The 111,994-nt window shown below is 67.3% G+C and carries 107 protein-coding genes and 3 tRNA genes (1 of these 110 cut by a window edge); 21 read left to right on the plus strand and 89 right to left on the minus strand.

Translation table 11 applies throughout. The annotated features are described in order from the left end of the window. The 34 genes from lpxD to J2X65_RS15215 form a co-directional block, all read right to left on the minus strand. Positions 1–651: the 5' portion of a UDP-3-O-(3-hydroxymyristoyl)glucosamine N-acyltransferase gene (gene lpxD / locus J2X65_RS15050; RefSeq protein WP_310202412.1), read on the minus strand. Its footprint begins 435 nt before the window's first position; only the first 651 of its 1,086 coding nucleotides appear in the window; the start codon lies at positions 649–651; its stop codon lies beyond the left edge, outside the window. A 100-nt stretch (positions 652–751) separates the two neighbouring features. Then, positions 752–3,145: an outer membrane protein assembly factor BamA gene (gene bamA, locus J2X65_RS15055; RefSeq protein ID WP_310202414.1), complete on the minus strand. Its 2,394-nt coding sequence runs from the start codon at positions 3,143–3,145 to the stop codon at positions 752–754. A 211-nt stretch (positions 3,146–3,356) separates the two neighbouring features. Then, positions 3,357–4,502 (minus strand): RIP metalloprotease RseP, encoded by a 1,146-nt coding sequence (gene rseP / locus J2X65_RS15060; RefSeq protein WP_310202416.1) that lies wholly within the window; start codon positions 4,500–4,502, stop codon positions 3,357–3,359. 133 nt (positions 4,503–4,635) lie between these two features. After that, positions 4,636–5,454: a phosphatidate cytidylyltransferase gene (locus tag J2X65_RS15065; RefSeq protein ID WP_310202418.1), complete on the minus strand. Its 819-nt coding sequence runs from the start codon at positions 5,452–5,454 to the stop codon at positions 4,636–4,638. A 1-nt stretch (position 5,455) separates the two neighbouring features. After that, positions 5,456–6,166, minus strand: a complete 711-nt coding sequence (locus J2X65_RS15070; RefSeq protein WP_404977725.1) for an isoprenyl transferase — start codon at positions 6,164–6,166, stop codon at positions 5,456–5,458. A gap of 115 nt (positions 6,167–6,281) precedes the next feature. Next, positions 6,282–6,845 (minus strand): ribosome recycling factor, encoded by a 564-nt coding sequence (frr, locus tag J2X65_RS15075; protein WP_310202420.1) that lies wholly within the window; start codon positions 6,843–6,845, stop codon positions 6,282–6,284. Between the two features lie 173 nt (positions 6,846–7,018). Beyond that, entirely contained in the window at positions 7,019–7,753 is a 735-nt protein-coding gene (pyrH, locus tag J2X65_RS15080) for a UMP kinase (protein WP_310202422.1), read from the minus strand. A gap of 112 nt (positions 7,754–7,865) precedes the next feature. Beyond that, positions 7,866–8,789, minus strand: coding sequence for a translation elongation factor Ts (gene tsf / locus J2X65_RS15085; protein WP_310202424.1), 924 nt, complete (start codon positions 8,787–8,789; stop codon positions 7,866–7,868). A gap of 167 nt (positions 8,790–8,956) precedes the next feature. Next, positions 8,957–9,955, minus strand: coding sequence for a 30S ribosomal protein S2 (locus J2X65_RS15090; RefSeq protein WP_310202426.1), 999 nt, complete (start codon positions 9,953–9,955; stop codon positions 8,957–8,959). Positions 9,956–10,211: 256 nt separating this feature from the next. Then, the gene (gene dnaE / locus J2X65_RS15095; RefSeq protein WP_310202428.1) at positions 10,212–13,646 is read right to left on the minus strand and encodes a DNA polymerase III subunit alpha; all 3,435 of its coding nucleotides are present in this window, start codon (positions 13,644–13,646) and stop codon (positions 10,212–10,214) included. Positions 13,647–13,989: 343 nt separating this feature from the next. Beyond that, positions 13,990–14,448: a hypothetical protein gene (locus J2X65_RS15100; protein WP_310202430.1), complete on the minus strand. Its 459-nt coding sequence runs from the start codon at positions 14,446–14,448 to the stop codon at positions 13,990–13,992. A gap of 85 nt (positions 14,449–14,533) precedes the next feature. After that, the gene (locus J2X65_RS15105) at positions 14,534–15,214 is read right to left on the minus strand and encodes an ABC transporter ATP-binding protein (RefSeq protein WP_310202432.1); all 681 of its coding nucleotides are present in this window, start codon (positions 15,212–15,214) and stop codon (positions 14,534–14,536) included. Positions 15,215–15,221: 7 nt separating this feature from the next. After that, positions 15,222–16,445 (minus strand): lipoprotein-releasing ABC transporter permease subunit, encoded by a 1,224-nt coding sequence (locus tag J2X65_RS15110; RefSeq protein WP_310202766.1) that lies wholly within the window; start codon positions 16,443–16,445, stop codon positions 15,222–15,224. Between the two features lie 139 nt (positions 16,446–16,584). After that, positions 16,585–17,907 carry a proline--tRNA ligase gene (gene proS / locus J2X65_RS15115; protein WP_310202434.1) on the minus strand — a complete coding sequence of 441 codons (1,323 nt, stop codon included), beginning with the start codon at positions 17,905–17,907 and terminating at the stop codon, positions 16,585–16,587. A gap of 564 nt (positions 17,908–18,471) precedes the next feature. Then, positions 18,472–18,741 (minus strand): DUF1467 family protein, encoded by a 270-nt coding sequence (locus J2X65_RS15120; protein WP_310202436.1) that lies wholly within the window; start codon positions 18,739–18,741, stop codon positions 18,472–18,474. A 3-nt stretch (positions 18,742–18,744) separates the two neighbouring features. Continuing rightward, on the minus strand, positions 18,745–19,149 hold the full coding sequence (gene mce, locus J2X65_RS15125) for a methylmalonyl-CoA epimerase (protein ID WP_310202438.1): 405 nt from the start codon (positions 19,147–19,149) through the stop codon (positions 18,745–18,747). A 39-nt stretch (positions 19,150–19,188) separates the two neighbouring features. Beyond that, positions 19,189–20,871, minus strand: coding sequence for a ribonuclease J (locus tag J2X65_RS15130; RefSeq protein ID WP_404977722.1), 1,683 nt, complete (start codon positions 20,869–20,871; stop codon positions 19,189–19,191). 14 nt (positions 20,872–20,885) lie between these two features. Then, positions 20,886–21,659 (minus strand): biotin--[acetyl-CoA-carboxylase] ligase, encoded by a 774-nt coding sequence (locus tag J2X65_RS15135; protein ID WP_310202440.1) that lies wholly within the window; start codon positions 21,657–21,659, stop codon positions 20,886–20,888. A gap of 2 nt (positions 21,660–21,661) precedes the next feature. Then, positions 21,662–23,092 carry an NADH-quinone oxidoreductase subunit NuoN gene (gene nuoN, locus J2X65_RS15140; RefSeq protein WP_310202442.1) on the minus strand — a complete coding sequence of 477 codons (1,431 nt, stop codon included), beginning with the start codon at positions 23,090–23,092 and terminating at the stop codon, positions 21,662–21,664. A gap of 45 nt (positions 23,093–23,137) precedes the next feature. After that, a complete protein-coding gene (locus J2X65_RS15145) occupies positions 23,138–24,655 on the minus strand; it encodes an NADH-quinone oxidoreductase subunit M (protein ID WP_310202444.1) in 1,518 nt (505 codons plus the stop codon). Continuing rightward, on the minus strand, positions 24,655–26,583 hold the full coding sequence (gene nuoL, locus J2X65_RS15150) for an NADH-quinone oxidoreductase subunit L (RefSeq protein WP_310202446.1): 1,929 nt from the start codon (positions 26,581–26,583) through the stop codon (positions 24,655–24,657). Before nuoL ends, J2X65_RS15145 begins: the two co-directional genes overlap by 1 nt. 13 nt (positions 26,584–26,596) lie before the next feature. Beyond that, the gene (nuoK, locus tag J2X65_RS15155) at positions 26,597–26,905 is read right to left on the minus strand and encodes an NADH-quinone oxidoreductase subunit NuoK (protein WP_213363408.1); all 309 of its coding nucleotides are present in this window, start codon (positions 26,903–26,905) and stop codon (positions 26,597–26,599) included. Between the two features lie 3 nt (positions 26,906–26,908). Continuing rightward, positions 26,909–27,514, minus strand: coding sequence for an NADH-quinone oxidoreductase subunit J (locus J2X65_RS15160; RefSeq protein ID WP_310202449.1), 606 nt, complete (start codon positions 27,512–27,514; stop codon positions 26,909–26,911). Between the two features lie 92 nt (positions 27,515–27,606). Next, positions 27,607–28,095 (minus strand): NADH-quinone oxidoreductase subunit NuoI, encoded by a 489-nt coding sequence (gene nuoI / locus J2X65_RS15165; protein ID WP_013166662.1) that lies wholly within the window; start codon positions 28,093–28,095, stop codon positions 27,607–27,609. Between the two features lie 10 nt (positions 28,096–28,105). Next, positions 28,106–28,369 (minus strand): hypothetical protein, encoded by a 264-nt coding sequence (locus J2X65_RS15170; RefSeq protein ID WP_310202451.1) that lies wholly within the window; start codon positions 28,367–28,369, stop codon positions 28,106–28,108. A gap of 1 nt (position 28,370) precedes the next feature. After that, positions 28,371–29,417 carry an NADH-quinone oxidoreductase subunit NuoH gene (nuoH, locus tag J2X65_RS15175; protein WP_310202453.1) on the minus strand — a complete coding sequence of 349 codons (1,047 nt, stop codon included), beginning with the start codon at positions 29,415–29,417 and terminating at the stop codon, positions 28,371–28,373. Between the two features lie 12 nt (positions 29,418–29,429). Continuing rightward, positions 29,430–31,508: an NADH-quinone oxidoreductase subunit NuoG gene (gene nuoG / locus J2X65_RS15180; RefSeq protein ID WP_310202455.1), complete on the minus strand. Its 2,079-nt coding sequence runs from the start codon at positions 31,506–31,508 to the stop codon at positions 29,430–29,432. Further along, positions 31,508–31,813 (minus strand): pentapeptide repeat-containing protein, encoded by a 306-nt coding sequence (locus tag J2X65_RS15185; RefSeq protein ID WP_310202457.1) that lies wholly within the window; start codon positions 31,811–31,813, stop codon positions 31,508–31,510. The genes nuoG and J2X65_RS15185 overlap by 1 nt, the downstream gene beginning before the upstream one ends. A gap of 5 nt (positions 31,814–31,818) precedes the next feature. Continuing rightward, positions 31,819–33,120: an NADH-quinone oxidoreductase subunit NuoF gene (gene nuoF / locus J2X65_RS15190; protein ID WP_310202460.1), complete on the minus strand. Its 1,302-nt coding sequence runs from the start codon at positions 33,118–33,120 to the stop codon at positions 31,819–31,821. 10 nt (positions 33,121–33,130) lie between these two features. Beyond that, a complete protein-coding gene (gene nuoE / locus J2X65_RS15195) occupies positions 33,131–33,997 on the minus strand; it encodes an NADH-quinone oxidoreductase subunit NuoE (RefSeq protein WP_310202462.1) in 867 nt (288 codons plus the stop codon). Between the two features lie 38 nt (positions 33,998–34,035). Then, the gene (locus J2X65_RS15200) at positions 34,036–35,253 is read right to left on the minus strand and encodes an NADH-quinone oxidoreductase subunit D (protein ID WP_310202464.1); all 1,218 of its coding nucleotides are present in this window, start codon (positions 35,251–35,253) and stop codon (positions 34,036–34,038) included. Between the two features lie 17 nt (positions 35,254–35,270). Beyond that, positions 35,271–35,885 carry an NADH-quinone oxidoreductase subunit C gene (locus tag J2X65_RS15205; protein WP_310202466.1) on the minus strand — a complete coding sequence of 205 codons (615 nt, stop codon included), beginning with the start codon at positions 35,883–35,885 and terminating at the stop codon, positions 35,271–35,273. Positions 35,886–35,928: 43 nt separating this feature from the next. Further along, positions 35,929–36,510: an NADH-quinone oxidoreductase subunit B family protein gene (locus J2X65_RS15210; protein ID WP_310202468.1), complete on the minus strand. Its 582-nt coding sequence runs from the start codon at positions 36,508–36,510 to the stop codon at positions 35,929–35,931. Next, on the minus strand, positions 36,501–36,866 hold the full coding sequence (locus J2X65_RS15215; RefSeq protein ID WP_213363398.1) for an NADH-quinone oxidoreductase subunit A: 366 nt from the start codon (positions 36,864–36,866) through the stop codon (positions 36,501–36,503). The genes J2X65_RS15210 and J2X65_RS15215 overlap by 10 nt, the downstream gene beginning before the upstream one ends. A gap of 410 nt (positions 36,867–37,276) precedes the next feature. On the opposite strand from J2X65_RS15215, the gene J2X65_RS15220 reads away from it, so the two are divergent. Next, complete coding sequence (locus J2X65_RS15220) at positions 37,277–38,902, plus strand: GMC family oxidoreductase N-terminal domain-containing protein (RefSeq protein ID WP_310202471.1); 1,626 nt, start codon at positions 37,277–37,279, stop codon at positions 38,900–38,902. A gap of 3 nt (positions 38,903–38,905) precedes the next feature. Here J2X65_RS15220 and mepA read toward each other — a convergent pair whose 3' ends face one another. Beyond that, on the minus strand, positions 38,906–39,832 hold the full coding sequence (mepA, locus tag J2X65_RS15225) for a penicillin-insensitive murein endopeptidase (protein ID WP_310202473.1): 927 nt from the start codon (positions 39,830–39,832) through the stop codon (positions 38,906–38,908). Between the two features lie 13 nt (positions 39,833–39,845). Beyond that, entirely contained in the window at positions 39,846–40,883 is a 1,038-nt protein-coding gene (locus J2X65_RS15230; RefSeq protein WP_310202475.1) for a L,D-transpeptidase, read from the minus strand. Between the two features lie 287 nt (positions 40,884–41,170). On the opposite strand from J2X65_RS15230, the gene J2X65_RS15235 reads away from it, so the two are divergent. Continuing rightward, the gene (locus tag J2X65_RS15235; protein ID WP_310202477.1) at positions 41,171–42,679 is read left to right on the plus strand and encodes an acetyl-CoA hydrolase/transferase family protein; all 1,509 of its coding nucleotides are present in this window, start codon (positions 41,171–41,173) and stop codon (positions 42,677–42,679) included. A gap of 61 nt (positions 42,680–42,740) precedes the next feature. On the opposite strand, the gene rhmD is transcribed toward J2X65_RS15235, so the two are convergent. The 4 genes from rhmD to J2X65_RS15255 all read right to left on the minus strand — a co-directional run bounded on the left by rhmD (position 42,741) and on the right by J2X65_RS15255 (position 47,039). Beyond that, positions 42,741–43,928, minus strand: coding sequence for an L-rhamnonate dehydratase (gene rhmD / locus J2X65_RS15240; protein ID WP_310202479.1), 1,188 nt, complete (start codon positions 43,926–43,928; stop codon positions 42,741–42,743). A 70-nt stretch (positions 43,929–43,998) separates the two neighbouring features. Next, positions 43,999–45,318, minus strand: a complete 1,320-nt coding sequence (locus tag J2X65_RS15245; protein WP_310202481.1) for an MFS transporter — start codon at positions 45,316–45,318, stop codon at positions 43,999–44,001. Between the two features lie 109 nt (positions 45,319–45,427). Next, entirely contained in the window at positions 45,428–46,180 is a 753-nt protein-coding gene (locus tag J2X65_RS15250) for an SDR family NAD(P)-dependent oxidoreductase (protein ID WP_310202483.1), read from the minus strand. A 13-nt stretch (positions 46,181–46,193) separates the two neighbouring features. Continuing rightward, entirely contained in the window at positions 46,194–47,039 is an 846-nt protein-coding gene (locus tag J2X65_RS15255) for a fumarylacetoacetate hydrolase family protein (protein WP_310202485.1), read from the minus strand. 133 nt (positions 47,040–47,172) lie between these two features. Here J2X65_RS15255 and J2X65_RS15260 point away from each other — a divergent pair, with 133 nt between their 5' ends. Beyond that, positions 47,173–48,132 (plus strand): LysR family transcriptional regulator, encoded by a 960-nt coding sequence (locus J2X65_RS15260; protein ID WP_310202487.1) that lies wholly within the window; start codon positions 47,173–47,175, stop codon positions 48,130–48,132. A 53-nt stretch (positions 48,133–48,185) separates the two neighbouring features. Here J2X65_RS15260 and J2X65_RS15265 read toward each other — a convergent pair whose 3' ends face one another. The 3 genes from J2X65_RS15265 to J2X65_RS15275 all read right to left on the minus strand — a co-directional run bounded on the left by J2X65_RS15265 (position 48,186) and on the right by J2X65_RS15275 (position 49,897). After that, positions 48,186–48,401 carry a hypothetical protein gene (locus J2X65_RS15265; RefSeq protein ID WP_310202489.1) on the minus strand — a complete coding sequence of 72 codons (216 nt, stop codon included), beginning with the start codon at positions 48,399–48,401 and terminating at the stop codon, positions 48,186–48,188. Between the two features lie 145 nt (positions 48,402–48,546). Beyond that, positions 48,547–48,623, minus strand: a tRNA-Asp gene (locus J2X65_RS15270). Between the two features lie 119 nt (positions 48,624–48,742). Then, positions 48,743–49,897, minus strand: coding sequence for an AI-2E family transporter (locus tag J2X65_RS15275; protein ID WP_310202491.1), 1,155 nt, complete (start codon positions 49,895–49,897; stop codon positions 48,743–48,745). A gap of 235 nt (positions 49,898–50,132) precedes the next feature. Here J2X65_RS15275 and J2X65_RS15280 point away from each other — a divergent pair, with 235 nt between their 5' ends. After that, positions 50,133–51,557, plus strand: a complete 1,425-nt coding sequence (locus tag J2X65_RS15280; RefSeq protein ID WP_310202493.1) for a mannose-1-phosphate guanylyltransferase/mannose-6-phosphate isomerase — start codon at positions 50,133–50,135, stop codon at positions 51,555–51,557. Positions 51,558–51,572: 15 nt separating this feature from the next. Here J2X65_RS15280 and J2X65_RS15285 read toward each other — a convergent pair whose 3' ends face one another. The 5 genes from J2X65_RS15285 to yajC form a co-directional block, all read right to left on the minus strand. After that, entirely contained in the window at positions 51,573–52,514 is a 942-nt protein-coding gene (locus tag J2X65_RS15285) for a phytoene/squalene synthase family protein (RefSeq protein WP_404977723.1), read from the minus strand. Between the two features lie 32 nt (positions 52,515–52,546). Then, the gene (locus tag J2X65_RS15290; protein WP_310202497.1) at positions 52,547–52,924 is read right to left on the minus strand and encodes an Mth938-like domain-containing protein; all 378 of its coding nucleotides are present in this window, start codon (positions 52,922–52,924) and stop codon (positions 52,547–52,549) included. 54 nt (positions 52,925–52,978) lie between these two features. Then, positions 52,979–53,956, minus strand: a complete 978-nt coding sequence (gene secF / locus J2X65_RS15295) for a protein translocase subunit SecF (RefSeq protein ID WP_310202499.1) — start codon at positions 53,954–53,956, stop codon at positions 52,979–52,981. A gap of 18 nt (positions 53,957–53,974) precedes the next feature. Continuing rightward, positions 53,975–55,573, minus strand: coding sequence for a protein translocase subunit SecD (secD, locus tag J2X65_RS15300; protein ID WP_310202501.1), 1,599 nt, complete (start codon positions 55,571–55,573; stop codon positions 53,975–53,977). A gap of 154 nt (positions 55,574–55,727) precedes the next feature. Beyond that, positions 55,728–56,066 carry a preprotein translocase subunit YajC gene (yajC, locus tag J2X65_RS15305; RefSeq protein ID WP_310202502.1) on the minus strand — a complete coding sequence of 113 codons (339 nt, stop codon included), beginning with the start codon at positions 56,064–56,066 and terminating at the stop codon, positions 55,728–55,730. Positions 56,067–56,263: 197 nt separating this feature from the next. Between yajC and J2X65_RS15310 the strand changes: the two genes are divergently transcribed. Next, positions 56,264–57,145: an ATP-binding protein gene (locus J2X65_RS15310; protein WP_310202503.1), complete on the plus strand. Its 882-nt coding sequence runs from the start codon at positions 56,264–56,266 to the stop codon at positions 57,143–57,145. Positions 57,146–57,233: 88 nt separating this feature from the next. On the opposite strand, the gene J2X65_RS15315 is transcribed toward J2X65_RS15310, so the two are convergent. The 15 genes from J2X65_RS15315 to J2X65_RS15385 form a co-directional block, all read right to left on the minus strand. After that, positions 57,234–58,529 carry a peptidoglycan DD-metalloendopeptidase family protein gene (locus J2X65_RS15315; protein ID WP_310202504.1) on the minus strand — a complete coding sequence of 432 codons (1,296 nt, stop codon included), beginning with the start codon at positions 58,527–58,529 and terminating at the stop codon, positions 57,234–57,236. 183 nt (positions 58,530–58,712) lie between these two features. Then, positions 58,713–59,372 carry a protein-L-isoaspartate(D-aspartate) O-methyltransferase gene (locus J2X65_RS15320; RefSeq protein WP_310202506.1) on the minus strand — a complete coding sequence of 220 codons (660 nt, stop codon included), beginning with the start codon at positions 59,370–59,372 and terminating at the stop codon, positions 58,713–58,715. Between the two features lie 30 nt (positions 59,373–59,402). Continuing rightward, a complete protein-coding gene (gene surE / locus J2X65_RS15325) occupies positions 59,403–60,167 on the minus strand; it encodes a 5'/3'-nucleotidase SurE (RefSeq protein ID WP_310202510.1) in 765 nt (254 codons plus the stop codon). Between the two features lie 124 nt (positions 60,168–60,291). Continuing rightward, on the minus strand, positions 60,292–61,773 hold the full coding sequence (gene serS / locus J2X65_RS15330; RefSeq protein ID WP_310202512.1) for a serine--tRNA ligase: 1,482 nt from the start codon (positions 61,771–61,773) through the stop codon (positions 60,292–60,294). 26 nt (positions 61,774–61,799) lie between these two features. Next, on the minus strand, positions 61,800–62,588 hold the full coding sequence (tatC, locus tag J2X65_RS15335) for a twin-arginine translocase subunit TatC (protein WP_310202514.1): 789 nt from the start codon (positions 62,586–62,588) through the stop codon (positions 61,800–61,802). After that, positions 62,585–63,259 (minus strand): Sec-independent protein translocase protein TatB, encoded by a 675-nt coding sequence (gene tatB / locus J2X65_RS15340; RefSeq protein WP_310202518.1) that lies wholly within the window; start codon positions 63,257–63,259, stop codon positions 62,585–62,587. Before tatB ends, tatC begins: the two co-directional genes overlap by 4 nt. Positions 63,260–63,435: 176 nt before the next feature. Continuing rightward, the gene (locus J2X65_RS15345; RefSeq protein WP_310202520.1) at positions 63,436–63,660 is read right to left on the minus strand and encodes a twin-arginine translocase TatA/TatE family subunit; all 225 of its coding nucleotides are present in this window, start codon (positions 63,658–63,660) and stop codon (positions 63,436–63,438) included. 174 nt (positions 63,661–63,834) lie between these two features. After that, entirely contained in the window at positions 63,835–64,914 is a 1,080-nt protein-coding gene (locus J2X65_RS15350) for an ABC transporter ATP-binding protein (RefSeq protein ID WP_310202522.1), read from the minus strand. Between the two features lie 86 nt (positions 64,915–65,000). Next, positions 65,001–65,642 carry an SMC-Scp complex subunit ScpB gene (gene scpB / locus J2X65_RS15355; RefSeq protein ID WP_310202770.1) on the minus strand — a complete coding sequence of 214 codons (642 nt, stop codon included), beginning with the start codon at positions 65,640–65,642 and terminating at the stop codon, positions 65,001–65,003. 53 nt (positions 65,643–65,695) lie between these two features. Further along, positions 65,696–66,505 (minus strand): ScpA family protein, encoded by an 810-nt coding sequence (locus J2X65_RS15360; protein ID WP_310202524.1) that lies wholly within the window; start codon positions 66,503–66,505, stop codon positions 65,696–65,698. 31 nt (positions 66,506–66,536) lie between these two features. Beyond that, positions 66,537–67,553, minus strand: a complete 1,017-nt coding sequence (gene nagZ / locus J2X65_RS15365; RefSeq protein ID WP_310202525.1) for a beta-N-acetylhexosaminidase — start codon at positions 67,551–67,553, stop codon at positions 66,537–66,539. Between the two features lie 17 nt (positions 67,554–67,570). Then, positions 67,571–69,274 (minus strand): SPOR domain-containing protein, encoded by a 1,704-nt coding sequence (locus J2X65_RS15370; protein ID WP_310202527.1) that lies wholly within the window; start codon positions 69,272–69,274, stop codon positions 67,571–67,573. A 199-nt stretch (positions 69,275–69,473) separates the two neighbouring features. After that, the gene (gene argS / locus J2X65_RS15375) at positions 69,474–71,243 is read right to left on the minus strand and encodes an arginine--tRNA ligase (protein ID WP_310202529.1); all 1,770 of its coding nucleotides are present in this window, start codon (positions 71,241–71,243) and stop codon (positions 69,474–69,476) included. 133 nt (positions 71,244–71,376) lie between these two features. Next, a complete protein-coding gene (locus J2X65_RS15380) occupies positions 71,377–71,808 on the minus strand; it encodes a DUF5990 family protein (protein ID WP_310202531.1) in 432 nt (143 codons plus the stop codon). 178 nt (positions 71,809–71,986) lie between these two features. Then, positions 71,987–73,165, minus strand: a complete 1,179-nt coding sequence (locus J2X65_RS15385) for a deoxyguanosinetriphosphate triphosphohydrolase (RefSeq protein WP_310202533.1) — start codon at positions 73,163–73,165, stop codon at positions 71,987–71,989. Positions 73,166–73,273: 108 nt separating this feature from the next. Here J2X65_RS15385 and erpA point away from each other — a divergent pair, with 108 nt between their 5' ends. Continuing rightward, on the plus strand, positions 73,274–73,642 hold the full coding sequence (gene erpA, locus J2X65_RS15390; RefSeq protein WP_310202535.1) for an iron-sulfur cluster insertion protein ErpA: 369 nt from the start codon (positions 73,274–73,276) through the stop codon (positions 73,640–73,642). Continuing rightward, the gene (locus tag J2X65_RS15395; RefSeq protein WP_310202537.1) at positions 73,642–74,412 is read left to right on the plus strand and encodes a 5'-methylthioadenosine/adenosylhomocysteine nucleosidase; all 771 of its coding nucleotides are present in this window, start codon (positions 73,642–73,644) and stop codon (positions 74,410–74,412) included. The genes erpA and J2X65_RS15395 overlap by 1 nt, the downstream gene beginning before the upstream one ends. A gap of 29 nt (positions 74,413–74,441) precedes the next feature. Here the strand turns inward: J2X65_RS15395 and J2X65_RS15400 are convergent, their stop codons facing one another. Then, complete coding sequence (locus J2X65_RS15400) at positions 74,442–74,630, minus strand: hypothetical protein (protein WP_310202539.1); 189 nt, start codon at positions 74,628–74,630, stop codon at positions 74,442–74,444. A gap of 98 nt (positions 74,631–74,728) precedes the next feature. Continuing rightward, complete coding sequence (locus J2X65_RS15405) at positions 74,729–74,896, minus strand: hypothetical protein (RefSeq protein WP_310202542.1); 168 nt, start codon at positions 74,894–74,896, stop codon at positions 74,729–74,731. A gap of 193 nt (positions 74,897–75,089) precedes the next feature. On the opposite strand from J2X65_RS15405, the gene J2X65_RS15410 reads away from it, so the two are divergent. Together J2X65_RS15410 and xth are read left to right on the plus strand one after the other, a co-directional pair. Further along, positions 75,090–75,236: a hypothetical protein gene (locus tag J2X65_RS15410; protein WP_310202544.1), complete on the plus strand. Its 147-nt coding sequence runs from the start codon at positions 75,090–75,092 to the stop codon at positions 75,234–75,236. Positions 75,237–75,316: 80 nt separating this feature from the next. Then, complete coding sequence (gene xth, locus J2X65_RS15415; RefSeq protein ID WP_310202546.1) at positions 75,317–76,111, plus strand: exodeoxyribonuclease III; 795 nt, start codon at positions 75,317–75,319, stop codon at positions 76,109–76,111. 31 nt (positions 76,112–76,142) lie between these two features. Here xth and J2X65_RS15420 read toward each other — a convergent pair whose 3' ends face one another. Continuing rightward, entirely contained in the window at positions 76,143–77,051 is a 909-nt protein-coding gene (locus J2X65_RS15420; protein ID WP_310202548.1) for an AraC family transcriptional regulator, read from the minus strand. Here J2X65_RS15420 and J2X65_RS15425 point away from each other — a divergent pair. Then, positions 77,050–77,457 (plus strand): DUF2000 family protein, encoded by a 408-nt coding sequence (locus J2X65_RS15425; RefSeq protein ID WP_310202550.1) that lies wholly within the window; start codon positions 77,050–77,052, stop codon positions 77,455–77,457. The genes J2X65_RS15420 and J2X65_RS15425 overlap by 2 nt on opposite strands. A 162-nt stretch (positions 77,458–77,619) precedes the next feature. Here the strand turns inward: J2X65_RS15425 and J2X65_RS15430 are convergent, their stop codons facing one another. Together J2X65_RS15430 and ilvD are read right to left on the minus strand one after the other, a co-directional pair. Continuing rightward, positions 77,620–78,453, minus strand: a complete 834-nt coding sequence (locus tag J2X65_RS15430) for a tetratricopeptide repeat protein (RefSeq protein WP_310202552.1) — start codon at positions 78,451–78,453, stop codon at positions 77,620–77,622. After that, entirely contained in the window at positions 78,440–80,167 is a 1,728-nt protein-coding gene (ilvD, locus tag J2X65_RS15435; protein WP_310202555.1) for a dihydroxy-acid dehydratase, read from the minus strand. Before ilvD ends, J2X65_RS15430 begins: the two co-directional genes overlap by 14 nt. Positions 80,168–80,535: 368 nt before the next feature. Here ilvD and J2X65_RS15440 point away from each other — a divergent pair, with 368 nt between their 5' ends. Then, on the plus strand, positions 80,536–80,730 hold the full coding sequence (locus J2X65_RS15440) for a hypothetical protein (RefSeq protein ID WP_310202557.1): 195 nt from the start codon (positions 80,536–80,538) through the stop codon (positions 80,728–80,730). Positions 80,731–80,738: 8 nt separating this feature from the next. On the opposite strand, the gene J2X65_RS15445 is transcribed toward J2X65_RS15440, so the two are convergent. The 6 genes from J2X65_RS15445 to J2X65_RS15470 all read right to left on the minus strand — a co-directional run bounded on the left by J2X65_RS15445 (position 80,739) and on the right by J2X65_RS15470 (position 89,662). Further along, positions 80,739–81,452, minus strand: a complete 714-nt coding sequence (locus tag J2X65_RS15445; RefSeq protein ID WP_310202558.1) for an MgtC/SapB family protein — start codon at positions 81,450–81,452, stop codon at positions 80,739–80,741. A gap of 645 nt (positions 81,453–82,097) precedes the next feature. Then, positions 82,098–84,929 (minus strand): valine--tRNA ligase, encoded by a 2,832-nt coding sequence (locus tag J2X65_RS15450; protein WP_310202560.1) that lies wholly within the window; start codon positions 84,927–84,929, stop codon positions 82,098–82,100. Positions 84,930–85,114: 185 nt separating this feature from the next. Continuing rightward, entirely contained in the window at positions 85,115–86,041 is a 927-nt protein-coding gene (locus J2X65_RS15455) for a DUF2497 domain-containing protein (RefSeq protein ID WP_310202562.1), read from the minus strand. A gap of 148 nt (positions 86,042–86,189) precedes the next feature. Further along, on the minus strand, positions 86,190–87,110 hold the full coding sequence (locus J2X65_RS15460; protein WP_310202564.1) for an FkbM family methyltransferase: 921 nt from the start codon (positions 87,108–87,110) through the stop codon (positions 86,190–86,192). Positions 87,111–87,405: 295 nt separating this feature from the next. Next, on the minus strand, positions 87,406–88,821 hold the full coding sequence (locus J2X65_RS15465) for a TolC family outer membrane protein (RefSeq protein ID WP_310202566.1): 1,416 nt from the start codon (positions 88,819–88,821) through the stop codon (positions 87,406–87,408). Positions 88,822–88,999: 178 nt separating this feature from the next. Beyond that, positions 89,000–89,662, minus strand: coding sequence for a protein-L-isoaspartate O-methyltransferase (locus J2X65_RS15470; RefSeq protein ID WP_310202568.1), 663 nt, complete (start codon positions 89,660–89,662; stop codon positions 89,000–89,002). A 382-nt stretch (positions 89,663–90,044) separates the two neighbouring features. Between J2X65_RS15470 and J2X65_RS15475 the strand changes: the two genes are divergently transcribed. The 7 genes from J2X65_RS15475 to J2X65_RS15505 all read left to right on the plus strand — a co-directional run bounded on the left by J2X65_RS15475 (position 90,045) and on the right by J2X65_RS15505 (position 95,470). Continuing rightward, positions 90,045–90,118, plus strand: a tRNA-Cys gene (locus tag J2X65_RS15475). Positions 90,119–90,333: 215 nt separating this feature from the next. Continuing rightward, on the plus strand, positions 90,334–92,139 hold the full coding sequence (locus tag J2X65_RS15480; protein WP_310202570.1) for an ABC transporter ATP-binding protein: 1,806 nt from the start codon (positions 90,334–90,336) through the stop codon (positions 92,137–92,139). 94 nt (positions 92,140–92,233) lie between these two features. After that, positions 92,234–92,309: transfer RNA gene (locus J2X65_RS15485), tRNA-Asn, on the plus strand. Between the two features lie 137 nt (positions 92,310–92,446). Next, positions 92,447–93,781 carry a tyrosine-type recombinase/integrase gene (locus tag J2X65_RS15490; protein ID WP_310202573.1) on the plus strand — a complete coding sequence of 445 codons (1,335 nt, stop codon included), beginning with the start codon at positions 92,447–92,449 and terminating at the stop codon, positions 93,779–93,781. Positions 93,782–93,852: 71 nt separating this feature from the next. Continuing rightward, complete coding sequence (locus tag J2X65_RS15495) at positions 93,853–94,569, plus strand: SOS response-associated peptidase family protein (protein ID WP_310202575.1); 717 nt, start codon at positions 93,853–93,855, stop codon at positions 94,567–94,569. A 320-nt stretch (positions 94,570–94,889) separates the two neighbouring features. Beyond that, a complete protein-coding gene (locus tag J2X65_RS15500) occupies positions 94,890–95,201 on the plus strand; it encodes a hypothetical protein (RefSeq protein WP_310202578.1) in 312 nt (103 codons plus the stop codon). 8 nt (positions 95,202–95,209) lie between these two features. Continuing rightward, complete coding sequence (locus tag J2X65_RS15505; RefSeq protein WP_310202580.1) at positions 95,210–95,470, plus strand: hypothetical protein; 261 nt, start codon at positions 95,210–95,212, stop codon at positions 95,468–95,470. On the opposite strand, the gene J2X65_RS15510 is transcribed toward J2X65_RS15505, so the two are convergent. From J2X65_RS15510 to J2X65_RS26990, 3 genes are all read right to left on the minus strand, one after another. Then, complete coding sequence (locus J2X65_RS15510; protein WP_310202582.1) at positions 95,467–95,736, minus strand: DUF982 domain-containing protein; 270 nt, start codon at positions 95,734–95,736, stop codon at positions 95,467–95,469. The two genes, J2X65_RS15505 and J2X65_RS15510, sit on opposite strands and share 4 nt — an antisense overlap. 103 nt (positions 95,737–95,839) lie before the next feature. Continuing rightward, on the minus strand, positions 95,840–96,553 hold the full coding sequence (locus J2X65_RS15515; RefSeq protein ID WP_310202585.1) for a DNA methyltransferase: 714 nt from the start codon (positions 96,551–96,553) through the stop codon (positions 95,840–95,842). Continuing rightward, entirely contained in the window at positions 96,532–96,711 is a 180-nt protein-coding gene (locus J2X65_RS26990) for a Com family DNA-binding transcriptional regulator (protein ID WP_404977724.1), read from the minus strand. The genes J2X65_RS15515 and J2X65_RS26990 overlap by 22 nt, the downstream gene beginning before the upstream one ends. Before the next feature lie 190 nt (positions 96,712–96,901). Between J2X65_RS26990 and J2X65_RS15520 the strand changes: the two genes are divergently transcribed. Then, complete coding sequence (locus tag J2X65_RS15520) at positions 96,902–97,141, plus strand: hypothetical protein (RefSeq protein WP_310202587.1); 240 nt, start codon at positions 96,902–96,904, stop codon at positions 97,139–97,141. A gap of 51 nt (positions 97,142–97,192) precedes the next feature. Next, the gene (locus tag J2X65_RS15525) at positions 97,193–97,474 is read left to right on the plus strand and encodes a hypothetical protein (RefSeq protein ID WP_310202589.1); all 282 of its coding nucleotides are present in this window, start codon (positions 97,193–97,195) and stop codon (positions 97,472–97,474) included. A 394-nt stretch (positions 97,475–97,868) separates the two neighbouring features. On the opposite strand, the gene J2X65_RS15530 is transcribed toward J2X65_RS15525, so the two are convergent. The 5 genes from J2X65_RS15530 to J2X65_RS15550 all read right to left on the minus strand — a co-directional run bounded on the left by J2X65_RS15530 (position 97,869) and on the right by J2X65_RS15550 (position 100,459). Next, positions 97,869–98,093: a DUF982 domain-containing protein gene (locus J2X65_RS15530; RefSeq protein WP_310202591.1), complete on the minus strand. Its 225-nt coding sequence runs from the start codon at positions 98,091–98,093 to the stop codon at positions 97,869–97,871. 297 nt (positions 98,094–98,390) lie between these two features. Continuing rightward, a complete protein-coding gene (locus J2X65_RS15535) occupies positions 98,391–98,627 on the minus strand; it encodes a hypothetical protein (RefSeq protein WP_310202594.1) in 237 nt (78 codons plus the stop codon). After that, on the minus strand, positions 98,611–99,252 hold the full coding sequence (locus J2X65_RS15540; RefSeq protein WP_310202596.1) for a hypothetical protein: 642 nt from the start codon (positions 99,250–99,252) through the stop codon (positions 98,611–98,613). The genes J2X65_RS15535 and J2X65_RS15540 overlap by 17 nt, the downstream gene beginning before the upstream one ends. Positions 99,253–99,312: 60 nt before the next feature. Then, entirely contained in the window at positions 99,313–99,693 is a 381-nt protein-coding gene (locus J2X65_RS15545; RefSeq protein WP_310202598.1) for a hypothetical protein, read from the minus strand. Between the two features lie 25 nt (positions 99,694–99,718). Next, a complete protein-coding gene (locus tag J2X65_RS15550; protein ID WP_310202600.1) occupies positions 99,719–100,459 on the minus strand; it encodes a glycoside hydrolase family protein in 741 nt (246 codons plus the stop codon). A gap of 173 nt (positions 100,460–100,632) precedes the next feature. Between J2X65_RS15550 and J2X65_RS15555 the strand changes: the two genes are divergently transcribed. Continuing rightward, the gene (locus J2X65_RS15555) at positions 100,633–100,866 is read left to right on the plus strand and encodes a hypothetical protein (RefSeq protein WP_310202602.1); all 234 of its coding nucleotides are present in this window, start codon (positions 100,633–100,635) and stop codon (positions 100,864–100,866) included. 15 nt (positions 100,867–100,881) lie between these two features. Here the strand turns inward: J2X65_RS15555 and J2X65_RS15560 are convergent, their stop codons facing one another. From J2X65_RS15560 to J2X65_RS15590, 7 genes are read right to left on the minus strand one after another with little or no spacing between them, the layout of a single operon-like run. Then, positions 100,882–101,559, minus strand: a complete 678-nt coding sequence (locus J2X65_RS15560; protein ID WP_310202604.1) for a hypothetical protein — start codon at positions 101,557–101,559, stop codon at positions 100,882–100,884. 12 nt (positions 101,560–101,571) lie between these two features. Continuing rightward, positions 101,572–103,482 (minus strand): SGNH/GDSL hydrolase family protein, encoded by a 1,911-nt coding sequence (locus tag J2X65_RS15565; protein WP_310202606.1) that lies wholly within the window; start codon positions 103,480–103,482, stop codon positions 101,572–101,574. A gap of 29 nt (positions 103,483–103,511) precedes the next feature. Continuing rightward, positions 103,512–106,721 (minus strand): host specificity factor TipJ family phage tail protein, encoded by a 3,210-nt coding sequence (locus J2X65_RS15570; protein WP_310202608.1) that lies wholly within the window; start codon positions 106,719–106,721, stop codon positions 103,512–103,514. Continuing rightward, positions 106,718–107,122, minus strand: coding sequence for an NlpC/P60 family protein (locus J2X65_RS15575; protein ID WP_310202610.1), 405 nt, complete (start codon positions 107,120–107,122; stop codon positions 106,718–106,720). The genes J2X65_RS15570 and J2X65_RS15575 overlap by 4 nt, the downstream gene beginning before the upstream one ends. Beyond that, positions 107,119–107,622, minus strand: coding sequence for a hypothetical protein (locus J2X65_RS15580; protein WP_310202612.1), 504 nt, complete (start codon positions 107,620–107,622; stop codon positions 107,119–107,121). The genes J2X65_RS15575 and J2X65_RS15580 overlap by 4 nt, the downstream gene beginning before the upstream one ends. After that, complete coding sequence (locus J2X65_RS15585; RefSeq protein ID WP_310202615.1) at positions 107,622–108,050, minus strand: hypothetical protein; 429 nt, start codon at positions 108,048–108,050, stop codon at positions 107,622–107,624. The genes J2X65_RS15580 and J2X65_RS15585 overlap by 1 nt, the downstream gene beginning before the upstream one ends. Beyond that, positions 108,047–111,553, minus strand: a complete 3,507-nt coding sequence (locus tag J2X65_RS15590) for a phage tail length tape measure family protein (protein ID WP_404977726.1) — start codon at positions 111,551–111,553, stop codon at positions 108,047–108,049. Before J2X65_RS15590 ends, J2X65_RS15585 begins: the two co-directional genes overlap by 4 nt. Positions 111,554–111,994 lie beyond the last annotated feature (441 nt).

The following is a 111,994-nucleotide window of genomic DNA, read 5'->3' on the forward strand; positions in this document are numbered from 1 at the left end:
CGGCACCTTGGCGTGGCCGCCGGCACCGCCGACATAGCCGAAGCCGTCCTGGCCGATGCGCACCCCCGGATGCAGCACCACCCGGTCGCCGAGCAGCGCGTGCAGCACGCTCGCCCCGACACCGATGGTGCAGTCGCGGCCGATGCGCACCCCCGGCCCGATCACCGCGCCGGCGGCGACGATGCTGCCGGCGCCGATCTCGGCGCCCGGTCCGATCACCGCGCCAGGATCGACGGTGACGCCGTCCTCCAGCCGCGCCTGCGGGTGCACCACCGCGCCGGCCGCGACGCCGGACTGGCCGAACACCGAGGCGGGACGCAGCGAGGCGGGATAGAGCGCGCGGGAGATGGCGACGAAGGCCGCATGCGGCCGCTTCACCACCACCGGCACCACGCCGGCCGGCACCGAGCCCAGGAAGCGTTCGCCGATCAGGCAGAAACCGGCGCGGGTTTCGGCGAGCGCCGGCACGAAGCGGGCCCCGTCCATATAGCTGATGTCGCCGGGGCCGGCATCTTCCAGCGAGGCCACATCCATGACCTGCCGCGCCCCGTGCGAGGGGTCGGAGAATTGCCCGCCCACCAGCGCGCAGAGCTCTTCGAGGGAAAAGCTGCGCACCGGACGGTGAAAGATCGGATCAGCCGCTGACTGCATCGTGCCGGATATGCCTGTCGTCCAATGAACCGACGGCCCGGGGGGAGCCGGGCCGTCGTAATCCGCCAAAGATATGGCCGCCAATGATCGGGCGTGGACCTCAGAAACGGGTGCCGCCGCTGAAGCGGAACGCCTGTTCCTGGTCGTAGAACTCCTTCGACAGCACCCAGGCGTAATCGAAGCGCAGCGGGCCGAAGGGCGACTTCCAGATCAGGCTGACGCCGACCGAGGAGCGGATGGAGTCGCTGTCGGCGACGCAGACATTGTTCATGCCCTTGGTCGAGGAGCCTTCAAGCGCGCTGCAGTCCACCAGGTTGTCCTGCCAGCCGGCGATGTTCTCGAAGGTGGTGTTGCCCTGGTAATCCCACAGCGAACCGGCATCGGCGAACAAAGCGGCCTTCAGACCCACTTCCTTCGGCAGGAAGGACAGCGGGAACTGCAGTTCCGCCGTGGTGCCCCAGTAGAGCGTGCCGCCAAGCGCATCCGGATCGGAACCATCCAGGCCGGACGCCAGGTCGCGCGGACCGATGCCGTTCGACTCGAAGCCGCGGACCAGGTCCGGGCCCTTGAAGAAGTTGTCGAGGATGCGCAGGTCCTCGCCGCCCCAGGAGGAGACATTGCCCGCCTGTCCGCGCAGCATCAGCACCACGTCGCCGAACACCGGCAGATACCAGCGCGCATCGAAGGTGGAGCGGATGTAGTTCACATCGCCACCGAGGCCGGCGAGGTCCTGCTTGAACTCCAGCAGGTAGCCGTTCGTCGGGTCGATGTTGTTGTCCAGCATGTTGTAGCTGAGCGTGTAGCCGATCGCCGAGGTGATCGCCGGGTCGTTGTTCACCTCGAGCAGCGCCCAGGAGATCTGACCATAGGTGGCGATGTCGTCCTCATCGATCGAGATCTCCTTCTGCGACAGGGTGTAGCGCAGGCCGAGGGTCAGCTCGTCGGTGAGCGGCAGGCCGACGCGCAGCGTGCCGCCGCCCGTCGTGGTGTTGTACGGGCTGTAGCTGCTCGAATCGGTCTCGCGATAGGAAAGATCGAAGCCGGCCGCGATGCGATAGTCGAGGAAATAGGGCTCGGTGAAGTTGAAATCGATGCCCTGGACGTTCTCGCCGAGCGTGCCGGCGAGGCGGACGAACTGACCACGACCGAGGAAGTTCTTCTCCGAGACCGCCACTTCGCCGATGAAGCCGTCCGAGCTGGAATAGCCGCCGGAGATGGAGAACTCGCCGGTGGGCTGGTCCTCGACCTGCACGACCAGGATCACCCGGTCCGGCGCCGAGCCCGGCTCGTTGGAAATCTTAACGTCCTTGAAGAAGCCGAGATTGCGCAGGCGGCGCTCGGCGCGATCGACCAGCACGCGGTTATAGGCGTCGCCCTCGGCGAGATCGAACTCGCGGCGGATGACCCAGTCGCGGGTGCGGGTATTGCCGCGGATTTCGATGCGCTCGATATAGACGCGCGGACCCTCTTCCACCGCGAACACCAGCGAGATGGTGCGCGCCTCGGGGTTGCGGTCGCCGCGCGGACGGACCTGGGCGAAGGCGTAGCCGCTCTTCGACACCTCGATGGTGGCGTTCTCGACCGACTTCTCGACCAGCTCGGCGTTGTAGACCTGCCCCTTGGCCACACGCAGCGCGGAACGGATGCGAGCCGGGTCGACGTCCTTGATGCTGGAGACGACATCGACGGTGCCGACGCGGTACTGCTGCCCCTCGTCCAGCACATAGGTGATGACGAAGCCTTCCTTCTTGCGATCGAGGTCGGCGGTCACCGACACGATGCGGAAGTCGGCATAGCCGTTCTTCAGATAGAAGCGGCGCAGCAGCTCCTGGTCGGAATTGATGCGGTCGACGTCATAGACGTCGGTATTCTTCAGCCACGACAGCCAGTTGGACTCGGTGGTGGTCAGCTCGTCCTTGAGCTTCCAGTCGGAGAACGACTTGTTGCCGACAAACTTGATCTCGGCGACGCCGAGCTTCTCGCCCTCGGTGATCTCGAACACCAGATCGACACGCCCCTGGCCGCGATCGATGGTCTTCGGCTCGACGCGCACGTCGTAGCGGCCGGCGCGGTGATAAACCTCGATGATGCGCTGGGTATCGGCCTGCACCGTGGTCTTGGAGAACGGCGCGCGGGCCTTGGACTGCACCTCTCCGGCGAGCTGCTCGTCCTTGACCTTCCTGTTGCCCTCGAAGGCAACGCGGTTGATCACCTCGTTCTCCTCGACGCTCACCACCAGGCGACCGCCGCGATTGGAGACGCGCACATCGGAGAAAAGGCCGGTGGCGTAGAGCGCCTTCAGGCCCTCGTCGATCTTGGCGGGCGTCAGCGGCGGCGTGCCGAAATAGGAACGGACCGTCTCCGCGTCGACGCGACGATTGCCCTCGACAATGATGGAATTCGCCGTCTGCGCAACGGCGCTAACAGGCGCGACAATGGATCCGGCAACCCCTGCCACGGCCACCAGGGCGACGATGCCCAGGACCGAAGACATCTTACTCACGAACCGGACACTTACAGCCATTTGGTGCGCAACCTTACCGTTGTTCTGACGCCGGCACCGCCCACGCAAGCGAAGGCAGGCGCGATCTTTCACCCAGCGCTCCGCTTGTACAAGCTTTTGCCAGGCCTGCAAACGAAGCTCCCGTCGCCCCATCGCCTTTTCCCGCCGCCGTGGCACACCGGCAACGCTTGGCAGAGGGGCGTCAAGATTTTGAAATATTGAGAATATCATTCCACGTAGCGAACAGCATGAGCATCAGTACCAAAGCAAGCCCGATGCGGAAACCGACCTCCTGCGCCCGATCGCTGAGCGGACGGCCGCGCAGCGCTTCGATGGCGTAGAACATCAGGTGTCCGCCATCCAGCAAAGGTACGGGGAAGAGGTTAAGAAGACCGATCGAAACCGACAGAACCGCCGCCAGCTGCAAAAGCGCGCCGATCCCGAACGTCGCCACCTGCCCGGACACCTGGGCGATGCGAATCGGCCCGCCCAGTTGGTCGGCGGATTCGCGTCCCGTCACCACACCGCCGAGATAGGAGAAGGTGCGCTCGACGATGAACCACACCTCCTTGCCGGCCAGGCCGACCGCCTCGACCGGGCCGAATCGCTGGGTCGTCACCTCGCCCGCACCGGTGGAGCGGGAGATGCCGAGCACGCCGATGCGGTGCACATTGCCGAAGGAATCGGTGATCTCGCGGCGGTCCGGCGTCGCGGACAGCGTGCGCCTCTCGCCGCCGCGGTCGATTTCCACGCGGAGCGGCACGTCGGCGCTGGCCGAGACGATGCGCTGCATGTCGCCGAAGGATTCGATCGGCGCGCCATCGATCGACAGGATCAGGTCATGCGGCTGGAAGCCGGCCTTCTCGGCGGCGCTGCCGGCCTGGATGGCATCGACGCGCGGCGTCGCCACCTGCCGTCCGACCGTCATGAACAGGCCGGCGAAGATGACGATGGCGAGAATGAAATTGGCTATCGGGCCGGCCGCGACGATGGCCGCGCGGGCGCCGACGGATTTGTGGAAGAAGCTCACCTTCTTCTCGGCCTCGGTCATTTGCGAGAGGCCGTTGCGGTCCGGCGTCGAGGCGGCGTTGTCGTCGCCGAGGAACTTCACATAGCCGCCGAGCGGTATCGCCGAAAGCTTCCAGCGCGTGCCGTGCCGGTCGTTGAAGCCGACGATCTCCGGCCCGAAGCCGATCGAGAACGCCACCACCCGCACCCCGGCGCGCCGCGCCACCCAGAAATGCCCGAGCTCGTGGAAGAACACCACGATGGTCAGCACGAAGAGGAACGGGATGAGATAGCCGAGCAGCCATTCGGCGCCGCCGCCCATCGAAGAGAGTACACTCATTGCGTTTTCCTCATCTGCGCCTGGACCCGGGCCGCGATCGGCTCGCCCGGGATGTTGCCGTCCATGATGTCGCTGCCAAGTTTGGCAGAGAAACGGCAGCCTGCCACATTTGCGGCGCGGTTCCCCGCCCCCCTCACCACACCAGCAGGCCGGCGGCCGGCGAAGCGGGATCGCGCACGAGGCCCATGAGGCAGGCGAGCACCGCCGCCACCACCAGCCCGTCCAGCCGGTCCATCAGCCCGCCATGGCCGGGAATGAGATGGCCCGAATCCTTCACGCCGAACCGGCGTTTCATGCTCGATTCGAACAGATCGCCGGCCTGACTGCAGGCGCTGGCGGCGAAGGCCGCCGGGGCAGCGAGCAGCGAGGAGTCGATGCCGGCGAGCCACACCGTCAGCATGCCCGCCCCCACCGCGAACAGCACGCCGCCAACAGCGCCCGACCAGGTCTTGTTGGGGCTGACGCGCGGCCACAGCTTCGGCCCGCCGATGAGGCGCCCGCAGAAATAGGCGGCGATGTCGGTGGTCCATACCACCGCCAGCAGCCAGATCACCGCGACCAGCCCGAAGGCGGGATCGAGGCGCAGCAAGGTGAGCGAGAAGGCGAGCGCACCGGCATAGACCACGCCGAGCATCGCCCACAGCCGCATCGTCGGCCCGCCGCGCACGATGAGCGCCCCCGCGAGCGCGCCGGCCGGCAGCGCCAGGATCAGCATGGGCGGCCCCGCGACCAGGGCGAAAAGGGCGCAGGCAAGGCCGCCGCCGCCGAGCGCGAGAACGCCGGGCAGGCGCGGCAGGCACACCATCTTGGCCCATTCCCGCAGCAGCATCAGGCTGGCGAGGAAGCACAGCAGCACGAAAGGCCGCCCACCCCAGGCCGCGGCGCCGATGACCAGCGGACCCAGCACCAGCGCCGAGCCGAGACGAGGCAGAAAATCGGCACCGATGGTCAACTCACGAACGCCCCGCCGTATCGAGGCCGCCGAATCGCCGCTCGCGGGAGGCGAATTCGGCCAGCGCCTGTTCGAACCATCCGCGGTCGAAATCCGGCCACAGCACCGGGAGGAAGACGAGTTCGGCATAAGCCGCCTGCCAGAGCAGGAAATTCGACAGACGCTGCTCGCCGCTGGTGCGGATGAGCAGATCGAGCGGCGGCAGGCCGGCCGTATCGAGCGCGCCGGCGAGCCGCGCCGGGGTGATGTCCTCCGGCGCCAACCGCCCGGCCGCCACTTCCAGCGCCAATGTGCGGGCGGCCCGCGCGATCTCGTTCTGCGAGCCGTAATTGAAGGCGACGGCCAGTGTGAGGCCGGTATTGCCGGCGGTCAGGCTCTCCGCCTCGCGCAGCATCGCCTGGATCTCGCCGTCGCGCGGATGCCCCTCGCCGAGGATGCGCACCCGCACATTGCGGGTGTGGAGATCCCGAAGATCGCTGCGGATGAACAGCTTCAGCAGCCCCATCAGCTCGTCGACCTCGCCCTCGGGGCGGGTCCAGTTCTCGCTGGAGAAGCTGAACACGGTCAGCGCCTCGATGCCGAGCTCGATGGCGGCGGCGATGGTGCGTCGCACCGCCTCGACGCCGCGACGATGCCCCTCGAAGCGCGGCAGGCCGTGCGACGTCGCCCAGCGGCCATTGCCATCCATGATGATGGCGACATGCCGCGGCACCGGCCGGGCGGGCTCCGCCGCCACCGGCTGCCCGTCCTCGCTCGGTGCATCGTCTGACGCGTCGAACTTCGCGATCTTCAAGGAGGCCAACTCCGCGCCGTCGCCTAGCCTGCGCTCAAACCGCCAGGATTTCCTTTTCCTTGGCCGCCAGCACCTGGTCGACCTCGGCGATCGACTGGTCGGTGGCCTTCTGCACCTGATCCGACAGGCGGGTCTGCTCGTCGGCGCTGATATCGCCGTCCTTCTCCGCCTTCTTCAGGCTGTCCATGCCGTCGCGGCGCACATGGCGCACCGAGACCTTGGCCGCTTCCGCATATTTGTGGGCGACCTTCACCAGTTCCTGGCGGCGATCCTGGGTGAGTTCGGGAATGCGCACCCGGATCACCTGGCCCTCGGTCTGCGGGTTGAGGCCGAGATTGGAATCGCGGATCGCCTTCTCCACCGCCGACACCATGCTGCGATCCCAGACCTGCACCGAGAGCAGCCGCGGCTCCGGCACATTGACCGAGGCGCACTGGTTGAGCGGCATATGGGCGCCATAGGCGTCCACCTGGATCGGCTCCAGGAGGCTCGCGGAGGCGCGTCCGGTACGCAGGCCGCTCAGTTCCTGCTTAAGGACGCCGATGGCGCCCTGCATGCGGCGCTTAAGATCGGCAATATCGATCGAACCAGTGCTCATAGCGAACCCTCTTCTTGCTGCACCGGGCTCACAACGCTGCCCGCTCAGAGCGGCGCCAGCGCCGCAAGCGGCCGGACCCGGCTATATCAGATGGTTTGACGCGCGAGGCAAGCGCGCAGGCGCCTTATTGCATGCCGCAGCGCGGCATGGAGACGGGCGCCGGCGGCGTCCGGCTACGGCGCGACGGTGGTGGAGCGGCCCCTTCCCCGCACGGCGTCCTCGATGGCGCCGGGCTGGCGGATGGAAAAGACGATGATCGGCAGCTTGGCCTCGCGCGCCAGCGCGAAGGCGGCGGCGTCCATCACCTTGAGATCCTTGGCGAGCGCCTCGTCATGGGTGAGCCGCTCGTAGCGGGTGGCGGCCGGATCCCGCTTGGGATCGGCGGTGTAGACGCCGTCGACATTGGTCGCCTTCATCACCGCGTCGCATTCGAGCTCGGCGGCGCGCAGCACCGCGCCGGTATCGGTGGTGAAGTACGGATTGCCGGTGCCGCCGGCCAGCACGACGATGCGCCCGCGCGAAAGGTGCCGGGAGGCGGTCTGGCGGGCATAGGGCTCGCAGATGGTGGGCATCGGAATGGCGGAGAGCGTGCGGGCCGGCGAGCCGGCCTCCTCGATCGCCTTCTCCAGCGCCAGCGCGTTCATCACCGTGGCCAGCATGCCCATATGATCGGCGGTGGCGCGGTCGAGGCCTCGGCCGGCGACGCTGGCGCCGCGCAGAATGTTGCCGCCTCCGACGACGACCGCCACTTCCGCGCCGGACTTCCGGGCATCGACGAGATCGCGGGCGATGCCCTCGATGGTCGGCCAGTGCAGGCCGAAGGCCTCGCTGCCCATCAGCGCCTCACCGGACACCTTCACCAGCACCCGCCGGTAATGGATTTCCTGCGGTTCCGCCGACTGCGACATGAGGCACCTTTTCACTCTTCGCGCGACGCCCAACCGCGCCGCCACAATAAAACACGCCGGACGCGCTGCTGGCGCCCCCGGCGTGGTCTTATCAACAAACGCGTTCTGCGTCTCAGGCGCCGGCGGCGGCGGCGACCTCGGCGGCGAAGTCGCTCTCCTGCTTCTCGACGCCTTCGCCGAGGGCGAAGCGCACGAAGCCTGTGATCTTCACCGGCGCGCCGACCTTGCCCTCGCTCTCCTTCACCGCCTGGGCGACGGTCTTGGAGGGCTCGTGGATGAAGGCCTGCTCGACCAGCGTGACTTCCTTGTAGAAGGTCTTCAGGCCGCTCTCGACGATCTTCTCGACGACGTTGTCCGGCTTGCCGGAGGCCTTGGCCTTCTCGGCCAGCACGCCGCGCTCGCGGGCGACGATGTCGGCGTCGATGCCGGCGGCGTCGAGCGCCTGCGGGTTGGCGGCGGCGACATGCATGGCGATCTGGCGGCCGAGCGCGGCGAGCTCATCGGCCTTGCCGGTCGATTCCAGCGCGACCAGCACGCCGATCTTGCCGAGGCCGTCGCCCACCGAGCCGTGAATGTAGCTGGCGACGACGCCTTCGCTCACCGACAGCTCCTTGGCGCGGCGCAGGTTCATATGCTCGCCGATGGTGGCGACGGCGCTGGAGATCGCCTCGCTGACGGTGCCGCCGGCCGGATAGGCCGCCGCGCCGATCGCCGCGACATCGTCGCCGGCGGCGAGCGCCACCTGGGCGATGTTGCGCACCAGCGCCTGGAACTGCTCGTTGCGGGCGACGAAGTCGGTCTCGGAGTTCACCTCGACTACCACGCCCTTGGTGCCGGCCAGTGCGAGGCCGATCAGGCCCTCGGCGGCGACGCGGCCGGCCTTCTTGGCGGCCTTGGCGAGGCCCTTCTTGCGCAGCCAGTCGATGGCGGCCTCGATGTCGCCCTCGACCTCGTTCAGCGCGTTCTTGCAGTCCATCATGCCCGCGCCGGTCTTCTCGCGCAGCTCCTTCACCATGCCCGCGGTGATGTTGGCCATATCCCGTTCCTCATTCCAATCGACACGATTCGCAGGTGTCCGCTGCGACGTATCATTCGTGCATGTGTCATTTGACGACACGGCCGGCCGGAGGGTTCCGGGCCGGCCGCGACTTCACGATCCGAACGGCAGCCCATATCGCCGCCGCGAGACTTCTTCCGCCCCGGTCACTCGACCTCGGCGGTCAGCTCCTTGGCCTGGGCGACCCAGCCATCGACACGGCCCGGCAGGCCGACTTCTTCGCCGATCCGGTGCGCATCGGCGGCGTCGAGGCCGGCGATCTGCGAGAAGTGGAAGATGCCGAGGTCGGTCAGCTTCTTCTCGATGGCCGGGGAAACGCCGGTCAGCTTCTTCAGGTCGTCGGCCGGGCCACGCGGGCCGGACAGCGGCTCGAAGCTCGACCAGGTGGTCTCGGCGGGAAGGTCCTCGATCAGAGGCACTTCGGCGGCGCCGATATCGACACCGAAATCGCCCTGGGCGCGGCCGATGCCGTCGATGGCGGCACGGGCGATCAGGTCGCAATAGAGGTTGATGGCGCGGCCGGCGTCGTCATTGCCCGGCACCGGATAGGAGATGCCGTCCGGGTCGCAGTTGGTGTCGAGGATCGCCGCAACCGGGATGCCCAGGCGACGCGCTTCGGCGACGGCGAGGTCTTCCTTGTTGGTGTCGATCACGAACAGCAAATCCGGCAGGCCGCCCATGTCGCGGATACCGCCAAGGGCGCGATCGAGCTTTTCCTTCTCGCGCTGGAGCGTCAGGCGCTCCTTCTTGGTGTAGCCCACACCTTCGCCGGCATTGAGCAGCTCTTCGAGCTTCTTCAGGCGGGCGATGGAGTGCGAGATGGTCTTCCAGTTGGTCAGCATGCCGCCGAGCCAGCGGGAATTGACATAATACTGCGCCGAGCGCTTGGCCGCATCGGCCACCGCATCGGCCGCCTGGCGCTTGGTACCGACGAACAGCACGCGGCCGCCGCGGGCCACGGTGTCGGACACCACCTGCAGCGCACGGGCCAGCGAGGGCACCGTCTGGGCGAGGTCGATGATGTGGATGTTGTTGCGGGTGCCGAAGATGAACGGAGCCATCTTCGGGTTCCAGCGGTGGGACTGATGGCCGAAATGCACGCCAGCTTCAAGCAGCTGACGCATGGTGAAATCGGGAAGTGCCATGGTCATCTCTCTTCCGGTTAGCCTCCGCGGACATGGCCGTGCCGGGAATTCGGCATCGACACCGGAGCGGCCATGGGCCTCGACCATAGGAAGAGAGCCCGGCCGCGAAGTCCGCGTGCGGGATGGCGCGGCATATACGCGAGGTGGCGGTGTTAGGCAAGAGCGATGGCCGCAGCGGCACCCTGCGCGCCGCCCTGACGGAAGCGTAACGCCATCCCGCTACCGGAGCGCACTTCTGCGAAGGCGGCCGGCCGCTCTAATGCATCTCCACCGCCACCACGCCGGGCACCGCCTTGATGGCGCCGGCGATCTGCGGGGAGAGACCGAAGCGGCCGGGAAGCTTCACCTCGACCTCGGTCTCGCCGCGCTCGCCGAGCAGCAGCACGATGGCCACCTCGCCGTCGCCGCGCCCGCCGCCGAGCGAGCCGAGCCGCGACGCCACGCTTTCCAGCGGATCGGGCGAGCGCAGGAAGATGCGCAGTGCCCTCTGCATCTTGGAGGCAGCCTGGTCGAGCGGCTCGCAGGTCTGGATGCGGGCGCGGACATCCTCGCCCTGCAACTCGGCGGCGACGTGGAGCAGCAGCGCCCTCCCCGGCTCCAGCAGGTCGCGGAACTGGTTCAGCGATTCGGAGAACAGCACCGCCTCGAACTGGCCGGAGGGATCGGACAGGCCGACAATGCCCATCTTGTTGCCGGTCTTGGTGCGGCGCTCCTGCTTGCTCACCACGGTGGCGGCCAGCCGCCCGGCGGTGGCGCCGGCGCGCACCGAGCGGGAGAAGTCGCTCCAGCGCTGCACGCGGAAACGCTCCAGCGCCTTGCCGTAATCATCGAGCGGGTGGCCGGTGAGGAAGAAGCCGATGGCGTCGTATTCCTTTTGCAGCTTCTCCGCCGGCAGCCACGCCTCGACATTGGGGATGCGCAGATCCGCCGCCATCGACGGCCCGCCGAACATGTTGCCCTGCCCGAGCGCCGCCTCGGCGCCGGCCGCCGCCGCATGGCCGAGCACCGCCTCGATGGCGGCCGCGGCGCGGGCGCGGTTCGGCTCCAGCGTGTCGAAGGCGCCGGCGTTCACGAGGCTCTCCATGGTGCGCTTGTTGAGCGCCTTGGCGTTGATGCGGGCGGCGAAATCGGCCAGATCCTTGAACGGCCGGTCGCCCCGCGCCTCGACGATGGCGTCCACCGCCTGCAGGCCGACGCCCTTGATGGCGGCGAGCGCGTAGAGGATGCGCCCGTCCTTCACCGCGAATTCGCGGCCCGAATGGTTCACCGACGGCGGCACCACCGTGATGCCGAGCCGCTGCGCATCCTGGCGGAATTCCGCCAGCTTGTCGGTGTTGCCCATGTCGAGCGTCATCGAGGCGGCGAGGAACTCGGTGGGGTAGTTCGCCTTCAGATAGGCGGTCTGGTACGACACCAGCGCATAGGCCGCCGCGTGGCTCTTGTTGAAGCCGTAATCGGCGAACTTGGCGAGCAGGTCGAAGATCTCCGAGGCCTTGGCCTTGGGCACCCCACGCTCCACCGCGCCGTCGACGAAGCGCTCGCGCTGCTTGTCCATCTCGGCGCGGATTTTCTTGCCCATGGCACGGCGCAGCAGGTCCGCCTCGCCGAGCGAATAGCCCGACAGGGTCTGGGCGATCTGCATCACCTGTTCCTGGTAGATGATGACGCCGTAGGTCTCCTTGAGGCTGCCCTCCAGCGCGGGATGGGCGTAGACAGCCTGCTCCTGCCCGTTCTTCACCGCGCAATAGACCGGGATGTTGGCCATCGGGCCCGGACGATACAGCGCCACCAAGGCGATGATGTCCTCCAACCGGTCCGGCTTCATGTCGACGAGGGCACGCCGCATGCCGGCGCTTTCCACCTGGAACACCCCGACCGTCTCGCCACGGGTGAGCATGGCGTAACTGCCGGCATCGTCGAGCGGGATGGTGCCGAGATCGAGCTCGATGCCGCGCTGGGCGATCAGCCGGACCGCCGTCTGCAACACGGTGAGCGTCTTCAGGCCCAGGAAGTCGAACTTCACCAGCCCGGCCTGCTCGACCCATTTCATGTTGTACTGCGTCACCGGCATATCGGAACGCGGGTCTCGATAGAGCGGCACCAGTTGCGCCAGCGGCCGGTCGCCGATCACGATGCCGGCGGCGTGGGTCGAGGCGTGGCGGTTCAGCCCTTCGAGGCGGGTGGCGATGTCGAAGGCGCGCTTCACCACCGGATTGGCTTCGGCCTCGGCCTGCAGGCGCGGCTCGTCATTGATCGCCTGCTTCAGCGTCACCGGGTTGGCGGGGTTCTGCGGCACCAGCTTGCAGAGCTTGTCGACCTGGCCATAGGGCATTTCCAGCACACGGCCAACGTCGCGCAGCACGCCGCGCGCCTGCAGCGTACCGAAGGTGATGATCTGCGCCACCTGGCTGCGGCCGTAGCGCTGCTGCACGTAGCGGATCACCTCGTCACGTCGTTCCTGGCAGAAGTCGATATCGAAATCCGGCATCGACACGCGTTCGGGGTTCAGGAAGCGCTCGAACAGCAGGCCGAAGCGCAACGGATCGAGGTCGGTGATGGTGAGCGAATAGGCGACCAGCGAGCCGGCACCGGAGCCACGCCCCGGCCCCACCGGGATGCCGTGCGCCTTCGCCCATTTGATGAAGTCCGACACGATCAGGAAGTAGCCGGGGAACTTCATCTTCTCGATGATGCTGAGCTCGAAGGCGAGCCGCTCGTGATAGTCCTTCTCCGTCAGCCCCGGCGCCGGGCCGTGCACGGCAAGCCGGGCGGCGAGCCCCTCCTCCGCCTGCACGCGTAGTTCCTCGGCCTCGTCACGTTCCATGGTGAAGCGCGGCAGGATCGGCTTCACGGTGCGCGGGCGATAGGCGCAGCGCCGCGCGACCTCGATGGTGTTGGCGAGCGCCTCGGGAAGATCGGCGAACAACTCCATCATTTCCGCGCGGGTGCGGAAGCGATGCTGGGGGGTGAGCTGGCGGCGGCCGTCCTCGGCCACCAGGCGCCCCTCGGCGATGCAGATCAGCGCATCATGCGCCTCATAATCATCCTGGGAGGCGAAGAACGGCTCATTGGCCGCCACCAGCGGCAGCTGCAGGCGGTAGGCGAGCTCGATGAGCGCGCGCTCAACCCGTCGCTCCTCGCCGATGCCGTGGCGCTGGATCTCGACATAGAGCCGGTCGCCGAACAGCGTCTTCAGCGCCTCCAGCCGCTGGGAGGCCACATCCGGCGCTCCGAGCGCCAAGGCCTTGTCGATCGGACCGGAAGGCCCGCCGGTGAGGGCGATGAGCCCCGCATGGTGCGCCTCCAGCCATTCCATCTTGATATGGGGGGCGCCGTCATCGGCGGTGTCCAGATAGGAGCGCGACACCAGCTCCATCAGATGACCCCAGCCGGTCTTGTCGGCGGCGAGCAGCACGATGCGCGGGCGCTGGGCATGCGCAGGCCCCCGACCGGCCTGATCGCCGAAATCGATGGCGAGCGAACAGCCGACGATGGGCTGAATGCCGGCACCGGCCATCTTTTCGGAAAATTCCAGCGCCCCGAACAGGTTGCCGGTATCGGTCAGGGCGATGGCGGGCTGCCGGTCCTTCTTGACCAGTTCGGCAAGCTTGCCGACCGGCAGCGCCCCCTCCAGCAGCGAGAAGGAGGAATGGACGTGGAGATGGACGAACCCGACATCCGCCTCGGCCATGTTGCTTCTCCCGCTCGCGACTCACAAGCGCTCATCGTGAGGAGGGCGGCCACCGGCGTCCACCCGCGTCTGCGTGAGCGACGGGTCTGTCCCCGTCATCCTCCGATGCCGGCGAACACGCCGGCCCAGGTGCCGATCATCGCCACGAACAGGCCGATGGAGGACAGCGCGGCGACTTCCTGAAACAGGATGCGGATCATGACGATCTCCCTTGCGACATGACGATATGGAACATAGGGAGAACATCGGGGATAAACGGCCTCAGGTCAAGCTTTGTTCTCTTTGTGTTCTTGTGGTTGGTTGCGGAACCGCTAACGCGATTCCTCGAATCGTCGGCAATGCGTCAGGAGATACGCGGCGGCCAGGCGAGGTCGAGCCGCACCGACAGGTGCCGGGCGGCGTCGCGCGGGGCGACGATCAGGGCGTCGCAGCGTGCCGGCTTGCCGTTCATCGCCGCCATGAAGGTCCGCACTTCCTTGCGGCCGATCGTGCCGACCGTGGCCCCGTCGACCACCACCCGGATCTGCACCGCATCGCGGGCCCGAGAGGTTTCCGGCACCAGCTCGGCGACGCAATCATAGCCCGAGGGCGTCGTGGCGAGCGCCGAGAAGCGGTCGAGGCTCGCCTGGTGCGCCTCCACATGGTCGACCGCGTAATCGTAATCCCCGTCCCCCGCCAGTTGCTGCTCGGCGGTCACCGGTACATGCCGGGTGCCGAACAGGCGCAGCGCGGCGATCAGCATCACCGCGGCCAGCACGGCGAGGGATAGCATCGACAGATGATCAAGCCACGGCAAGTCCATCCGGGGGGCGCTCCTCAGGGGCGTCCGTACATGTCCCGAAATAGTAAGACCAATAACCGCGCCGGCAACCGGAAATCTCCGTATGTCAGGCGAGTTCGGCGACGCCCCCGTCATGCAGGGTCACGCGGCGGTGCATGCGCGCGGCAAGATCGAGATTGTGGGTGGCGATCACGGCCGCCAGCCCGGTCGCCTCGACGAGTTGCTGCAGCGCGTGGAAGACGTGGTCGGCGGTGTGCGGATCGAGATTACCGGTCGGCTCGTCCGCCAGCAGCACGCGCGGCGCATTGGCCACTGCCCGGGCAATGGCCACGCGCTGCTGCTCGCCGCCGGAAAGCTCGCCGGGCCGGTGCTCCAGCCGCTTGCCGAGGCCGAGATAGCTCAGCAGTTCCTTGGCGCGTGCCGCCGCCTCGCGCTTCGCCAGGCCGCGGATCATTTGCGGCATCATCACATTCTCCACCGCCGAGAACTCGGGAAGGAGATGATGGAACTGGTAGACGAAGCCGATATCGGTGCGGCGGATACGCGTGCGATCGGCATCGGCGAGGCCGGCGGTGGGCTGATCGCCGATATACACCTCGCCGGAGTCCTGATGCTCCAGAAGGCCGGCGATGTGCAGCAGCGTCGACTTGCCGGTACCGGAGGGCGCGACCAGGGCCACCGACTGCCCCTCCATCACCTCGAAATCGGCGCTGCGCAGGATCTCGAGCGTGCCCTCGCCCTGAACGTAACGGCGGTCGATGCCCTGAAGGCGCAATGCGGCGGCCATTCTCGCCTCACTCATAGCGCAGCGCTTCCACCGGATCGAGGCGCGCGGCGCGCCAGGACGGGTAGAGCGGAGCGAGGAAGGACAGCACCAGCGCCATGATCACCACCGAGGTGGTCTCGCCGGCATTCATCTCCGCCGGCAGGCGCGAGAGATAATAGAGCTCCGGCGAGAACAGCTCGGTCGCGGTCAGCCAGGAGATGAACTGACGGATCTCCTCGACATTCAGGCAGACGACGAGGCCGAGCAGGAAGCCGGCCAGAGTGCCGACCACGCCGATCGCCGCGCCGGTGACCAGGAAGATGCGCATGATCGCCCCACGCGAGGCGCCCATGGTGCGCAGGATGCCGATGTCGCGGCCCTTGTCCTTCACCAGCATGTTAAGGCCGGAGACGATGTTGAACGCCGCCACCACCACGATCAGCGTCAGGATGAGGAACATCACGTTCCGCTCGACTTGCAGCGCGTTGAAGAAGGTGGCGTTTCGCTGCCGCCAGTCGACGATGTAGACCGGCCGCTGCGCCGCCTGCTGCACCGCGGCCCGGTACGTGTCCATGGCGTCGGCATTGTCGGTGTAGACCTCGATGGCAGTGACGTCGCCATCCTTGTTGAAATAGGCCTGCGCCTCCGGTAGCGGCATGAACACGAAGGCGCCGTCATATTCCGACATGCCGATCTCGAAGATCGCGGCGATCCGGTACGCCTTGATGCGCGGGCTGGTGCCCATCGGCGTCACCGCCCCGCGCGGCGAGACCAGGGTCATGTTGTCGCCGGCGTGCAGCGAGAGCTGGTCGGCGAGCCGCTTGCCGATGGCAATGCCCTCGCCCTGATCGAAGCCCTGCAGCGTGCCCTCGCGGATGTTCGCGGCGATCGAGGGCAGCGCCCGCAGATTGCCTTCCGAGATGCCGCGCACCAGCACGCCCGAGGCGTTGAAGGCCGAGGAGGCCAGCGCCTGCCCCTCGATCAGCGGCACGGCCAGCTTGATGCCCGGCACGCCGGCGATCCGCATGGCGACCGCCTCGTAGTCCGTCAGCGGACTGTCGATGGGTTGCACCAGCAGGTGGCCGTTGAGGCCGAGGATCTTCGACAGGAGCTCGGTACGGAAGCCGTTCATCACCGCCATGACGATGATCAGTGTCGCCACACCCAGCATGATGCCGAGGAAGGAGAAGCCGGCGATGACCGAGATGAAGCCTTCCTTGCGGCGGGCGCGCAGATAGCGCAGCGACAGCATCCATTCGAAGGCGCTGAACGGCCGCGTGCCGGAAGGCTCCGCGGCCGCCTTCGTCCGGACGTCTTCCTTGCCGGAGGTCTTGCCCGCCGGATTCTTCGCTGCGCTCTTGAACGCCATCTCGCCTCCGCCGCCTTCCGGCTCAGCCGAGAACGCGGGCGAGCGCAGACTCGACCGACAGATTCTCGCGCGCACCGTCCGCTCGGCGCTTCAGTTCCACCGTGCCGGCCGCGAGCCCCTTCGGCCCGACAATGATCTGCCAGGGCAGACCGATGAGATCGGCCGTGGCGAATTTCGAACCGGGACGCTCCTCGGTATCGTCATAGAGGACGTCGACGCCTTGGGCGGTCAGCGCCGCATAGATCTGCTCGCAGGCCGCGTCGGTCGCCGCATCGCCGACCTTGAGGTTGAGAATGCCGACCTTGAAGGGCGCGATGGCGTCCGGCCAGATGATGCCGTTCTCGTCATGCGACGCCTCGATGATCGCCGCCACCAGCCGCGAGGGGCCGATGCCGTAGGAGCCCATATGCACCGGGCGCTCGACGCCGTCGGGGCCGGTCACCTTGGCGCCCATCGGCTCGGAATATTTGGTACCGAAATAGAAGATGTGGCCGACCTCGATGCCGCGGGCGGAGAGCCGCTTGCCTTCCTCGACGGCCTCGAACGCGGCGACGTCGTGCTTCTCCTCGGTGGCGGCGTAGAGGCTGGTCCACTGGTCGACCGTCGCCTGCAGCGCCGCGGGATCGCGGAAATCGATGCCGGCGGGGGGCGGCGCCATGTCGAGATAGTCGGCGTGGCAGAACACCTCGCTCTCGCCGGTGGAGGCGAGAATGATGAATTCATGGCTGTGATTGCCGCCGATCGGCCCGGTATCGGCCACCATCGGGATTGCCTTCAGCCCCAGTCGGGCAAAGGTGCGCAGATAGGCGACGAACATGCGGTTATAGGCGATGACCGCATTGTCGAAATCGAGATCGACCGAATAGGCGTCCTTCATCAGGAACTCGCGCGAGCGCATGACGCCGAAGCGCGGGCGCACCTCGTCGCGGAACTTCCACTGTATATGGTAGAGGTTCAGGGGCAGGTCCTTGTAGGACTTCACATAAGCGCGGACGATCTCGGTGAGCATCTCCTCATTGGTCGGCCCGTAGAGCATGTCGCGCTCGTGGCGATCCTTGATGCGGAGCATTTCCTTGCCGTAGTCGTCATAGCGTCCGCTTTCCCGCCAGAGATCCGCCGACTGGATGGTCGGCATCATGATCTCGATGGCGCCGGAGCGGTTCTGCTCCTCGCGGATGACGTTGCAGATCTTGTCCAGCACCTTCTTGCCGAGCGGCAGCCAGGCATAGATGCCGGCGCTCTCCTGGCGGACCATGCCGGCGCGCAGCATCAGCCGGTGCGAGACGATTTCGGCTTCCTTGGGGACTTCGCGCAGGATGGGAAGGAGGTAGCGGGACAGGCGCATCAGCGAGACTTTCGATTCGACCGGCGCGGATGGCCGGAAAGACGGTGCCGAGTGAAACCGGATCGGCGTCGAAAAGACAAGCCCTTGCCCCGCCTCTCCCCTCGCCCGCGCCCTGTGACGACGGCAATTTGAACGGCTGTCACACCCCGGCTGCACTTTTGACTATTGCGCTGCACAAACGATCTATTGCGGCGCAAGGATGACAAGCCGATTGATTCCGGCCTATGTTGGCTTCCTCAAGAAAGGGGTCCGCCCGTCCACGCTCTCGCGCGGCGTCCGGCCCGGGTCTCGGGAGGAATGATCGGCAAGAAAGCCCCCTGGCAGATCACCGTAAAACGGGACGGAACCAGGCGCGGGCGGCCATGAGAAAGAGAAGGCGGGATCCGGTGGATCCCGCCTCTTTTTTTGCCGATTGGAACGATGTGCACGCTTGGCTATGCGGCGAGCCGGTCGGTTCGATCGCCTTGGACTCCCCCGCCAAAGCTTCCACGAAGAACGCACGCGCCCTCTTCCCGCGCCGTTCAGGCAGCTGTCACCGAACCGACGTCTTTCAGCGCCGAGCCGTCATCGGACCGCGAACGGCATCGGGAACATGTCGAGCCGCAGCCGGTGGGTCTCCACCAGGAAGGCGAAGAGCCCGACGATGACCGCCGCGATCAGCGTGGTGGCGATGGCCTTGCGGATGAGCAGCGGGCGCTGGGGGGCGCCGGGCTCGGTGCCATCCTGCGGCGTGCCGTCCTCGTGCTGCGAGCGCACCCCGAACGGCAACGTCATGAAGATGACCGTCCACCAGACCAGAAAGTAGATGGCGATATAGGTGCCGATGCCGAACACGGTTCAGGCCTGCTCCAGTTCGACGAGCGTACCGTTGAAATCCTTGGGATGCAGGAACAGCACCGGCTTGCCATGCGCCCCGATGCGCGGCTCGCCGGGGCCCAGCACCCGAGCGCCGGCGCCGGTCAGCCGGTCGCGGGCGACGAGGATGTCATCCACCTCGTAGCAGATGTGGTGAATGCCGCCATCCGGGTTGCGCTCCAGGAACCGGGCGATCGGCGAGCCTTCGCCCAGCTGGCCCAGCAGCTCGATCTTGGTGTTCGGCAAGTCGATGAACACCGTGGTCACGCCGTGTTCCGGCTGGTCGACCGGCGCCGACACCTTGGCGCCCAGGGTGTCGCGGTAGAGAGCGGTCGCCGCCCCAAGGTCCGGCACGGCGATGGCGACATGATTGAGACGACCGATCATGACAGTTCTCCCCGCCCGGCTACGCTCAGGCGGCGTCCTTCATACCGTGATCACCAGCACATGGCAGAGCGGCTTCTTGCCCCAGGCGGCGTTCACCTGCGAACGCACGGCGCGGGTGAGCGTATCCGCCACCGCGTCCGGGTCGCGCCGCCGCGGCTTGGGCAGATTGTCGAGACAATCCAGCACCGCGTCCTCCACCACCTCGTCCAGCGGCTTGCCGCCGATTCCGCTCTGGGGAATGCCGGTCAGGTCGATCATCGGATCGCCGACGACATCGCCCTTGGCGGTCATCGCCACCGCCACCGAGATCACGCCGGCAAAGGAAAGCCGCCGGCGTTCGGCGATCGCCGGGTCGGCATCCCCGACCAGCACCTGGCCGTCCTTGTAAAGCCGGCCGACCGGAATTTCCTCGATCACCTCGGCATCGTGGCCGGGATCCTCGCCGATGAGGCGCACCATGTCGCCGTCGACGATGCGCACCACCTGCTTGGCACCCATGCGGCGGGCAAGATCGGCATGTTCGGAGAGGTGCAGCGGCTCGCCATGCACCGGCACCGAGATGCGCGGCCGCAGCCACCGGTACATCTGCTCCAGTTCGCCGCGGCGGGGATGGCCGGAAACATGGACGAGGGCGTCGCGATCGGTGGTCACCTTCACGCCTTCGAGCACCAGGGCGTTGATGATGCGGTTCACCGCCCGCTCATTGCCGGGGATGGTGCGGGACGAGAAGATCACATGATCGCCGGGGGAAAGCGCGATCTCCGGATGGTCGTCATCGGCAATGCGGGCCAGCGCCGCCCGCGGCTCGCCCTGGCTGCCGGTGAGGATCGCCACCACCTTGTCCCGCGGCAGGAAGCCATAGGCATCGACCGAACGGAAGGGCGGCAGCCCGTCGAGCAGCCGCTGCTCGCGCGCCACGGCGATCACCCGCTCCATGGCGCGGCCGACCAGCACGACCTCGCGCCCGACCGAATGCGCCGCCTCCGCGACCGAGCGGATGCGTGCCACATTCGAAGCGAAGGTGGTCACCGCCACGCGATTGGGCGAGGCGCGCATAAGGTCGGCCAATACCAGGCCGACCTCGGCCTCGGAGGGAGAGACACCGTCGCGGATGGCGTTGGTGGAATCGCAGATCACCGCCCGCACGCCCTCGTCGCCGAGCGCGGTGAAGCGGGCGGGGTCGGTGACGTTGCCGACCACCGGCGTCGGATCGATCTTCCAGTCGCCGGTATGGACCACAAGGCCGAGCGAGGTGCGGATGGCCAGCGCGTGGCTATCGGGAATCGAATGCGCGACGGGCACGAACTCGACGTCGAACGGTCCGATCTGCGCCCGCCCGCCGGAGGGCACCACGCGGAACGGGATCTTCGGCGCGCCCGGCTCGCCCAGACGGCGGGCCTCGGCCAATGCCGCGGTGAACGGCGTCGTGTAGACCGGGCAGCCGAGGCGCGGCCACAGATCGACCAGCGCCCCGACATGATCCTCATGGCCATGGGTCAGCACCAAGCCGACGATGCGCTCACGCGCGGCGTCGAGGAAGGTGATGTCCGGCATGATGATGTCGATGCCCGGGACATCGGGTCCGGCGAAGGAGATGCCCAGATCCACCACCAGCCACTGCCGCTTGTGACGCGGACCGAACCCGTAGATCCCGAGATTCATGCCGATCTCGCCGACGCCCCCCAGCGCGGCGAAAACCAGCTCGTCCGAAGACTTTGTCACTCACTTGCCTTTCATCACCCAAGTCCCGCCGTTGACGGGAAGATGTCCCCGGCGCGTATCGTCTCGCGCACGCCGTCCGGGCGACGCAGAACCAGGGCGCCGGAAAAATCCAGCGCCTCGAATATGCCTTCGGTCTCGCGCCCCTGCAGCCGAACGGTCACCGGCCGGCCGAGGCCAAACGCGCAGCGCAGCCAGGATTCGCGCGTGCGCGAAAAACCCTCGCCGCGCTCCCACTGTGCCAGCCGGTCCCGCATCGCGGCATCGAGCGCCAGGCGCAGCGATTCCGGCTCGGTCGGGAAACCGGCACTCTCCAGGTTCGCCGTCGGATAGGGCGTATCGTCGGGGCTACGGGCGCAGTTCACGCCGAAGCCGATCACCGTCGCGCCGCGCCCGTCCGCCAGCCTCGTGCCTTCCAAGAGGATGCCGGCAAGCTTGCCGCCGTCGATCAATACGTCGTTCGGCCATTTCACGCCGATGCGCAAGGGGTCGATGCCGGTGACCGCGCGTACCGCGTCATAAAGTGCCAGCGCGGCGACGAAGCAGAGCTCCGGCTGACGCACCGGCGGGGCGGGATCGATCAGAAGCAGCGAGGCATAGAGATTGCCCGGCCGCGAATCCCAGGGCCGGCCGCGCCGACCGCGACCGGCGGTCTGGCGCGTGGCCACGAACCAGCAGGGGGCCAGAACGGAACCGGCGCCGGCCCCGGTTGCCCGGGCCAGCGCCTCCGCATTGGTAGAGCCGATCTCGTCGAAGCGGACGACCGGCGTACCGGATCGGTCGGCGTCCATGCTCAGAAGAGCGCCCTCGCCGCGACCCCCGCGGCCGCGAGCAGCGGCGCGGGATAGACGAAGAGCAGCAGGGTGAACAGGCCGGACACCGCCAGCACTGCCTTCAACTCGGCCGGCATCGGTTCGAACGGCGTCGCGGGTTCGTCAAAATACATCACCTTGACGATGCGCAGATAGTAGAAGGCACCCACTACGCTCGCCAGCACGCCGACCACGGCGAGGGTATAGAGCCCGGCCTGGATCGCGGCGAGGAACACGTAGTACTTGGCGAGAAAGCCCGCGAGCGGCGGGATGCCGGCCAGCGAGAACATCAGCGCCGCCAGCATGAACGCCTTTACCGGGCTGGTGCGGGCGAGGCCGGCGAGGTCTTCGTAATTCTCGACCATGCCGTCCTTGCGGCGCATGGAGAGGATGCAGGCGAAAGTGCCGAGCGTCATCGCCATGTAGACGGTCATATAGACCAGCACACCGCGAACGCCTTCCTCGGTGCCGGCGGCGAGGCCGACCAGCGCGTAGCCCATATGCCCGATCGAGGAATAGGCCATCAGGCGCTTGAGGTTCTTCTGGCCGATGGCGGCGAAGGCGCCGAGCACCATCGAGGCCAGCGAGATGAAGACGACGATCTGCTGCCACTGATGCACGACGTTCGGCAGCGCCTCCATGGTGAAGCGCACGAACACGGCGATGGCCGCCACCTTGGGCGCGGCGCCGAAGAAGGCGGTCACCGGGGTCGGCGCGCCTTCATAGACGTCCGGCGTCCACATGTGGAACGGCACCGCCGACACTTTGAAGGCCAGGCCGGCGAACATGAACACGATGCCGAAGATGAGGCCGAGCGACGGCTCATGCACGGCTTCGGCGATCTTCGCGAAGTTCACCGAGCCGGTGAAGCCGTAGATCAGCGAGGCGCCGTAAAGCAGCATGCCGGACGACAAGGCGCCGAGCACGAAATACTTCAGGCCGGCTTCGGTGGAACGCACAGAATCCCGGTTGTTGGCGGCGATGACGTAGAGCGACAGGCTCATCAGCTCGAGGCCCATATAAAGGGCGATGAGGTCGCCGGCCGAGATCAGCATCATCATGCCGAGGGTGGCGAGCAGAATGAGCACCGCAAATTCGAAACGGCTCTGCTTCTCGATCTTCAGCCAGTCCACCGACATGGCGAGCGCGCCGCCGGAGCCGAGCAGGGTCAGCACCTTGAGGAACCGGCCATAGGCATCGACCTGGAACGAGCCGCCGAACAGCACCGCCGGCTCGGCGGGGCCGACCAGCACCAGCACCAGCGCGGCGAACAGCGTGGCGAGCGCCAGGCCGTTCACCGTGTCGACCGACTTCGGCCCGGCGATGGCGCCGAACAGCACCAGGAACAGCGCGGCGAGCGCCAGCAGGATCTCGGGCAGCGCGGGGCCGAGCGCGGCAAGGGAGAAGGTCATCGGGCAGGCTCCGCGAGCATCATGGGTCGGTTCAAGGCAGCCCCCTCAGTACAGCGCCAGAGCGGCGGCGGCCTTGACGGCGCCGGCGGCGACGTCGGCGCGGGAAACGATCGCCGCCACGGCGACGTTGCACGCATCGAGGATCGGCCCCGGCCAGACGCCGAACAGGATGGTGAAGAACAGCAGGGGCACCAGCGAGGCCAGTTCGCGACGGTTCACATCGAGAATGTCCTTCAGGCTCTCCTTCTCCAGCGGCCCGAAGATCACGCGCCGATAAAGCCAGAGCGCGTAGGCGGCGGAGAAGATGACGCCGGTGGCGGCGAAGAACGCCACCCAGCTGTTGCGGCCGAACGCCGCCAGCATGGTGAGGAACTCGCCGATGAAGCCGGACGTGCCGGGCAGGCCGACATTGGCCATGGTGAACACCATGAAGAAGGTCGCGTAGACCGGCATGCGGTGCACCAGCCCGCCATAGGCGGCGATCTCGCGGGTGTGCATGCGGTCATAGACCACGCCGACGCACAGGAACAGCGCGCCCGAGACGAAACCATGGCTCACCATCTGGAACACCGCGCCCTGGATACCCTCCTGGGTCATGGTGAAGATGCCCATGGTGACGAAGCCCATATGCGCCACCGAGGAGTAGGCGATGAGCTTCTTGATGTCCTCCTGCATCAGCGCGACCAGCGAGGTGTAGATGATCGCCACCACGGAGAGCGTGTAGACCAGCGGCGCGAAATACAGCGACGCGTCGGGGAACATCGGCAGGCTGAAGCGCAGGAAGCCGTAGCCGCCCATCTTCAGGAGGATGCCCGCCAGGATGACCGAGCCGGCGGTCGGCGCTTCCACATGGGCGTCCGGCAGCCAGGTGTGCACCGGCCACATCGGCATCTTCACCGCGAAGGAGGCGAAGAAGGCCAGCCATAGCCAGGTCTGCATGGCCGGCGGGAAGCCATGGGTCAGCAGCACCCGGATGTCGGTGGTGCCGGCCTGCCAGTACATCGCCATGATGGCGAGCATCATCAGCACCGAACCGGCGAGCGTGTAGAGGAAGAACTTGAAGGTGGCGTAGATGCGCCGCTTGCCGCCCCAGATGCCGATGATGAGGAACATCGGGATCAGGCCGCCTTCGAAGAAGATGTAGAACTGCAGCAGGTCCAGCGCCGAGAACGTGCCGATCATCAGCGTCTCAAGCACCAGGAAGCAGATCATGTACTCCTTGACGCGGACATGGATCGATTCCCAGCTCGCCAGGATGCACATCGGCATCAACAGCGTGGTCAGCAGCACGAACGGCATCGAAATGCCGTCGAGGCCCATGCGATAGGCGGCGATGTCGCCCAGCCAGGCCCGGTTCTCCTGGAACTGGAAGTCGGTATTCGACGGATCGAAGCCGATCAGCAGCAGCAGCGAGATCAGGAAGGTGACAAGGGTCGCCCACAGCGCGACCCAGCGGGCATTGCGCTGGGCGACCTCGTCGTCGCCGCGGATCATCAACACGATCAGCAGCGCGCCGACGACCGGGAGGAAGGTGACGACCGAAAGAATGGGCCAGTCGTACATCAGTGCGCCCCCCCGAACATGAACCAGGTGATCAGGGCGGCGACACCGACCAGCATCACGAACGCATAGTGATAGAGATAGCCGGTCTGCAGCCGCACGACGCGGTTGGTGACGTCGATCACCCGGGCGGAGATGCCGTTGGGACCCCAGCCGTCGATGACGCGGCCGTCACCCTGCTTCCACAGGAAGCGGCCGAGCCACATGGTCGGGCGCACGAACAGGAAGTCGTACAGTTCGTCGAAGTACCACTTGTTGAGCAGGAAGCGGTACAGCACGTCGTTGCGCCGGGCGAGCGCCCTCGGCACTGCCGGACTGGCGACGTACATCCAGTAGGCCACTACGAAGCCGAGTACCATCATCACCGTCGGCGACCACTTGGCCCAGGCCGGGATGTGGTGGATCTCCTCGAGGATCTTGTTGTCGGGTCCCATGAAGATGGCCTCGCGGAAGAAGTGCTCCACGTCGTGCCCGACGAAGTACGGGTAGAGGATCATGCCGGCGAACAGGGCGCCGAGGGACAGCACACCGAGCGGGATCAGCATGGTGAGCGGCGATTCATGCGCGTGCTCATAGTGATGGTGATCGTGCGGATGCCCGTGGAAGGTCATGAACATCTGCCGCCAGGTGTAGAACGAGGTCAGCGCCGCCGCCGCCACCGTCATCACGAACGCATAGGTCGAGAAGGGGCTGTGGCTCATGAACGCGGTCTCGATGATCGCGTCCTTCGAGAAGTAGCCCGCGGTGAAGGGGAAGCCGGTCAGCGCCAGGCCGCCGATCAGCATGGTGGCGTAGGTGAAGGGGATCTTCCGCCACAGGCCGCCCATGTGCCGCATGTCCTGCTCGTGGTGCATCGCATGGATGACCGAGCCGGCCGCGAGGAACAGCAGCGCCTTGAAGAAGCCATGGGTGAACAGGTGGAACACGCCGACCGAGTAGGCGCCGGCGCCGAGCGCGGTGAACATGTAGCCCAGCTGCGAGCAGGTCGAATAGGCGATGACCCGCTTGATATCGTTCTGCACGCAGCCGACGGTCGCCGCGAACATCGCCGTCGAGGCGCCGACGAACATCACCACGTTGAGCGCCACCGGCGACAGCTCGAACAGCGGCGACAGGCGCGCAACCATGAACACGCCGGCTGTCACCATGGTCGCCGCGTGAATGAGCGCCGACACCGGGGTCGGGCCCTCCATCGCGTCCGGCAGCCAGGTGTGCAGGCCGAGCTGGGCCGACTTGCCCATGGCGCCGATGAACAGCAGCAGGCAGATGATGGTCGGGGCATGCCAGTCGATGCCGATGAAATGGATCGTCTTGTCCATCAGCGACGGCGCGGCCGCGAAGACCTGCTCGAAACCGACCGAACCGGTCATCATGAACACGGCGAAAATGCCGAGCGCGAAGCCGAAATCGCCGACGCGGTTGACGATGAAGGCTTTCATCGCCGCGGCGCAGGCCGAAGGCTTGTCGTACCAGAAGCCGATCAGCAGGTAGGAGGCGAGACCGACGCCCTCCCAGCCGAAGAACAGCTGCACCAGGTTGTCGCTGGTCACCAGCATCAGCATGGCGAAGGTAAACAGCGACAGATAGGCGAAGAAGCGCGGCCGGCTCGGATCCTCGTGCATGTACCCCATGGAGTACAGGTGCACGAGCGACGACACCGTCGTCACCAGGACCAGCATAACCGCCGTCAGGGTGTCGACGCGCAGCGCCCACTTCACGTCCAGCGCGCCAGAGGCGATCCAGGTGAAGATCTCGACCGTGCCGCCGCCGTCGCCGAACGCGGTCTGGAAGAACACAATCCACGCGAACAACGCCGAGATGAACAGCAGTCCGGTCGTGATGAGCTCGGAGGCGCGTGCGCCGATGGCGCGGCCGAACAGCCCCGCGATCAGGAAGCCCGCGAGCGGGAGGAAGACGATCGCCTGATACATGACCGGGTCTCCCTCAACCCTTCATCGTGTTGATGTCTTCGACGGCGATCGAACCGCGATTGCGGAAGAACACCACGAGAATGGCGAGGCCGATGGCCGCCTCGGCGGCCGCGACGGTGAGCACGAACAGCGCGAAGATCTGTCCGGTGATGTTGCCGAGGAATACCGAGAAGGCGACGAAATTGATATTCACCGCCAGCAGGATGAGCTCGATCGACATCAGGATGACGATGACGTTCTTCCGGTTGAGGAAGATGCCGAGCGTGCCGAGCGTGAACAGGATCGCTGCCACGGTCAGGTAGTGCGAGAGACCGATGACCATGGCTCAGAGCCCCTTGCCCGACGGCACCTTGACGATGTCCATCGCCATCTCCTTGGTGCGCGCGTTCTGCACCGGAATGCTCTGGCGCTTGACGTTCGGTTTATGGCGCAGCGTCAGCACGATGGCGCCGATCATCGCCACCAGCAGGATCATCGCCGCCGCCTGGAAGAAATAGACATAGTCGGTGTAGAGCACCCGGCCGATCTGCACCGCGTTGGTCACATCCGACGGCGCGGCCGCCACCGCACCGGTCACGCCCTGGCCGAAGGTCCAGGAGCCGAACACCAGCACCAGCTCGGCGAGGAAAACCAGGCCGATCAGCACGCCCACCGGCAGATATTGCAGGAAGCCCTGGCGCAGTTCGACGAAGTCGACGTCGAGCATCATCACCACGAACAGGAACAGCACCGCCACCGCGCCGACATAGACGACCACCAGCAGCATGGCGAGGTATTCGGCGCCGATCAGGATGAACAGCCCCGCCGCATTGACGAAGGTGAGGATGAGGAACAGCACCGAGTGCACGGGATTGCGCGAGGCGATGACCATGAAGGCCGAGGCCACCGCCACACCGGCGAAAAGATAGAAGAACAGCGCGGCAAGGCTCATGCCCGGCACTCCCTGAAGTTTTCAGCCGTGCAACCGGCCGCCGCGCGAACGCCCATTCCCGTCACGTCGATCACCCGTCTCTTTCCCCGCGCTCAACGATAGGGCGCATCGAGCGCCATGTTGCGCGCGATCTCGCGTTCCCAGCGGTCGCCGTTCGCGAGCAGCTTGGCCTTGTCGTAATAGAGTTCTTCGCGCGTCTCGGTGGCGAACTCGAAGTTCGGTCCCTCGACGATGGCATCCACCGGGCAGGCTTCCTGGCAGAAGCCGCAATAGATGCATTTCACCATGTCGATGTCGTAACGCGTGGTACGGCGCGTACCGTCGTTGCGGCGCGGACCGGCCTCGATGGTGATGGCCTGCGCCGGGCAGATCGCCTCGCACAGCTTGCAGGCAATGCAGCGTTCCTCGCCGTTCGGATAGCGACGCAGCGCGTGTTCGCCGCGGAAGCGCGGGCTGACCGGCCCCTTTTCGAAGGGGTAGTTCAGCGTCGCCTTCGGCTTGAAGAAATAGCGCATCGCCAGGAAGAACGCCGAGACGAACTCGGTGAGCAGCAGCTGGCGCGCCGCCAGATCCAATCTCATGTCGCTCTCCTCACTCAGCCATCGCCGCGGCGAGCCCGAAGCCCAGCAGCGGCATCGAGACGGCGAATACCCGGATCACCGTCTTCCACCAGGAAATCACGCCCTCAAGCTGGTCTTTGTTCAGCTTTCGGGCCTCGCGCGAACCGCGGATCGATGTTTCCATCAGCCGCGGCAGTAGAAACCATTCGACGGTGCCGATCGCCAACCCGACCAGCGCTCCCATCCAGGCGACGGCGGAGGCTTCGAAAAGCCCGGCCAGCGTCCCCTCGCTCATGTCAGCCTCCAGCTCCCGGCGCCAGGCCGGTGAAATGCAGCACCGACGCCACCAGCACCACCATCGCCAGCGAGATCGGCAGGAACACCTTCCAGCCCAGGCGCATCAGCTGATCGTAGCGGTAGCGGGGAACCATGGCCTTGACCATGGCGAACATGAAGAAGACCAGCAGGACCTTGAGCAGGAACCACACGATCCCCGGCACCCAAGTGAAGGGCGCGATCGGGAAGGGCGGCAGCCACCCGCCCATGAACAGGATCGTGGTCAGCGCGCACATGGTCATGATCGCCACGTACTCACCCAGCATGAACATCATGTAGGGTGTCGAACCGTATTCCACCATGAAGCCGGCGACGAGTTCGGATTCCGCTTCGCCGAGATCGAAAGGCGGGCGGTTGGTCTCGGCCAGCGCCGAGATGAAGAAGATCACGAACATCGGGAACAGCGGCAGCCAGTACCAGCCGAACATGCCGAGCGCACCGTTCTGCGCCTCGACGATCGCCGACAGGTTCAGCGAGCCGGCGCACATCAGCACGGTGACGATGACGAAGCCGATCGAGACCTCGTAGGACACCATCTGCGCCGCCGCGCGCAGCGCCGACAGGAACGGGTATTTCGAGTTCGAGGCCCAGCCGCCCATGATCACGCCGTACACGCCGAGCGACGAGATGGCAAAGATGTAGAGCACGCCGACATTGATGTCGGCGACCACCCAGCCGGCGTCGATCGGCACCACCGCCCAGGCGGCCAGCGCCAGCAGGCAGGTGACGAACGGCGCCAGCAGGAACACGCCCTTGTTCGAGCCGTCGGGAACCACCGGCTCCTTCAGCACGAACTTGAGCAGGTCGGCGAAGGATTGGAACAGGCCAAAGGGGCCGACCACATTGGGGCCGCGGCGCAATTGCACCGCCGCCCAGATCTTGCGGTCGGCCAGCAGCACATAGGCGACGATGATCAGCAGGCCGACCAGCAGCCCGAGGCTCTGGGCGACGACGATCAGGACGTGGATGAGGGTATCGAACCAGGTGGTGGTCACGGTCTCGGTCATGCTCCCCTCCCCTTACTCGGCCGCCGCCGCGAGGCGGTCATGCGCGAGCGCGGAGCATTCCGCCATCACGGCGGAGGCGCGGGCTATCGGATTGGTGAGATAGAACGCGGTCACGGCGGCGTGGAACGGCGCGCTCGCCGTATCGCCTCCCCGAGCCGCGAGGTCGATCACCGCCTGCGCATCGGCCGCCTCGACATGATCGACGCGGGCGAGGTGCGGATGCGTCGCATAGAGCGCCGCGCGCAGCTGACCGAGGCTGTCGAAGGGCAGCCTCCTGCCGAGCACGTCCGAGAGCGCCCGCAGTATCGCCCATTCCTCGCGCGCCTCGCCGGGCGGGAACGCCGCGCGGTTGGCGACCTGAACCCGTCCCTCGGTGTTCACATAGGTGCCGGACTTCTCGGTATAGGCCGCTCCCGGCAGGATGACGTCGGCGCGATGGGCGCCGCGGTCGCCATGGGTGCCGATATAGACCACGAAGGCGCCCGGAGCGATGTCGATCTCGTCGGCGCCGAGCGCGAACAGCACGTCGACCCCGCCCGGATTGGTCATAGCGACGGCATCGAGACCGCCCTCGCCCGGCACGGCGCCGACATCGAGCGCGCCGACGCGCGACGCGGCGGTGTGCAGCACCGAGAAGCCGTTCCAGCCTTCCTTCACCGCACCGACCGACACCGCCAGCCGCGCGGCCAGCGCCAGCACCGCTGCGCCGTCCGGCCGCGAAAGGGCTCCCTGGCCGATCAGGATCAGCGGGTGCTTGGCGTTCTTGAGCGTCTCGGCAAAGGTGCCGCTGCCGACCAGGTCGGCGAGCGTATCGGTGCCGGCACCGAGATAGTCATAGCCATAAGTGAGGTCGACCGCCTCGCCGATCATCCCGATCGGGAAATTGCCGTGCAGCCACCGCTTGCGGATACGGGCATTGAGCACCGATGCCTCGAGGCGCGGATTGGCGCCGACGATCAGCAGCGCGTCGGCATTCTCAATGCCGGCAATGCTGGCGTTGAACAGGTAGGAGGCGCGGCCGAGCGCCGGATCGAGCTTCGCCCCGTCCTGCCGGCAGTCGATGTTCGCGGAACCGAGCGCGGCGAGCAACTGCTTGAGCGCGAACACTTCCTCGACGGAGGACAGATCGCCGACCAGGCCGCCGATGCGGTTGCCCGGCACGCCCTTCACCTTGGCAGCGATGGCGGCGAAGGCCTCAGGCCAGCTGGCCGGACGCAGCTTGCCGCCGACGCGCACATAGGGGCGGTCGAGGCGCTGGGTCTTGAGGCCGTCCCAGATGTAGCGGGTCTTGTCGGAGATCCACTCTTCGTTCACGTCCTCATTGAGACGCGGCAGGATACGCATCACCTCGCGGCCGCGGGTGTCGACGCGGATATTGGAGCCGACCGCGTCCATCACGTCGATGGATTCGGTCTTCACCAGCTCCCACGGGCGGGCATGATAGGCATAGGGTCGCTGGGTCAGCGCGCCGACCGGGCACAGGTCGACGACATTGCCCTGCAGCTCGGAGGAGAGCGCCGCCTCGAGATAGGTGGTGATCTCCATGTCCTCGCCACGGCCGATGGCGCCGAGCTCGGCGACGCCGGCGACCTCGGTGGTGAAGCGGACGCAGCGCGTGCACTGGATGCAGCGCGTCATCGACGTCTTCACCAGCGGGCCGATATATTTGTCCTCGACCGCCCGCTTGTTCTCGGCATAGCGGGAGGTATCCACGCCATAGGCCATGGCCTGGTCCTGCAGGTCGCACTCGCCGCCCTGGTCGCAGATCGGGCAATCCAGCGGGTGGTTGATGAGCAGGAACTCCATCACCCCTTCGCGGGCCTTCTTGACCATCGGCGACTTGGTCATCACCACCGGCGGCTCGCCATTCGGGCCGGGACGCAGATCGCGCACGCTCATGGCGCAGCTGGCCTGCGGCTTGGGCGGACCGCCCTTCACCTCGACGAGGCACATGCGGCAATTGCCGGCGATCGACAGCCGCTCATGGAAGCAGAAGCGCGGAATTTCGGCCCCCGCCGCCTCGCATGCCTGAAGCAGCGTGTACTCGGCGGGAACTTCGACCTCAATGTCGTCGACGATGAGCTTGGCCATCACTTCGCCTCATGCGCTGCGCGATAGGCCGCGAGCATATCCGTCACGAGAATTCCATCGATCCGCATGCCGTCGAGACGGCACTCCGAGATCGACACGCCAACCAGGTCAGCACGCGCGATGCGCGCGCCAGACACATTCGCGCATTCCAGCGTGAGACCCGAGAAATTGACGTTGTTCACCGACCAGCCCGACATGTTCACGTCATCGAAGCGGGATCCGGCCAGATTGACGTTGACGAACATCGATCCGGAGAGATTGACGTCGTTCGCATCGATCAATTCGACGGTTTTGCGAAGTTCCATCGCGCTCACTCCGCTGCCACCGGCACCGGATCCGAATGCGGGTTCGCCGAATACTGGTCGATCCGCTTCTCGATCTCGGGACGGAAATGCCGGATCAGACCCTGCACCGGCCATGCCGCGGCGTCGCCCAGCGCGCAGATGGTGTGGCCCTCGATCTGGGTGGTGACCTGCAGCAGCAGGTCGATCTCGCGCTTCTGCGCCCGGCCCTCCGCCATGCGGTCCATCACCCGCCACATCCAGCCGGTGCCCTCGCGGCAGGGCGTGCACTGGCCGCAGCTCTCGTGCCGGAAGAAGTAGGAGATGCGGGCGATGGCGCGGATGATGTCGGTCTGCTTGTCCATCACCAGCACGCCGGCGGTGCCGAACGACGACTTCACGGCGCGGCAGCCGTCGAAATCCATGATCAGCTCGGCGCAGTCCGCTGCCGGGATCACCGGGCAGGAGGCGCCGCCGGGGATGATGGCGAGCAGGTTGTCCCAGCCGCCGCGCACGCCGCCGCCATGCTTCTCGATCAATTCCTTGAACGGAATGCTCATCGCCTCTTCGACGATGCAGGGCGTGTTCACATGGCCGGAAATGCCGAACAGCTTGGTGCCGACATTGTTGGCGCGGCCGATGCCGGAGAACCAGGCCGGGCCGCGGCGCAGGATGGTCGGCGCCACCGCGATGGATTCGACGTTGTTCACCGTGGTCGGGCAGCCATAGAGGCCGACATTCGCCGGGAAAGGCGGCTTCAGCCGCGGCTGACCCTTCTTGCCTTCGAGGCTTTCGATGAGCGCGGTTTCCTCGCCGCAGATATAGGCGCCGGCGCCATGGTGGACGACGATGTCGAAGTCCCAGCCATGCACATTGTCCTTGCCGATCAGCCGGGCCTCATAGGCCTGGTCGACCGCCGCCTGCAACCGCTCCCGCTCCAGGATGAACTCGCCGCGCACATAGATGTAGGCCGCATGCGCACCCATGGCGAAGCCGGCGATCAGGCAGCCTTCGACCAGATGATGCGGATCGTGGCGCAGGATCTCGCGATCCTTGCAGGTGCCAGGCTCGGATTCGTCGGCGTTCACCACGAGATAATGCGGGCGCCCGTCCGACTGCTTGGGCATGAACGACCATTTGAGGCCGGTGGGGAAGCCCGCCCCGCCGCGGCCGCGCAGGCCGGAGGCCTTCATCTGGTCGATAATCCAGTCGCGCCCGGCCTCGATGATGGTCTTGGTGCCGTCCCAGGAGCCGCGCTTCAACGCGCCCTGAAGGCCCCAGTCCTGGTAGCCGTAGATGTTGGTGAAGATGCGATCCTTGTCGGCCAGCATGGTTCGCTCCTCAGTTGCCCTTCTCGCCGGCGGGCGGCGGCGCCACGGGCTTGGACGGCTTCTCGCTGTCGGCATTGCCGGCGGCCTTCACCGCCTCGGCGACCGGCGGCTTGGCCGGGGCGGGATCGCTCTTCGGCGGCGCCGGCGGGGCCGCGGCGGCGGCGGGTTCCGCCGGCTTGGGCGCCGCGGCGGCCGCCTGGCGGGCCGCGATCGCCTCGCGGGCAGCGGCAAGGCCGACACCGGTGCCGACCATCGAGCCGTCATACAGCTCCGGCGAGGTCAGCACACGCAAGCCGGTGACCGGCTCGGAGCTCTTGCGGCCGTTCTGCGGGCCAATGGCCGGCTTTTCCCCGCGCGCAAAGGCATCGATGATGCCTTCGAGGATCTCCGGGGTGAGGTCCTCGAACACCTTGTCGACCACCTGCACCATGGGCGCGTTCACGCAGGCGCCGGCGCATTCCACCTCTTCCCAGGAGAGCGTGCCGCTCTCGTTGAGATGGAAGGGCTCGGCGTGGATCTTGTTCTTGCAGACCTTCATCAGTTCGCCGGCGCCCTTCAGCATGCAGGGCGTGGTGCCGCAGACCTGGATATGCGCGTTGCGGCCGACCGGGAGCAGCTGGAACTGCGTATAGAAGGTGGCGACCTCGTAGACGCGGATAGGCGCCATGCCCAGCATGTCGCCGACATAGCGCATCGCCGGCTCCGACACCCAGCCGCCCGCCTGTTCCTGCGCGCGCATGAGCAGCGGAATCACCGCGCTGGCCTGCCGGCCAGCCGGATATTTGGCGATGGTCTTTTCCGCCCAAGCCAGATTCTCCGCCGTGAAGGCGAAGCTCTCGGGCTGCAACTCCTTGGGCGCAAGCCTACGGACCGACATGCCGTACCCTTCCGATCGAACCGCCTCGCCTCAACGGCTCAGCGGTCCACTTCCCCGAAAACGATGTCCAGCGACCCGAGGATCGCCGAGACGTCCGCGAGCATGTAGCCGCGGCACATGAAATCCATCGATTGAAGATGGGCGAAACCCGGCGCGCGTATCTTGCAGCGATAGGGCTTGTTGGTGCCGTCAGACACCAGATAGACGCCGAACTCGCCCTTGGGCGCTTCCACCGCGGCGTAGACTTCGCCGGCGGGAACATGGAAGCCTTCGGTGTAGAGCTTGAAGTGATGGATGAGCGCTTCCATCGAGCGCTTCATCTCGCCGCGCTTGGGGGCGACGATCTTGTTGTCGACCGCGGAGACCGGACCGGTCTCCTTGAGAAGACGCTGGCAGCACTGGCGCATGATATAGGCCGACTGCCGCATCTCCTCCATGCGAATACAGTAGCGATCGTAATTGTCGCAGTTCTTGCCGACCGGAATGTCGAATTCCAGCTCGTCATAGCACTCATAGGGTTGCGCCTTGCGCAGGTCCCAGGCGGCGCCCGAGCCGCGCACCATCACCCCGGAGAATCCCCAGGCGAAGGCGTCCTCCAGCGACACGATGCCGATGTCGACGTTGCGCTGCTTGAAGATGCGGTTGTCGGTGAGCAGCCCCTCGAGGTCGTCGCAGACCTTCAGGAACGGCTCGATCCAGTCGAGGATGTCCTGCACCAGCTGACGCGGCAGATCCTGGTGGACGCCGCCAGGACGGAAATAGGCGGCGTGCATCCGACTTCCCGAGGCGCGCTCGTAGAACACCATCAGCTTCTCGCGCTCCTCGAAACCCCACAGCGGCGGGGTGAGCGCGCCGACGTCCATCGCCTGCGTCGTCACATTGAGCATGTGCGAGAGGATGCGGCCGATCTCGGAATAGAGCACGCGGATCAACTGGCCGCGCTTGGGCACCTCCACCCCGAGCAGGCGCTCGATGGCGAGGCAGTAGGCGTGCTCCTGGTTCATCGGCGCGACATAGTCGAGCCGGTCGAAATAGGGCATCGCCTGAGTGAAGGTCTTCGTCTCGATCAGCTTCTCGGTGCCGCGGTGCAGCAGGCCGATATGCGGATCGACGCGCTCGACGATCTCGCCGTCGAGTTCCAGCACCAGGCGCAGCACGCCGTGCGCCGCCGGATGCTGCGGGCCGAAATTGATCTGGAAGTTACGGACGTTGGGGTCCGTGGTCGTGGTGGAGGCAGGGCTGACAGCGGCGTTCATGGTCGTCTCACTCCGCCTCAACCGGCCTTGGGGGCAGCAGCCTTCTCGTCGCCCGGGAGGACGTAGTCCGGCCCCTCCCACGGCGACAGGAAGTCGAAATTGCGGAACTCCTGCGCCAGCTTCACCGGCTCGTAGACGACGCGCTTGCGCTCGTCGTCGTAGCGAACCTCGACGAAGCCGGTGGTCGGGAAGTCCTTGCGCAGCGGATAGCCGTCGAAGCCGTAATCGGTGAGCAGGCGCCGCAGCTCCGGATGGCCGGAGAACAGGATGCCGTACATGTCATAGGCCTCGCGCTCGAACCACAGCGCACCGGCGAACACGCCGGTGGCCGAAGGCACCGGCGTCGCCTCGTCGGTTTCGGCCTTGACCCGGATGCGGGCATTAAGCGTCGGCGACAACAGGTGGTAGACGACGTCGAAGCGCTTTTCGCGCTTCGGCCAGTCGACGCCGCAGATGTCGATGAAGCTGACGAACCGGCAGGACGGATCGTCACGCAGGAAGGTCAGCACCTTCACCACCTCGGCGGCCGGCACCACCACGGTGAGCTCGCCATAGGCGACGACGATCTCGTCGATCGCATCCGGCATCGCCTCGGCGATGTGCGCCCCAAGCTCTCTCAGCGTCTCGTCCATGTCTTACCCGTCTTGCCCGCTTCTGCGCCTGGCGTTCGGTTCGTCAGCGTTCGATGGTGCCGGTACGGCGAATCTTCTTCTGCAGCAGCAGCACGCCATACAGCAGCGCTTCCGCCGTCGGCGGGCATCCCGGAACGTAGATGTCCACCGGCACGATGCGGTCGCAGCCGCGCACCACCGAATAGGAATAGTGATAGTAGCCGCCACCATTGGCGCAGCTGCCCATGGAGATGACGTAGCGCGGCTCCGGCATCTGGTCGTAGACCTTGCGCAGGGCCGGGGCCATCTTGTTGGTCAGCGTGCCGGCGACGATCATCACGTCCGATTGGCGCGGCGAGGCGCGCGGCGCGAAGCCGAACCGCTCCACATCGTAGCGCGGCATCGAGACCTGCATCATCTCGACCGCGCAGCAGGCGAGACCGAACGTCATCCACATCAGCGAGCCGGTGCGCGCCCAGTTGATGAGATCGTCGGTGGCGGTGACGAGAAAGCCCTTGTCGGCCAGCTCGTTGTTCACCTCGACGAAGAACGGATCGGTAGCCCCCACCGGCCGGCCGGTGTTCGGGTCGATGATTCCCTTGGCCGCCGGAGCGACGAGCGGGGCGTTCACGGCGCTCAATCCCATTCGAGCGCTCCCTTCTTCCATTCGTAGACAAAGCCGATCGTCAGCACGGCCAGGAAAATCATCATCGACCAGAAGCCGAAATTGCCGAGTTCACCGAAGGTGATGGCCCACGGGAACAGGAAGGCGACCTCGAGATCGAAGATGATGAACAGGATCGAGACGAGGTAGAATCGGACGTCGAACTTCATGCGCGCGTCGTCGAACGCATTGAAGCCACATTCATAGGCCGACATCTTCTCCGGATCGGGCCGGGAGAAGGCGACCAGGAAGGGGGCGACCAGCAGGGCCAGCCCGATGACGGCCGACACCCCGATGAAAATGACGACCGGCAGGTAATCCTGCAGCAGGCTGCTCATGGGCCGCATCCTCCCCCGGTGCGTGGGCGCCGTCCGGCGCGCAACCTCAGTTGCGAAATATTCAAAGCACAGGGCAGGCTTATCGCACCGCCCCAGAGAGGGCAAGGGCATCAATAAGCCTTGCACCGCTCCTGGCATACAAAATTCACAAGCGACCCAACGTTCCCAACAGGTTACGCCGCATTGCGGCATCCTCTTGGCCTATTGGGACAATATCGCGACATTAGACTTTCGTCTCCTGTCACGTGGAGATGATCGCAACGATGCACTTCCGCGGCATGCCGCCTGCCTCTACGGCACCCCAGCACCTCCCGCCCATGCCGACCTCGACAGTGGCGATCCGCTGCGGAATGGGTCAGAAATCGGCCATGGTCGCCGGCTCTCCGGCGGCAAACATGCGCAGGTGGATCATGGCCGACGACACGTCCGGCGACGAGCAATACGACTACATCATCGTCGGTGCCGGCTCGGCCGGCTGCGTGCTCGCCAATCGGCTCTCCGCCGATCCGGGCAGCCGGGTCCTGCTGCTGGAAGCCGGCGGCAGCGACGACTGGGTCTGGTTCCACATCCCGGTCGGCTACCTCTTCGCCATCGGCAATCCGCGTGCCGACTGGATGTTCCGCACCGAGGCCGAGCCGGGTTTGAACGGCCGCGCCCTCGCCTATCCGCGCGGCAAGGTGATCGGCGGCTGCTCGGCCATAAACGCCATGATCTACATGCGTGGCCAGGCCGGCGACTATGACGGCTGGCGCCAGCTGGGGCTGTCCGGCTGGGGCTGGGACGACGTGCTGCCGATCTTCAAGAGCCATGAGGACCATTATCGCGGCGGCAACGCGTTCCATGGCAGCGGCGGCGAGTGGCGCGTCGAATATCCCCGCCTCACCTGGCCGCTGCTCGACAGGGTGCGCGAGGCCGCGGCGCAGGACGGCATCGCCCCGATCGACGACTACAACACCGGCGACAATGAAGGTTCGGCCTATTTCCAGGTGAACCAGAAGCGCGGCCGGCGCTGGAGCGCCGCGCGCGGGTTCCTCAAGCCCGTTTTGAACCGGCCGAACCTCACCCTGCGCACCGGTTGCCTGACCGAGCGTGTGATTCTCGACCGGCACCGCGCCGTCGGCGTCGCCTACCGGCAGGACGGCATCGCCCGCACCGCCCGTGCCCGCGGCGAGGTCATCCTCTCGGCCGGCGCCATCGGCTCGCCTCAAATCCTCATGCTGTCCGGTATCGGTCCCGGAGCGGAGCTCGCCCGGCACGGCATCAACGTCGCGCTCGACCGGCCGGGCATCGGCGGCAACCTTCAGGATCATCTGCAGTTGCGGCTGATCTACAAGGTGCACGGCGCGAACACGCTCAACGAGCGCTACCACTCCCTGTGGGGCAAGGCATCGATGGCGCTCGACTACGCCCTGTTCCGGCGCGGGCCGCTTACCATGGCGCCCTCGCAGCTCGGCCTGTTCACCCGCTCGCGGCCGGAGAAGGAGCGCGCCGATCTCGAATTCCACGTGCAGCCTCTGTCGCTCGGCACGTTCGGCGAGCCGCTGCACCGCTTTCCGGCGTTCACCATGAGCGTGTGCAACCTGCGCCCGGCGAGCCGCGGCGAGGTGCGGCTCGCCAGCGCCGACCCGGCGGCGGCGCCGGTGATTCGTCCCAATTATCTGGCGACCGAGGAGGACCGGCAGGTGGCCGTCGACAGCCTCCGCGTCGCCCGCCGCATCGTCGCCCGCCCGGCGCTGGCGCCGTTCCGCCCGGAGGAGTTCCTGCCCGGTCCGCTTGTCGGCGATGATGAGGACAACCTGCTGCGTGCCGCCGGCGACATCGGCACCACCATTTTCCACCCGGTCGGCACCGCCCGGATGGGCCTGCCCAGCGACCCGTGGGCGGTGGTCGACGAGCGGCTGCGGCTGTTCGGCATCGAGGGCCTCAGGGTGGTGGACGCCTCGGTGATGCCGACCATCGTCTCCGGCAACACCGCCTCTCCCACCATGATGATCGCCGAAAAGGCGGCGGCGATGATCCGCGCCGACGGGCGATAGACGTCAGGGCGCCTTCAGCACCGCCGCGCAGGCCGGCGGCAGCTGGGCCAGCGTCAATGGCGGGGCCGGTTTCGGCGGCACCTTCGGCGGCTTGGGATGCAGCACGCCCTCGGAGAACCACCAGTCGAGCTTGTCGCAGCCGTCACCCGCCACAACCGGCTCCTGCGGCCGGCAGTCGGGGCTCCCGGTCGGGCAGGAGATGCGGACATGCATGTGGTAGTCGTGCCCCCAATAGGGCCGCACCTTCTGCAGCCAGGCGCGGTCGCCCGAACGGTCGGCTTTCGCGTCGCGGCAGAGCGCCTTCTTGATCGCCGCGTTCACCAGCACGCGTTCCACCCGTTCGTCCTGCGCCGCGGTGCGGATGATGGCGACATGCGCCGGCGTCCACACCTTGGCATCGACGTCGAGCCGGTCCGGCCGCACGATCATCGTCGCCGATACCTCCTCGCGCTCCTTGGCGGTGAACACCTTCTTCGGCATCGGCGTCAGCCAGATGTCGGCATCGAGGCCGATCTGGTGCGAGGCATGTCCGGTCGCCATCGGCCCGCCGCGCGGCTGCGCCATGTCGCCGACCAGCAGGCCCGGCCAGCCGACCTTCGGCGCCTGCGCCGCCAGTTGCTCGAGGAACGCCACGAGGTCGGGATGCCCCCAGTTGCGGTTGCGCGACAGCCGCATCGCCTGCCAGGTCGGCCCATTGATCGGCAGCGCCTCGCCGCCCGCCAGGCAGCCGCGCGAATAGAAGCCGATGCCCCGTGGCGCGAGGTCGGCCGGTTCCTTCACCGCCCCGAACAGCAGTTTTGCCGGCGTGGCGCTGCCGGCGGCGGGCTTGGTCAGGCTGGCCGGTGGGGTATCCTCCTGTGCCCGCAGCACCGCGGAACCACCGATCAGCGCGAGGCCGGCCAGGATGAGCGCGGCGAAACGACGACGCATGTTCGCCTCCCCGTCAGCTCATCGCCTGCGAGAGCACCACGAAGTCCTTGTCGGTCCGCGTCGAGGCATCCGCCGGCAGGTCGGTGACGAACAGCGTCGAGCCCGGCACCAGCAATTGCGCCAGCTGCTGGTTGGCCTGCGGCGCCACGGTGATGCGGTCGATAGCCCCGGCCGCCTTGCCCTGGCCGGTGCCGTTGCCCTCGAAGCCGATCGCCGTCCAGGCGACCTCGCCATCAACCTTCTTCAGCACATAGACGACATTGCCGAGCGGCACGCTTGGATCGCGGATCGTCACGGCGGCGGTCAGCGCCACCGCGCCGTTCTTGAGGACGGTGAGCGTCTTGTCGGCGCCGCTCACCACCATGGAGACGGCGTTTTCCGCCGCCATCTGCGCGGCGGCCTGCACAGCCGCCGGGCTGTCGTCCTTCGGCGCCTCGGTCTTGATGGCCGTGGTGGCATCGGCCGGCAGCACCAGGCCGGGATGCAGCACGTCCGCCGGCTGGGAATGCGCGTCGGCGATAATCACCGGCGTGCCGAAATGGGTGATGCCGAACAGCAGCTTGGAGAACGCCATCGGCAGGTGCACGCAGCCATGCGAGGAGGGATAGCCCGGCAATCCGCCGGCATGCAACGCCACGCCCGACCAGGTCAGCCGCTCGGCATAGGGCATCGGCGCATCGTCATAGAGCGAGGAATGGTGGTCGATATCCTTCTGCAGGATGGTGAACACCCCCACCGGCGTCTCGTGGCCGGCGCGGCCGGTAGAGCAGGTGGATACGCCGATGCGCACGCCGTTGCGATAGACGTAGCAGCGCTGCTCCGGCAGCGAGACGATGATGGCGACGAAGCCTTCCGGTGCCCGGTCGGGATACCATACATATTGGCCCGGCTTCAGATCGGCGACCGGTGTCAGTTCGCTCACCGCGGCATCGCCCGGATCGGCGCCCTGGGCAAGAAGCGGGCGCGCGTGCAGCGACAGCAGCGCCGCCGAGCCGGCGAGAGCCATGAAATGCCGCCTGTGAAGAAGCATGTGCCGCCAGCCATTCCGCATCTGCGAATCTCCCTTCGCACGGCGGCGAGGATAGCGGCTCGCGCCCTTGGAGGCGAATGGCCGGAATTGTCGAGCCGGTCCACAGGCTTGCCCCACCGCGTGCAGGGGCCGCCGCCGCGCGGCCCCATGCGTCCGCCTCATACCCGGCCGAAGGTCGAACTGGCCGTTCCACCGAGGCCGGATCAAACAGGGGCGCCCGCCTTCGCCTTGTCCGCGTGATCGATCTCCCGAAATCCGCCGCCGGACCCACGGGGGCCCGGCGGAGGATCGAACGGAGGAACGACGCCATGCACGAGGATCGCCTGCGCTATGCGCCACTGACGGAGAAGGTAACCAGCGCGGAAAATGCCGCCCGGCTGATCAGGGACGGCATGACCGTCGGCATGAGCGGCTTCACCCGCGCCGGCGAGGCCAAGGCGGTGCCGATGGCGCTCGCCGAGCGCAGCCGGGCCGAACCGATGAAGATCACCCTGATCACCGGCGCCTCGCTCGGCAACGACCTCGACAAGACCATGGCCGAGGCGCATCTGCTTTCCCGCCGCATCCCCTTCCAGTCCGATCCGGCGCTGCGCCGGGCGATCAATGCCGGCGAGGTGATGTTCGTCGACCAGCATCTGTCCGAGACCGTTGAGATGCTGCGCACCCGCCAGCTCGGGCCGATCGACGTCGCGGTGATCGAGGCGGTGGCGATCACCGAGCAGGGCGGCATCGTGCCAACCACCTCGGTCGGCAATTCCGCCAGCTTCGCCATCCTCGCCGAGAAGGTCATCGTCGAGATCAACCTCTCCCAGCCGGTGACGCTGGAAGGGCTGCACGACATCTACATTCCCACCCACCGGCCGCATCGCGAGCCGATCCCGGTGGTAGCGCCGCAGAGCCGCGTCGGCCTGCCCTTCATCCCGGTTGACCCCGAAAAGATCGCCGCCATCGTCTTCACCGAAAAGCTCGACAGCTCGTCGACCGTGCTGCCGCCGGATGCCGAGACCGCCGCCATTGCCGGCCACCTGACCGAGTTCTTCCTCGACGAGGTGAAGAAGGGCCGGCTGACCAACCGGCTGCAGCCGCTGCAGGCCGGCATCGGCACCATCGCCAATGCCGTGCTGCACGGCTTCATCGAGACGCCGTTCCACAACCTCACCATGTATTCGGAGGTGTTGCAGGATTCGACCTTCGACCTGTTCGACGCCGGCAAGCTCGATTTCGCCTCCGGCTCCTCGATCACCCTCTCGGCGGGGAAATACCGCGACGTGCTGCCGAAGCTGCCGCACTACAAGCCGCGCCTCATCCTGCGCCCCCAGGAGATCAGCAACCACCCGGAAGTGGTGCGCCGGCTCGGCATCATCGGCATCAACACCGCGCTGGAGTTCGACATCTACGGCAACGTCAACTCCACCCATGTCGGCGGCACCCACATGATGAACGGCATCGGCGGCTCGGGCGATTTCGCCCGCAACGGCTACCTGTCGGTGTTCGTCACCAAGTCGATCGCCAGGGAGGGTGCCATCTCCTCGGTGGTGCCGATGGTCTCCCATGTCGACCACAACGAGCACGATGTCGACGTGCTGGTGACCGAGATCGGCCTCGCCGATCTGCGCGGCCTCGCCCCGCGCGAGCGGGCGCGGACGATCCTCGCCAATTGCGTCCACCCCGCCTATCGCGAGCCGCTGGCCGACTATCACCGCCGGGCACTCACCCGCGGCGGCCACACGCCGCATGTCATCGAGGAGGCGCTGTCCTGGCACGCCGCGTTGCGCGAGACCGGCCGCATGCCGGCCTCGGCCGAGCCGACCGCCTGAATGAAAAACGGCCCGCCTCCAGCGCGAGGCGGGCCACAGTCGCGACCGAGGATCGGGTTCCTCAGCCGTTGATATAGGGACGGTGCAGCTTCACCTCGGGGTTGAGCCGCACGCCGAAGCCCGGCTTGTCGAGCACGCTCGCCTTCATCCGGCCATTCACCGGCACCGGCTCGTCGAGCAGCAGCGGCGTGAACATCGGCACCACCTGGTCGGGAACCGGGTGCATCATCAGGAATTCGGCGAAGGGCGAATTCTGCCGGGTGATGACGAAGTGGTAGCTGTAGACCGAGGAGCCATGCGGCACGACCAACGCCGAATGGGCGTCGGCCAGCGCCGAGATCTTGATCAGCTCGGTGACGCCGCCGCACCAGCCGACATCCGGCTGGATGATGTCGCAGCAGCCCATCTCCAGCAGCAGCTTGAAGCCCCAGCGCGTCGCCTCGTGCTCGCCGGTGGTGACCAGCATGCCCTTGGGCACGTTCCTGCGCAGTTCGGCATAGCCCCAGTAGTCGTCCGGCGACAGCGCCTCCTCGATCCACTTCAGCCCGTATTCATGGGCCTTATGGGCGAGCTTGGTCGCGTAGTTGAGGTCGAGGCTCATCCAGCAGTCATACATCAGCCAGAAATCGTCGCCGCAGCGCGAGCGCATCTCGGCGAGCAGCTCGATGTTCTTCCTGAAGCCTTCCTCGCCCTCGGCCGGGACGTGGTGCAGCGGCAGCTTGCCGCCGATGAAGCCCATCTGCTTGGCGAGGTCCGGCCGCGCGCCGGTGGCGTAGAACTGCAATTCGTCGCGCACCGGGCCGCCGAGGAGCGCGTGGACGGGCTCCTTGCGCACCTTGGCGAGCAGATCCCACAGCGCGAGGTCGACGCCGGAGATGGTGTTCAGCACCACGCCCTTGCGGCCGTAATACTGGGTCGCGAAATACATCTGGTCCCAGATCTTCTCGATCTCGGTGACCTGACGGCCGATCAGGAAGCGGGACAGGTGCTTCTCGACGATGAAGGCGCCGATCTCGCCGGCGGTAGTCACCGCGAAGCCGACCGTGCCGTCGGACGCCTCGATCTCCACGACCAGCGTACCCAGCACGTTGATGCCGAAGCTCTGGCGGCTCTGGCGGTATTCCGGATACTTGCCCATCGGCGTGCCGATGTGATCGTCGATCCAGTGCCCCCCGGCCTGATCGTGATAGTCGGCGCCGCCGCCGCGGACGGTGAAGGCCCGGACGGCCTTGATGGTCGGCATGGACATGATGTGTCGAGCTCCCAGTAGAAGGAAGCCGCGGCCGCTTCAGCGACGGCCGCGGTTAGATGAGAAGCACTCAGCGGCTGGTGGCCGCCGCTCCCGAGCGGGCCTCGCGGCCGACGCCGATGGCGGCCAGCGCGAAGACGAGGATGGCGCCGACCAGCGTCGTGCCGGCCAGCAGGTAGAGACCGGCGGACGTCGAGGCGAAGGTGGCCTCGGCCCAGTTCTTGACGTTCGGCGCCACGAAGCCGCCGAGCGAACCCAGCGAGTTGATCAGCGCGATGCCGCCCGCCGCCGCGACGCCGCCGAGATAGCCGGTCGGCAGGGTCCAGAAGATCGGCTGCACCGAGATGAAGCCGGCCGCGGCGAAACACAGCGCGATCATCGACAGCAGCGGCGAGCCCGAGGCCACCGAGGCGGCGATGCCGGCCGCGCAGACGACGAGGATGCCGCCGGCGAACAGGCGCCGCTCGCCGGTCTGGTCGGAAAGGCGCGGCAGGTAATAGGTGGCCAGCATCGCGCAGACCCACGGAATGGCGGTCACGATGCCGACAGTGAGCCCGACATTGGTGCCGAGCAGGCCGGCGACCTGCGTCGGCAGGTAGAACACCACGCCATACACGCTCATCTGGATGATGAAGTAGATCAGCGAGAAATAGAGCACGCGGCCGTTCTTCAGCGCGGCGAGCGTGCCGCGCGGGCCGTGCGACTGCTTTACGTTGTCTTCGGCGTTGAGCGCGTCCTGGAGGACGGTCTTCTCCTGCGCCGTCAGCCACTTGGCATCGGCGGGCTTGTTGTCGAGGTAGAAATAGGCCCAGACGCCGACCACCGAGGCGAGCAGGCCTTCGACCATGAACATCCACTGCCAGCCATGCAGGCCACCGAAGCCGTTGAACTCCAGCAGCAGGCCGGACAGCGGCGAGCCGAAGATGAAGGCCAGCGGGGCGCCGAAATAGAACAGGCCCATGGCCCGGCCGCGCGCGAAGGACGGGAACCAGTAGGTGAGATACAGGATCACGCCGGGGAAGAAGCCGGCCTCGGCGATGCCGAGCAGCACGCGCAGGATGTAGAAGGTGGTCTCGTTATGGGCGAACATCATCGCCGCCGAGATCAGGCCCCAGGTCACCATGATGCGCGCCATCCAGATCTTGGCGCCGACACGGTGCATGATGAGGTTGGAAGGCACCTCGAACAGCGCGTAACCGAGGAAGAAGATCGAGGCGCCGAAGGCGAAGGCCGCGTTGGAGATGCCGGTATCGGCCTGGAAGGCCGCCTTGGCGAAGCCCACATTGGCGCGGTCGAGGAAGGCGAGGATGTACATCAGCAGCAGGAACGGCAGCAGCCGCTTCGTGACCTTGCTGATGGTCGAGAGTAGAGTCGGTGTCTGCGCGACCATGCGGGCGCCCTCCCTTGTTAGATGGACATACGCCGCCATTGCGTCCGGGAGCGGCCCGGCGCTGCGATCTTGCTATTGTTGAAGGAGCCGCCGGTCGCCCGGCGACGCCTCAGTAGACGGCGCGACCGCCGGAGATGTCGAACACGGCGCCGGTGGAGAAGGCGCAGTCCTCGGAGGACAGCCACGAGATCAGCGCTGCCGCCTCGTCGACCGCCAGGAAGCGGTTCATCGGGATCTTCGACAGCATGAAGTCGATGTGCTCCTGCTTCATCTGGTTGAAGATCTCGGTCTTCGCCGCCGCCGGGGTGATGGCGTTGACGAGGATGTTCGAGGTCGCCAGCTCCTTGCCGAGCGACTTGGTCAGCCCGATCAGCCCGGCCTTCGACGCCGAATAATGCGAGGCGTTCGGATTGCCGTCCTTGCCGGCGATCGAGGCGACGTTGACGATGCGCCCCCAGCCGTTCTTCAGGAGATGCGGCACCACCGCCTTGCAGGTCAGGAACGGCCCGACGAGATTGACGTCGATCACCCGCCGCCAGGTCTCGGTATCGAGCTCCCACAGCTTGCCGTTGCCGCCGGTGATGCCGGCATTGTTGACGAGGATGTCGATCTTGCCATGCGCGCTTGCCGTCGCCTCGGCGGCGGCGGTGACGGAGGCCTCGTCGGTCAGTTCCACCACATGGGTGGATACCTTGCCGAGCGTGGCGAGGGCCGCTGCCGCTTCGTCGAGACGGGCGGCGTCGATGTCCCACAGCGCGACGGAGGCGCCGGAGGCGAGCATGCGCTCGGCGGTGGCGTAGCCGATGCCGCGAGCGCCGCCGGTGATGATGGCGACGCGGCCGGCGAGGTCGAGCTTGTTCATCTGGCTAATTCCTTCACGCCGCCGGAACGGTGGTCTGCTGCTGCTCGCCGAGGCCGGAAATGCCGAGGCGCATGGTCTGGCCGGCCTTGAGATAGACCGGCGGCTTCTGGCCGAGGCCGACGCCCGGCGGGGTGCCGGTGGAGATGATGTCACCCGGCTGCAGGCTCATGAACTGGCTGCAATAGGAAACGATGGTCGGCACGTCGAAGATCATCGTGCGGGTCGAACCGTTCTGGTAGCGCTTGCCGTCGACCTCCAGCCACATGTCGAGCACGTGCGGGTCGGGGATCTCGTCGGTGGTGACCAGCCACGGGCCGATCGGGCCGAAGGTGTCGCAGCCCTTGCCCTTGTCCCACTGGCCGCCGCGCTCGAGCTGGAAGTGGCGCTCGGAGACGTCGTTGATCACGCAATAGCCGGCGACGTGGGCGTAGGCGTCTTCCTTCGACACGTATTTCGCGGTCTTGCCGATGACGATGCCGAGTTCGACCTCCCAGTCGGTCTTTTCCGAACCGCGGGGAATCTCGACGTCGTCATTGGGGCCGACGATGCAGCTGGTGGTCTTCATGAACAGCACCGGCTCGTCGGGGATCGCCATGCCGGATTCGGCGGCGTGGTCGGTGTAGTTCAGGCCGACGCAGATGAACTTGCCGACCTGCCCGACGCAGGCGCCGATGCGCGGCGCCCCCTCGACCTTCGGCAGCGCGGCGAGGTCGAGCGCGGCGATCCTGGCGAGCCCCTCGGGCAGCAGCGTCGCGCCGCCGATGTCGGGCACGATGCCGGTGAGATCGCGCAGCACGCCCTGCGCGTCGAGGATGGCGGGGCGCTCCGCTCCCGGTTCGCCGTAACGGACAAGCTTCATCCCGAACGCTCCTTCCCTGAGTTTCGCCAGCCTTGAGGCTGGAGGACTTTCTTGGGTCGGATTCCGTAGCGGCTGCCTCGATAACTTGATAATGAAATCTTCGACTTGACCAATTCCATCAGGTTATCGGCAGATGGTGTCCTCCTCCTTCGCCGCGCTGGCGACGCGGCTGCGCTTCCGGCATTTGCGGCTCATCGATCTGCTTGCCCGTGGCGGCAACCTGCACCGCGTCGCCGCCGAGATGAACATGACGCAGCCGGCGGCCTCGAAAATCCTTCAGGACGCGGAGACCATTCTCGGCGTGCGGCTGTTCGAACGGACATCCCGCGCCATGCTGCCGACCGAGATCGGCGCCTTCGTCGCCGACTATGCCGCCCGTACCTTGCGCGAGGCCGGCAGCTTCGCCGACGGCTTGGACAATCTGAAAGCCGGCGGTTTCGGCGCCCTCGCCATCGGCGCCATCATGGCGACCACGCCCGGCCTTTTGCCGAAGGCCATCGCCGAACTGAAGCGCCGGCGCCCACTGATGACCATTCAGCTGCTTGCCGCCACCAGCGACATTCTGCTCGACGCGCTGGAGCGCAACGAGATTTCGATGGCGCTCGGCCGCTTCACCGATCCGAGCAACGCGCTGGCCTTCGATCTTGAGCCGCTCGCGCATGAGGAATTGTGGATCTTCGTCGCCGCGCAGCACCCGCTCGCCGATGTGGCATCGCTGTCCCTCGGCGAGACCGCCCACATGCCCTGGGTGCTGCAGCAGAAGACCAGCCCGATGCGCCAGCTCATCGACCGCGCCTTCGTCGAGGCCGGGGTCGGCACGCTCAACAACCTGGTCGAGACCACCTCGATCTTCGCCACCCTGCATCTGGTGCGCGAGGCCGGCATGATCGCCTGCCTGCCGAAATCGATCCTGATGGAGGGCGTCGGCCGCTATACCTTCAAGCGGCTGCCGATCGAGCTGCCGAACCAGCTGGGCCCGCTCGGCATCATCACCCGCCGTGGGGAGACCCCTTCGGCCAATGTCGCCGATTTCATCGATGTGCTGCACGAGATAGCCGCCCGCGAGCGGCAGACCCTTCTCGCCGGCTTCTGAGCCAGTGTGCGAGGGCGTCGGCGCGCCGCTCTGGCGAAGACCGCCTCGTCTGCCTACCCTGCCCCGCGCAGGCGCTCATATTCGGCGATGCGCGCGGCGAGGTCCGGGGGCTGCCTGTCCGCCCCCGAATCCATGACATTGCCCTGGATCTCGCGGGCGACGACCGGCCATAGCCGGTCGACCACCCGGTTGAGATCGACAGGCGGCACGCGCGCAGACAAATCCGCCGCGCACAGCGCCCGAGCCCTGACTTCGATGTTTGTGTTCATGAAGACAAAGTTACCACGCCTTGCGGGGCACAAGTCCGCGAAAGTGTACACAAGGCGGCGATCCGCAGCGTCGCGCGTCGTTAGGCGACCCGAGAGGGGTCGGAGAGGCTGGCGGGATCGATTGTCGCGGGATCGTCAGTCAAAGTGGCGGGAGTGACGGGGCTCGAACCCGCGACCTCCGGCGTGACAGGCCGGCGCTCTAACCAACTGAGCTACACCCCCAACGACCGGGTCACTGTGTGGACCGCCCGTCGAGTGCGGCGGGTGTTAAGGCAGCCACGGCGGGGTGTCAAGCACCCTTGTCGGCCCCCTTCCCGGCAGCCTGTGGACAGTCCCCCAACTCAGCCGGGAAGCTGCGGCCGGCGGGTCGCCAGCAGCGCATCGGCGAGGGCCATCGCGGCGATCAGCAGCGGCACCGCCAGGAAGGTGCCGATCGGGCCCCACAGCCAGGTCCACAGCGCCATCGACAGGAAGACCGCGAACGGATTGAGCGACACCCGCCGCCCGACGATCATCGGGGTGAGAAAATGCCCCTCGATGGAGGTGACCACCACGAACAGCGCCGCCGGCAGCAACCCCTCGAACAGGCCGGGAAAGCTGACGATGCCGACCAAAGCGAGGATCAGCGTCATCGCTGCCGGCCCGACATAGGGAATATAATTCAGCACCCCGGCAAGCACCCCCCACATCACCGGCGTCGGCAGCCCCAGCGCCCAGGCGAGCAGGCTGGTAGCCACCCCGAGGCCGGCATTGATGAAGGTGGCGGTGACCAGATAGGTGCCGAGCCGTGCCTCGATCTCGCGGAACACCCGGAGCGCCGTCAGCCGCCCGGCGCGCGGGCCGATCGCCTGCACCACCTTGCGCTTGATCTGGATCCGCCCGGCGAGGAAGAACAGCAGCGAGCCGACAAACAGGATGAACCCGCCGATCGCCGGCGTCACCAGCCCGATGACGCTTTCCAGCATGCGCGAATCGGAGATGGTCACCGACATCGGCGGCTCGGCGGCGCGACCGATCGATTCGAGCGCCTCGACGAAGGACAGGATGCGCTGCACCGCCGGCCGCAGCGTGGCGAAGCGGTCGCGCAGCGTCTCGCCGATTTCCGGAGCCCGCTCGATCCATTCGGCCAGCGGCCCGGCCAGCACCGTCGCGGCGCCGTAGAACCCCGCCGTGATCGCGGTCACGATCAGCACCGCCGTCACCGCAGACGGGATGCCCCGCCGCGCCAGTGCCTCGATGAAGGGGCCGATGACGCTGCCAATGATCACCGCGGCGACGATCGGGATCAGCACCGGCCGCGCCACCACCAGCAATGCGGCCAGGGCCAGGGCGGCCAGGGTGATGATCGCCAGTTGCGACAGCCGCAGCCAGATGAGATCGCTGCGCCCGGCCCGCGCCGAGGCCGCCGAAACACGCAGGCTGGTCTGGGGGAGATGGCCGGCGATCTGACCTGCCGCCGGCCCCGCCTCGCCGACCGTACCCCGCTGGATGTTCACCGCTGACCCGCCTCTGCGTCCGCCCCGCCCGTCGTCCACAACGCGCGGCCGCAAGGCCGGTTCCCGGCCGCCCTGCGGGCGAGATATCGTTCGGGAGTTCGGCTTGGCCGCCGGTCGGAAATCCGGCATGGTGCCGCGGCGTCGCCACCCCTGCGGCGCTGCGGCCGTCACGCGCGTTGCGCCCGCCCCATCGGCGCCCGGCGTGCGCCGGCCATGCCTGTCGGAGATCCTTTTCATGCCGAGCCCCGCTCCGATTGTCCCCGTGATCCTCGCCGGCGGCAGCGGCACCCGGCTATGGCCGGTCTCGCGCGACAGCCTGCCGAAGCAGTTCCAGGTGCTCACCGGGTCGCACACCCTCTATCAGCAGACACTGCAGCGTGTGGCCGATCGCTCGCTCTTCGCCACGCCCCTCGTCCTCACCCATGAGGATTTCCGCTTCTTCGCCCGCCGCCAGGCCGCCGAGATCGGCATGGAGGTCACGGTGGCGCTGGAGCCGATGCGGCGCGATTCCGGCCCGGCGCTGATCGCCGCCGCCCTCATCGCCCAGAAGCTGCATGGCGAAGACTGCCTGGTGCTGGCGCTCGCCGCCGACCATGTGGTGCTCGACGAACCGCTGTTCCTCGATGCCTGCCGCGCCGGCGCCCAGGCGGCGGCCGAGGGGCAGATCGTCACCTTCGGCATCACCCCCACCGAGCCATCCACCGCCTATGGCTATATCCGGCCCGGCAGCCCGGCCGGCGCCGGCGGCGCCCGCCCGGTCGCGGCCTTCGTCGAGAAGCCGGACCTTGCCACCGCCACCCGCTATGTTGTGGAGGGCTATCTGTGGAATTCCGGCAATTTCTTCTTCCCCGCCAGCGTGCTGCTGGAGGAGGCCGCCCGCTTCGTGCCGGACATGGTCGCCGCGGTCCGCGCCGCGGTGGAGACCGCGATCGAGGATCTCGGCTTCATCAAGCTCGATGCCGGCGCCTTCGCCACCGCCCCCGCCAAATCGATCGACTATGCGGTGATGGAGCACACGCGGCGCGCCGCCGTGGTCGAAGGCCGCTTCCGCTGGTCGGATGTCGGCTCGTGGGACGCGCTGCACGAGCTCGCCGAGGGCGACGCGGCCGGCAACGTCACACGCGGGCCGGTCGCCCTGCTCGATTCGCGCAATTCCTACTTCCATTCGGAAGGCCCGCTGGTCGCCGGCATCGGCCTCGACAATCTCTCGGTCATCGCCACCGAGGACGCGGTGCTGGTGATGCCGGTCGACCGCGCCCAGGACGTCAAGGGCCTGGTCGCCCAACTAAAGACCGAGCGCCACAACGCCGCCAGCGAACATCTCAAGGCGCACCGCCCGTGGGGCAGCTACCAGACCATCTGCCGCGGCGAGCGCTTCCATGTGAAGAAGATCGTCGTGGAGCCGGGCGGGCGGCTGTCGTTGCAGAAGCACTATCACCGCGCCGAGCACTGGATCGTGGTCAAGGGCACCGCCGAGGTCACGCTGGACGGCAGGGTGTTCGAGGTGCGCGAGAACGAATCGACCTATTTGCCGCTTGGCGGCGTGCACCGGCTCGCCAATCCCGGCAAGATCCCGCTGGAGCTGATCGAGGTGCAGACCGGCTCCTATCTGGGCGAGGACGACATCGTCCGCATCGAGGACGTCTATAACCGCCCCTGAGCCGGCGAGCCCCGCTCAGGCCCCGGCCGTCGCGCCGAAGCGGCGCGAGGCACGCCACATCAGCCAGATGCGCCCCGGCGCCGAGACCGCAGGCACCTGCGTGAACGGGTCGTGCGCGCCGGCCATGCGGGCGAGGTCGCCCGGCACCAGCGCCAGCGGCAGGAAGGCCGGGTAATTGGCCGGATCGACCCCGGCCAGCGCCGCCATCGCCTGCTCATAGTGCCGCCGCGCCAGGTTGCGCAGGTCGGCCAGAGCCGCGACCAGCCCCGGCGTCGCCGGCCCCGAAAGCGCCGCCTCCGGGCCGACCCCGTGCGCCTTCAGCAAATCGAGCGGCACATAGCACTGGCCGCGCCGCGCATGGTGGGGAAAGGCCCGCAGAAGCCCCGTCACCGCATAGGCCACGCCGGCATGGCCGGCGGCGTCGGCGAGCGCCCGCTCGCCGCCACGGCCCGGCGCCGCCCCGGTCAGGACAAGCGTCGCCAGCCGGATCAGCGCCGAGGAGGTCTCGCCGGCATAGCCTTCGAGATCGTTCACGCTGGGCATCGGGTCGTCATACAGATCGAAGATGCGCGCATCGATCAGCGCGAAGAAGGCCGGGCGCGGCAGGCTGTGCCGGTTGATGGCGTCGATAAGCGCCGCCGCCACCGGGTTCGCCTTCACGTCGCCGCGGGCATCGCCGATCAGCGCGTCGCTCCACCATTGCAGCCGTACCTCGCCGGCGAGCGGATTGGTGATCGCCTCGCGCACCCGCGAGACCTCGATGTTGAAGGCATGCAGGGCCATCAGCGCCCCGCGGACGGGCGCCGGCGCGAACAGGCCGGCAATGTAGCGGTCGCGGTCGAACTCGCGCACCAGCCGCGTGCAATAGGCGATATCGGCGTCCGGTCCTTCCACGCCCGCCTCCTTCACGACGGCCCCTCCGCACCCATACTCCGCGCCCCATACTCCAGCGCCCATACTCTAGCGTCGAGGCTCCAGCACCCCTGCCTTCAGCGCAGCGCCAGCAAGGCGGCCGCCACTGGGCGTCCCTCGGCCAGCAGCACATTATAGGTCGAGGCTGCCGCGCGTGTCGGCATGGCGTCGATGCCGATGCCGGCGTCGCGCAGCCGCCAGCGCAGCGCGTCCGGCACCGCCCACGGTTCCGCGCCGGTGCCGATGATCAGCATGTCGATGGCCGCATTCTCGGCGAGCACCGGCGCCAGGGCGGCGACGTCGATCTCGCCGACCGTAGCGATCCGCCAGGCATGGATGCCGCTCGGCAAAGCGAGGATCGAGCCGTCCGAGGCCATGCCGGCAAAATGGAAGAAGCCGGCGCCATAGCCGTCAATCGGCACCTGACGGGGCAGATGGGCGTCGGGCGTGGCCATTGTCGAGGCTCCGGGTGCGGAGCGCCGCGCACGGCGCTCCGGCATGGGGTCAGATCACGGCCGCGCCGGCTTGCCTTCCTGCGGCTTGCCTTCGACCTTCGCGGCCTTCGCCTCGGCATCCTTCTCCGCCATGGTGCGGGTGGTGACGCCGAGATAGATCAGCAGCGGCGAGGCTATGAAGATCGAGGTATAGGTGCCGACCAGCACCACGCCGAACATCATTGTCACCGAGAAGGAGTGGATTGCCCGCCCGCCGAACAGCACCAGCGACAACAGCGCCAGCGTCACCGTCACATGGGTGATCACCGAGCGCGACAGCGTCGAGTTGATCGACTGGTTGAGCAGTTCGTCGATCGGCATCTTCTTGTAGCGCCGCAGCATTTCGCGGATGCGGTCATAGATGACGATGGTGTCGTTCAGCGAATAGCCGAGAATGGTGAGCAGCGCCGCCACGCTGGTCAGGTCGAAGTCGATCTGGAAGATCGCCATGAACCCGATGGTCAGCACGATGTCGTGGAAGTTGGCGATCGAGGCGCCGAGCGCGAACTGCCACTCGAAGCGGAACCACAGATAGACGAGGATGCAGAACACCGCGGCGATCAGGCCGACAATGCCGTAGCTGAGCAATTCCTGCGACACGCGGGGACCGACCACCTCGACGCGGCGGTATTCGACCGCATCGCCGAGCGCCGCGCGCACCTTGCCGGCCACCGCCTGCTGGGCGCTCTCGCCTCCCGGCTGCTGGGCGACGCGGATCAGCACCTCGCCATCGGTGCCGACCTCCTGGATCTGCACCTCGCCGAGATCAAGCGATTCAAGCTTGGAGCGGACGTCGCCGATGTCCAGCGTGTTGTTGGGGTAGCGCACCTCGAGAAGCGTGCCGCCCTTGAAGTCGATGCCGAAATTCAGCCCGACGGTCAGGAAGGCGACAAGGGCGACGATCGACAGCAGCGCCGAGATCGGGAAGCTGATGCGCCGGAAGCGCATGAAGTCGAATGTGGTGTCGTCCGGAACGATGCGGAGCAGACGCATGGGAAACGCTCGCCTTTCTCAGATCGGCACGCGCTGGGGGCGCTTCCAGCGCACCCAGACAGCCGCCATCAGGCGGGTCAGCGTGAAGGCGGTGAACACGGTGGTGATGATGCCGATGCCGAAGGTGATGGCGAAGCCGCGCACCGGGCCGGAACCGATATAGAACAGCACCGCCGCCGCGATGAAGGTGGTGATGTTCGAATCGAGGATGGTCGCCAGCGCGCGCGAGAAGCCGGCATCGATGGCGGAGATCGCCGAGCGGCCGGCACGGGCCTCCTCGCGGATGCGCTCATAGATCAGCACGTTGGAATCCACCGCGATGCCGACGGTGAGCACCACGCCGGCAATGCCCGGCAGGGTCAGCGTCGCCCCGAGCATGGCGAGGATGCCGAAGATCATGCCGACATTCACCGCCACCGCCAGCACGGCGATGACGCCGAACAGGCCGTAAGTGGCGATCATGAACAGCGCCACCGCCGCGGCACCGACGACGGACGCCACGATGCCCGAACGGATGGAATCGGCGCCGAGGCCGGGGCCGACCGTGCGCTCCTCGACCACCTGCAGCGGCACCGGCAGCGCACCGGCGCGCAGTAGGATGGCGAGATCGTTCGCCTGCTGCACGCTGAAATTGCCGCTGATCTGGCCGGAACCGCCGAGGATCGGCTCGCGAATCACCGGCGCCGAGATCACGTGGTTGTCGAGGATGATGGCGAAGGGCTTGCCGACATTCTGCTGCGTCGCTTCGGCGAAGCGCCGCGCGCCGTTGGTGTTGAAGCGGAAGGTCACCACCGGCTCGCGCGTCTGCGGATCGAAGCTCGGCTGCGCGTCGGTGAGGTCCTCGCCGGCGACCAGCACGCGGTCCTCGATCACGTAGGGCTGCGGCGGGTTGTCCTGTGAGGTGAGCACCTGCGTGCCCGCCGGCGGACGGCCCTGGAGTGCCTGCTGCGGGTTCACCGAAGTGTCGACGAGGCGGAAGGTCAGCTGCGCGGTCTGGCCGAGCAGCGCCTTGAGGCGCGAGGGATCCTGCAGGCCGGGCACCTGCACCTGGATGCGGTCGGAGCCCTGGCGCTGGATCGACGGCTCCGTGGTGCCCAGCTGGTCGATACGCTTGCGGATGATTTCGATGGACTGCGACACCGCCTGGATGGTGCGCGCCTGCAGGCCGGCGGCAGACGGGGCGACGCGAAGCGTGTCGCCGCTCAGCGACACGTCGGTGTCGAGCTGGCCGCCGCCCGCCATCACCCCGCCAATCGGCTGGGCCAGCTCGCGGAGCTTGGTCAGCGCGGCGTCAGAGTCGGCCGGGTCGCGCAGCCGCACGATGACGGCATCGCCCTGGATGGCGACATTACTGAAGCCGATCTTTGCGTCGCGCAGCAGCCGGCGGGAATCGTCGCGCAGCTGGGTGAGCCTGGTCTGGCGCACGTCGTTCTGCTGCACTTCGAGCACGATGTAGGAGCCGCCTTGCAGATCGAGGCCGAGCACGATCTTGCGCTGCATGAAGCTCGGCAGCTTCTCGAAAGCGGTCGGCGACAACAGGCTGGGCACTACCATGAGGCAGATGATCGCGGAGCAGACCACGATCGCCAGCGCTTTCCATTTGGAGAAATAGAGCATGTCGTTCTTTCCGGCCGCTCGCGTTCAAGCGGGCCGCTGAAGCCCTTACCGACCGGGCGGAGGCGCCCGATCGCCGCAAGGCGCTCCCGATCCCATCACCCGGAGCATGTTCTCAACGCAAAAATCTTTCAACTTTTGCGGAACAGCTGGCGCCTCAGGAGGCGCCGTCCTCCTTGGCGGGCTCGCCCTTGGCGCGCACTTCCGAGATCATGCCGCGCAGCTGGCGGATCTTCACGCCCTCGCCGATCTGCAGCTCGATCTCGTTATCGTCCACCACCCGCGCGACCTTGCCGATCAGGCCGCCGGAGGTGACCACCGTATCGCCGCGGCGAACGCCCTTCACCAGCTCCTGGTGCGCCTTCACCTTCCGCTGCTGCGGGCGCAGGATGAGGAAATACATGATCACGAAGATCAGAACGAAGGGCAGCAGCGACATCAGCATGTCGGTACCGCCGGGGCCGGCGGCCTGCGCATAGGCGGGCGTGATGAACATAGGCGTTCCTTGTCCGTCGAAAACGTGGCGGGCAACAGGCCCGGCGAAGCGCGCGGAATATACTGACGCGCCTGCCGATTGCAAACGCCGTCAGCGCCCCGCGACGTCACGTCTGCGAAATGGAGTAACCCGCGTTACGGTTGTGCTTGTGTCGCCGGCCGGGGATGGCTATTCCGGCTCCGTCAAGGAGTCCCCACATGACCCACACTTCGGACGATCTCGGAGCCGTTCTCGCGCGCATCGCCGATGCGCTCGATCGTCTCGCCCCGCCCGGCGCCGCTGCCGTCGATTTTACCGCCGCTGACGCCTATGTCTGGCACGCGGAGGGACGCCGCCTCGAGCCGGTGCCGCGCGTCAGCCGCGTGGCGATGGAACTGCTGAAGGGGATCGACCGCACCCGCGACATGCTGGTGGACAACACCTCCCGCTTCGCCCGCGGCCTGCCGGCCAACAACGCCCTGCTCTGGGGGGCGCGCGGCATGGGCAAGAGCTCCCTGGTCAAGGCCGCCCATGCCGAGGTCAATGCCGGTCTCGTCGCCGACGGCCTGCCGCCGCTGAAGCTGGTCGAGATCCACCGCGAGGACATCGAGACGCTGCCGGCGCTGATGAGCCTGATGCGCCCGGCGCCGTTCCGCTTCATCGTCTTCTGCGACGACCTGTCCTTCGATGCCGACGACACCTCCTACAAGTCGCTGAAGGCGGTGCTTGAAGGCGGCATCGAGGGGCGGCCTGACAATGTCATCTTCTACGCCACCTCCAACCGCCGGCACCTGCTGCCGCGCGACATGATGGAGAATGAGCGCTCCACCGCCATCAATCCCGGCGAGGCGGTGGAGGAGAAGGTGTCGCTGTCCGATCGCTTCGGCCTGTGGCTCGGCTTCCACAAATGCTCGCAGGACGACTATCTGGAGATGGTGCGCGGCTATGCCGCCCGCTTCGGCCTGCCGATCGACGACGAGACGCTGCGCCGCGAATCGCTGGAATGGTCGACCACGCGCGGCGCCCGCTCCGGCCGTACCGCCTGGCAATATGTGCAGGATGTCGCCGGACGGCTCGGCGTGCCGCTGACCGAGCGCTGATCGAGGTCAGACAAAACCGCGCCCGGCCTTGCGGCGGGCGCGGTGCAAGTGGCCGGGTTCGGAGGCCCCGGCGAGCGGAGATCGGTGATCAGAGACCGGCGAGATACTGCGACGGGTCGACCGCCTGCGAGCCCTTGCGGATCTCGAAATGCACCTGCGGCGAGTTGACGTTGCCGGTCTGGCCGGCCTTGGCGATCACCTGGCCGCGCTTGACGGTGTCGCCCTTCTTCACGTCGAGCGCGCTGTTATGGGCGTAGGCGGTGACCCAGCCGTCGGAATGCTTGATCAGCACCAGATTGCCGTAGCCCTTCAGCTCGCTGCCGGCATAGGCGACGACCCCGTCCTCGGCGGCCTTCACCGAGGTGCCTTCCGGCACCGAGACGTTGATGCCCTCATTGGTCTGCCCGCCCGGCTTCGGGCCGTAGCCGGAAATGATACGCCCGCGCACCGGCCAGCGGAACTGCACGCCGCTCGCGGTGCGGCTTTCTTCCACCGGCTCGGTCGGCTTCACCGCGGCGATCACCTGCGGCTTGGGCTCGGCAGGAGCCGCGACCGGCGCCGCCGCGACGACGGCCGGGGCCGGCTTGGCTGCGACCGCCGGCTTGGCAGCGGCGGGAGCCGCGGCAATGGCGGTCGGCGCTGCCGGCGCCGGAGCGGCGGCGGTGGTGGTCACCGGTGTCGTGGCTGCCGGCTTGGCGGCAGCGAGGGGAGCGGGTGCGGCGGCGGGCTTGGCCGCCAGCGTCGCGGTGCTGGCGCCGGGGATCACCACGCTCTGGCCGATGCGCATCTGCGCATTGGTGTCGAGACCGTTGGCGGCGGCGATCTGCGAGACCGGCACGTTGTAGCGGCGCGACAGCGAATTCAGCGTCTCCCCGGAGGCGACGACATGCGCGGCGCCGGCGGCCGCCATGGAAGGCTTCACCGCCGCCGGCGCGTGCAGCACCGGTGGGGGCTGGACGGGAGCCGCGGCGACAGGCGCCGGCTGGCGCACCGGGGCGGCGGCCGGCGCAGCATAGGTGCCGTAGAGCGGCTGCTGGGCCGGGGAGACGCTCGCCAGTTGCTGCGGCTGCTGCGGCGCGCCGTAGGAGGGCGGCGCGGCGCCATAGGTCTGCGGCGCGCCATAGCCCGGCTGGGCACCATAGGAAGGCTGCGGGGCACCGTAAGCCGGCGCGGCGCCGTAGCCCTGCGGCGCGGCCGCCACCGGCCGGGGCGCATTATAGGAGGGAGCCGCCATCGGGGCGGACTGCACCTGCCCGGTGGGCGCGGCGGCGATCGAGCCGGTATAGGCCGGCGCCGACTGCGCCGCGAACGGGCTCTGATTGGGATTCTGGAAGCGGCCGACATCCGAACTGCACGCCGCCGCCGTGCCGCCAAGCAGCGCCACGACCGTCAGCCGCAGAAAGGACCGGGAACCCGAAGCCGACCAAGATTCACGCATCCAAGACCCGAGCATCGCACCATCACCCGCACGCCAAACACAGGTGCGATTAAAGGCTCGTATAGGTAAACATCGGCTTAAGTCCGCTCACGCTGCGGCGCATGAAACGGCGAAAGCGTGGCGGAATCGCTACAGAATCTCGGCTACGCCCGGTAGCAGCGGCACGAAGCGCACCCGTCCGAGTTCATGCCGCTCCAGCCCCTCCGGGGTGGAGACGATCCGCATCAACACCTGTGTACCGTCGGGCTCGCCGACCGGGGCCACCAGTATGCCGCCATAGTTAAGCTGGGCCAGCAGAGCCGGCGGCACCTCGCGCACCGCCGCCGTGACGAGGATGCGGTCATAGGGCGAGGTGGCGAGATAGCCATAGCGGCCATCCGCCACCACCACATCGACATTGGCGAGTTCCAGCGCCTTCAGCCGCGCCCGAGCCTCGGCGGCCAGGGTGTGAAAGCGCTCCAGCGAGATCACCCGGCCGGCAAGATGGGCGAGCACCGCCGTCTGGTAGCCGCTGCCGGTGCCGATTTCGAGCACGCGGTGCTGCGGGCCCGGCTCCAGTGCGCCGGTCATCCGCGCCACCAGCGACGGCTGGCTGATGCTCTGCCCGCATTCGATCGGCAGCGCCTGGTCGCTCCAGGCGAGGTGACGAAACGCCGATGCGATGAACAAATGGCGCGGCACCTGCTCCATGGCGCGCAATATGCTGCGGTCGCGCAGGCCACGCTGGCGCAGCGAGAGCAGCAGTGCCGCCCGCGCCGTCGCCTCGGTCTCGTCGATGTCGCCCGCCACAGCCGCCGCCTCTCGCATCGCCCGCCGGGATCAGCCGTGGAAAAGCTGCGCCAGCTTGGTCATCATCGGCTCGTCGGTCATGTCGAGCCGCAGCGGCGTCACCGAGATGCAGCCCTGGTCGAGCGCGTGCAGGTCGGAGCCGTTCACCGTCTCGAAGATCCTCCGCTCGAAGGCGATCCAGAAATAGGGGTTGCCCCGCCCGTCGGCGCGCTCGTCGATGCGCAGCAGTTCCTGGTTGCGCTTGCCCTGCGCCGTCACCCGCACCCCGGCCACCTCCTCCGGCGGCCGATTGGGGAAGTTGACGTTGATCAGCAGCCCCGGCGGAATCCCCTCCTCCAGCAGCTTGCGGATCACCGCCGGCCCGTGATGCTCGGCCGCGGCATAGGAGGGCGCGTGGCGGGTGGCCAGCCCATAGGCCTGGGAGAGCGCGATGGAGGGGATGCCGAGCACCGTGCCCTCCATGGCGCCGGCCACCGTGCCGGAATAGCCGACATCCTCGGCGACGTTCTGGCCGCGATTGACGCCGGAGAGCACGAGGTCGGGCTTGCTGTCCTTTAGGATGTGCCGCACCGCCATGATCACGCAGTCGGTCGGCGTGCCCTTCACCGCGAAGCGCTTCTCCTCCACCTGCCGCAGCCGCAGCGGGTCGGAGAGCGAGAGCGAATGCGACACGCCGGACTGGTCGAACTCCGGCGCCACCACCCACACGTCGTCGGAGAGCGCCCGGGCGATCCGGGCGCAGGCATCGAGCCCCGGCGCGTGGATGCCGTCGTCATTGGTCACGAGGATGCGCATAGCCTGTCCATTCGTCGTCGCGGCGGAAAGCGGACGGCCGGCGGAATCGCCCCGCCCGGCCATCCCTCCCGATATCACCTGACGGCAGGCTCGGCGATGACGCGACGCGCAGAATCGGCGGCGATCAGTTCGCCGCGATGCGGGTGCGCCCGCCCATATAGGGCACCAGCGCATCCGGCACGTTCACCGAACCGTCCTCGTTCTGATAGGTCTCGAGGATCGCCACCATGGCGCGCCCCACCGCCACGCCCGAACCGTTGAGCGTGTGGACGAAACGCGGACCCTTGCTGTCCTTCGGCCGGTAGCGGGCATTCATCCGCCGCGCCTGGAAGTCGGAGCAGGTCGAGACCGAGGAGATTTCGCGATAGGCGTTCTGCCCGGGCAGCCACACCTCGATATCGAAGGTGCGGGCGGAGGCGAAGCCCATGTCGCCGGTGCACAGCGTGACGACGCGATGATGCAGGCCGAGCTTCTTCAGCACCGCCTGCGCGCAGGCGAGCATGCGCTCCTGTTCCTCCAGCGACTTCTCCGGCGTGGTGATCGACACCATCTCGACCTTGTTGAACTGGTGCTGGCGGATCATGCCGCGCGTGTCGCGCCCCGCCGAGCCCGCCTCGGCGCGGAAGCAGTTGGTGAGCGCGGTGAAGCGCAGCGGCAGCTCGTCCTCGGAGAGGATCGACTGCGCCACCAGGTTGGTCAGCGGCACCTCAGCGGTGGGGATGAGCCAGAGCTGCTCGTCTCGCAGCCCTTCTTCAAGATTGCGCCGGATCATCGCCTCGAACTGGTGAAAACTCTGTTCCGGCCGTGCATCGGGATGGTTTCGCAGCGCATCTACTGCTTCGCGCGTCAACCTTCCTATCAACTCCTCCTTGTTGGGCACGCGCTTAACTACCGGAAACTGATCCTCCCGAAACTTCGGCAGTTGCGCCGTGCCGAACATCGCCTCGTCCTTGACGAGCACCGGCGGCGCCACCTCGATATAGCCGTGCTCTTCGGTGTGGGTGTCGATGAAGAACTGCCCGATGGCGCGTTCCAGGCGCGCTAGTTGCTTCTTTAGCACCACGAAGCGAGCGCCGGACAGCTTGGCCGCCGCCTCGAAATCCATCTGGCCGAGCGCCTCGCCGATCTCGAAATGCTGCTTCGGCGCAAAGGCGTAGTTGCGGATCGCCGGCATGGCGAGGGCCGAGCCCGCGATCTCCGCATGAGCAGCGGGCTCGAACGGCACGTTGTCGTGCTCGTCGCGGCCGAACGGCACTTCGGCGAGCGGCACGTTGGGGATGGCGGCGAGCGTGTCGTTCAGCTCGGCCTCGGCCGCCTTCACGTCCTCCTCGATCGCCGGGATCTCGGTCTTGAAACCGTTCACCTCCGCCATCAGCGCCTCGGCGCGGGCGTTGTCGCCGGATTTCTTGGCGGCGCCGATCTCCTTGGAGGCGGCGTTGCGGCGGGCCTGCAGCTCCTCCAGCTTGACGATGCCGTCGCGGCGGCGCGCGTCGAGCGCGATCAGCCCGTCGACCAACGCCTGCGCCTCGGCCTCGTCGGTGCCGCGCCGCACCAGCGCGTCGACGAGCCCGTTCGGCTCCTCGCGGATCCATTTGATGTCGTGCATGGAGGTTGCCCCTCGAAACCCGTGTCTTAGGCGGCGTTTTCCTTCGCCGCCGCCGCCGCGCGCCGCTTCTCGACGATGCGCACGAGGTAGACCGAGACCTCGTAGAGAAGCAAGGTCGGGATCGCGAGCGAGAACTGGCTCACCACATCCGGCGGCGTCAGCACCGCGGCGGCGACGAACACGCCGACAATGGCGTAGCGGCGGAACTTCTTCAGCTGGTCGGAGGTGACGATACCGATCTGCGCCAGCAGCGTGAGGATCACCGGCAGCTGGAAGCAGATGCCGAAGGCGAAGATCAGCGTCATGATCAGCGACAAATATTCGCTGACCTGCGGCAGCAGCGAGATTTCCGGCGAGTCCGGCCCGGCCATCTGCTGCATGGAGATGAAGTAGCTCATCGCCAGCGGCATGGCGACGAAATAGACGAAGGCGGCGCCGATGAGGAAGCAGATCGGCGTGGCGATCAGATAGGGACGGAACGCACCGCGCTCATGCTTGTACAGCCCCGGCGCCACGAACATGTAGATCTGCGTCGCCACCACCGGGAAGGAGATGAACGCCGCCCCGAACATGCCGAGCTTGATCTGGGTGAACAGGAATTCCTGCGGCGCCGTATAGATCAGCTTGACGTTCTGCGAGCCGCCGGCGGCGAACTCATAGGGCCACAGCAGGATGTTGTAGATCGCCTTGCCCAGCATGAAGCAGGCGAAGAAGGCGATGAAGAACGCGATCAGCGATTTGATCAGCCGCGAGCGCAGCTCGATCAGGTGCTCGATCAGCGGAGCCTTGGAGGCGTCGATATCGTCCTGGCTCATGCTGCGCCGCCCTTCGCCTTCGTCGCGTCATCGCCGGTCGGCGCGGCGGGGGCGGCACCCGCATCGGCCTCGGCGGTCTTGGTGGTGGCTGCCGGTGCGGCGGCGGGCGGATGGTCGAGATCGGCCACCGCCTCGGCGACTTCCGGCTCGGGCGCGTCCGGTCTGGCGGGCGTCGTCGCTTCGGCGACCGCAGCGGCGGTCACCGGCTGCGGCGGCGCCTCGGCAATGGCGTCGGCGGCGCCGCGTATCTCGGCCTCGATGCTTTCGAAGGCGTTCGGCTCGAGCTCGGTCGTCTCCGGCACCGGCGGCGGTGCGGTCGGGTCGGCGGGCGCCGGCAGATCCTTGCGCTCCACCGGTGTCGCCGCGTCCTTCAATTGCTGCTCGATATCGTGCAGCGGATTGGTCGGGATCGAGGCCGCCACGCTGTCGCGCACGCTGGATATGCTGTTCTGCGTGTCGTCGGCGAAGCCGGACAGCGTCTTCTTCACATCCGCGAGATCCGCCTCGCGCAGCGCTTCCTGGAAGGTGCCCTGGAACTCGCCGGCCATGCGGCGCAGCTTGCCCACCATGCGTCCGACATTGCGGATCACGCCGGGCAGTTCCTTGGGACCGATCACGATCAGCGCCACGACGCCGATCACCAGCATTTCGGACCAGCCGATATCAAACATGAACGATGACGGGGCAGCGCGACGGCTGCCCTCCCCGATCCGATGGTGTGCGATTCATAGCCTGTCCGCGTCGTCCGGCCTGTCGGCGCCGCACGGCCCGGCACGTCGGTGGACGCGCCCTGCTGCGGCTTTCAGGCCCTACCCCGGCCTGGTGGGCCGGGAAGCCGCCGTGCCCGTCAGCTGACCTTGCTGCGCTCGGCCTCGACGCTGCTCTGGTGGTCGAGCGTGCGCACCGGCTCGGCCGGCTTGGACGGCGTCTCATCGTCGTCGGCCATGCCCTTCTTGAACGCCTTGATGCCCTTGGCGGCATCGCCCATCAGCTCGGACAGCTTGCCGCGACCGAAGAGGAGGAGCACGACAACCAGCACGATGATCCAATGCCAGATGCTCAACGAACCCATATCAGAAACTCCCTGGACCGAAACGCCTGCCCCTCTTGGCGCGCGCGTCGCAACTGAGGCCGGACACTAGAGCATCGCGCGGAAAAGTGGGAACAGCTTTTTCGCGTAGTCCCTGCTCACGTGATGGGCACTGGTCACTTCGCGGTCAGCTGCGCCCGCCCTACCCTAGGTGATCTAAGGTCCGTCCGCGGCGAAAACAAGAACTTCGGCGATGTCGATATGCACGCCGACATTCTGGCCGGCGCCCAGCCCGGCCGTCGCGCGGCGCCGCACCAGCAGCGGGCGGTCGAATCCCTGCACCGCCACCTCGTACATATCAAGTTCGCCGAGGAACCGATGCTCCAGCACCCGGCCGGCGACACCCGAACCGGGGGCCCGCATCTCGATACCCTGCGGCCGGATCGCCGCCACCCCCAACGCGCCCTCGCGCAGCGCCGGCGCCGGGAAGCTGCCGAGCGGCGTGTGCAGGCGCCCGCCGGAGACCTTGCCGCTCACTTCGTTGATTTCGCAGAAGAAACGCGCCGCCGACAGGTCGCAGGGGCTGCGGTACAATGCCTCCGGGGTGCCGAGCTGGACCAGCCGTCCGGCCCGCATCAGCGCGATGCGGTCGCCCATGCGCATCGCCTCTTCCGGGTCATGGGTGACGATGACGCAGGTCGCCCCGGCATCGCGCACCACGTCGAGGGTCTCGGCGCGCACGCTGCCGCGCAGCCGGCTGTCGAGGCCGGAGAACGGCTCGTCCATCAGGAGGATTCCCGGCCGGGTCACAAGTGCGCGTGCGAGCGCCACGCGCTGCTGCTCGCCGCCGGAAAGCGCGTGCGGATAGTCGGCAGCATAGCGCCCCAGTCGCATCCGCTCCAGCGCCCGGCCCGCCTCGGCCAGCGCCTCGGCCCTGGACAGCGCCTTCAGGCCGAAGGCGACATTGTCGAGATTGCTGAGGTGCGGAAACAGCGCATAGTCCTGGAAGACCAGGCCGATCTGCCGCTTCTCCGGCGGCACGAACGCCTCCGGCCCGGCCACCACCTGCCGGTCGAGCAGGATGCGCCCGGCGCTCGGCCGCTCGATGCCGGCGATCAGGCGCAGCAGCGTGGTCTTGCCGCAACCGGAAGGGCCGAGCAGGCAGACGATCTCCCCGGGCTCGATGGTGAGGTCGATGCCGGCGGCGGCGTTGGTGGCGCCATAGCTGTGATGCACCCCCTCGAGGATCAGCCGGCTCGCCAGCGAGACCGGGGTGCGGGTCGGCACGTCGTCCATTCGCGTCTTGATCCCTGTCACAGGCCCTGGAGCCCAGCCCAGCCCAGCCCCGAGCCGAACATCTGAGCCTCGCCCAGACCGTGGGCCTATCCCTCGTCCTCGCGTTCGCCTTCCGGCACCTCGTCCATCGCCTCCGGCTCCGGCGCAAGGCCGAAATCGAGTTCCGGTTCCAGCGGATCCTCGTCATCCGCCAGCGCGATATCGTCGCTCGGCAGCGGCACGGTTAGTCCGGCGGTGACGCGCGCGTCAACAAAGCCCGCGCCCTTCAATTCCTCCAGCCCCGGCAGGTCCTGTATCGCCTCCAGCCCGAAATGCACCAGAAAGGCGTCGGTGGTGCCATAGGTCACCGGCCGCCCGGGGCTGCGCCGGCGCCCGCGCATGCGCGCCCAGCCGGCTTCCAGCAGCACGTCAAGCGTGCCCTTGCTGGTGGAGACGCCGCGCACCTCCTCGATCTCCGCCCGCGTCACCGGCTGGTGATAGGCGATGATCGCCAGCGTCTCCAGCGCCGCGCGCGACAGCTTGCGCGGCTCCGGCTTGTCGCGGGCGAGCAGGAAGCCGAGGTCGGGCGCGGTGCGCAGCATCCATTTGCCCGCCACCCGCACCAGATTGACGCCGCGCCCGGCATAGTCGGCGGCGAGTCGCGCCAGCAGGGGCTGCAGGTCCACCCCCTCCGGAAGCCGCGCGGCCAGCGTCGCCTCGTCGAGCGGCTCGCCGGCGGCGAACAGCATCGCTTCGATGAGGCGAAGATGGACGTCGCGCTGCGGTGCGCCGGCGGCTCCGCTCACTGCGCGGGCCCCGGCTCGGTGTCCCCGCGACGGCGGAGATAGATCGGCGCGAAGGCCTCGCTCTGCTGCAGGTCGATCAGCCCCTCGCGGACCATTTCGAGGCTGGCGGAAAAGCTGGAAGCCAGCATGGTCGCCCGCATCTTCGGATCGACGAACCAGTCGATCAGCAGGCCGTCGAGCCGCGACCATTCGCCGACAGGGTGCAGCCGGCCGATCATCCGCTCCAGCCGCTCGCGCGCTTCGGCAAGCGGGATGACATTGCGGGGCGCGAAGCGCACCTGCGACAGCGCCATCTTCTGCCGCTGGGCGCCATAGGCGGCCAGCAGGTCGTACAGCGTCGCCTCATAGACCGGCCGCGCCCCGCCGGTCAGCGGTTCCGGCGCCCCGCGGGCGAACACCTCATGGCCGAGGCGGTCACGGGTGGCGAGATGCGCGGCGGCGGCGCGGATGCGCTCCAGCCGCGCCAGCCGCGCGGTCAGGTCCTGCGCCAGGTCGGCCGCGCTCGGGCCCTCCTCCTTCGGCGGTTCCGGCAGCAGCAGGCGCGACTTCAGGAAGGCAAGCCACGCCGCCATGACGAGATAGTCCGCCGCCAGTTCCAGCCGCACGCGCCGCGCCGCTTCGACGAAGCGCAGATATTGCTCGGCAAGCTCCAGGATGGAAATGCGCGCGAGGTCGACCTTCTGGGTGCGGGCCAGCGCCAAGAGCAGGTCGAGCGGCCCCTCGAAGCCGTCGACATCGACGACGAGCGCGCCCTCGCCCGGCGTGCGGGCGTCGTCCGCCTCGAAGGCGAGAGGGCTGTGTTCCATGGCGGTCGTCGGCTTGGGTGCGGGGCGGCGTTCAGGATGCCGCGATCATACCCGAAAACGCCGCGGAATCCGCAACCGCCGCCACCGCAGCGGCATCGGGGCGCCATTTCAGCGCCGCCGCGCAGCGCCTTGCCGCCTCGCCGGCCAGCAGCGGGCTGTGCGCCGCCACCTCGGCCATCTCCGCCATGTTGCCGTTGCAGTGGAGCGCGAGGTCGCAGCCGGCGGCGAAGGAGGCGGCCGCCCGCTCGGCCAGCGAGCCCGAGAGCGCGCCCATGGAGAGGTCGTCGCTCATCAGCGCGCCGTCGAAGCCGATGAAGCCGCGGATCACTTGCTCGATCACCTTTCGCGAGGTCGTCGCCGGGCGCTCCGCATCGATGGCGGTGTAGACCACGTGCGCGGTCATGCCGAGGGGCAGGTCGGCGAGCCGGCGGAACGCCTCGAAATCGGTGGCCTCGAGCTCGGCGCGGGAGGTGTCGACTACCGGCAGGCTCTCATGGCTGTCTGCGCGGGCGCGGCCATGGCCGGGAATATGCTTGAGCACCGGCAGCACCCCGCGCGCGCCCATGCCCTCGGCCACGGCACGGGCCAGCCGCGCCACCTGCGCCGGCTCGGCGCCATAGGCGCGGTCGCCGATGATGCCGTGGCCTTCCGGCAGGCGCAGATCGGCGCAGGGCACGCAGTCCACATTGATGCCGAGCGCCGCGAGGTCGTCCGCCATCATCCGGGCATTGGCCCGCGCCGCATCCTCGGCGGCAACGTCGCCCGCCTCGGCCAGCGCGGCGAAGCGCCCGGCCGGCGGATAGGCCGGCCAGTGCGGCGGGCCGAGCCGCTGCACCCGCCCGCCCTCCTGGTCGATCAGCACCGGCGCGTCGGCCCGGCCGACCACGGCGCGGAAGTCGGCGACCAGCGCCGCCACCTGCGCCGGCGTCTCGACGTTGCGGCGGAACAGGATGAGCCCCCAAGGCGCCGCCTCCGCGAAGAAGCGGCGCTCGCCGGCGGTGAGCGCGAAGCCGGCACAGCCGGCGATGAAGGCGCGAGAGACGGTCATGTCGGTCTACCCGGCCGTCAGATGCGCGAGACGAAGCAGTTGCCGCCCTGCGCCTTCAGCTGCTCGCACAGATTCACCGCCTCGGTGCGGTTGGGGAAGGAGCCGATCTGCGCGCGATAGGTGGTGCCGCCGGTGGTGGAGACGTCGCCGCGCCGCACCGCCGCCGGCTTGCCGGACAGCAAGGAGGGGAAGCGCGTCTGGGCGCTGCGCAGCATGGCCTGCGCGTCCGCCTCGCTCGGCAGCGAGCCGATCTGCACCACATAGGCGCCGCTGGCCGTGGGCGCGACATTCGCCGCCGCATTCAGCGTCTGCGTCACATTCGCGGCCGGCGCGGCCTGGGCCGGGGCGGCGGCGACGCGGGTCGGCGGCAGCGGCACGTTCGGCACGATGGACGGCGTGGCAGCGAGCGGCTGCGGATTGGTCGAGACCGCGCCGGGGGTGCCGGCGCTCAGCACCGCCGGCGCCGAGGCGGTCGGCTGCGGCGATTGCGGCGTCGCGGCGATGGCCGGGGTCGGCGTCGGGGCGGGGTCGCCCTCGACGATGCTGCCATCGGCGCGCACGGTCAGGGTGCGCACCCGCTTCGGCTCGGTGCCGGAAGCGGCGGTGGCGATCGGCGTGGTGGGGGTTGGCGCCGGGGCGATGACGCGCGGCTGCGGCTGCGCCGCCTGCGACATGTCGACCGGCTGCTCTTCGCTGGAGACCACCTTCTCGCTGCCGGTCGAGCCGGTGCCGCCGACGCGGTCATAGATCAGCTTCTGGCCGTCCGTGGTCGTCTCCGCCGTCTTGGTCGGCTCCGGCACCACTTTGTTGGGCGATTGTTCGGCGCGGATCACCGGCGGCTGGCCGCCGGCGACGTTCGTGCCGCCGCCGCTGCGCAGCAGCGCATAGGCGCCGGCGCCGCCGACCACCAGCACCACCAGCGCGGCACCCGCCATCAGCAGGCGACGGCGGCTGCGGTGCGGCACCGCGGCGGCCTCATGGCCGTATTCCTCGTCACCGGCGGCGGCGTAAGCGTCGTCGTCGGTGGAGGAGCGGCCATAGTCATAGACGTCGTCGTCGCGGTCGAGGCCGAGATCGAAGGTGGTGTCGCGATCGACCGGCGCCGGGTTGGCGCGGCTCATCCAGCTCGGCGGCGGCGCAGCGGCCGGCTGCTCGAAGGCAGGCTCGGCACGCACGGGCGCCCGCGGCGCCGGGGTCGCGGGCGGCGCCGGCTCGACGGGCCGGCGCGGATCGGGCATCGGCGCCCGGGCGGAGACCGGGGCCGGCGCGGGCGGCATCGGCGCGCGCGGCGCGGCGGCGGGCGCGGCGGCAGCCGGGCGCGGCGCGGCGGCCGGCCGCACATCCCGCGCATAGGGATCGCTCGGATAAGGCTGGCGCGGCACCGGATCGCGCGGCGCCGGATCGATGGACGGACGCTCGGCCCGCGGCGACGGGGCGGCGGCGCGCTGCGCCGATTCGCTGTATACCTCGGCGGCCAGCGCCGCAAAGGAACCCGGCGACGGGCGCGGCGACGAGGCGGGCGCGGCCGGGGAAGCCACCGTGGGCGACGGCGCACGCGGCGGCTGGGATGCCGGCGAGGCCTGCGGGCGCGGCGGCGCCACCGGGGCTTGCGGACGCGGGGCAGCGGGCTGCGGCCGCGGCGCGGCGCTGGCGGCAGGTCGCTGCGGCTGCCGGGGAACCTCGCGCATCAGTGCCGCGAACTCGTCCTCCTGCGCCATCATGCGCGCGAGTTCGGCAAGCGGATCAGCGGCGTTGGACCTTCCCTCGGCCGGGCGCGGGGCGGGCCCCGGCTCACTCTGCCGATAACGTGAAGTGCCGTCGTTGACCATGTTAACCGGACCTGTTGGCTGCGTGCGAACACCCGCCGGCAGGACCGGAGGCGCACTTAGGACGAGCGGAGCGAGACCTTACGCAACGCGCTCACCGCATTTCTTCGGGAGCATCGACTCCGAGGATTGCGAGACCCGAAGCGATGATCAGCGCGACCGCGTGAACGAGTGCCAGCCGCGCATAAGTTGACTTTCGATCATCTTCGATAATGAAGCGTAAATGTGGCGCGTCTTTGCCCCGATTCCACTGTGCGTGCAGGGCGCTGGCGAGGTCGTAGAGATAGAACGCCACCCGGTGCGGCTCGCGTGCCGAGGCCGCCTGCTCGACCAGCCGCGGCCACGCGGCGATCAGCTTGGCAAGCGCCACCTCGCCTTCGTCGGTCAGCCGCGACAGCTCCTCGTCGGCGAACGCCGCCGGGTCGGACGGCAGTTGCTCGCCGAACGCCTCGCGGGCGTTGCGCAGGATCGAGCGCGCCCGCGCATGGGCGTACTGCACATAGAACACCGGGTTCTCGCGGCTCTGCTCCATCACCTTGGCGAGGTCGAAATCGAGCACCGCGTCGTTCTTGCGATGGATCATCATGAAGCGCACCGCGTCGCGGCCGACTTCATCCACCACTTCACGCAATGTCACGAAGGTACCAGCACGCTTCGACATTTTCACCGGCTCGCCATTGCGCAGCAGGCGCACCAGCTGGCATATCTCGACGTCGAGACGGCCCTCCCCTCCCGTCGCCGCCTTCACCGCCGCCTGCATCCGCTTGATGTAGCCGCCATGGTCGGCGCCCCACACGTCGATCATCTGCTTGAAGCCGCGGTCGAACTTGTCCTTGTGGTAGGCGATGTCGGCGGCGAAATAGGTATAGGTGCCGTCCGACTTGACCAGCGGCCGGTCGACATCGTCGCCATATTCGGTGGCGCGGAACAGCGTCTGCTCGCGATCCTCCCAGTCCTCCACCGGCGCGCCCTTGGGCGGCGGCAGGCGGCCGTCATAGACCAGGTCGCGGGCGCGCAGGTCTTCCAGCAGCCGGTCGATGGTGCTGGAATTGCCGGCTTCCCGCGCATGCAGCGTCCGCTCGGAGAAGAACACGCCATGGCGGATGTTCAGCGCCGCGAGGTCGGCGCGGATCATCGCCATCATCTCGTCGATGGCGACCTTGCGCACCAGCGGCAGCCAGTCCTCCTCGCTCTTGTCGATGAGCGTGCGGCCGTATTTCACCACCAGGTCGCGCCCGACCGGCACCAGATAGTCGCCGGGATAAAGCCCCTCTGGGATGGTGATCTGTTCGCCCAGCGCCTCGCGATAGCGCAGGTAAGCCGAGCGGGCGAGCACGTCCACCTGCACGCCGGCGTCGTTGATGTAATATTCCCGCGTCACCGCCCAGCCGGCGAAGGCGAGCAGATTGGCGAGCGCGTCGCCGAACACCGCGCCGCGGCAATGGCCGACATGCATGGGCCCGGTCGGGTTGGCCGAGACATATTCGACATTCATCGCCTGCGCCCCGCCCATGCCGGAGCGGCCGAAATCATCGCCCTGGATCAGCACCGCCTCGATCACCCGCGGCCAGAAGGCCGGGGCGAGCGCGATGTTGATGAAGCCCGGCCCGGCGACGTCGACCCGTGCGACGTCCTGCACCGTCCGCAGCTTTTCGGCCAGCTTGTCGGCGAGCTCGCGCGGCTTGAGGCCCGCCTCCTTGGCCAGCACCATCGCCGCATTGGTGGCGAGGTCGCCGTGGCTGGCGTCGCGCGGCGGCTCGACCACCACGCGTCGCGCGTCGATGCCGCCCGGCAGCACACCGTCGGCGGCCAGCGCATCGAGCGCGGCGCGGACATGTTCGGCGAAGAGGGCATAGACGTTCATGGCGAGGCTCCGCAGCATAGGCCCGATAGGGCGCGCGCCGCGCTAGCGCGTTTCGGGGGGCAAGTCAAAGCGCGGGGGAACCGGCGGCGGCCCGGTTTGGGTGTCGACCTGCGGCCCGCGCGGCGCCATGGCCTCAGCACCCGACGATGCGCCGCCCCGTTGGCGGTACCGTGGCGCAGGCGGGAGTGCCGTCCTTGCCGGTACCGATGACGGTTGTTTCGATGATCTCTCCGCTGTCGGCCGCCCGATCCAGCAGCTCGTTTCCGATATCGTGGATGTCGATCTTCATGCGGCGGGACCAGGGCGAAGAGGTGTCGCCGGCCAGTTGGCCGATGCGAACATAGACAAATCTCCGCACCGGGCCTTCGCGACGCACCTGATCGCCGAAGAATTTGGGCCCCGGACCCACGCGGACCTGAAAATCGAACCGCAGCGCCTCGCCCTCACGGGAGCACTTCGGATCGAGCGGCGACCCATCCTTTGCCTGAAGACTATGCAGCACGCCGACGACCGGCTGCTCGATGACGATCCGCAGATTGATCGCGCTCTGATCTGTCCGTGCCATGCGATTTACGGCTCGATTCTATGGGTGGCCCCCGAACGGGACGATGGCACACCACCCGGAAGCCGACGTCCAAACCGAGACGCTCCTCTTCGCAGGGGCGCAGCGAACATTAACCTTCATGGCCGGATCGAGCCCGGCCGCGACGATGTGGGGATGCAAGCGACGAGGCGAAACGTCATCACACATTCCCGGCGTCGAACAGCCTCGCATGCTCGGCGAGCGCATAGCGGTCGGTCTGGCCGGCGAGGAAATCGGCGATGCGCCGCGCCCGTCCCTCCTCGGTGCGCCCGTCCATCCCGGCGCGCCACTCCACCGGCAGCGTGAAGCTGTCGGCCATGTAGCCGCCGAACAGGTCGCGCACCACCCGCCCGGCCGCCTCCATCTCCGACATCACCCGCGGGTGCCGGTACATGCGCGGAAACAGGAAATCCTTGATCGCCCGCTCGCCCGCCGCCCGTCCCGGCGAAAAGCCGACCAGCGCGCGGCCCAGCCGGCGCACATCGTCGGCGCTTTCCGGCCGGTGCGCGACGGCCCGCCGCCGCGTCTCGCCCACCACGTCCTCGATCAGCAGCGTGATCATCCGCCGGCCCACCTCGTGCACCAGCCGCGCGCCCGACAGCCCCGGCCAGTCGGCGGCGATGCCGGCGATCACCTCCCCGACCAGCGGCAGCACCTGCAATTCCTCCACCGTGAACATCCCCGCGCGCAGCCCGTCGTCGAGGTCGTGCACGTCATAGGCGATGTCGTCGGCGATGGCGGCGACCTGCGCTTCCGCCGAAGGCCAGCTTCCCAGCCACAGGTCCTGCTTCTCGACATGCTCGGCGATGGCGTGCGGCAGCGGCTTGCAGTCCGGCCCGGTCAGCGGCCCGTTATGCTTGACGATGCCCTCCAGCGTCTCCCAGGAGAGGTTCAGCCCGTCGAAGCCGGGATAACGGTTCTCCAGCCGCGTCACCACCCGCAGCGACTGGGCATTGTGGTCGAAGCCGCCATAGCTCGCCATGCAGGCGTGGAGCGCCCGCTCGCCGGCATGGGCGAAGGGCGGATGGCCGAGATCATGCGCCAGCGCCAGCGCCTCGGCGAGGTCCTCGTCGAGCCCCAGCGCACGGGCGATCGAGCGCGCCACCTGCACCACCTCCAGCGTGTGGGTCAGCCGGGTGCGGTAATGGTCGCCCTCGTGATAGGTGAACACCTGCGTCTTGTAGGCCAGCCGGCGGAAGGCGCTGGAATGGATGATGCGGTCGGCGTCGCGGCGGAAGGCGCTGCGCGCGCCGCCCGACGGCTCGGCCACCAGGCGGCCGCGGCTTTCCTCGGCGCGGGCGGCCCAGTCGGCCCGTGGCTCGGCGGCGGCGAGCGCCATGCGCGGGTCTCCTCTGCGCGATCACCCCTTTGACTCGGCGGCGTCCGCACTTAACTATTCAGGCAGTCATGTTCAACTCCGCCGATCCAACATACGAAGGCCGCCCCGATGGCTGACGCCTCCCTCGTTCCCTCTGCCGAAGACGTTGCGGCGACCGATGTGGCGGTCACCGCCAGCGCCGTCCGCCGCATCGCCGAGATCCTCGCCACCGAGCCGCCCGAGAGCATGCTCCGGGTCAGCGTCGAGGGCGGCGGCTGCTCCGGCTTCCAGTACAAGTTCGATATCACCCGCGAGAAGGCGGCGGACGATATCGTCATCGCCCGCGACGGCGCCACCGTCGTCGTCGATCCGGTGTCGCTGGAATACATGTCCGGCTCGCATATCGATTTCGTCGACGATCTGATCGGCGCCTCGTTCAAGATCAGCAACCCGCACGCCACCGCCTCCTGCGGCTGCGGCACCAGCTTCGCACTCTGATGCCGCACGGCGGCTCGAGGCGCATCGGCGTGCTCTGCGCGCTGGAGCAGGAAGTCGCCTATCTGCTCGACAATCTCGAGCATGCGGAGACCTTCGACGCCGCCGGCATGGCCTTTCATGCCGGCCGGCTCGATGGCGAGGCGGTGGTGCTGGCCAAGGCCGGCATGGGCAAGGTCAATGCCGCCATCGCCGCCACGCTGTTGATCGAGCGCTTCGGCGCCAGCGCGGTGATGTTCTCCGGCGTCGCCGGCGGGCTCGATCCGGCGCTGTCGGTCGGCGACGTCGTCATTGCCGATCATGTGGTGCAGCACGACCACGGCTATGAGGGGCCGGGCGGCTTCGTCGTGTACCAGCACGGCCACCAACCCTTCTTCAATCCGTTCGACGGCCTCGGCCTCGCTCTCGACGCCGCCCTCGCCGGCCGCATCGCCGCGGCGCTGGCGGATTACGAGCCCTCCCCCCTCTCCGTCACCGCCGAGGCCAGCACCCGCCCGCCGCGCATCCATTTCGGCCGGGTGCTCACCGGCGACCAGTTCATCAATAACGAGCAGGTGCGCGAGGCGCTGTTCCGCGATTTCGACGCCCGCGCGGTGGAGATGGAAGGCGCCGCCATGGCGCAGGTCTGCGCCGCCTTCGGCGTGCCCTGGGTGGTGATCCGCGCCTTGTCCGATCTGGCCGGCCACGAATCCCACTTCGACATCCACCGCTTCCTCGACGAAGTCGCGCGCTCCGGCGCCCTGATCGTGCGGCGGCTGCTGCCGGTGGTGTGAGGCTGCGGCTCTCGGCGCGCGTCAGTCCGTCAATCCTGCGACGCCGAGCCGCGGTCGCCCCAAAACATGCTGGCGCCGGCGATGACCGCGGCATGGATCACCACCTGATAAGGCTGCATGTTGGTCGATGGCGAAACCGTCTCGAACAGCCACCACAACGCAAACCCGCCGGTCAGCGTTGCGGCGAGCCTGATGGCGAACTTCCGTGGCCACGGCATCGGTTCCCTTCCCGCAGGTGAGAGGCAATCCTAGCACCGGCGTGCTCATCTGAGGCGGCGGATGCCGGTGGCATGACGGAGGGCACGGCAGGACAGGTTCAGCGGCGTGCGGCATGGACGCGTTCGGCCACCGCGCCGCCGAACGCCGGCAGCAGGCCGAACAGGAGCAGTTGCGGGGTGCCCTCGATGGCCAGCGCAGCGGAGAGCGCGAGTGCCGCGACCAGTCCGGCGATCACGCCGACGATATAGGGTCCGTATCCGGCCATGCGTCGCTCCATCTTCGGATGCCGTGCGCCGTGACCCTAGCAGCCGACCCTCCGCTCCCGCAAACCGGCAGCCATCGGCGCGGGCGCCCGCCCTTACGTCCCGCTTATGCCGCCTCCCGCTCTTCCCAATCGAAAGCTGACGCGGCGCCGCCCACATTGAGGGCACGGCCGATCCCGGTCGATGGAGACTTTCATGTTCATGGCCACCCTGCGTTCCGTACTGGCGCATCTGTTCCGCAGCCTCGACCGGCAGCTGACGGATGGCTGCTATCAGCACGGCCGCTACTGCATCAGCGACGCCAAGATTCCCCATCCCGCTCGGCGCCAACCACACCGGTGATCCCGGGCATTTGCGCGGCGCCGGCCGAGGCGGCATGCTGCCCGCCGATTCAGCCCCCTCCCGAAGCGGATATCTCGCGGATGCGCATCGCCACCTGGAACGTCAATTCCGTCCGGCTGCGGCTCGACAATACCCTGGCCTGGCTCGCCGAGCGCAAGCCGGACGTCGTCTGCCTGCAGGAGATCAAGTGCCAGGACGACCAGTTCCCCCGCGACGCCTTCGAGACCGCCGGCTATAATGTCGCCGTGCACGGGCAGAAGGGCTTCAACGGCGTCGCCGTGCTCTCCCGCCTGCCCTTCGACGAGGTGACCAACGGCCTGCCTGGCGACGACGAGGATGTGCAGTCGCGCTTCATCGAGGTGGTGGTGTCGCGTCCCGGCGGCGGCGTGGTGCGGGTCTGCGGCATCTACCTGCCGAACGGAAACCCGCCCGACGATCCCGTGAAATATCCCTACAAGCTCGCCTGGATGGCGCGGCTGAAGGCGCATATCGCCGCGCGGCTCGAATTGGAGGAGCCGCTGATCGTCGCCGGCGACTACAACGTCATTCCCGAGCCGGAGGACGCCGCCCATCCGGAAATGTGGGTGCGCGACGCGCTGTTCCTGCCGCGAACCCGTGCCGCCTTCCGCTCCCTCGAGGCCCTCGGCCTCACCGACGCGGTACGGGCGACCAGCGACGAAGCCGGCCTGTACACCTTCTGGGACTATCAGGCCGGCGCCTGGCAGAAGAACAACGGCATCCGCATCGACCACCTGCTGCTTTCCCCGCAGGCTGCCGACCTCCTCACCGGGGCCGGCATCGACAAGCATGTGCGCAGCTGGGAGAAGCCCTCCGACCATGTGCCGGTCTGGGCGGATCTCGACATCGCGGCATGAGCGCCGGCCGTCCGGCCGGGTGACCTGCCCTTCAGGGATCCCGCCGGACGCATCCCTCGCCGGCCCTTCCCGTCAGCACGAGCCATCTTCCCGGCGTCATGCCGAACGCGCTCTTGAAATGGCGGGTGAAGTGGCTCTGGTCGGCGAAGCCTGACGCGGTGGCGGATTCCGAGAGGCTCAGCCCCTCAGCCATCAGCGAGCGCGCCTTTTCGAGCCGGCGCATGACGAGGTAACGGTGCGGGCTGGTGCCGAGCATCGCCCGGAAATGGCGGGCGAGCGCATATCGGTCCAGGCCAGCGACCCGCTCCAGCTCGTCAGAGGAGACCGGCCGGTCGCTGTTGTCGTACAGGAATTGCCGGCACCGGGTGACCGCGCCATGGGCGACAAATCCCCTCCTCGCCCCCTCGGTATCGGCGTGCCGCCAGAGCCGATCCGCGAAACGGGCGAGGAGATCATCCCAGGCGAGATCGGAGGGTTCGCCCTGCAGATCGCCGAGCGCCTGCAGCAGGCTTTGCCGAAGCTCGTCGTCCCTCAGAATCGGGCTTGGCACGAAGGGCAGGCGGCGACGGCCGCCCGCCGCCTCGATCACGCGCTCCGGCGGCAGATAGAGCATCCGGTACCGAAGGCCGCGTTCCGTCCCCGCCGCCCCGTCATGCAGTTCGTCGGGGTGAAGGACGATCACCTGGCCCGGCAGGCTGAAACGCGTCTCGCCCCGGTAGTGGAAGGTCTGCACGCCGGAGAGCGTGACGCCGAGCGCGTAGGTATCGTGGCGATGCGGCGAATAGCCATTGCCCCGGAAGCGGGCCTCGATCCGCTCGATCCCCCGCGTGGCGCGCGCTTGGACGATGCCGTCGAATCCGCACGAACCTTCAAGACCCGGCCCGCTGTTCGACGCTAGGGATGACCCGCCGATCAAACAGCCAGTGGATGCCTTTCGCATGTTCGATACCAAGGTCACGATTGTGTTGCGGGACGATCTCGCGGCCTGGCAGGAACTGAACGTCACGGCGTTCCTGAGTTGCGGCATTGCCGCTCAGTTTCCCGAGATCATCGGCGAACCGTATCGTGACGCCGCCGGCCACGTCTACAACCCGCTCTCGATCCAGCCGATGGTGATCATGTCGGCGGATCGAGACACCCTCCGCGCCATCCACAGGCGGTCGCTCGAACGCCAGGTCACCACCTCGCTCTTTATCGAGGAGATGTTCGCCACCGGTCACGACGAAGCGAACCGGGCGGCCTTTTCCACGTTCGACCCGTCGACGGCCAAGGTGGTGGGAATAGCCCTCCGCGCGGAACGCAGGATCGTCGACAAGATCGCCAAGGGCGCGAAGCTTCACGGCTGATCGGCCGGGCACGCATTCAGCCGCTCGTGCCGTCGGTGGGCTGCGACCCTGCCGCGGCCATGTTCTCCGGGCGGCAAGCGAAGCCTCGCCCCGGAACGTGGCCGGCGCGGCGCACGTCCAGCCCCGGCGAAATCAAACAAAAATCCCAGGCCGAAAAGACGCTTACTTCTCGACCTTCATATATTGCTCGAGATAGACCAGCGCCATCGCCCGCTCGTCCGGCGTGGCGCCGGCAAAGGCGTCGTCATAGAGATCGACCACCCATTTGTCGTTCGGGCCGGCCGCCGCGTCGCGGGCGAGCGTCAGCCACATCAGGCCGCGCGCCGCCTGGCGGGGAACGCCCTCCTCGCCCTTCATCAGCAGCCCGCCGAGCGCCGCCTGCGCCTGGTACTGGCCCTTATGCGCGGCAAGGCCCAGCCAGCGGGCGGCGAAGCGCGGGTCGCGATTGACGCCGACGCCGTCGATATAGAGCCGCGCCAAATGGTACTGCGCCTCCGGGTCGCCGAAATACGACGCCGCATAGGCGAACATGTCGCGCGCCCGGTTGGGGTCGCGCCGCACCTTGCTGTTGGGAATGCCGGCCAGATAATAGCTGCCCAGCGCCACGAAGGCGTCGGCGACGAAGCGGGCCTGCGGCGTCGACGGGTTGTCGTCCGCATGCATGTTGGCGATCTGGGTGAAGTACTCGAACGCCTTGATGTCGTTGCGCTCGACGCCCTCGCCCTCGGCATACATGCGCCCGAGCTTCCACTGGGCGCCGGCATGGCCCTGGTCGGCGGCGTAGCGCAGGGATTCGATGCCCTTGTCGGTCTCGCCGGAACGCAGCGCCTGGGTGCCGAAGCGCACCGCCTCGTCGAGCGGACGCGGCGCCGTGATGGCGCCGTTGCCCGCATCGGTGCTGCCGTCGAAGGCGAACGCCCGCGACATCGCCGCCGAGAGCGGCATCAGCGCCGTCGCCACGACGGCTATAAGGGCCAGACGGTCAAATATCCGCATAGCACGATGTCTCGGCCGCGCCGCCGGGATGGGTCACCGCGCCCAGACGGGCGGGTCCCACGGCCTGCGCGAACTTCCAGATGGCCCCCGAGCCAACCGTTGAGGGACGCGGCTGCCACTGCGCACGGCGCGCGGCAAGCTCCTCGTCCGAAAGATCGACATCGAGCCGCCCCTCGACGGCGTCGATGGTGATGATGTCGCCGTCGCGGATGAGCCCGATGACGCCGCCGACCGCCGCCTCCGGCCCGACATGGCCGACGCAGAAGCCGCGGGTGGCGCCGGAGAACCGGCCATCGGTGATCAGCGCCAGCTTGTCGCCCATGCCCTGGCCGTACAGCGCCGCGGTGGTCGACAGCATCTCGCGCATGCCCGGACCGCCCTTCGGCCCCTCGTAGCGGATCACCAGAACCTCGCCTTCCTGGTAGGCGCGGTTGGTGACGGCCTCGAAACAGGCTTCCTCGCCGTCGAAGCAGCGCGCCGGGCCGGTGAATTTCAGGTTCTTCATGCCCGCCACCTTCACGATGGCGCCGTCCTCGGCGAGGTTGCCCTGCAGGCCGACCACGCCGCCGGTGGGGGTGATCGGGTTATCGGCGGAGCGCACCACGTCCTGATGCGGGTTCCACTTAACCGAGGCAAGGTTCTCGGCGATGGTGCGGCCGGTCACGGTCAGGCAGTCGCCGTGCAGATAGCCATGGTCGAGCAGCGTCTTCATCAGCAGCGGGATGCCGCCGGCCTCGAACATGTCCTTGGCGACATAGCGGCCGCCCGGCTTCAGGTCGGCGATATAGGGGGTGCGCTTGAAGATCTCGGCGACGTCGAACAGGTCGAACGCGATGCCGGCCTCATGGGCGATGGCCGGCAGGTGCAGCCCGGCATTGGTCGAGCCGCCGGACGCGGCGACCACGGTGGCGGCGTTCTCCAGCGCCTTGCGGGTGACGATGTCGCGCGGGCGGATGTTGCGGGCGATGAGGTCCATCACCTGCTCGCCGGCGGCCATGCAGAACTTGTCGCGGATCTCGTAGGGCGCCGGCGCGCCGGCCGAATAGGGCAGCGCGAGGCCGATCGCCTCGGACACCGTCGCCATGGTGTTGGCGGTGAACTGCGCGCCGCAGGCCCCGGCGGAGGGACAGGCCACCTGCTCGAGTTCGTCGAGGTCGTCGAGCGACATGCCGCCGACCGAATATTTGCCGACCGCCTCGAACAGGTCCTGCACCGTCACCGGCTGGCCGCGGAACGAGCCGGGCAGGATCGAGCCGCCATAGATGAAGATCGACGGCACGTTGAGCCGCACCATGGCCATCATCATGCCCGGCAGCGACTTGTCGCAGCCGGCGAGGCCGACCAGCGCATCATAGGCATGGCCGCGAATGGTCAGCTCGACCGAGTCGGCGATCACCTCGCGCGAGGCCAGCGAGGCCTTCATGCCGTCATGGCCCATGGCGATGCCGTCGGTGACGGTGATGGTGCAGAATTCGCGCGGGGTGCCGCTGGCGGCGGCGACGCCCTTCTTCACCGCCTGCGCCTGCCGCATCAGCGAGATGTTGCACGGTGCCGCCTCATTCCAGCACGACGCCACGCCCACCAGCGGCTGGTGGATCTGCTCGCGGGTGAGGCCCATCGCATAGAGATAGGAGCGGTGCGGGGCACGCGCCGGCCCTTCCGTCACGTGACGGCTGGGCAGGTTGCGTTTATCGATGAGCGTCTTGGCGTCCATTCTTCAGTCTTTCCCGGCGGATGCGGAATTCAGCAGCACCGCATCCTTACGCACGACTATCCACTCTCTTCGGGTCGGATTTCGTGCCGGTTTGTGGCGGCTTCACGGCGTCGTCGGTCCCGGCTCCACTCAGGGTGGCGAATGCGTGACACTGTTGCACATGCGCCACGACCGGCGGTAGCGCCGAACGCTCCCCGCGGCTCGCCGCTTGCGCTTAGGCTTAAGTTTTTCCTGCTGCGCGGCTCCGCCGATGCGCGCCGTCCGCTACCGTTCGGGGCGGCGTCATCAGCATGTCATGCTCTGTGCCGAAGGGGTGCCCCAGCAGAGGCTGCAACGGCGCGGCGCGGACCGCGGCCAAGGAGGATCGGATGTCGAGCGGCAATATCGTGGAACGGTTGCGGGCCATGGCGGCGAATCTCGACCAATTTCCGCGCGACAAGGTCGAGGACGAGCTGTCCGAGGCCGCCGATGTGATCGAGCGGCTGCGCGCCGAGCTCGACAAATACCTGCCGCCGGTCGAGACGCCGGTTCCCCCGGCGCCCTCGCCGGCCGATGGCGGCTGAGGCCGGTCCTATTCGCCGGCGCTGCGGAACCAGTGCGCCGAGCTCACGCCGGCAAGGCCGCGCAGCCGCGCCGCCAGCGCGTCGAGCTCGGTTCGGCGGGCGGTGGTGGAAACCAGCCGCGCGGTGATCTCCACCATGTCATTCGGCCGCTCCACCGCTTCGATGTCGGCGGCCGGATAGGCGGCCTCCTCCAGCTGCTCGGCGAGCCGCGCCTGCAATGCCGTCGCCTCGGCGGCGGCGCCGAGCAGGATCACCTCGTAGCTGGCCTCGGTCTCCTCGCCCTGCGGCAGCCGTTCGAGTCGCCGCACCAGCGGGCGCAGCAGCGTGTTGCCGGCGAGCACGAACACCGTCAGCGCCACCGACTGGGCGATGAGGTCGGCCCCGGCGCAGGCGCCGACCGCCGCCGAGCACCACAGCGTCGCCGCGGTGTTGAGGCCGCTCACATTGGCACCGTCCTTCATGATGACGCCGGCGCCGAGAAAACCGATGCCCGAGACCACATAGGCGATGACGCGCACCGCACCGCCGGCGCCGTCGAGATGCATCGCCATGTCGACGAACTGGCAGGCGCCGATGGCCACCAGCACATTGGTGCGCAGCCCGGCGATGCGCTGGCGGTATTGCCGCTCGGCGCCGATCAGCGTGCCGAGGACGAAGGCGACCACGAGGCTGATCAGCGTGCTGGCGAAGTCGCCGAGCTGGAACGAGGCGATGAACGGCATGTCGGTCCTTCCCGCTCGGCGGACGGAAAGCCCGCCTTTGCCGGTTCCGCCCGGCGGATCCTATGCCCGGCGCGCTCAGGCCTCTAGACCGGCGGACACGACAATCCGATGACGGTGCGGTGGGATCTGCGGCTCGTTGGTTCGTGCCCTCTCGCCGATCCCGGCCTCCTCATCGGGCCCGCGAACCACCCGCCATCATCCTGGACGGCCGCAGGCCAATCCGGGATCGCCGGAGGGCCGAAGTGGACAATCGCGGAGCCATGCCGACGCGGTGTTTCGCGGTACAGGTCCGTGGGCAGCGACGGCGTGCTTCGAGGCCGCCCGGCGGGCGGCACTTCAGCATGAGGAAGCGTGCTCCCGGGCGTCGCATTACCGACGCACCCACGCCACTCACCCCAAATGCCTGACCGGCAACTGCCGAAAGAGCGGCGAAGCCCCCTCCCTGTCGGGAGAGGGCTGGGGTGAGGGGTCTTCGCGCCATCCCAACGGTGCCCCCTCACCCACCCGCTGCACGGGCCACCTCTCCCCAATTGGGAGAGGGAAGAAAGGCCACCGAGGGCGAGCGTGGCGGGCCTCGAAGCACGCAGCATCTACCCTGCCCGCCCCGCGCGAACGAAGCCGCCGGCCGACCCCTGCCCCGTAGCCCTACCCCGCCTTGCCGAGCCGGCCGAGCGCATCGACGATCTTGGCGGCGCGGGCCTGGGCGGCATCGCGGCGCTCGCGCTGCTCGTCGATCACCTCTTCCTTGGCGCGGGCGATGAAGTCGGGATTGCCGAGCTTCTTCTCGATCTTGTCGAGCTCGTCATGCGTCTTGCCGAGTTCCTTGGTCAGCCGCACCACCTCGGCATCCATGTCGATGATGCCGGCGAGCGGCAGCGCCGCCGTCTCGCCCTGCACCACCACCTGCACCGCGCCGGCAGGGGCGGCGTCGGCGAAGCTCACGCCCGAGAGCCGCGCGAGACGGGTAAGCGCATCCATCCACACTTCGGTGCGGGTCTGGGTCAGGCTGGAGGCATCCACCAGCACCAGCGGGATCTGCGCCCCGGCCGGCACGTTCATCTCGGCGCGCACCGAGCGGATTTCGGTGACGAGGTCGATCAGCCAGCCGATTTCTTCCGCCGCCGCCGGCGCCTTCAGGCCGGACAGCTTCGGCCATTGGGTGAGCGCCAGCATCGCCGGCCGCCGCAGCCCCTCGCCGGCGGTGAGCCGCCACAGCTCCTCGGTGAGGAACGGCATGAAGGGGTGCAGCAGCTTCAGGATCTCGTCGAGCACGAAGGCGGTGGTCGCCCGCGTCTCGGCCTGCCAGGGATTGTCGGCGCTCATGAATACCGGCTTGGCAAGTTCGAGATACCAGTCGCAGAAGATGTTCCACACGAAGCGATAGGCCGCGCCCGCCGCCTCGTTGAAGCGATACGCCTCGATGCAGGCGGTGATGTCCTCCTGCGCCTGCTGAAGTTCGCTCAGGATCCAGCGGTTCACCGCCAGCTCCACCTTCTTCGGCTCGTAGGTGGGCACCCGCGTGCAGCCGTTCATCTCGGCGAAGCGGGCGGCGTTCCACAGCTTGGTCGCGAAGTTGCGGTAGCCCTCGACCCGCGAGGTGGCGAGCTTGATGTCGCGGCCCTGCGCCGCCATCGCCGCCAGGGTGAAGCGCAGCGCGTCGGCGCCGTATTCCTCGATCAGCGACAGCGGGTCGATGACGTTGCCCTTGGACTTCGACATCTTGGCCCCCTTCTCGTCGCGGACGAGGGCGTGGATGTAGACGTCCTTGAACGGGATCTGGCCGTCCATGAAATGCAGGCCCATCATCATCATCCGGGCGACCCAGAAGAAGATGATGTCGAAGCCGGTGATCAGCACCGAGGTCGGGTAGAAGCGCTCCAGCTCGCGGGTCTGGTCCGGCCAGCCGAGGGTGGAGAACGGCCACAGCGCCGAGGAGAACCAGGTGTCGAGCACGTCCTCGTCGCGGGTGATGAGCCCGCCGGCCTTCTCGGGATGCTTGGCGTAGTCCCGCGCCTGCTCGTCGGTGATGATGCCGGCCTGCACGCAATGGGCGAGCGCGCTCGCCAGAGCCGCCTCCTCGGTCTCCTCGACGAACACCGAGCCGTCCGGCCCGTACCAGGCCGGGATCTGGTGCCCCCACCACAGCTGGCGCGAGATGCACCAGGGCTGGATGTTCTCCAGCCACTCGAAATAGGTTTTCTCCCAATTCTTCGGCACGAAAGTGGTGCGGCCGTCGCGCACCGCCTTCAGCGCCGGCTGCGCCAGCGTGTGGGCGTCGACATACCACTGGTCGGTCAGCCACGGCTCGATGACGACGTTGGAGCGGTCGCCATGCGGCACCGTGTGCGCGTGCGGCTCGATCTTGTCGAGCAAACCACGCTCCTCCATCAGCGCCACGATCGCCTTGCGCGCCGCCTCACGGCTGTGGCCGCTAAGCGCTAGCACCGCGTGGAGATCCGGCCCATCGACCGCACCTTCCAGGAACTCGGCATTGCCGGACAGCGTGAGCCGCGCCTCGGCGTCGAGCACGTTGATCATCGGCACGCCGGCGCGCTTGCCGACCTCGAAGTCGTTGAAGTCGTGCGCCGGGGTGATCTTCACCGCGCCGGTGCCCTTGGTCGGGTCGGAATAGGCATCGGCGACGATGGGCACCAGCCGGCCGACCAGCGGCAGCCGCACGAACTTGCCGACCAGCCCCCTGTAGCGCTCGTCGTCGGGATGCACCGCCACCGCGGTGTCGCCGAGCATGGTCTCCGGCCGGGTGGTGGCGACGACGATGTAGTCGCGCGTCTCGTATTCGGTCGGCTTGCCAGCCTCGTCGAAGGCGACGGGATGCTGGTAGGTGACGCCGCCGTCGAGCGGGTAGCGGAAGTGCCAGAGATGGCCCTTCACCTCGACCTGCACCACTTCGAGGTCGGAGATGGCCGACTGGAACTTCGGATCCCAGTTGACCAGCCGCTTGTCCTTGTAGATCAGCCCCTGCTTGTAGAGCCGCACGAACACCTTGAGGACCGCGCGCGACAGCCCCTCATCCATGGTGAAGCGCTCGCGCGACCAGTCGCACGAGGCCCCCAGCCGCTTCAGCTGGTTGATGATGGTGCCGCCGGATTCGTCCTTCCACGCCCAGATGCGCTCGACGAAGGCCGCGCGCCCCATCTCGCGGCGGGTCGGCTGCTGGCGCTCAGCGAGCTGGCGCTCGACCACCATCTGGGTGGCGATGCCGGCATGGTCGGTACCGACCTGCCACAGCACGTCCTTGCCGCGCATGCGCTCGAAGCGGGCGAGCACATCCTGCAGCGTGTTGTTCAGCGCGTGCCCCATATGGAGCGAGCCGGTCACGTTGGGCGGCGGGATGACGATGCAATAGGGCTCGGCGTGTACCCGTTCGGGCCGGCCGGCCTTGAAGGCATCGGCCTCGACCCATGCCTCATAGATGCGGCCTTCGACGGCGGCGGGATCGAACCTGTTGTCGAGCATGTCGGCTCCGGGGCACCACGTGAATCGATGCGACAGAAAGCGGAGCCGGGAGCGGGAGTCAACATCGGGTCGGTTATTCGGCGAGCGGACGGAAGCTCCCGGAAACCCGTCCGGCAGCCGGTCGGCCGCATAGATGCGTCATCGACGATGACGCGGCGGACGGGGCTGGTGCCCGCCCGCGCCTCTCACTGGCCGTGGCGTGCCACGCGCTCGATCTCGGCGCGCACCAGCCGCTCCACCAGTTCCGGCAGGTTCTCGTCGAGCCAGCTCTTCAGCATCGGCCGGAGCGCATCGGTGACCACGTCCTCCATCGAACGGGTGTTGGAGGCGACGGTGCGGCTCAGCGTGCTGAAGGAGGTGGCGACCGATTCGCCTGTGGCGCCGGACAGCAGCCGGTTCGGCCGGCTCTCGGCCTCGGCGCGGGCCAGCAGCGAGCGCGGCTCGGCGCTGCGCGAAGCCTCGACGAAGGCCGCGGCGTCCTCGGTGGTGCGGCGCTCGGCGAGCGTGGGGGCGACACGCGACGAAACCACGGCGGGCTTGGCTTGCACCTGCATATCGACAGTCTCCGGGAAGGCTTTGGGGGCGAGGGATTCGACGGACCGCGTCACGGCGGCCATGACCTGTGCGTGCAAACTGCCGGCCAGGCCGTCCAGTTCCGCGTGCACGGTGCGTTCGACATGGGTGAGGTCGGCCCGCGGCGCGGCGGCGGATAGAGCGGGCGCGGCGGCGGCCGGCGCGGCCTGGGGGGATGCCGCCTCGGCCTTGGACTCGTCGCGCGGCACCGGCCGCAGCGAGGTCGGCAGCGGACGCGGGCGCGCCGCCGCGGAATCGGCCACCGGCGCCGCGGGAGCCGCGTCGGCCTCGGCGGGGGCGACCTCGGCAGGCGTGACCTCGGCAGGCGGCTCAAGAGAATCTTCCGCGGCGGCGGGCACCGGCGCGTCGTCGAGTTCCGGCGCGGTCTCGTCCTCCGCCGGAACCGCGTCGACCGGCTCGACGAGGCTGGCGGCCCGCGCCGCCTCGTTCTCGCCGGCCACATCGTCCGAAATGATCCGCCTGATCGAGGCGAGGATCTCTTCCATCGACGGCTCGTTCGCCCTCGCACTCACCGACATGCGCTGCATCCGATCCCTGAAACGCTTACTCATACGACACGTGGACCACTGGCCCGCCGAATCATACCTTAACACTTTGTAAACATGCCACTAGCGCCGATGTCGCGCCATTTTCGGCCCCGGCGCCTGTGGACGACGGTATTTCGCTTCAGGCCATCAGGCCGATGGCCCTGTAGCTCGCGAAATGCTGCACATGCCCGAAGAAGGCGTTCACCCCGGACGGGCTCTCGCAGATCGCCAGCCGGTCGCCGTCCCTCTGCAGGGCGACATAGCCGTGGCGGCGCATGATGTCGCCCACCAGGGGAATCGAGTGGCCGCATTCCGCCATGACGAGCGGCCGATGGCGCCGCAACAGCGTTTGCGCGCCGGCGAGCACATGCCCCTCATAGCCCTCGGTGTCGATCTTCACCGCGACGATGTTGCGGAGGTCGACCTTCGACACCCGGGACGACACCCATGAATCGAGGGTCGTGACGCGGGCGCGGAAGGCGTGCATGCGCAGCGATCTGATGTCGATCCCGTTGGCTCTCGCGAAGAACAACGTGTTCTCGACATAGGATTCGATGTCCGGCGAGCCGTATGCGGTGGTCAGGGCGCTGTTGATCCGGTCGCCATTGAGCACCGGCAGGTGGAACTCCAGCACGCCTTCCTCGTCGGATATGCCGACATTGTGGAATTCATGGCGCTTCCGGCGCCGCCAGCGGTCGAGCCATGCCCGCCGGGAGGGCCGGTTCAGGCGGTCGCCCAGGGCGGCGAGAACGGGAGCGTAGGTCGGTATCGGCTCGAAGGAGACCACGGCGGCCGCGGCGCCGGCGCGCCAGATCGACGTGGCCGAGTACCCGAAATTCGCCCCCACATCGAGGATGGTCGAGCGCGGGTCCCTGAAATGGCCGAAAACCCGGTAGTCGGCATCATGGAGGTCGGGCCGCGCCAGCAACTCGTCGATCACCGCCGGGTCGACATCGGCGGGCGGCATGTCCGGCGCGACGACGTCCGGCGACCTGTCCCCCTGAACGAAATACCGCCGGAGGATGGTCGCCAATTCTTCGCGGCCGAGAAGAGGTTGCATGGAAGGTACGCCGATGCCCTACGGGACGACGCTACCTATAATTGCATACCTACAGAGGAACTAAAATCAGTAGATGCACCCACATGTCCCCGCCGCCGGCGGGCCGGGCACATAGAACGACGCGCATGGGCTACCGCTCCGGCGGCCCATGCAAGTCTGTCCATCTATGAAGGAGCGGGAGATCAAACCCGCCCGGCAAGATCACGGCGGCAAGATCAGGGCGCCAACATCACGGCGCCAACATCAGGGCGGCACCTGCAAGGGGTCCGGCAGCCCGGCTTCAGGGCCGCCTGCGTCACTGGCCGCCGGGGGTGCGCACGCCGATCCAGGCGTCGCGCACCTGCTCGTAGTGGATCTTCGGGTTGTAGGTCGCGACGCGCAGCGACAGCTTGGCGGCGTTGAGCTCGCCCACCGCCGACAGCACCGCATAGGAGGCGACCACCCGGTCGCGTTGCGCGATGACGAGGCTGGCGCGGGCATTGAACAGCGCGGTCTGGGCATTCAGCACATCGAGGGTGGTGCGCTGGCCGACGCGCCATTCCTCGCGCACGCCGCGCAGCGCGATCTCGTTGGCGGCCACCGAGGCCTGCGCCGATTCGATGGCGTCCCGCGCCGCCTGCAGCGCCCCCCAGTACTGCACGACATTCGCCCGCACCTGATCGCGGTTCACATCGACCTCGATGCGCGACTGGCTGAGGAATTCCTTGCTCTGGCGGATGGTCGCGAACTCGCCGCCGCCCTGGTAGATCGGCACCGAGAGGTTCAGCGTCGCGGCGGCGCTGGTGGCCCGCTCGGTGTTGGCGGAGCTGTTGTAGTTGGAAGCCGCGGCACCGTTGAGGGTGAGCTGCGGCGACAGCGCCGCTTCCGCCACCTTCACGTTGGACATCGAGGAATCGACGGCGAACTCGGCTGCCTTCACCGCCGGGTGGCGGCTGAGGCCCATCTGGATCGCCGCGTCGACGCTCTTCGGCAGCATCGGGTCGATCGGCCGGCCGGGCGACAGCTTGGTCGCCTTCAGCCCGGTCACCTGCAGGAACACCGCCTGCGAGGTGGTCAGGTTGGACTGCGCCTGCGACAGCAGGCTCTGCGCGTTGGCGACGCTGGCCTCGGCCTGGGCGACGTCGGTGCGGGTGATCTCGCCGACGGCGAAGCGGTCGCGGGCGGCACGCAGCTCTTCCTGCAGCGCCGCCAGGTTCTGCTTCTGCAGTTCCACCAGCGCCGAGTTCTGCAGCACGTTCATATAGGCGGTCACGCCGTCGAGCAGCACCAGTTGCTCGGTGTTGCGCAGCAGTTCGCGCTGCCCCCTCACCTGCGATTCGGCGCCGCGCACCGAATTGGCGGTGCGCAGCCCGTCATAGATGGTCTGGCTGATGGTGACGCCGAATCCCGAGGGAAACAGCCGGTTGTTGCTGATGGTGTTGCCGCCGTTCAGCAGCGCGGCGGCGCTGCCGGACGAGACGCGGGTCTCCGCCCACTCCGCGCCGATGCTGGCGCTGCCGAACACCTGCGGCCGGTAGCCGGACAGCGCGATCGGCACATATTCGTCGGTGGCGCGGGTCGCCGCACGCTGGGAATTCAGCGTCGGATTGGTGCTGTAGGCTGAGACCAGAGCCTGATCGAGCGTCTGCGCTGCAGCTGGAAGCGACGTTCCAATAACGAAAACGGCGATCGCGGACGCGACCAGCCTGCCCCCGGTAGCATCAAGCCACATGCTCAAACCCCTACAACGCGCGACTAGAACGGAACCAGCTACCATCGGCTGATTCTCATCTATGTATGACGGACTGTCAGAATAGGAGCAGGAAGGGGAGCTGTGAACCGGGAGTAAGCAGCCGGAAACCATTTTGCGGGAGGCAGCGGCAGATCAGCCACAGCCCCCGCGCAAAGCCTTAGAATACAAAGCCCGGCGCCGCCTCGAACCCCGGCAGGGTCGGCACCGCGGCATCGAAGACCACGCGCCCGCCGATACCGCCGGCGGTGTTGGTGAATACCGTGGCGCGGCCGGCGCGCCCGCGGCCGACCACCGCGACGAGTCGCCCGCCGGGCTTGAGCTGGGCGAGCAGCTTCTGCGGCGCCTCGTCCACCGAGCCGTTCAGCAGAATCACGTCATAGGGCGCCTCGCCCGGCCAGCCGGCGGTGAGCGGGCCCTTGACATAGGCGGCGTTGAGCAGGCCGAGATCGGTCAGCACGCCGGCGCCGCGGTCGGCGAGGTCGGCATCCTCTTCCAGCGCCACCACCTGGCCGGCCAGCTTGGCGAGCACGGCGGTGGAATAGCCGCTGGAGGCGCCGACATCGAGCACCAGGTCGCCCTCGCCGATCTCCGCCGCCTGCAGCAGCTTGGCGAGCACCATTGGCTCCATCAGGTAGCGCGCCGGAGCTCCCTCCTTCACCAGGAGGTCGTCATCTATATAGGCGAAGTTGCGCAGCCCGGCGGGGACGAAGCGCTCGCGCGGCGTCTCCAGCATGGCGGCGACGATCTTGAGATCGGTCACGTCGTTCGCCCGCACCTGCGCGTCGACCATGGCACGGCGCATCTCAGCGAAATCGATCATTCTGGCGCAACCCCGGCTATTGTCCCGAAAATGCCGCGCGAGACCGTGCGGACAAGGCTCCCGTCCCTCTCGCGGCCCGTCATGAGTAGTGCGACGCACGCCGGCTTGGCAAGAGTTGTTGCGGCCTTCCCGAAGGTCGATCGCCCGCCGGCAAGCCGATGCGCGGCCTTCCGGCCCGCCCTTGCGCCGGATCGGGCGTTTGGCGACGGCAATCGCACCGATCATACACCTCTCTGCACCGCGCCGGGCACGGCACCGGGCACGGCACCGGGGACGGCACCGGGGACGAGCGGCGCTCCTCCGTTGCCGTCTGCGAGCGGCTCTGTTATGAGGCGCCTCGGCTGCAAGATGGAGACCTCTCCGGAGCACTCTTCTCTCCTGCGGCCACGTGGCGGAGTGGTTACGCAGCGGACTGCAAATCCGCGTACGGGGGTTCGATTCCCTCCGTGGCCTCCAACAGCGCACGCGCCGCCGAGACGCCGCAACCGGCTCCGGCGGCGCGTGTTGCCCCCGCAACAGGGAGCGGCGGGATGCGCGCCTGCAACGCTCCATCGTTTGACAATGCCGGTCGATCGTCGTTGATGAAGCCGCCCCGCTGAAGCCGCCGCCGGCGGACAGCGCTTGCGGTGCAACGGTTGGTACGCCGTCGCCGCTGTACAAGGAACTGCTTGATGGTGCCATCGAAACTGGCCAATGCGTTTCGCAACATGATCAGCCCGGAGACACGGGATACCGTCCGGCGGCTGTTCATGACCGATGGCCGCCGGCACTGGAAGGGCTACGCGCTGTCCTTCGTGTTCATGGGCATCATGGCCGGCACGACCTCCGGCCTCGCCTACATCATGGGCGACGTGATCAACAAGATCTTCGTCCAGCAGAATTCCGCGGCCGTCTGGATCATGTCCGGCATCGTGCTGGCGCTGAGCGTCATCAAGGGATTCGCCACCTATGGGCAGGCGGTGACGCTGGCCCGCGTCGGCAACCGCATCGTCGCCGACAACCAGAAGCGCGTGCTCGAACGCCTGCTGGTCCAGGATCTGAGCTTCTTCGCGCGGACCCAGACCGCCGAGCTGATGATGCGGTTCAACGCCGGCGCCGAGGGCGCGCGCAACGTTTTGAACCTCATCATCACCAGCCTCGGCCGCGACCTCCTGTCGGTGATCGGCCTTACCGCGGTAATGATCATCCAGGATCCGTTCATGGCGGTGATCGGGCTGATCGTCATGCCGATCGCGGTCGGCGGCGTGCGCAGCCTCATCCGCAAGGTGCAGAAGATCTTCACCCGCGAGTTCCATTCCGCGATCCAGATCATGGGACAGTCGCTGGAAGCCTTCCAGGGCATCCGCACCATCAAGTCCTTCAATCTGGAGCCGAGCGTCCGCTTCCGCCTCGACGACCGCATCGACGCGTTGGAGAAGGCGTCGAACCGCATGGTACGCGCCCAGTCGCAGTCCGGCCCGCTGATGGAGGCGCTCGGCGGCGTCGCCGTCGGCCTCGTCATCATGTATGCCGGCTACAGCGTGCTGCATGGCGGGCGCACCCCGGGCGAGTTCTTCTCGGTGATCACCGCGCTGCTGCTCAGCTACGAGCCGGCCAAGCGCCTCGCCCGGCTCAACATCGACCTCACCGGCCACCTGCTCGCCGCCCGCATGCTGTTCCAGATCCTCGATCTCAAGCCGACCGAGCAGGATCCTCCCGGCACCCCGGTGCTCGAACTGGCGCCGAAGGGCGGGCGCATCGAGTTCAACGACGTCTATTTCGGCTACCGCCCCGAGGAGCCCGTGCTCAAGGGCCTCAGCTTCGTCGCCGAGGCCGGCAAGACCACGGCGCTGGTCGGCCTGTCGGGCGGCGGCAAGAGCACGGTGATGAACCTCATCGAGCGCTTCTACGACATCTCATCCGGCACCATCGCCATTGACGGGCAGAAGCTCGACCAGGTGACCCGCCAGTCGGTTCGCGAGGCGGTGGCGTTCGTCAGCCAGGACGTGTTCCTGTTCGCCGGCACCGTTTACGAGAACATTCTCGCCGGACGGCTCAACGCCACCTATGAGGAGGTCGTGGAGGCGGCGCGCGCCGCCCATGCGCATGACTTCATCACCGGCTTCGCCAATGGTTACGATACCGCGGTCGGCGAGCATGGTGCCCAGTTGTCCGGCGGCCAGCGCCAGCGCATCGCCATCGCCCGCGCCTTCCTCAAGAACGCGCCGATCCTGCTGCTCGACGAAGCCACCGCCGCCCTCGATTCGGAATCCGAGGCCGAGGTGCAGAAGGCGCTGCGCACGCTGCAAATGCATCGCACCACGCTGGTGATCGCCCACCGCCTGCAGACCGTCGTCAACGCCGACCGCATCTGTGTGATCGAGGATGGGCGGGTGGTCGAAAGCGGGCGGCACGATGAATTGATCGCGCGTCGCGGCCGCTATTTCGGCTTCCACCAGCTGCAGTTCAGCGGCCAGGACGAGCGTCTCAGCGCCTGAAGATATCCACATGCTGGCCGGATGCGGCTTCACAAACGCATCCGGCATTGCTATAGGGGCGCCCGTGAAGTGATGGCGACGCGGTCGCCTCCTTTCCCTGATAGCTCAGTTGGTAGAGCGTTCGACTGTTAATCGAATGGTCGCAGGTTCGAGTCCTGCTCAGGGAGCCATTTCCCCTTCCGGGAAAATCACCACAAACCCATACGCCCCAACGTTTTCCCCTTTGTGCGCCTACTCGCTCCGCTTGCGGCGCGGTACAAATCGCGCCACAAATGCGTTACAAATGCATTACAACCCCGGGAAAATCATGAGCGGCAGCGGCATCGATCGCTATGTGAAGCGCGATCCGCGCACCGGGGTCTATCAATATTACCGGCGCATTCCGACCGTGATCCCACAGGATCCCGAGAACGTCCGCACCCATATCCACCACAGCTTGAAGACCAAGGATCTTCAGACGGCCCTTGCCACCGCCCGGCGGGTTCACGAAAGCGTCGAAACGCTTTGGCGGGATTTCCTTGAAGGCAAGAACTCCGTCCAAAGCTGGGAGCTTCACGAGAAGCGCGTCGCGCTGGCTCAGGCCTATGGCTATCTCCACAAGCCCCTTTCCTCGGTGCTCGCCGGGCCGATCGATGAAATCGTCGCGCGGACGCTGGATGCCCGCGACGCCGCCAAGAACCCCACGGCCGTCGCCGCTCTACTCGGCATAGAGCCACGACAGAATCCACGGATCAGCGAGGTGTGGGGCCTGTACGCCACTCATGCCCGCGCCGCTCTCGCCGGCATGTCGCCTGGCCAGCTTTCGGCACACGAGACATCGCGAAAACGCGCCCTCTCCTACCTGCGCGATCAGCTGGGCGACGTCGGGCTGGCCGACATCTCCAGAACGGAGGTGCTGAAGTTCCGCGACTGGTGGATGACGAAGGTCGAGAAGGAAGGCCTGCGGGCTTACACCGCCAACCGCAGCTTCACCGACATCAAGGGGATGCTCGCCGTCGTCGACGGCGCGCTACGCACGTCTTTTCATGCGGTGTGGGAGAAGGTGTCCCTTCCGGAGACCAACAAGACGAAGCTGCGCAAGCGGCCGATGTTCGATCCCGACTGGGTGCAAGAACGGTTTCTCGCGGCCGACGCCCTGAACAGCCTCAATCTCGATGCCCGGCTCATCGTCTATGTGATGATCGAGACGGGCATGCGCCTTGGGGAGGTCTGCAACCTTCGGGCACAGGACATTCGGGTCACCGATGCCATCCCCCATGTAGAGGTGGCCGAGCGCGACGATCGCCGGCAGAAGACCGAATATTCCATTCGGCGCATCCCCCTGGTGGGCGTGGCGCTGTGGGCGTTGAGACAGGCACCCCAAGGCTTCCCGCGCTATGCCGACAATGCCGATTCCGCGTCGGCTGCCATCAACAAGCAGATCACCGCCCTGAAGCTGCGGCAATCGCCGCGCCACACCATCTACTCGCTGCGACACACTTTTCAGTTCCGGATCGAGAACGCCGGCGCATCCGACCGCATGCAGGCTGACCTTATGGGCCACGAGTTCGGCCGCCCGCTCTATGGCGACGGGCCGGAAATGAAGCGCCGCCAAGCCCTGCTGGACGGGATCAAATTCACCTGGTCGCCGCCGACGACGTGAGCGCTGCCTGACGGGAATAGCCTTTATGAAAGAGGCTTGGCCGTCCCTCTCTTCGGCCTTACCTTCCCGTCATGTGCAACCTCTACAGCCACCATTCGAACCTGCAGGCGATCACCGATCTGGTCGGCACGCTGCGCAATGGTGCTGGCAACCTGGCGCCTCAGCCGGGCATCTATCCCGACTATCCGGCGCCGATCGTGCGCACGGACGGCGACGGCCAGCGCGAACTCGTCTTGGCTCGCTGGGGCATGCCGACGTCTCAGGTCGTGCAAATGGAGGCCACCAAGAAGCGGGCCGCCAAGCTGGAGGCGAAGGGGCAAGCCGTCGACTTCAAGGAGATGCTGCGCCTGGAGCCCGACAAGGGCGTGACGAACATCCGCAATACCGCCAGCCGCCACTGGCAGCGTTGGCTCGGCCCCGAGCATCGGTGCCTGGTGCCGTTCACCAGCTTCTCGGAACCGCCGGCCGGCGCCCGCGGGCCGGATACGTGGTCATGGTTCGCCCTGTCGCCTGACGAGCCGTTAGCCTTCTTCGCCGGGCTCTGGACGCAGTGGACAGGCGTTCGGAAGATAAAGGAGGGCGAGATCACCACCGACCTCTACGGCTTCCTGACGACCGAGCCGAATGCGGTCGTCGGCTCCGTCCACACCAAGGCCATGCCGGTGATCCTGACGACGGCAGAGGAGCGCGACGTCTGGCTGCGCGCGCCGTGGGATGAGGCGAAGACGCTGCAGCGCCCCCTACCGGACGATGGCGTGGTGATCGTGGAGCGGCCGGCGGCGGCCTGATGGTGCCGGCATCTGGATTGACTCTCGACCACTGTTGTTCTCTTTCTGTTCTCCATGGTCGAGACCCTTGGCGAAGCATATCGGGCTGGATGGGGCGTGACGGCGCGATGCGTCGATCCACAGCGCCCGAGCAAATATGACCGCCGATGCGAGTGGTCCTCGGAACTGGATATCAAATCGCTGGCGGTGACCAGGGGGCGCGATTTCCCTCTGGCGCTGCTGCCGGAGCGCGTCCGCTGCATCCGCTGCGGCTCTTCAAGGGTGACCCTGTTTTATCATCCGCCGGCCTCACCACAGCGAGCAGGTCTTCGAGGCGCCGGATGGTGACGCGACGCACCTTCATCAATGCGTCGACAATCGGCGCGCAGCTGGATGGGGGCTTTAGCCTTTGGGCTCAATGCTACAACCCAAAATGCCGTCGCATGGTGGAGTTGGATTTGTCGATGCTGGCCGAGCGGCTTGGCCGCAATCACAGCACTCTGCGCAAAGATCTCTGTCCCCGCATGATGTGCGGCGCATGTGGCGGCAAGGATATCGGCATCTGGTCTAGCGGCGGGGGGAAAACGAAGAACGGCGAGGCCTATGGCGGAACGTCCCAGTCGGCTGGAACCGGGGGCACGAATCGCCCATGAAGCGCGCCATGGAATCCTATGATCTCGAACTCCGCCGCTTCGCCAAGGATGGCGACAAATGGGTCATGTCGCCGGATCACCCGCCGGAGAGCATGCAGACGTGGTCAAACTGGTCGGCATTCATCCCTCAGCCTAGGGACGCTGTGAAGAAGAAGGTGGACGCCGTCAGGATAGCCTTCCGCGCCGAATACATTGCGGTAGAGGGCGGGACCGTCATCATGGCGGGTTACAATGACATTGAGAAGATTGTGAAGGCGCTACACGCCTAGCCGAGACGCACCCCCTGCGCCGGAGGGTCGGCAAGCAGGCCTGCCTCTCCCGCGGCGGCGATCAAAGCCAGTCGGAAGGCCGCAACCGGCACGTGGCCGTTCAGCGCGTCAAGTGCCGCCTGCCGCGCCGCCCGATGCTGCGCGCTTTCTTCGAAACCCTCGGGCCACCGTTCCAGCAGGAATCGCGCCGCTCCCTCGACATCCGCGAGGGTGCGCTTTGTGCTGTCGGTCTCCCAGAGGGAGACGGGTTGCATCGGCATGTACATGCCGCAACAACGAGATGCCGCGGCAGAGGTTGCGCCAAAAGCGAAAAAGGCCCCGCCCGCTCTCCGAAGAGAGCGGGCGGGGCACCATGAACCCAACCAAGAGCTAAGCGGCGAGCCGCTGGCGCGCTATCTCGAAATAGGCCGGCTCACATTCTATGCCGACATAGGGAAGGCCGCGCGCTTGGCAGGCCAGCCCCACCGTGCCGGAACCCATGAACGGGTCGAGGACCGGACCGTCAACGATGCGTAGCAGGCCCTCCATCAGTTCCACCGGCTTACCGGCGATGTGGTGCTTCTTGTTTGGCTTGGGCATTCGGAAGACGCCGGGCGCCGTCGGGCCGGCCAGCGCGCGCGGGCCGTTCGTCCCCCAGACGACATACTCGGCCTGCACCCGGTAGCGACCCTGCTGGGGCCGGCTGGCTTCAGTCTTGTCCCATGGGACGACGCCGCGCCAAACCCAGCCCGCGCACTGCAGCGCGTCGCTGGTGACCGGCAGTTGCCGCCAGTCTGTGAACACCCCGACGAGACCTCCCGGCGCCGTCAGGGCGCGAGCGCGAGAGAGCCAGAGCGTTGACCAAGCGAGGAAGGATCGTTGGTCGCGCGTGTCGCCGGCGAACTCGGGATAGAGGCCCCGATGTTCGGACGACTGATACTTGGCACTGGTGAGCCGGAGGCGCTCGGGAGCCGTCGTTCCCCCGGAGCAATAAGGCGGGTCGCATAGAACCGCCGCAAAGCCGCCCTGCAGCGTCGGCAGCACCTCAAGGGCATCGCCAAGATGGATGGTTGAATTGCCGATCAGTTCGGATCGGAACGACATGAGCAGTCTCCAGAAGGACGCTCTCGGCGCTCTGGTGGGGGCTCGGTCGGCCTCATGGTGATGACGGTGCCGCATCGACGGCACTTGATTTCGAGGGTGTCTCGAATTGCGACGGCTCGGAACAGGAGCGCGCCACATCGGCATCGGAAGTCGTTCACCTGATCTTAGGTCCACATGCTGCACGCCTATCCCGCTCGACAGAGCGCAGGACGGGGCGGCGGTCATGTTCGTGCATCGCTCGCGGGTCAGGTCGCCAAACTATGCCCCGCGCCGGGGAAACCCGGGCCTCGTCACCGCTACGTCCCGCAACGGTGGTAGAGTTCGTCATTCCGATGGAGGGGATGGCCGATGGCCGCTGTCACCTATTTCGTGGTGCTGCCGTTCGTGCGCGGCGAGGACGGCGAATTGATCGCCCTGGAGCCGATCGAAGCGCAGAGTGCCACCTCGGCGGCCTCAAAAGCGCTCGTTCTGTCTCGGCGAAACGCTGGCGCAGTGGCTTTCTCGCGCACTGGTGACCCGAGCCAAGGCGAGTTCGAGCCGGCCGTGGTGATCGCGCGCTATGGCGACACGCCGGACGATCTTGAATGATGGCGGTGGCCGGAGCTACAATTCTAGGTCTGACCAAGCGGGGATATGGATATGCAACGGCTCGAACAGACCGCCCGCGCTATCTGTGCCCTCGACCTCGTTTCGGCCGGGGTGCCGCAGGAAGACATTTCGTCGATGGTCGACCGGTTGTGGCCCGTCGTCGCGAATGAGACGCGCGACAGCGTGACGGTGATCGGGGTGTGGCCTTTCACCGTCGAGGAAATCGCTAAGCTGACCGAGGAATACCGGGCTATCGTCGGCCCTCATGGCGATGGGGTGAAGCGGATATCGCCGCGTCAATCTCCGAGCTCCATTAACCGCCAGAATACATGAGACGTGCCGCCGGCGCGCCAGATCTACGCGAGGACGCCCGCCGCCTCGGCAACCGCTATGAATGACGTCTGGAGACGCTGGACAATCTGGAATAACGCGAAATGGCATCGATCGTGCAGTCCAGCCGGACATCGGTATCCAGTTCTGCTGGAGCGAGACGATGTCGACACCACATGGCACGCCGAACACCAATCAAAAGCGCAGGGTGATGATGCGAGCCGTGCCGCCCGCAGGGGACAGCGCGCCGGCAATCGGCGCAAAGCCGCGCGTGGAATTCGCTGAATTCAAATGCCCACGGTGTGGGCTGTGCGACAAAATAACTGGCACGCTCACGCTCACCGAGCTTGTACGCGGGATCCCGTGCAAAAAGTGCAACAAAGTCCGGAATCGCTAGCTAGGCAAGAATCCCGGCTTCTTCGGCCGCGGCGACGAAGGCGGCCCGGAAGTCCGCGACGAAGATGACGCCGTTCATCGCCTCGAGCGCAGCCTGACGGGCAGCTCGATGAAGATCCGTATCGATCCGTGTCGGCCAGCGCTCCAGCAGGAAGCGCGCCGCGCCCTCGACGTCGGTGAAGGTCCGCTTCACCGCATCACTTTCCCAGACGCTGACGGGCTGCATGTGCTTCCGCATGGTCGATTCAATGCGGCATATGGCGAAAGGTTGCTGGGTGGAACGGCCAGGCTCTGAAGCCGTTGTGCGGCCAGCCTCAACTCCTGACGCGAGCTGTGCCGTGTACCGGTATCGGATCTACGAATTCGCTCCCGAGGGGATGATCGCCTCGACTACGGAGATCGAAGCCCCAGACGATTTGGCTGCCGTCCAGCGCGCGCGCTCATCGCAGCAGCAACTGCGCATGGAGATATGGCAGGCCAACCGCCTCGTCGCCTCGCTCGAGGTTCCACAACAACGTGATAGCTAGATCCCTTCCGCCGCAAGCACGTCGAGGAAGCCGACCGGCCACCAGTCGGGCGGATCGCCTTCCACCCGATGGCAGGCGGCAAGGACGGCCCATGCGAACCGGCGCAGTTCTTCCGGGTCGCCATGCGCGTCGTTGTGCCCCCGCTTCACTATCAGTCGGCAGGTGGGTAGGTCGAACACCGCGTGGTCGGCGCCAGGCACACGCAGGATGCGGGCCTCAGGGGGAAGCGGCACCGATCCGCCCCCTCAACACCAAGTCCTCGAGCTCACGCTGGCGGCTCTCAAGACGCAGGATCACGTCGCGCGCCGAATAGGTGTCGGCCGAGCTGCGTTTCAACTCGTCGACCTGGCGCTGGAGGCTGGCATTCTGGGCGGCCTGCGCATCCCACTGGATCTTGTGCACCTCGAATGGCACCATCTTGGCCACGATGGCGTCGATGTCCTTTTCCTGCCGCGCCGCCAGCACCTCCATTGCCTTTTCCTGCGTCGCTCGCGTTTCCCTCGCACGCTCGGTCGCGATGGCGAAGGTCTCCTGATTGAGCTTGGAGGAAATCTGCGTCTGGAGGATCGCCCAGACGAAGGTCGCGGCGCCGAGGATCATCGGGATGATGATCGCATAGATCTGGAGCTTCGGCTCGCTCCGCTTCTCGATCAGCGCGTTCTGCGCCGAGATCTGCTGTTCGAACCGCGCCCCCTGGGCCGACATTGCCTGTTCGAACTTGGTGTATTGCGCACCGATCTGCCGGGTGAGTTCGGCAAAGCCATCCCGCATGGTCGACTGTACGTCGGCAAGCCCGCGCTCGGTGGTGCGCAGGCGGGTATCGAGAACGTCGAAGGACTGCCGGCTGTCTTGATCCATTGCCGCCCCCCTTTCCGAGTTGGGCATCACGGGCACCTCATGCGCAGCGGGGAACGATCGTCAGGAACCGAGCGGCTTGCGGGCGGCCCAGCGGCCATAGAGCGCCAGGGCAGCGCCGATCACTGGGCCGAGCGCAACGATCAGGTCGATCACCTTGCCCTGCACTTCGGCGGGGAAAGCCCAGCCGAAGAGCCCGAGGATGCCGGCGAGCGCGGCGAGTATGGCACCGAGCGTCACGCGGCTCTGATACCAGGGCTCATTATTCGTCTGGTTGATGACGACGGCCGCCGTTTCCTTCGCCACCTCCGTGGCGATGACGCTGGCGTCGGCGCCGCCGAGCCCTGAGGCGGTGTTGGCTATGGCCTGGTGCGTCGCCGTGGCGATGGCAGGCGTGATCGAGGCCAGCACGGCTTGCGCCGCGGCCTTCGTGGTCGTGCTCATGTGAGGATGTCCTTTTGGCGGGAAGTCAGGCGGCGAGGCTGATCGGCCGGGCGTCGGTCGACCGGGCCTTGGGCAGGCTGATGCTGTAGGGCGTGACGAACTGGTCGGCCTCGCCGGTGCGGCGGGAGATGATTTCGGCCGGCTTGCGCCACATCAGGATGGCGGCGCGGATCCGCGCCGGGCTCTCGCCGGCATTGATCCGCTTCACGAAGGTCGCACCCGCGAAGGCACCAGTGCCGATGTTGTAGCAAACCGAGGTGAGCGCATCGAACTGGTGATCGGCCAGGTTCACCTTGATCGCGGCGCGCACCGCGTCCTCATACTGGACGATGTCGCGGGCGAAGATGGCATCCGCCTCGGCGACGGTGATCGTGAGCCCAGCATAGGGGATCGGCGCGCCGGCGGCGGCGGTATGGCCGATGCCGATGGTCCAGATGCCCTTGGTGTCGCGATAAGCGGTGAGCTTGCGCGCCTCGCGGCTGATCAGCACGGCAAGGCCGATCGCGCTCATGCTCTGACGCGGCGGCGCGGGCGTGACGACAGCTGCCGGCGCCTCCATCGCCACCTTGAGGGCGGCCTCAGTTTTCGCGCCGGCGATGCCGTCGGGGTAGAGACCGGCGGCCTTCTGGAAGGCGACCACGGCGGCCTCGGTGGCCGGTCCGAAATCCCCATCGACCGCGCCAGAATATCGGCCGAGCGTGGCAAGGCGCGTCTGTAGAGCGCGGACAGCAGGGCCGCTGCTGCCGCGCCGCAGGATGGCGGTCATTTCATGCTCCAGAAATGGAAAAGCCGCCCAGCGGGCGGCGGATGTGAAGATGAGATGCAGCGCGACGACGGCGTCCAATCAGCAGTTTGTAACAAGTTTTTGGGTTGCGCTGTGACAGGGCACTCGCATACCGTGCGCGCCGCCATGATCGTCAGTGCCGGAAACCGACTCCGATGAAAACAGTCGCCGCAGAAATCGACGCCGCCATCGCCAAGCTGACAGCCGCCGCAACGGCGGAGCGGAGGCAGCGGGCTTCGGAAGCTGGCATCGAAGGGTTCGGGGAACTCGACCCATTCAGCAGTGCGCTGCTTGAGGCCGTCTTCACCGCCCTCAACGGCATCAAGGAAAGCCTGATCGACGCATCGCAGCTCGCCGAGGCGCCCAATCGCCGCACGGCGGAAGGCTAGACAACCGCGTGATCGCTACGGCGTCGCCATGGCGATCAGTTCGGCATCCGAAACCGCCGCCGCGATCACCGCCACGCGCGTGGCGGTACCGCCCCAGGGGCGGGCATAATCGATGCCCCGGTTCTTCACCGTCACGCGCGTGAGCGAGGTCGGCAGGAGTGCCGTGCCGTTGGTCCGCACCGCCGCTCCATTATAGGAGACGCCCAGGTTGGACGTCGCAAACCGCGCCGCGATGCTGAGGTGGGTGCTGTTCGGCAGCACGGCCAGCGAGCGCATTTCGTCGCCGGTCTGGATCGCACCGCCACGGTAGCAACCGATCTCGCCGCGCCCGGCCGGCGAAATCTGGGTGCGGTCGATCCAGATGGCATTGTCGAGCAGATCGCCATCTTCCCCGTCATCGAGCGACAAGGCCCATTGCGCCGCGCCGCTCGGCGTCGTGCCGGCGGCAACACCTTCGAAGAAGAGCGAGCACGTCGTGATTGAGCTCGGAAGAGCGATGGAATCTCCGCTCGGGTTCTCGGTATAGAACCCCGCCGTCACCATGTCGGCGAGCGCATCATAGACGGTTCCGTTGTAGTAGAACCTCTCATTGGCATAATCGAAATCCAGTATCGCACCCACGAAAGGCCAGGGGTATTTCGCTACGACAGCCTCGGCATCGAAATTGATGTCGGAGATGAGCAGGATCGTCATTATGGTCTCTCCTTAGAAAAGCCAGGGGACGTCGATGCCGTATTGCTCGGCCCACCGCTCCAGGCCGGCGGGGTTCGCGTGGACGCCGTCGCCGTTGTTGTAAGCGGAGTTCCAGGCCCCATCGTCGCCGCCGAGCGACAGCGCCCGCGCCACATCGACATAGGGGTAGTCACCGAAATACCGGCTCCGGATCCATCCGTTGATGGTCGTGTTCTTGGCTGTCGCGCCGGTGCGCGGCGCCAGCGTCTGCAGGATCGGCGTTGCGCCGCGCGCCAGCACCTTGGCGATCGCCGCCGCCGTGTTGGTCTGCCACGTCGCCGTGTCGGTATCGTTGGTGCCCTGGCCGAGCACGACGAACTGCGGATTGAAGATGTCGAGATCGACAGGCATGCGAGCGAGCATCCCGCCGGACGTGTCGCCGCTGCGGCAGACATTGAGCATGTCGCCGCGCCCCCGAAGGGCCTCGACCTGGTGTGCCCAGCCATAGCGCCAGTCGGGAACGCCGCCGAACCCTTCGCCGTTGCTGTCGCCGAACAGCAGGCAGAACGGCTTTTGCTGCACGCCGGCATAGAATTCGACGAGGCGGACGAACACGTTGCCGGACAGGAAGGCCAGGCCGGGCTTTCCCCACTGGCGGCCGGCGCCGTCCGCATCATCCTGCTCGCCGGAGAGGGCGACGACCTTGCCGGTGATCGTGTCGGTGAAGCGGGCGATGTTCACGCCGCCGAGCTTCTCGAGGTCGACGACATAATCGCGGCCGGCGACCAGGGTGAACGGGATGGCGACGGACTTGCCGCCGGTCGGCGCGCCGGATCCGTTCCACGGCTGCATCAGCAGCACGGCACTCGATGCGCCAAGGGAGGCATCTACGGTGACGACGGTCCCGAGCGTGTAGGAGCCGCCATCCATGGGATAGGTGACGACGGCGACCTTGGAGGTCGGATCATCGAGCCGGATATGCGCGACGATCCGCTTGCGGCCGAGGGCGGAGAAGGTGTCGAACATCGCCAGGGTCGCCCAGTCTCCCGTGGGCGGCGACACCAGCCCGTTCGAAACCGTCCAGCCGGTGACGGACCAGCCCGCGGGGGTTGAGGTGCCGGTGAAGAACTGCCGAAAGACCGTCGTGAGACCCGCATTCCGCGCTACGCCGGCAATCGAGCTGTAGATATTGTCGATCTCCTTGCAGAGGATCCTGCCCGACCGGGTGACGGCGAAGCCGCTTTTGCCGTCCGGCCCCACAAGGGCGAGCAGATCCGCAGAGGGAACGACCTTCACCGAGAGCCCGGCCTGTGCTCCCGCCTCCGCCTTGCTCTCGATCTCCCGAATATGCTTGTTCAGGATCTTGCCCGATCGGGTGACCGCGAACCCGCTCTTGCCGTCGGGGCCAACGGCGGCAAACAGGTCGGCATCGTCCGTGATGGGCGCCCGCGCATCCAGCGCCGCCTTGTCGGCGGCCGGCGTCATCGCCTTGTCGGTCGCCGTGCCGGCCACAGCTTCGGGATTGGTGGCAGCCGGCACCGTGATCGTGAGGTTATCTTCGAGCGGGCCGCCGCCAGCGGCGAGGCCATCGCCGGTTATTGTGAGGCCCTGCAAGGCGGTTACAGCAGCAGCAGCGCTATCTGCTGTGTCGGCGGCGCCGGCAGCGGTCGAGGTGGCCGCTGCGGCGGCGCTCGTGGCCTCCGCCGCAGCGGCCTCGGTGGCCGCCAAACCATCAAGGATATCTGCGATCGCCTCCGGATCGCCCGTCGCGGCCTGAAGCGCCTCAAGTTCATCGTGCAATTGCCCCGACGCCATCAGCTGGGCGATAAGCGAAGGAAGCGCTATCTGCACGGTGTTGGTAACGCTGCCCTCTGTCCGATTACCCACGAGAGCGTCGACGAGCGGCACCGCCGACAGTTCGTCGGTGGGTTGTCCCTTGTCCATTGGACGTCCTTCGATGTTGTCAGGGAAGCCTAGGGAACCGTCGCGCTCTCGGGGCCGGCCGGATCAGAAGGCGATCCAGCCGTGTTCTCGACGGTCATCCAGTAGTCGTAGGAGCCGGAAGCGGGCGCGAGGTCGACGAACGGGACGTCCGCATTCGCCCCGAAATAGAGCGGGCCGGAGATGTCGACGGCATCTTCGAAGTCGGCGCCGGCGGCTGCGCGCCAGAAGCGGGCCGCGGCCACCGCGGTATCGTTGGGGGTGCGCCCGGTCAGCTGCACATCCGCACCCACGACGGCCGGAGCGTTCATCGTCGGAGCGACGGGAACGGGCAGCGCCGAGAAGGTCCGTTCGATCAGTACGGGAGTGGATTCCCGGCCATCGGAATCGACGGCGACGATGCCGAAGGTGTAGGCCCCCGCCTCATCTGGATCCCAGCTATTCCAGGGAGATGAGGCGAGCACGCCCGTGTGCAGTGGAGCAAGCGCTGCCCAGCTGCCTACCGAGCCGATGCCGTAGCGGATCCGGGCCGTGATCAGGCTCGCATAGGTGCCGTCATCATCGTGCGGCGCGATTGTCCAGCTGAAGCGACGTTGGCCGGAGGCAAGCGCGACGGCATCGAAGGCAGTGATGCCGGGCACTTCAGGATCGGTGGCGCCGACAACATGGGTGCGCGGCGCACTCCTGGCACCTGTGACACCGGCCCGGGACACCGCTTCGGCTTCAATCTCGATCTCGTCGCCGCTCGCGTAGCCCGTCAGCACCACGATGGAGGAGGAGATGTCGGTCGAAGTGGACGTCCACGATCCGGCCCCGACCAGGCGGTGATAGACGTTGAAGCTGGCGAGTTCCACGCCGGTGCCGGCGGATCGGCGCAAGGTGATGACAACGCGCAAGGTGCCGGTATCGTCCGACACGGCCTCTCCCGAGGCGACCTCGAAGTCCGGCGCCAGCGGCGGCGTCGTGTCCGGTGGCACCGGCGCGCCGACCCGTCCATCCCAAGGCGGCACCACAGTGGCATCGAGGATGCTATCGATCTCCGGCGCGTGGGGAATGAGATAGAGCGTGCCGGCAAAATCATCGGCGCGCTCGATGCGATTGACGATGACCTCGCGGCTCTCGTGCCCAAGCGTGCCGAACATGAAGGCGTCGCCGACCGCGGGCGCCAAGCCTTCCTCTGTGAGCTCAACGAGCGTCGTCGCGCCGCTGATCGTCGCGATGCGCCGTACGAAAGTGGTTGTGTCGGCGCGGCGGAAGCGGATGGCATAGTCGCGGCCGCTTTCCATGGTGACCGGCTCGGTGAGTTCGACCAGCGCCCCCTCGACGCGCCGCACCCGGCCGGACGCATGCGCGACGTCGATGACGTCGTGAGACACCACCACCAGGTCCCCGCGCGCGGATTCCAGACTGTCGAGGTCCTGCTCGGCCGTATAGGTGTCGGGACGAAGGATCAGCTCAAGCTGCCGGCGTCGGAGCGCCTTCCATAGCTGCGTCGGATCCGTGACGCCCGGCATGTCGATCGCCTCGGTGAGGCTGATCGGCCCCTCATAGCCGGGCCACCGAACCACCATCTCCTTGTCGGAGCCATCGTCCGACCGATCCTTGAAAGAGCACCGGTAGGCGTGCGGCGGGCGAAAATAGGTCCGTGACCAGCGGAAATTACGGGCGTTGCGCGGGGTGATGGCGGCAACGATCTGGGAGCGCGGTCGGTCTATGATGACGCCAATGCGCCGGCCGTCATCGCGTAGGCTTGCCCGGCCAGCCGCCGCAACCATCTTGCGGACTTCCGGAAGGCTGGCCTCATAGTCGTGAACCCGGTCGTAGCTGAGCCCCTTGGCGGCGCAGAACTCGTGCCAGTCCTCGAATTCGGAGAGGATGAGCTCGTCATCGGTCTTGGGCTTCGCCGACATCGGCCCCTGCAGCACCCAACGCGCCAGGCTGGCGGGGTTACGGGTCGGCCGCGTAATCCAGGTGCCACTGGCGGAATCCCAGTCCGGGCAGATGCGCGTGACGTCTGCGGTCAGCTGATCGAGGACGCCATTGAGCTCATCGGTTGCCTTTACCCGAATTGCGATCTCGGCCAGCGGGGCGCGGGTATAGTTGAGGGGCGGCTCGGGACGGTAGCCGCGCAGAGCCGTCCATTGCACTTGATCGACACGCTTGCCGTCATCGATGACCTTGGTGACGCGAAGAACGCGGACCTCATAGCGCCCGCGCGTCGGCACGGTCCAATAGATCGTCCTGCGAACAGCCCGTTGCTGGTTCCCGCCGAGGGACAGGCCCTGCACCCAGATCCAGTCGGTGGTGCCGTAGAGCCGCTGCTCGATCTCGAAATATTGGTCGTACCACTTCCGCTTGCCGTTGTTGTCGAAGATGCACAACCCGCCTGGAGCCGTCAGATCGATGGAAACGGCGGTCACATCCGATTGGGTGCGCCGGATATGAGGTTCGGGCGTGTCAGTATGTTCGTCACGATCGAGCGTGATCGACAGCTGTTCTTCCAGCACCTGGCTGGGATACAGCGTGATCGCCGCGTCACCGGGCCATCCGGAGCGGATCTCGGTCTGCACTTCGAAATTCTCGATCGCCGTCTCGCCGATGCGGAGATTCTCGATGAGGACCGGACCGTAGCCGAAGCACATCCGCGCCACGATGTACTGATCGTCGCCGACAATCTCGGTGTAGCTACTCGCCGAGTGCACTGGCGCCTGCCGATGGCTGCCGAGCACCGCGGGGATCGGGCCATCAGGATTGGCGACATTGCGCCAGCCCTTCACATCATAGGTCGGGCTGTTGCCTTCCCCGCTATCTGTCTTGGGTTGAGGAATCAGCGCGTTGAGCAACAGGGTGCCGCCGAGAATGAGGCCGGCGGTCGCCAAGGTTGTCGCCGCTGCGGTGCCGATCCCGAAGGTGCTGGCCAGCACTGGAGCCAGGTACGGGGCGAACACAGCCGCGGCGATGGTCACGACGATCGAGAGGATCGACTTCAGCGCGTTGCCCGGGACGATGCGAACAACGACCAGCTGTCCCGGCCGGGGGCGAGCATGCCAGCAATGGGGATAGATGGGCTGGCCCCCGATCGACACCCGTATGACGGCGCGCCGCTCCTCCTCGCTGGAGAGCGGCAGGATTTCGCTGACGATGTCGGAGATCCGCGCGCCGTGCGGAACGGTCATCCGGATCCGGCCCTTGCCAGGATCGATCACCGGCATGGCGAGAACGTCGATCGATGTGGCCGTCATCGCGCGCCCATCAGGGTTTCGTGCCGGCAATAGCCGATCAACCGCGGCCGCCACCGTGGTGCGTCGATCGAGGCGATGCAGGAGGTCCCGCCTTCGGTCACATGCAGCATCAGCCCGGGTCCGGCGACGACGCCAACATGGCGGAGGATCGCGCCCATCCGGAACACCGCGACGTCAAATTCGCGCGGTTCAGCGACCGCGTGCCAGGGATCGCCGGCGGCGATGGCATCGACCTGGCGCGCCATCTCCGCCGTCTCCACGGGAACGTCCAGATAGTCGGGGAGCTCGATGCCGAGCACGTCACGATAGGTCATGACCACGACGCCCCAGCAGTCGATGCCGGCGCGGGCGCGGCCCAGCCGAACCCATGGAATGCCAATGAAGGCGTTCGACCAGCTCATCGGAACAGCCCCGGGAATTGCGACGCGGTCATGCGATCGGCGGGACATGGCTCCATCTCCTCGCTCTCCCTGGCGATGGAGATTTCAATCTGATCGAGGTCAGCTTGGGCGGCGAAAGCAAACAAGCCGAGATACTCTTCCTCGATCAGCTCCGGCGAGGACGCCAGCACGAGCTGAAAATCGATCTGGCCTGGCTCGGTCGACATCATCATCGCCGCGACCATGCCGGCGCCGAGGTTCTCGAGGATCAGTTGCGTGGACACCCCCTCCTCCGTCTCGTCCGGCAACCGGGCCGCCATGGGCACGAATTCCCATTCCTGGCCCTGGCTGCGGGTGCCATAGCGCAGCGGCTCGAGGCTGAGGCGCTCCGTAGGATCGGTCGACAGGTAGATCGGTCCGTCCGCGTCGGGATGCGTGATCTTCACCAGCACCACCGGCACCTGATCGGTACTGTCGGCCTCCATCGCCTGCCGGATGTTTAGCGAGAGGATGCGCGGCATCAGGGCATCACCAATAGGGACAGGGTCCAGCGGAACCACGCGCCACCAAGGGCGCTTGCGCTCGGGTCGGCCTCATCTATGAGGACCAGCCACCACGCGCGCGTGAGCAATGGCCGCCCGTCCGCCGTGAGTATCGGTGTGCCGTCGGGCATGAGCAGCGGCAGGCCGTCGGTCATCTGGTTCGGAAAGAAGAACGGAATCGCGCCTTCCGCTATCTGTTCGAACCAAAAGCGCTCGAACCGGATCGACTGACGCGCCGACAGATCGAACGCCCCCGTCACCGGCTTGGCGGATTGCGAATACCGAAGCCGAGGACGCGGCGGCCCACTATCCTTTCGCCCCAGCCGCCGCCCGCTGGCCAGGCTGCGGCCGAACCCCTCCCGGCTCATTTTCTGCGGCAGGTCGGCCGGCCAAACCGGGATCGTCATCGACGAAGCACCCCGGTGGTCGCGGCCAGCGCCTGACGCGACCTGGAGCCGGGCCGCGCCAGATTGCGCGAGTTCTGATCATCGAAGAAGAGGTCGATCCGTCTGTTGCCCCGGTCGTCGACATTCTCTTCCACCCGGGGCGCGCCTGGCGCGCCATGCAGGTTCACCTCGACCTTTCCACGCCCGCCGCCGATCGTGCCGCGGGCAATGTTGGCGGCGGCATCGCGCAGGGCAGCCGCCGCCTCCGGCAGGTTGTCATTCGTGCCCGCCATGCCTCCGGAAAGCGCCACCGGAATCCGCCGGCCGTCGGGAAGCGGGACATAGGCCTCGGGGCGCCGCCCCTCGCCATAGATCGCCACCTGCGGACTGTTGGCGATGCCGCCATTGGCATAAGTGCGAAGCGGCAGGGGCCCGGACGCTGTCATGACGCCGCCGTTGGCGAAGCCGAAGATACCGGCGATCCCCGACAGCAGCGAACCGCCGCCCCCGGTGAGGCCGCCGAGCAGCGATTGCAGGACACCGCCAAAACCTTGGATGAATCCGGTGCCGATCTGGCCGATCCCGCCGAGGATCTGACCGAAGGCGCCGGCCAGCCCTCCGGTGAAGCTGGTCGCGGAGGTCGCCACCGTCTGCGAGGCCTGGGTGAGCTGGCCAGCCGACGTCGTGAGCCCACCCGAAGCATCGAACGCAGTACGGCTTAAATCCCCGATCCCGGTGCCGAACTGATTGACGCCTTGGGTTGCAGTGTCCATCGCGGAAGATAGCGTCTGCGCCTGCTGCTCAACGCCCGCCGTCCCGATGCCATCCATATTGCCGATACCGGCTTTCTTGGCCCCGTACCACGCTCCCCACCCATTCTTGGAAGCATGATCGAGTGCAAAATCAACACCAGCCGGGCCATTCGCGGCAAGACGAGGATCGAGGCCCGTCTGCTTCTGGAATTCGTTGCCGAGGCCACCGCCCATATATAGTTGATAGGGACCAAAGGACGGCTCTTGGACGCCGTTCTTCATGACCCGCGACTGAAGGTTCCAACTATTCAGTCCGCCTTCCGACTTCGCGACGGCGAGGGCGACCTTCGGATCGATGCCCCGTGCCACGGCGGCCTTTTCGATGTACTTCGCAACATCCGTGGTGGCAGCATAATCCGAGCCGATCCCGCCCCTGCCGACTGCCGCCGTGTTGGCGCGCTGGGAAGCGACGGCATCGGAACCAATACCGCCGCCCCCGGAGAGGCCGGCAGCGCTCCCGAGTGCACCGGAGAACGGCCCGTTGACGATCACGGTTCCGGCGGTGACTTGCATCGCGCCGACGGCTCGACCGGCGGAAGGGACGTTGTCGTTCGATCCCGAGAGCACCTTCGTGAGATCGCCAAGGGTGCCGTAATTGGTGCCGAAAATCGAGTTCTTCAACGGATTGACGACACTGAGCTGAATGAGCTCGCGTGAGATCGACTGAAGGACGTTGCTCCATTCGACGCTCTGCCCGTTCAGCGCGTCACCGATCGCGTCGAGAGCGCTCTCTCCCGCCTCGCGATAGCGATCCCAGGCATCCTGCGCGCGGGCCTGCACCACAGTGAGATCAGCTATCGCCGCGGCCTTCGCGCGGATCTCCGCCGCCTCCCGCGAATTCTGCCCGACGCCGGCGGCGGTTATCCGCTGCTCGGCTTCCAGTTGGGCGAGGCGCCGCGCCCGCACCTCTTCGGTCTGCCCCACCAGCGAGATTTCGAGGCGAAGCTGATCGAGCCGGTCGTTCTGATCGCGCTGGATCGACAGGGCGGCCGAGCGGCTTTCCTGACTGGCGGCCGCGGCGTACGCCTCGCGGGACTGATTGATGAGATCCAGCAGCCGGGCCCGCTCCGCCCCTTCGGCTTTCATCGCGGCGACCACAAGCGGCCGGATCTGCGCTTCGAACTGCATTTGCCTGTTGGCGTCGCCGAGCGACACGGCTCCCGACGCCACGGCATCGTTGACCCGGCGACGGGCCTCGGTTTCCTCTTTCAGATCGGCGATCCGCTGTTCGTAGCTGGCGAGCCCCTCCTCCAGCGCGCGAGTGCGCGCCCGGTCGGCGGCTTCGGCGGCCTTGGTCGCGTCGACTTCTTCCATCAGAAGAGCCGTCGCCTCGCGCTGGCGGATCAGGTTGGCGCGCGTGACCGGATCCCGCGCGGCGCTGATCTGCGCATCGATCTGCACCAGCTGGTTCTGAATATCCTGCGCCCGGTTGAGGCCGTCGAGGGCGCGCGTCTTCGCCTCAATGGCGCGGGCGATCTGCTCCTGTTGCTCCGCCGTCTGCCCGGTTGCCGACTGGCCGGCCCGAAGGCTGGCAATGTCCTGCTGAAGCTGAAGGCGACGGCGGGCGGTGTCGTTTGCACTCGAGTTCGCCGCGACGTCGATCGCCAACGTCCCCGCTCGATCCAGAGACGCATCATCGACGCGACGGCTATTCTGCGCCGAGCGCCGGCGCATCTGCTCGTTGATATCGTCGATTTCGGCCCGAATGACGTCCGCGCCGGCGGGGTTCTGCACGCCAAGACGGCGGGCGCGGGTATAGACCGCCTGCAACCGCTGCTGCGCGTCGGAAAGCCGGCTTTCGAGCGTATCGCTGCTGCCGCCAAGCGCGCTGTCGATACCCTTGCCGATGCTGTCCCACGCGTTTGAGGCCGACCGGCTGAGATAATCCCATGCCCGGCCCCATGCCGTCGTCGCCTCGGCGGCGTCGACAAGGCGAGGCTTGATAGCATTGAGCATGGTGGACTGGGCTTCGGAAAGCCGGTTCTGTTGCGCCAATCGCTGCACCAGGCGTGCCGTCGCCCCATCCAGAAGACCGATCTGTTGAAGCTGTGCCGCGCCTGACGACGGATCGGCAAAGAGCTTGGCGAGCTGCGACTGGGCGCCAGACAGGTCCGTACCCACAGTCGCGGCGAAATCTTTCGAGATGCCGATCAGGCCTTCGAAATTGGACACGCCGACCCGACCGGTCCGCAGGAACGCCGCCTCCATCGAGCGCGCCTCACGAACCGAAATCTCCCCCGTGGCCGCTGCCGTCGTGGCGATGCGCTCAAGCTGGGCGGGTGCAGCGCCGAGCGCACGGCCTAGGCCAACGCTGGCAATCTGCACCTCCTTGGTGGACTGCAGGTAGTCATCCAATGCCATGCCGCCGGCAATGACCGTGGTCGCTGCGCCGGCCATGCCGAGACGCACGGGTGTGATCGCTGCGGCAACCGCACGCAAGGTATTGCCGACGCCGCCATAGATCTGGGCGATCTGCGGACCCTGCTGCAGCAGGACCATATAGGCCGATTGCCCGGTCAGCAGGCCCGGAATGACGTCTCCGCCGATCTGCTGGTAGAGCTGCGCCCGCTGCCAGGGCTGAAGCTGAGCCGTAGGCGACGCGCCGGGTGAAGACGGCCGCGCTGCGGACGCCGCTCCCATGCCGCGTAACTGGGCGCTTGCGCGCTCATTGGCGCTGATGCGCGCCGACTGCGCCGCCGTCGCCGCCCCCATCGTCGACAGGCGGGCCGTTGCCTGCTGGAGCGCATTGGCGCGCTGCAGTTCCGTCGACTGTTCAGCGATCCGCTTGTTGGTGGCATCGATAGCACTGGCGAGGCCGATCTGCCCCTTGGCGGCGATGTCGGCGGCGTTCGCGGTGAGTCCGAATTTTCGGTACAGGCCGTCATAGATGGTGGTGGCCTGTGCCGCGGTGATGTTGCCGGTCTCCACGCCCCGCCCGAGATCGCGGATCGCCTTTTCGAAGCGCTGGGCCGAGCCGGCGCCATCGACATATTGACGGGAGAGCCGAGACAGCAGGCTGGCGGAGTCGCCCAGCTTGAGATCGGTCTGCTGGATGGCCTTGCCGACGTCGGCGCTCGACTGGGCACCGGCACGATCGGCCGCAACCTTGTCAGCCATGCCGCGCAGATAGGCGGAGGCATCGACCTCCGCCGC

The organism is Ancylobacter sp. 3268, from assembly GCF_031456575.1.
GTDB lineage: Bacteria > Pseudomonadota > Alphaproteobacteria > Rhizobiales > Xanthobacteraceae > Ancylobacter.

Excerpts from the sequence above, each read along its gene's own strand:
- J2X65_RS15465 (WP_310202566.1), bottom strand. The coding sequence starts at position 88,821 with ATGTGGCTTGATGCTACCGGGGGCAGGCTGGTCGCGTCCGCGATCGCC.
- serS (WP_310202512.1), bottom strand. The coding sequence starts at position 61,773 with ATGCACGACATCAAATGGATCCGCGAGGAGCCGAACGGGCTCGTCGAC.
- xth (WP_310202546.1), top strand. The coding sequence starts at position 75,317 with ATGCGCATCGCCACCTGGAACGTCAATTCCGTCCGGCTGCGGCTCGAC.
- J2X65_RS15430 (WP_310202552.1), bottom strand. The coding sequence starts at position 78,453 with ATGCGGATATTTGACCGTCTGGCCCTTATAGCCGTCGTGGCGACGGCG.
- J2X65_RS15420 (WP_310202548.1), bottom strand. The coding sequence starts at position 77,051 with ATGCGAAAGGCATCCACTGGCTGTTTGATCGGCGGGTCATCCCTAGCG.
- J2X65_RS15215 (WP_213363398.1), bottom strand. The coding sequence starts at position 36,866 with ATGAGCAGCCTGCTGCAGGATTACCTGCCGGTCGTCATTTTCATCGGG.
- J2X65_RS15455 (WP_310202562.1), bottom strand. The coding sequence starts at position 86,041 with ATGTCGGTGAGTGCGAGGGCGAACGAGCCGTCGATGGAAGAGATCCTC.
- nuoG (WP_310202455.1), bottom strand. The coding sequence starts at position 31,508 with ATGGCCAAGCTCATCGTCGACGACATTGAGGTCGAAGTTCCCGCCGAG.
- J2X65_RS15245 (WP_310202481.1), bottom strand. The coding sequence starts at position 45,318 with ATGGTCGCGCAGACACCGACTCTACTCTCGACCATCAGCAAGGTCACG.
- J2X65_RS15285 (WP_404977723.1), bottom strand. The coding sequence starts at position 52,514 with ATGGGCGCTGGAGTATGGGGCGCGGAGTATGGGTGCGGAGGGGCCGTC.
- J2X65_RS15090 (WP_310202426.1), bottom strand. The coding sequence starts at position 9,955 with ATGGCACTTCCCGATTTCACCATGCGTCAGCTGCTTGAAGCTGGCGTG.
- J2X65_RS15540 (WP_310202596.1), bottom strand. The coding sequence starts at position 99,252 with ATGGATCAAGACAGCCGGCAGTCCTTCGACGTTCTCGATACCCGCCTG.
- dnaE (WP_310202428.1), bottom strand. The coding sequence starts at position 13,646 with ATGGCCGAGGCGGATGTCGGGTTCGTCCATCTCCACGTCCATTCCTCC.
- J2X65_RS15160 (WP_310202449.1), bottom strand. The coding sequence starts at position 27,514 with ATGAGCCTTGCCGCGCTGTTCTTCTATCTTTTCGCCGGTGTGGCGGTG.
- J2X65_RS15135 (WP_310202440.1), bottom strand. The coding sequence starts at position 21,659 with ATGGACGCCGACCGATCCGGTACGCCGGTCGTCCGCTTCGACGAGATC.
- secF (WP_310202499.1), bottom strand. The coding sequence starts at position 53,956 with ATGCGTCTGCTCCGCATCGTTCCGGACGACACCACATTCGACTTCATG.
- J2X65_RS15380 (WP_310202531.1), bottom strand. The coding sequence starts at position 71,808 with ATGGCACGGACAGATCAGAGCGCGATCAATCTGCGGATCGTCATCGAG.
- J2X65_RS15565 (WP_310202606.1), bottom strand. The coding sequence starts at position 103,482 with ATGGACAAGGGACAACCCACCGACGAACTGTCGGCGGTGCCGCTCGTC.
- J2X65_RS15185 (WP_310202457.1), bottom strand. The coding sequence starts at position 31,813 with ATGGAACTTCGCAAAACCGTCGAATTGATCGATGCGAACGACGTCAAT.
- J2X65_RS15425 (WP_310202550.1), top strand. The coding sequence starts at position 77,050 with ATGTTCGATACCAAGGTCACGATTGTGTTGCGGGACGATCTCGCGGCC.
- rhmD (WP_310202479.1), bottom strand. The coding sequence starts at position 43,928 with ATGTCCATGCCGACCATCAAGGCCGTCCGGGCCTTCACCGTCCGCGGC.
- bamA (WP_310202414.1), bottom strand. The coding sequence starts at position 3,145 with ATGTCTTCGGTCCTGGGCATCGTCGCCCTGGTGGCCGTGGCAGGGGTT.
- tatC (WP_310202514.1), bottom strand. The coding sequence starts at position 62,588 with ATGAGCCAGGACGATATCGACGCCTCCAAGGCTCCGCTGATCGAGCAC.
- J2X65_RS15360 (WP_310202524.1), bottom strand. The coding sequence starts at position 66,505 with ATGGAACACAGCCCTCTCGCCTTCGAGGCGGACGACGCCCGCACGCCG.
- J2X65_RS15555 (WP_310202602.1), top strand. The coding sequence starts at position 100,633 with ATGAAAACAGTCGCCGCAGAAATCGACGCCGCCATCGCCAAGCTGACA.
- J2X65_RS15480 (WP_310202570.1), top strand. The coding sequence starts at position 90,334 with ATGGTGCCATCGAAACTGGCCAATGCGTTTCGCAACATGATCAGCCCG.
- J2X65_RS15250 (WP_310202483.1), bottom strand. The coding sequence starts at position 46,180 with ATGAACAAGCTCGACCTCGCCGGCCGCGTCGCCATCATCACCGGCGGC.
- J2X65_RS15575 (WP_310202610.1), bottom strand. The coding sequence starts at position 107,122 with ATGAGCTGGTCGAACGCCTTCATTGGCATTCCATGGGTTCGGCTGGGC.
- J2X65_RS15290 (WP_310202497.1), bottom strand. The coding sequence starts at position 52,924 with ATGGCCACGCCCGACGCCCATCTGCCCCGTCAGGTGCCGATTGACGGC.
- J2X65_RS15450 (WP_310202560.1), bottom strand. The coding sequence starts at position 84,929 with ATGCTCGACAACAGGTTCGATCCCGCCGCCGTCGAAGGCCGCATCTAT.
- J2X65_RS15235 (WP_310202477.1), top strand. The coding sequence starts at position 41,171 with ATGCACGAGGATCGCCTGCGCTATGCGCCACTGACGGAGAAGGTAACC.
- J2X65_RS15470 (WP_310202568.1), bottom strand. The coding sequence starts at position 89,662 with ATGATCGATTTCGCTGAGATGCGCCGTGCCATGGTCGACGCGCAGGTG.
- mepA (WP_310202473.1), bottom strand. The coding sequence starts at position 39,832 with ATGCGTCGTCGTTTCGCCGCGCTCATCCTGGCCGGCCTCGCGCTGATC.
- J2X65_RS15495 (WP_310202575.1), top strand. The coding sequence starts at position 93,853 with ATGTGCAACCTCTACAGCCACCATTCGAACCTGCAGGCGATCACCGAT.
- J2X65_RS15170 (WP_310202451.1), bottom strand. The coding sequence starts at position 28,369 with ATGAGCGAGGGGACGCTGGCCGGGCTTTTCGAAGCCTCCGCCGTCGCC.
- J2X65_RS15520 (WP_310202587.1), top strand. The coding sequence starts at position 96,902 with ATGGCCGCTGTCACCTATTTCGTGGTGCTGCCGTTCGTGCGCGGCGAG.
- argS (WP_310202529.1), bottom strand. The coding sequence starts at position 71,243 with ATGAACGTCTATGCCCTCTTCGCCGAACATGTCCGCGCCGCGCTCGAT.
- J2X65_RS15205 (WP_310202466.1), bottom strand. The coding sequence starts at position 35,885 with ATGGACGAGACGCTGAGAGAGCTTGGGGCGCACATCGCCGAGGCGATG.
- J2X65_RS15105 (WP_310202432.1), bottom strand. The coding sequence starts at position 15,214 with ATGGCCGCCGCATTGCGCCTTCAGGGCATCGACCGCCGTTACGTTCAG.
- J2X65_RS15280 (WP_310202493.1), top strand. The coding sequence starts at position 50,133 with ATGCCGAGCCCCGCTCCGATTGTCCCCGTGATCCTCGCCGGCGGCAGC.
- J2X65_RS15370 (WP_310202527.1), bottom strand. The coding sequence starts at position 69,274 with ATGATGGCGCAGGAGGACGAGTTCGCGGCACTGATGCGCGAGGTTCCC.
- J2X65_RS15395 (WP_310202537.1), top strand. The coding sequence starts at position 73,642 with ATGCCGCACGGCGGCTCGAGGCGCATCGGCGTGCTCTGCGCGCTGGAG.
- J2X65_RS15110 (WP_310202766.1), bottom strand. The coding sequence starts at position 16,445 with ATGCTGTCGCTGCGCTATCTGCGCGCCCGCCGCAAGGAAGGCTTCATC.
- J2X65_RS15410 (WP_310202544.1), top strand. The coding sequence starts at position 75,090 with ATGTTCATGGCCACCCTGCGTTCCGTACTGGCGCATCTGTTCCGCAGC.
- J2X65_RS15550 (WP_310202600.1), bottom strand. The coding sequence starts at position 100,459 with ATGACCGCCATCCTGCGGCGCGGCAGCAGCGGCCCTGCTGTCCGCGCT.
- J2X65_RS15585 (WP_310202615.1), bottom strand. The coding sequence starts at position 108,050 with ATGACGATCCCGGTTTGGCCGGCCGACCTGCCGCAGAAAATGAGCCGG.
- nuoE (WP_310202462.1), bottom strand. The coding sequence starts at position 33,997 with ATGTCGGTCCGTAGGCTTGCGCCCAAGGAGTTGCAGCCCGAGAGCTTC.
- J2X65_RS15220 (WP_310202471.1), top strand. The coding sequence starts at position 37,277 with ATGGCCGACGACACGTCCGGCGACGAGCAATACGACTACATCATCGTC.
- erpA (WP_310202535.1), top strand. The coding sequence starts at position 73,274 with ATGGCTGACGCCTCCCTCGTTCCCTCTGCCGAAGACGTTGCGGCGACC.
- J2X65_RS15345 (WP_310202520.1), bottom strand. The coding sequence starts at position 63,660 with ATGGGTTCGTTGAGCATCTGGCATTGGATCATCGTGCTGGTTGTCGTG.
- J2X65_RS15100 (WP_310202430.1), bottom strand. The coding sequence starts at position 14,448 with ATGGACTTGCCGTGGCTTGATCATCTGTCGATGCTATCCCTCGCCGTG.
- nuoF (WP_310202460.1), bottom strand. The coding sequence starts at position 33,120 with ATGCTGGCCGACAAGGATCGCATCTTCACCAACATCTACGGCTACCAG.
- J2X65_RS15525 (WP_310202589.1), top strand. The coding sequence starts at position 97,193 with ATGCAACGGCTCGAACAGACCGCCCGCGCTATCTGTGCCCTCGACCTC.
- nuoK (WP_213363408.1), bottom strand. The coding sequence starts at position 26,905 with ATGGTCATCGGTCTCTCGCACTACCTGACCGTGGCAGCGATCCTGTTC.
- tatB (WP_310202518.1), bottom strand. The coding sequence starts at position 63,259 with ATGTTTGATATCGGCTGGTCCGAAATGCTGGTGATCGGCGTCGTGGCG.
- scpB (WP_310202770.1), bottom strand. The coding sequence starts at position 65,642 with ATGCTGTTCGCCGCCGGCGAGCCGCTCGACGAGGCGACGCTGGCCGCG.
- J2X65_RS15490 (WP_310202573.1), top strand. The coding sequence starts at position 92,447 with ATGAGCGGCAGCGGCATCGATCGCTATGTGAAGCGCGATCCGCGCACC.
- J2X65_RS15350 (WP_310202522.1), bottom strand. The coding sequence starts at position 64,914 with ATGGACGACGTGCCGACCCGCACCCCGGTCTCGCTGGCGAGCCGGCTG.
- J2X65_RS15590 (WP_404977726.1), bottom strand. The coding sequence starts at position 111,553 with ATGGGGGCGGCGACGGCGGCGCAGTCGGCGCGCATCAGCGCCAATGAG.
- tsf (WP_310202424.1), bottom strand. The coding sequence starts at position 8,789 with ATGGCCAACATCACCGCGGGCATGGTGAAGGAGCTGCGCGAGAAGACC.
- J2X65_RS15500 (WP_310202578.1), top strand. The coding sequence starts at position 94,890 with ATGGTGACGCGACGCACCTTCATCAATGCGTCGACAATCGGCGCGCAG.
- J2X65_RS15265 (WP_310202489.1), bottom strand. The coding sequence starts at position 48,401 with ATGAACACAAACATCGAAGTCAGGGCTCGGGCGCTGTGCGCGGCGGAT.
- J2X65_RS15445 (WP_310202558.1), bottom strand. The coding sequence starts at position 81,452 with ATGCCGTTCATCGCCTCGTTCCAGCTCGGCGACTTCGCCAGCACGCTG.
- ilvD (WP_310202555.1), bottom strand. The coding sequence starts at position 80,167 with ATGGACGCCAAGACGCTCATCGATAAACGCAACCTGCCCAGCCGTCAC.
- nuoL (WP_310202446.1), bottom strand. The coding sequence starts at position 26,583 with ATGTATCAGGCGATCGTCTTCCTCCCGCTCGCGGGCTTCCTGATCGCG.
- rseP (WP_310202416.1), bottom strand. The coding sequence starts at position 4,502 with ATGAGTGTACTCTCTTCGATGGGCGGCGGCGCCGAATGGCTGCTCGGC.
- nuoN (WP_310202442.1), bottom strand. The coding sequence starts at position 23,092 with ATGACCTTCTCCCTTGCCGCGCTCGGCCCCGCGCTGCCCGAGATCCTG.
- nuoI (WP_013166662.1), bottom strand. The coding sequence starts at position 28,095 with ATGAGATTGGATCTGGCGGCGCGCCAGCTGCTGCTCACCGAGTTCGTC.
- J2X65_RS15255 (WP_310202485.1), bottom strand. The coding sequence starts at position 47,039 with ATGAAGCTTGTCCGTTACGGCGAACCGGGAGCGGAGCGCCCCGCCATC.
- frr (WP_310202420.1), bottom strand. The coding sequence starts at position 6,845 with ATGAGCACTGGTTCGATCGATATTGCCGATCTTAAGCGCCGCATGCAG.
- J2X65_RS15385 (WP_310202533.1), bottom strand. The coding sequence starts at position 73,165 with ATGGCGCTCGCCGCCGCCGAGCCACGGGCCGACTGGGCCGCCCGCGCC.
- surE (WP_310202510.1), bottom strand. The coding sequence starts at position 60,167 with ATGCGCATCCTCGTGACCAATGACGACGGCATCCACGCGCCGGGGCTC.
- nuoH (WP_310202453.1), bottom strand. The coding sequence starts at position 29,417 with ATGACCGAGACCGTGACCACCACCTGGTTCGATACCCTCATCCACGTC.
- J2X65_RS15505 (WP_310202580.1), top strand. The coding sequence starts at position 95,210 with ATGGAATCCTATGATCTCGAACTCCGCCGCTTCGCCAAGGATGGCGAC.
- J2X65_RS15405 (WP_310202542.1), bottom strand. The coding sequence starts at position 74,896 with ATGGCCGGATACGGACCCTATATCGTCGGCGTGATCGCCGGACTGGTC.
- J2X65_RS15545 (WP_310202598.1), bottom strand. The coding sequence starts at position 99,693 with ATGAGCACGACCACGAAGGCCGCGGCGCAAGCCGTGCTGGCCTCGATC.
- proS (WP_310202434.1), bottom strand. The coding sequence starts at position 17,907 with ATGCGCCTGTCCCGCTACCTCCTTCCCATCCTGCGCGAAGTCCCCAAG.
- J2X65_RS15460 (WP_310202564.1), bottom strand. The coding sequence starts at position 87,110 with ATGCAACCTCTTCTCGGCCGCGAAGAATTGGCGACCATCCTCCGGCGG.
- mce (WP_310202438.1), bottom strand. The coding sequence starts at position 19,149 with ATGATCGGTCGTCTCAATCATGTCGCCATCGCCGTGCCGGACCTTGGG.
- J2X65_RS15210 (WP_310202468.1), bottom strand. The coding sequence starts at position 36,510 with ATGGGATTGAGCGCCGTGAACGCCCCGCTCGTCGCTCCGGCGGCCAAG.
- secD (WP_310202501.1), bottom strand. The coding sequence starts at position 55,573 with ATGCTCTATTTCTCCAAATGGAAAGCGCTGGCGATCGTGGTCTGCTCC.
- J2X65_RS15400 (WP_310202539.1), bottom strand. The coding sequence starts at position 74,630 with ATGCCGTGGCCACGGAAGTTCGCCATCAGGCTCGCCGCAACGCTGACC.
- J2X65_RS15580 (WP_310202612.1), bottom strand. The coding sequence starts at position 107,622 with ATGCCGCGCATCCTCTCGCTAAACATCCGGCAGGCGATGGAGGCCGAC.
- yajC (WP_310202502.1), bottom strand. The coding sequence starts at position 56,066 with ATGTTCATCACGCCCGCCTATGCGCAGGCCGCCGGCCCCGGCGGTACC.
- J2X65_RS15200 (WP_310202464.1), bottom strand. The coding sequence starts at position 35,253 with ATGAACGCCGCTGTCAGCCCTGCCTCCACCACGACCACGGACCCCAAC.
- J2X65_RS15530 (WP_310202591.1), bottom strand. The coding sequence starts at position 98,093 with ATGCAGCCCGTCAGCGTCTGGGAAAGTGATGCGGTGAAGCGGACCTTC.
- nagZ (WP_310202525.1), bottom strand. The coding sequence starts at position 67,553 with ATGACCGTCTCTCGCGCCTTCATCGCCGGCTGTGCCGGCTTCGCGCTC.
- J2X65_RS15145 (WP_310202444.1), bottom strand. The coding sequence starts at position 24,655 with ATGTACGACTGGCCCATTCTTTCGGTCGTCACCTTCCTCCCGGTCGTC.
- pyrH (WP_310202422.1), bottom strand. The coding sequence starts at position 7,753 with ATGTCGCAGTCGGCGGAACCGCAGGAAATCCATTACCGGCGGGTGCTG.
- J2X65_RS15260 (WP_310202487.1), top strand. The coding sequence starts at position 47,173 with ATGGTGTCCTCCTCCTTCGCCGCGCTGGCGACGCGGCTGCGCTTCCGG.
- J2X65_RS15510 (WP_310202582.1), bottom strand. The coding sequence starts at position 95,736 with ATGTACATGCCGATGCAACCCGTCTCCCTCTGGGAGACCGACAGCACA.
- J2X65_RS15230 (WP_310202475.1), bottom strand. The coding sequence starts at position 40,883 with ATGCGGAATGGCTGGCGGCACATGCTTCTTCACAGGCGGCATTTCATG.
- J2X65_RS15515 (WP_310202585.1), bottom strand. The coding sequence starts at position 96,553 with ATGTCGTTCCGATCCGAACTGATCGGCAATTCAACCATCCATCTTGGC.
- J2X65_RS15310 (WP_310202503.1), top strand. The coding sequence starts at position 56,264 with ATGACCCACACTTCGGACGATCTCGGAGCCGTTCTCGCGCGCATCGCC.
- J2X65_RS15560 (WP_310202604.1), bottom strand. The coding sequence starts at position 101,559 with ATGACGATCCTGCTCATCTCCGACATCAATTTCGATGCCGAGGCTGTC.
- J2X65_RS15440 (WP_310202557.1), top strand. The coding sequence starts at position 80,536 with ATGTCGAGCGGCAATATCGTGGAACGGTTGCGGGCCATGGCGGCGAAT.
- J2X65_RS15570 (WP_310202608.1), bottom strand. The coding sequence starts at position 106,721 with ATGACGGCCACATCGATCGACGTTCTCGCCATGCCGGTGATCGATCCT.